The 108,449-nt window shown below is 66.0% G+C and carries 76 protein-coding genes and 9 pseudogenes; 42 read left to right on the forward strand and 43 right to left on the reverse strand.

Going from position 1 to position 108,449, the window contains the following annotated elements; all coding sequences use genetic code 11:
* Positions 1 to 158: 158 nt before the first annotated feature.
* The 4 genes and pseudogenes from HGB39_RS30180 to HGB39_RS30195 form a co-directional block, all read right to left on the reverse strand.
* The gene (locus HGB39_RS30180) at positions 159 to 2,399 is read right to left on the reverse strand and encodes an NADP-dependent isocitrate dehydrogenase (RefSeq protein ID WP_005568105.1); all 2,241 of its coding nucleotides are present in this window, start codon (positions 2,397 to 2,399) and stop codon (positions 159 to 161) included.
* 325 nt (positions 2,400 to 2,724) lie between these two features.
* On the reverse strand, positions 2,725 to 3,597 hold the full coding sequence (locus HGB39_RS30185; RefSeq protein WP_005568103.1) for an LLM class F420-dependent oxidoreductase: 873 nt from the start codon (positions 3,595 to 3,597) through the stop codon (positions 2,725 to 2,727).
* Positions 3,598 to 3,654: 57 nt separating this feature from the next.
* Positions 3,655 to 3,863: pseudogene (locus HGB39_RS39135) on the reverse strand (MmgE/PrpD family protein); the annotation flags it as partial.
* A 471-nt stretch (positions 3,864 to 4,334) separates the two neighbouring features.
* Positions 4,335 to 4,676, reverse strand: a complete 342-nt coding sequence (locus HGB39_RS30195) for a YciI family protein (protein ID WP_005568102.1) — start codon at positions 4,674 to 4,676, stop codon at positions 4,335 to 4,337.
* A gap of 240 nt (positions 4,677 to 4,916) precedes the next feature.
* On the opposite strand from HGB39_RS30195, the gene HGB39_RS30200 reads away from it, so the two are divergent.
* Both HGB39_RS30200 and HGB39_RS30205 read left to right on the forward strand, forming a co-directional pair.
* Positions 4,917 to 5,441: an Rv2253 family sensor-like surface protein gene (locus tag HGB39_RS30200; RefSeq protein WP_005568100.1), complete on the forward strand. Its 525-nt coding sequence runs from the start codon at positions 4,917 to 4,919 to the stop codon at positions 5,439 to 5,441.
* 354 nt (positions 5,442 to 5,795) lie between these two features.
* The gene (locus HGB39_RS30205; RefSeq protein WP_005568098.1) at positions 5,796 to 6,395 is read left to right on the forward strand and encodes a VOC family protein; all 600 of its coding nucleotides are present in this window, start codon (positions 5,796 to 5,798) and stop codon (positions 6,393 to 6,395) included.
* A 488-nt stretch (positions 6,396 to 6,883) separates the two neighbouring features.
* Here the strand turns inward: HGB39_RS30205 and HGB39_RS30210 are convergent, their stop codons facing one another.
* The gene (locus HGB39_RS30210; RefSeq protein WP_005263790.1) at positions 6,884 to 7,162 is read right to left on the reverse strand and encodes a hypothetical protein; all 279 of its coding nucleotides are present in this window, start codon (positions 7,160 to 7,162) and stop codon (positions 6,884 to 6,886) included.
* Between the two features lie 1,162 nt (positions 7,163 to 8,324).
* Between HGB39_RS30210 and HGB39_RS30215 the strand changes: the two genes are divergently transcribed.
* From HGB39_RS30215 to HGB39_RS30225, 3 genes are all read left to right on the forward strand, one after another.
* Entirely contained in the window at positions 8,325 to 9,272 is a 948-nt protein-coding gene (locus HGB39_RS30215) for a hypothetical protein (RefSeq protein WP_064080656.1), read from the forward strand.
* A gap of 457 nt (positions 9,273 to 9,729) precedes the next feature.
* Positions 9,730 to 11,202: an aldehyde dehydrogenase family protein gene (locus tag HGB39_RS30220; RefSeq protein WP_005573453.1), complete on the forward strand. Its 1,473-nt coding sequence runs from the start codon at positions 9,730 to 9,732 to the stop codon at positions 11,200 to 11,202.
* A 70-nt stretch (positions 11,203 to 11,272) separates the two neighbouring features.
* Complete coding sequence (locus HGB39_RS30225; protein ID WP_005573454.1) at positions 11,273 to 11,770, forward strand: hypothetical protein; 498 nt, start codon at positions 11,273 to 11,275, stop codon at positions 11,768 to 11,770.
* Positions 11,771 to 11,803: 33 nt separating this feature from the next.
* Here the strand turns inward: HGB39_RS30225 and HGB39_RS39140 are convergent, their stop codons facing one another.
* Positions 11,804 to 12,016 carry a PDZ domain-containing protein gene (locus HGB39_RS39140; RefSeq protein ID WP_005573455.1) on the reverse strand — a complete coding sequence of 71 codons (213 nt, stop codon included), beginning with the start codon at positions 12,014 to 12,016 and terminating at the stop codon, positions 11,804 to 11,806.
* Between the two features lie 354 nt (positions 12,017 to 12,370).
* Positions 12,371 to 13,246, reverse strand: a pseudogene (locus tag HGB39_RS30235) (NADPH-dependent oxidoreductase).
* 133 nt (positions 13,247 to 13,379) lie between these two features.
* On the opposite strand from HGB39_RS30235, the gene HGB39_RS30240 reads away from it, so the two are divergent.
* The 4 genes and pseudogenes from HGB39_RS30240 to HGB39_RS30255 all read left to right on the forward strand — a co-directional run bounded on the left by HGB39_RS30240 (position 13,380) and on the right by HGB39_RS30255 (position 16,393).
* Entirely contained in the window at positions 13,380 to 14,126 is a 747-nt protein-coding gene (locus HGB39_RS30240) for an SDR family oxidoreductase (protein ID WP_005569307.1), read from the forward strand.
* A 293-nt stretch (positions 14,127 to 14,419) separates the two neighbouring features.
* A pseudogene (locus HGB39_RS40000) lies at positions 14,420 to 14,663 on the forward strand (RNA polymerase subunit sigma); the annotation flags it as partial.
* Positions 14,647 to 15,699: an anti-sigma-D factor RsdA gene (locus tag HGB39_RS30250; RefSeq protein ID WP_168442977.1), complete on the forward strand. Its 1,053-nt coding sequence runs from the start codon at positions 14,647 to 14,649 to the stop codon at positions 15,697 to 15,699. The pseudogene HGB39_RS40000 and the gene HGB39_RS30250, both read left to right, overlap by 17 nt.
* Before the next feature lie 421 nt (positions 15,700 to 16,120).
* On the forward strand, positions 16,121 to 16,393 hold the full coding sequence (locus HGB39_RS30255) for a hypothetical protein (protein ID WP_005260568.1): 273 nt from the start codon (positions 16,121 to 16,123) through the stop codon (positions 16,391 to 16,393).
* Between the two features lie 428 nt (positions 16,394 to 16,821).
* Here the strand turns inward: HGB39_RS30255 and HGB39_RS39690 are convergent, their stop codons facing one another.
* From HGB39_RS39690 to HGB39_RS30275, 4 genes are all read right to left on the reverse strand, one after another.
* Positions 16,822 to 17,145, reverse strand: coding sequence for a DUF202 domain-containing protein (locus HGB39_RS39690; protein ID WP_005563914.1), 324 nt, complete (start codon positions 17,143 to 17,145; stop codon positions 16,822 to 16,824).
* A complete protein-coding gene (locus HGB39_RS40005) occupies positions 17,136 to 17,588 on the reverse strand; it encodes a YidH family protein (RefSeq protein WP_312029819.1) in 453 nt (150 codons plus the stop codon). The genes HGB39_RS39690 and HGB39_RS40005 overlap by 10 nt, the downstream gene beginning before the upstream one ends.
* Positions 17,492 to 18,811, reverse strand: coding sequence for an alkyl sulfatase dimerization domain-containing protein (locus tag HGB39_RS30270; RefSeq protein WP_005563918.1), 1,320 nt, complete (start codon positions 18,809 to 18,811; stop codon positions 17,492 to 17,494). The genes HGB39_RS40005 and HGB39_RS30270 overlap by 97 nt, the downstream gene beginning before the upstream one ends.
* Positions 18,812 to 18,954: 143 nt before the next feature.
* Positions 18,955 to 20,190 (reverse strand): PucR family transcriptional regulator, encoded by a 1,236-nt coding sequence (locus HGB39_RS30275; protein ID WP_005563920.1) that lies wholly within the window; start codon positions 20,188 to 20,190, stop codon positions 18,955 to 18,957.
* A gap of 155 nt (positions 20,191 to 20,345) precedes the next feature.
* Here HGB39_RS30275 and HGB39_RS30280 point away from each other — a divergent pair, with 155 nt between their 5' ends.
* From HGB39_RS30280 to HGB39_RS30295, 4 genes are all read left to right on the forward strand, one after another.
* The gene (locus HGB39_RS30280) at positions 20,346 to 21,524 is read left to right on the forward strand and encodes a CaiB/BaiF CoA transferase family protein (RefSeq protein WP_005563921.1); all 1,179 of its coding nucleotides are present in this window, start codon (positions 20,346 to 20,348) and stop codon (positions 21,522 to 21,524) included.
* A gap of 57 nt (positions 21,525 to 21,581) precedes the next feature.
* Positions 21,582 to 22,919, forward strand: coding sequence for an MFS transporter (locus tag HGB39_RS30285; RefSeq protein ID WP_005260574.1), 1,338 nt, complete (start codon positions 21,582 to 21,584; stop codon positions 22,917 to 22,919).
* 201 nt (positions 22,920 to 23,120) lie between these two features.
* Entirely contained in the window at positions 23,121 to 23,783 is a 663-nt protein-coding gene (locus tag HGB39_RS30290) for an enoyl-CoA hydratase/isomerase family protein (RefSeq protein ID WP_005563925.1), read from the forward strand.
* A 151-nt stretch (positions 23,784 to 23,934) separates the two neighbouring features.
* Entirely contained in the window at positions 23,935 to 26,241 is a 2,307-nt protein-coding gene (locus tag HGB39_RS30295; protein ID WP_005563927.1) for an acyl-CoA dehydrogenase family protein, read from the forward strand.
* Positions 26,242 to 26,343: 102 nt separating this feature from the next.
* On the opposite strand, the gene HGB39_RS30300 is transcribed toward HGB39_RS30295, so the two are convergent.
* Positions 26,344 to 28,410, reverse strand: a complete 2,067-nt coding sequence (locus HGB39_RS30300) for an FUSC family protein (protein ID WP_005563929.1) — start codon at positions 28,408 to 28,410, stop codon at positions 26,344 to 26,346.
* A gap of 9 nt (positions 28,411 to 28,419) precedes the next feature.
* Between HGB39_RS30300 and HGB39_RS30305 the strand changes: the two genes are divergently transcribed.
* Positions 28,420 to 28,893 carry a substrate-binding domain-containing protein gene (locus HGB39_RS30305; protein WP_005563931.1) on the forward strand — a complete coding sequence of 158 codons (474 nt, stop codon included), beginning with the start codon at positions 28,420 to 28,422 and terminating at the stop codon, positions 28,891 to 28,893.
* Between the two features lie 73 nt (positions 28,894 to 28,966).
* On the opposite strand, the gene HGB39_RS30310 is transcribed toward HGB39_RS30305, so the two are convergent.
* Positions 28,967 to 29,293, reverse strand: a complete 327-nt coding sequence (locus HGB39_RS30310) for a hypothetical protein (RefSeq protein WP_005563933.1) — start codon at positions 29,291 to 29,293, stop codon at positions 28,967 to 28,969.
* Between the two features lie 148 nt (positions 29,294 to 29,441).
* On the opposite strand from HGB39_RS30310, the gene HGB39_RS30315 reads away from it, so the two are divergent.
* Positions 29,442 to 29,777, forward strand: coding sequence for an ABC transporter permease subunit (locus tag HGB39_RS30315; protein ID WP_005563935.1), 336 nt, complete (start codon positions 29,442 to 29,444; stop codon positions 29,775 to 29,777).
* Between the two features lie 113 nt (positions 29,778 to 29,890).
* Here HGB39_RS30315 and HGB39_RS39150 read toward each other — a convergent pair whose 3' ends face one another.
* The 7 genes and pseudogenes from HGB39_RS39150 to HGB39_RS30390 all read right to left on the reverse strand — a co-directional run bounded on the left by HGB39_RS39150 (position 29,891) and on the right by HGB39_RS30390 (position 60,346).
* Positions 29,891 to 47,314: a non-ribosomal peptide synthetase gene (locus tag HGB39_RS39150; protein WP_247607550.1), complete on the reverse strand. Its 17,424-nt coding sequence runs from the start codon at positions 47,312 to 47,314 to the stop codon at positions 29,891 to 29,893.
* Between the two features lie 55 nt (positions 47,315 to 47,369).
* Positions 47,370 to 55,751 (reverse strand): annotated as a pseudogene (locus tag HGB39_RS30365) (amino acid adenylation domain-containing protein); the annotation flags it as partial.
* Positions 55,752 to 56,279: 528 nt separating this feature from the next.
* A complete protein-coding gene (locus HGB39_RS30370) occupies positions 56,280 to 56,420 on the reverse strand; it encodes a hypothetical protein (RefSeq protein ID WP_155756119.1) in 141 nt (46 codons plus the stop codon).
* Positions 56,417 to 56,908, reverse strand: a complete 492-nt coding sequence (locus HGB39_RS30375; RefSeq protein ID WP_005562162.1) for a hypothetical protein — start codon at positions 56,906 to 56,908, stop codon at positions 56,417 to 56,419. The genes HGB39_RS30370 and HGB39_RS30375 overlap by 4 nt, the downstream gene beginning before the upstream one ends.
* 32 nt (positions 56,909 to 56,940) lie before the next feature.
* The gene (locus HGB39_RS30380; protein ID WP_005562163.1) at positions 56,941 to 57,120 is read right to left on the reverse strand and encodes a hypothetical protein; all 180 of its coding nucleotides are present in this window, start codon (positions 57,118 to 57,120) and stop codon (positions 56,941 to 56,943) included.
* Positions 57,121 to 57,122: 2 nt separating this feature from the next.
* Positions 57,123 to 57,344 carry a hypothetical protein gene (locus tag HGB39_RS30385; protein ID WP_005562164.1) on the reverse strand — a complete coding sequence of 74 codons (222 nt, stop codon included), beginning with the start codon at positions 57,342 to 57,344 and terminating at the stop codon, positions 57,123 to 57,125.
* Positions 57,345 to 57,991: 647 nt separating this feature from the next.
* Positions 57,992 to 60,346, reverse strand: coding sequence for an arylsulfatase (locus tag HGB39_RS30390; RefSeq protein ID WP_043787567.1), 2,355 nt, complete (start codon positions 60,344 to 60,346; stop codon positions 57,992 to 57,994).
* 218 nt (positions 60,347 to 60,564) lie between these two features.
* On the opposite strand from HGB39_RS30390, the gene HGB39_RS30395 reads away from it, so the two are divergent.
* The 8 genes and pseudogenes from HGB39_RS30395 (at position 60,565) to HGB39_RS30425 (ending at position 65,898) form a co-directional block, all read left to right on the forward strand.
* On the forward strand, positions 60,565 to 61,221 hold the full coding sequence (locus HGB39_RS30395) for a hypothetical protein (protein WP_043787570.1): 657 nt from the start codon (positions 60,565 to 60,567) through the stop codon (positions 61,219 to 61,221).
* Between the two features lie 5 nt (positions 61,222 to 61,226).
* Positions 61,227 to 61,778: a potassium channel family protein gene (locus tag HGB39_RS30400; RefSeq protein ID WP_005562167.1), complete on the forward strand. Its 552-nt coding sequence runs from the start codon at positions 61,227 to 61,229 to the stop codon at positions 61,776 to 61,778.
* A 79-nt stretch (positions 61,779 to 61,857) separates the two neighbouring features.
* Entirely contained in the window at positions 61,858 to 62,271 is a 414-nt protein-coding gene (locus tag HGB39_RS30405; RefSeq protein ID WP_005562169.1) for a DUF1622 domain-containing protein, read from the forward strand.
* A gap of 224 nt (positions 62,272 to 62,495) precedes the next feature.
* Positions 62,496 to 62,753: a hypothetical protein gene (locus HGB39_RS39155; RefSeq protein ID WP_064080919.1), complete on the forward strand. Its 258-nt coding sequence runs from the start codon at positions 62,496 to 62,498 to the stop codon at positions 62,751 to 62,753.
* On the forward strand, positions 62,711 to 63,673 hold the full coding sequence (locus tag HGB39_RS30410; protein WP_247607552.1) for a DUF2254 family protein: 963 nt from the start codon (positions 62,711 to 62,713) through the stop codon (positions 63,671 to 63,673). The genes HGB39_RS39155 and HGB39_RS30410 overlap by 43 nt, the downstream gene beginning before the upstream one ends.
* A 63-nt stretch (positions 63,674 to 63,736) precedes the next feature.
* Entirely contained in the window at positions 63,737 to 64,096 is a 360-nt protein-coding gene (locus HGB39_RS30415) for a hypothetical protein (RefSeq protein WP_005562172.1), read from the forward strand.
* An 84-nt stretch (positions 64,097 to 64,180) separates the two neighbouring features.
* A pseudogene (locus HGB39_RS30420) lies at positions 64,181 to 64,545 on the forward strand (sensor histidine kinase); the annotation flags it as partial.
* A 122-nt stretch (positions 64,546 to 64,667) separates the two neighbouring features.
* Positions 64,668 to 65,898 (forward strand): annotated as a pseudogene (locus HGB39_RS30425) (integrase catalytic domain-containing protein).
* Here the strand turns inward: HGB39_RS30425 and HGB39_RS30430 are convergent.
* The 7 genes and pseudogenes from HGB39_RS30430 to HGB39_RS30455 all read right to left on the reverse strand — a co-directional run bounded on the left by HGB39_RS30430 (position 65,877) and on the right by HGB39_RS30455 (position 71,207).
* Positions 65,877 to 66,559, reverse strand: a pseudogene (locus tag HGB39_RS30430) (response regulator transcription factor). The pseudogenes HGB39_RS30425 and HGB39_RS30430 overlap by 22 nt on opposite strands.
* A 122-nt stretch (positions 66,560 to 66,681) precedes the next feature.
* Complete coding sequence (locus HGB39_RS30435; protein ID WP_155756102.1) at positions 66,682 to 66,852, reverse strand: DUF308 domain-containing protein; 171 nt, start codon at positions 66,850 to 66,852, stop codon at positions 66,682 to 66,684.
* A gap of 141 nt (positions 66,853 to 66,993) precedes the next feature.
* Positions 66,994 to 67,785 carry an IS5 family transposase gene (locus tag HGB39_RS30440; protein WP_005562177.1) on the reverse strand — a complete coding sequence of 264 codons (792 nt, stop codon included), beginning with the start codon at positions 67,783 to 67,785 and terminating at the stop codon, positions 66,994 to 66,996.
* A 166-nt stretch (positions 67,786 to 67,951) separates the two neighbouring features.
* Positions 67,952 to 68,101: pseudogene (locus tag HGB39_RS40355) on the reverse strand (protein kinase domain-containing protein); the annotation flags it as partial.
* Between the two features lie 261 nt (positions 68,102 to 68,362).
* Positions 68,363 to 69,391 carry a 4-hydroxy-2-oxovalerate aldolase gene (gene dmpG, locus HGB39_RS30445; protein ID WP_168442978.1) on the reverse strand — a complete coding sequence of 343 codons (1,029 nt, stop codon included), beginning with the start codon at positions 69,389 to 69,391 and terminating at the stop codon, positions 68,363 to 68,365.
* On the reverse strand, positions 69,388 to 70,371 hold the full coding sequence (locus tag HGB39_RS30450; RefSeq protein WP_043787598.1) for an acetaldehyde dehydrogenase (acetylating): 984 nt from the start codon (positions 70,369 to 70,371) through the stop codon (positions 69,388 to 69,390). Before HGB39_RS30450 ends, dmpG begins: the two co-directional genes overlap by 4 nt.
* A 5-nt stretch (positions 70,372 to 70,376) precedes the next feature.
* Positions 70,377 to 71,207, reverse strand: a complete 831-nt coding sequence (locus HGB39_RS30455; RefSeq protein WP_005562182.1) for a 2-keto-4-pentenoate hydratase — start codon at positions 71,205 to 71,207, stop codon at positions 70,377 to 70,379.
* Positions 71,208 to 71,356: 149 nt separating this feature from the next.
* Here HGB39_RS30455 and HGB39_RS30460 point away from each other — a divergent pair, with 149 nt between their 5' ends.
* Positions 71,357 to 72,124, forward strand: coding sequence for an IclR family transcriptional regulator (locus tag HGB39_RS30460; protein ID WP_005562184.1), 768 nt, complete (start codon positions 71,357 to 71,359; stop codon positions 72,122 to 72,124).
* Positions 72,125 to 72,183: 59 nt separating this feature from the next.
* On the forward strand, positions 72,184 to 72,927 hold the full coding sequence (locus HGB39_RS30465) for an IclR family transcriptional regulator (RefSeq protein ID WP_005260582.1): 744 nt from the start codon (positions 72,184 to 72,186) through the stop codon (positions 72,925 to 72,927).
* Here the strand turns inward: HGB39_RS30465 and HGB39_RS30470 are convergent.
* Together HGB39_RS30470 and HGB39_RS30475 are read right to left on the reverse strand one after the other, a co-directional pair.
* Positions 72,890 to 74,134: a multidrug effflux MFS transporter gene (locus tag HGB39_RS30470; RefSeq protein ID WP_005562186.1), complete on the reverse strand. Its 1,245-nt coding sequence runs from the start codon at positions 74,132 to 74,134 to the stop codon at positions 72,890 to 72,892. The genes HGB39_RS30465 and HGB39_RS30470 overlap by 38 nt on opposite strands.
* On the reverse strand, positions 74,131 to 74,982 hold the full coding sequence (locus HGB39_RS30475) for an alpha/beta fold hydrolase (RefSeq protein ID WP_196775174.1): 852 nt from the start codon (positions 74,980 to 74,982) through the stop codon (positions 74,131 to 74,133). Before HGB39_RS30475 ends, HGB39_RS30470 begins: the two co-directional genes overlap by 4 nt.
* Positions 74,983 to 75,083: 101 nt before the next feature.
* Between HGB39_RS30475 and HGB39_RS30480 the strand changes: the two genes are divergently transcribed.
* The 13 genes from HGB39_RS30480 to HGB39_RS30540 all read left to right on the forward strand — a co-directional run bounded on the left by HGB39_RS30480 (position 75,084) and on the right by HGB39_RS30540 (position 87,265).
* Positions 75,084 to 75,569: a hypothetical protein gene (locus HGB39_RS30480; RefSeq protein ID WP_043787575.1), complete on the forward strand. Its 486-nt coding sequence runs from the start codon at positions 75,084 to 75,086 to the stop codon at positions 75,567 to 75,569.
* Complete coding sequence (locus HGB39_RS30485; RefSeq protein ID WP_245371826.1) at positions 75,566 to 75,985, forward strand: hotdog family protein; 420 nt, start codon at positions 75,566 to 75,568, stop codon at positions 75,983 to 75,985. Before HGB39_RS30480 ends, HGB39_RS30485 begins: the two co-directional genes overlap by 4 nt.
* A 95-nt stretch (positions 75,986 to 76,080) precedes the next feature.
* The gene (locus HGB39_RS30490) at positions 76,081 to 77,397 is read left to right on the forward strand and encodes a Rieske 2Fe-2S domain-containing protein (protein WP_005562195.1); all 1,317 of its coding nucleotides are present in this window, start codon (positions 76,081 to 76,083) and stop codon (positions 77,395 to 77,397) included.
* A 125-nt stretch (positions 77,398 to 77,522) separates the two neighbouring features.
* Complete coding sequence (locus tag HGB39_RS30495; protein ID WP_005562197.1) at positions 77,523 to 78,866, forward strand: M20 family metallopeptidase; 1,344 nt, start codon at positions 77,523 to 77,525, stop codon at positions 78,864 to 78,866.
* On the forward strand, positions 78,866 to 79,819 hold the full coding sequence (locus tag HGB39_RS30500; RefSeq protein ID WP_005562199.1) for a DODA-type extradiol aromatic ring-opening family dioxygenase: 954 nt from the start codon (positions 78,866 to 78,868) through the stop codon (positions 79,817 to 79,819). The genes HGB39_RS30495 and HGB39_RS30500 overlap by 1 nt, the downstream gene beginning before the upstream one ends.
* Before the next feature lie 36 nt (positions 79,820 to 79,855).
* Positions 79,856 to 80,728, forward strand: coding sequence for an alpha/beta fold hydrolase (locus HGB39_RS30505; RefSeq protein WP_005562201.1), 873 nt, complete (start codon positions 79,856 to 79,858; stop codon positions 80,726 to 80,728).
* Between the two features lie 491 nt (positions 80,729 to 81,219).
* On the forward strand, positions 81,220 to 82,173 hold the full coding sequence (locus HGB39_RS30510) for an ABC transporter substrate-binding protein (RefSeq protein WP_240482866.1): 954 nt from the start codon (positions 81,220 to 81,222) through the stop codon (positions 82,171 to 82,173).
* Positions 82,170 to 83,060, forward strand: a complete 891-nt coding sequence (locus HGB39_RS30515) for an ABC transporter ATP-binding protein (protein WP_005562204.1) — start codon at positions 82,170 to 82,172, stop codon at positions 83,058 to 83,060. Before HGB39_RS30510 ends, HGB39_RS30515 begins: the two co-directional genes overlap by 4 nt.
* On the forward strand, positions 83,057 to 83,890 hold the full coding sequence (locus HGB39_RS30520) for an ABC transporter permease (RefSeq protein WP_005562206.1): 834 nt from the start codon (positions 83,057 to 83,059) through the stop codon (positions 83,888 to 83,890). The genes HGB39_RS30515 and HGB39_RS30520 overlap by 4 nt, the downstream gene beginning before the upstream one ends.
* A gap of 228 nt (positions 83,891 to 84,118) precedes the next feature.
* Positions 84,119 to 85,129, forward strand: a complete 1,011-nt coding sequence (locus HGB39_RS30525) for an NAD(P)/FAD-dependent oxidoreductase (RefSeq protein ID WP_005260599.1) — start codon at positions 84,119 to 84,121, stop codon at positions 85,127 to 85,129.
* A 2-nt stretch (positions 85,130 to 85,131) separates the two neighbouring features.
* Positions 85,132 to 85,452: a 4Fe-4S dicluster domain-containing protein gene (locus HGB39_RS30530; protein WP_043787579.1), complete on the forward strand. Its 321-nt coding sequence runs from the start codon at positions 85,132 to 85,134 to the stop codon at positions 85,450 to 85,452.
* A complete protein-coding gene (locus tag HGB39_RS30535; RefSeq protein ID WP_005562211.1) occupies positions 85,452 to 86,282 on the forward strand; it encodes an alpha/beta fold hydrolase in 831 nt (276 codons plus the stop codon). Before HGB39_RS30530 ends, HGB39_RS30535 begins: the two co-directional genes overlap by 1 nt.
* Before the next feature lie 89 nt (positions 86,283 to 86,371).
* Positions 86,372 to 87,265, forward strand: a complete 894-nt coding sequence (locus tag HGB39_RS30540; protein WP_005260602.1) for an IclR family transcriptional regulator — start codon at positions 86,372 to 86,374, stop codon at positions 87,263 to 87,265.
* A 25-nt stretch (positions 87,266 to 87,290) separates the two neighbouring features.
* Here HGB39_RS30540 and HGB39_RS30545 read toward each other — a convergent pair whose 3' ends face one another.
* From HGB39_RS30545 to HGB39_RS30565, 5 genes are all read right to left on the reverse strand, one after another.
* Positions 87,291 to 88,835, reverse strand: a complete 1,545-nt coding sequence (locus tag HGB39_RS30545) for an AMP-binding protein (RefSeq protein WP_005562215.1) — start codon at positions 88,833 to 88,835, stop codon at positions 87,291 to 87,293.
* A gap of 40 nt (positions 88,836 to 88,875) precedes the next feature.
* Entirely contained in the window at positions 88,876 to 89,820 is a 945-nt protein-coding gene (locus HGB39_RS30550; protein WP_005562217.1) for a quinone oxidoreductase family protein, read from the reverse strand.
* A gap of 54 nt (positions 89,821 to 89,874) precedes the next feature.
* Complete coding sequence (locus HGB39_RS30555) at positions 89,875 to 92,217, reverse strand: CaiB/BaiF CoA-transferase family protein (protein ID WP_248949664.1); 2,343 nt, start codon at positions 92,215 to 92,217, stop codon at positions 89,875 to 89,877.
* A gap of 132 nt (positions 92,218 to 92,349) precedes the next feature.
* A complete protein-coding gene (locus HGB39_RS30560) occupies positions 92,350 to 93,330 on the reverse strand; it encodes an ABC transporter substrate-binding protein (protein ID WP_005562221.1) in 981 nt (326 codons plus the stop codon).
* Positions 93,331 to 93,361: 31 nt separating this feature from the next.
* Complete coding sequence (locus HGB39_RS30565; protein WP_005562223.1) at positions 93,362 to 94,153, reverse strand: enoyl-CoA hydratase/isomerase family protein; 792 nt, start codon at positions 94,151 to 94,153, stop codon at positions 93,362 to 93,364.
* A 668-nt stretch (positions 94,154 to 94,821) separates the two neighbouring features.
* Here HGB39_RS30565 and HGB39_RS30575 point away from each other — a divergent pair.
* Positions 94,822 to 94,953: pseudogene (locus HGB39_RS30575) on the forward strand (transposase); the annotation flags it as partial.
* Between the two features lie 109 nt (positions 94,954 to 95,062).
* On the opposite strand, the gene HGB39_RS30580 reads toward HGB39_RS30575, so the two are convergent.
* Positions 95,063 to 96,469, reverse strand: coding sequence for a DUF2252 domain-containing protein (locus HGB39_RS30580; RefSeq protein ID WP_005562224.1), 1,407 nt, complete (start codon positions 96,467 to 96,469; stop codon positions 95,063 to 95,065).
* 209 nt (positions 96,470 to 96,678) lie between these two features.
* On the opposite strand from HGB39_RS30580, the gene HGB39_RS30585 reads away from it, so the two are divergent.
* Complete coding sequence (locus tag HGB39_RS30585) at positions 96,679 to 97,128, forward strand: PucR family transcriptional regulator (RefSeq protein WP_005562226.1); 450 nt, start codon at positions 96,679 to 96,681, stop codon at positions 97,126 to 97,128.
* A gap of 332 nt (positions 97,129 to 97,460) precedes the next feature.
* Here the strand turns inward: HGB39_RS30585 and HGB39_RS30590 are convergent, their stop codons facing one another.
* The 3 genes from HGB39_RS30590 to HGB39_RS30600 are packed head-to-tail and all read right to left on the reverse strand — an operon-like array spanning position 97,461 to position 100,626.
* A complete protein-coding gene (locus HGB39_RS30590; RefSeq protein ID WP_005562228.1) occupies positions 97,461 to 98,651 on the reverse strand; it encodes a YbfB/YjiJ family MFS transporter in 1,191 nt (396 codons plus the stop codon).
* Between the two features lie 41 nt (positions 98,652 to 98,692).
* Complete coding sequence (locus HGB39_RS30595) at positions 98,693 to 99,592, reverse strand: LysR substrate-binding domain-containing protein (protein ID WP_005562229.1); 900 nt, start codon at positions 99,590 to 99,592, stop codon at positions 98,693 to 98,695.
* A gap of 5 nt (positions 99,593 to 99,597) precedes the next feature.
* On the reverse strand, positions 99,598 to 100,626 hold the full coding sequence (locus tag HGB39_RS30600; protein ID WP_005562230.1) for a nitronate monooxygenase: 1,029 nt from the start codon (positions 100,624 to 100,626) through the stop codon (positions 99,598 to 99,600).
* A 105-nt stretch (positions 100,627 to 100,731) separates the two neighbouring features.
* Here HGB39_RS30600 and HGB39_RS30605 point away from each other — a divergent pair, with 105 nt between their 5' ends.
* A complete protein-coding gene (locus tag HGB39_RS30605; RefSeq protein WP_005562231.1) occupies positions 100,732 to 101,601 on the forward strand; it encodes a LysR family transcriptional regulator in 870 nt (289 codons plus the stop codon).
* Here HGB39_RS30605 and HGB39_RS30610 read toward each other — a convergent pair.
* From HGB39_RS30610 to HGB39_RS30620, 3 genes are read right to left on the reverse strand one after another with little or no spacing between them, the layout of a single operon-like run.
* On the reverse strand, positions 101,589 to 102,278 hold the full coding sequence (locus tag HGB39_RS30610; RefSeq protein ID WP_005562232.1) for a pyridoxamine 5'-phosphate oxidase family protein: 690 nt from the start codon (positions 102,276 to 102,278) through the stop codon (positions 101,589 to 101,591). The genes HGB39_RS30605 and HGB39_RS30610 overlap by 13 nt on opposite strands.
* Positions 102,275 to 103,651, reverse strand: a complete 1,377-nt coding sequence (locus HGB39_RS30615) for an MFS transporter (protein WP_005562233.1) — start codon at positions 103,649 to 103,651, stop codon at positions 102,275 to 102,277. The genes HGB39_RS30610 and HGB39_RS30615 overlap by 4 nt, the downstream gene beginning before the upstream one ends.
* A 58-nt stretch (positions 103,652 to 103,709) precedes the next feature.
* Positions 103,710 to 104,699 carry an NAD(P)H-dependent flavin oxidoreductase gene (locus tag HGB39_RS30620; RefSeq protein ID WP_005260617.1) on the reverse strand — a complete coding sequence of 330 codons (990 nt, stop codon included), beginning with the start codon at positions 104,697 to 104,699 and terminating at the stop codon, positions 103,710 to 103,712.
* A gap of 298 nt (positions 104,700 to 104,997) precedes the next feature.
* Between HGB39_RS30620 and HGB39_RS30625 the strand changes: the two genes are divergently transcribed.
* Positions 104,998 to 106,323 carry a hypothetical protein gene (locus HGB39_RS30625; protein WP_005562234.1) on the forward strand — a complete coding sequence of 442 codons (1,326 nt, stop codon included), beginning with the start codon at positions 104,998 to 105,000 and terminating at the stop codon, positions 106,321 to 106,323.
* A 191-nt stretch (positions 106,324 to 106,514) separates the two neighbouring features.
* On the opposite strand, the gene HGB39_RS30630 is transcribed toward HGB39_RS30625, so the two are convergent.
* Entirely contained in the window at positions 106,515 to 106,970 is a 456-nt protein-coding gene (locus HGB39_RS30630) for a DUF8820 family protein (protein WP_043787586.1), read from the reverse strand.
* A gap of 42 nt (positions 106,971 to 107,012) precedes the next feature.
* The gene (locus tag HGB39_RS39160; RefSeq protein WP_005562236.1) at positions 107,013 to 108,245 is read right to left on the reverse strand and encodes a DUF6745 domain-containing protein; all 1,233 of its coding nucleotides are present in this window, start codon (positions 108,243 to 108,245) and stop codon (positions 107,013 to 107,015) included.
* Between the last annotated feature and the right edge of the window lie 204 nt (positions 108,246 to 108,449).

Raw genomic sequence — 108,449 nt, forward strand, 5'->3', positions numbered from 1 at the left:
TCGCAATGCCCTGTCCGCCGCCCACTGCCGCCTGGCACCCACCGGCGCCTGAGACATCTGCTTGTTGCTGTATCCCATTGCACACCTCCGTGATCGAGGTGTTGCATCGACCGGTTGAGCCCGCCCAGTTCACGAACCGGCGGTTCAGTGGTTCGGGCTCACTGTTGCGCGGCCGCCAGCGTGGTGTTCAAAGTCTTGCTCGGCCTCATCACGGCGTCGGCCTTCTCGCTGTCCGGCTGGTAGTAGCCGCCGATGTCGACCGGCGACCCCTGAACCTCGATGAGCTCCCGCACGATGGTCTCCTCGTTTTCGGTCAACGCCTCGGCAAGCGTGGCGAAACGTTCCGCCAATTCCTTGTCCTCGGTCTGCGCGGCGAGTTCCTGTGCCCAGTACAACGCGAGGTAGAACTGGCTGCCCCGGTTGTCGAGCTCGCCGGTCTTGCGCGACGGGTTCTTGTTCTCGTCCAGCAGCTTGCCGGTCGCCGCGTCGAGCGTCTTGGCCAGGATCTTGGCGTGCTCGTTGCCGGTCTTGATGCCGAGATCTTCCAGGCTGACGGCCAGTGCCAGGAACTCACCGAGCGAATCCCATCGCAGGTGATTCTCCTCCACCAGCTGCTTGACGTGCTTGGGCGCCGACCCACCGGCGCCCGTCTCGTACATGCCACCGCCGGCCATCAGCGGCACGATCGACAGCATCTTGGCGCTGGTGCCGAGTTCCAGGATCGGGAACAGGTCGGTGAGGTAGTCACGCAGGATGTTGCCGGTCGCGGCGATGGTGTCCATGCCGCGGATCAGCCGCTCCAGCGTGTAACGCATCGAGCGCACCTGCGACATGATCTGGATGTCGAGGCCCTCGGTGTCATGATCCTGCAGGTACAGCTCGACCTTCTTGATCAGCTCGTTCTCGTGCGGGCGGTACGGGTCCAGCCAGAACAGCACCGGCATGCCGGAGTTGCGTGCCCGGGTGACCGCGAGCTTGACCCAGTCGCGGATCGGCGCGTCCTTGACGGTGCACATGCGCCAGATGTCACCAGCCTCGACGTGCTGGGTGAGCAGCACCTCACCGGTCTCGACATCCACGAAGTTGGCGTCGCCGTCCTCCGGAATCTCGAAGGTCTTGTCGTGCGAGCCGTACTCCTCGGCCTTCTGCGCCATGAGCCCGACGTTGGGGACAGTGCCCATGGTCGTCGGGTCGAACGCGCCGTTGGTCTTACAGAAGTTGATGATCTCCTGGTAGATCCGCGCGAAAGTGGATTCCGGCATCACCGCCTTGGCGTCCTTGAGTCGCCCGTCGGCGCCGTACATCATGCCGCCCGAGCGGATCATCGCGGGCATCGAGGCGTCCACTATGACGTCGCTGGGCGAATGGAAGTTCGAGATGCCGCGGGCGGAGTCGACCATGGCCAACTCGGGACGGTGCTCATGGCAGTCGTGCAGGTCCTGAATAATCTCCTCGCGCTGCGTGCTCGGCAGTGTCTCGATCTTGTCGTAGAGGTCGACGAGGCCGTTGTTGACGTTGACGCCCAGTTCGTCGAACAGCTTCTGGTGCTTGGCGAAGGCGTCCTTGTAGAAGGTCTTCACCGCGTGGCCGAAGACGATGGGGTGCGAGACCTTCATCATCGTCGCCTTGACGTGGAGGGAGAACATCACGCCCGTCTTGCGCGCATCCTCCATCTGCTCCTCGTAGAAGTCGAGCAAGGCCTTCTTGCTCATGAACATGCTGTCCATGATGTCGCCCTCGCCCAGGGTCAGCCCCTCCTTGAGGACGATCGTCTCGCCTCCGTCGGTCACCAACTCCATCCGGACCGTGCGCTGCCGGTCCAGTGTCATCGACTTCTCGCCGTGGTAGAAGTCGCCGTGCCGCATGTGCGCGACGTGACTGCGCGAGGCCATCGACCACTCACCCATGCTGTGCGGGTGCTTGCGGACGTACTCCTTCACCGCCCGGGGTGCGCGACGGTCGGAGTTGCCCTCACGCAGGACCGGGTTGACCGCACTGCCGAGGATCCTGCCGTAGCGCTGCCGGATATCGCGTTCTTCGTCGGTCTTGGGGGCTTCCGGAAAGTCCGGAATCTGGTAGCCCTTGCCCTGCAGTTCCTTGATGGCGGCCAGGAGCTGCGGCACAGACGCGCTGATGTTCGGCAGCTTGATGATGTTGGTCTCGGGCAGTTGCGTCAGCCGACCCAGCTCGGCCAAGTTGTCCGGGACGCGCTGCTCTTCGGTGAGGCGGTCGGGGAACTCGGCCAGGATCCGCGCCGGTACCGAAATGTCGCTGGACTCGACCTCGATGCCTGCGGCACCGGCGAAGGTGCGCACGATCGGCAGGAAGGCGTAGGTCGCGAGTAACGGCGCCTCGTCGGTCAGCGTGTAGATGATGGTTGGATGCTTATCGGCGCTCATGGTTGTTCTCCCGCGTCAGTTCGTTCCGAGGTCGATAGGCTCCTCGTGAGGCTATCGGTCTCGCGTCGAGTCCAGGTTAGGTGCGACATCATCAGAGCATATTCAAGCGCCCGATTTTGATTCACTTCGACCACTTTGGTTCACCATGCGAACACTCCGCGGTTCACGTGCGCATCGGTCGCGTTCGCCGGGACCAGGCTGCGCGCCTCGACGTCCGGTTTCCGTCCACCATCGGCCTCGCCGAAGCTTCGCCACCATGCACTCCGCCGAGGCCTGGCGGCGCTACCGCGGACGACCGGATCAGGCGATCCGTGCGTCGGAGGGGTCACCAGTTCGCGATCACCGGAACCACGCGCTCGCCCAAGATCTCGAGGGGCGTGATCGACGCGACGTCCGGCACCCATCCGTGAACGTGGGTGACTCCCAGCTTCGACAAGTCCTCGAGCTGACCCAACAGTGTGTCCACGTTCTGTCCGCCCGCACCCGGGTCGAGTGGGAACATCACGGTCTTCTCGATGGCGTCATAGTCGGTTCCGAGAGCGTCGCAGTGGCTCTTCAACACCTCCAGCTTATGCGCGACCTCGGGTCCGCCGAACAGGTTGCAGGCCTGTGCGTACTGTGCGACCAGCCGAAGCGTCTTCTTCTCACCCCCGCCGCCGATCAAAATCGGCGGGTGTGGGCGCCGCAGCGGCTGCGGCACATTCAGCGTGCGGCCGAGCTGGTAGTGCGCCCCCTCGAACGGTCCGTCGTTCTCGCTCCACATCTGCAGGCAGATCTGCAGTGTTTCCTCCAACCGTTCGAAGCGTTCGGCCGTGGGCGGGAAGCGGAGCCCGAGTCCCACACTCTCGTCCTCGTTCCAGGCGGCGCCGATTCCCAGGTATGCCCGACCCTTGGACAGGACGTCGAGCGTGGTCACGGCCTTGGCGAGAAGGCCTGGCTCGCGGTAGACAGTCGCGGTGACCCAGGCCAGCAAGTCCACCTTCTTCGTGACGGCAGCGAGGTAGCCGAGAGTGGTGTAGGCCTCGAGCATCTCGGTGTCGATCGGTCCCACCGGTTCGATCTGCCAGAGATGATCCATGACGCTGATCTTGGCGAAACCCACGTCCTCGGCGGTGACGGCAATGCGAGACAAGTCGTGCGCGAGGGTCGACGGTCCGTCCGGAAAGGTGAAGTCGGCGATGTGCAGTCCAAGTTCCATAGCCCCACGTTAGGCTTGTTGCCTACGACTACCCAGGGATCGTCGGTACCACCTTGGCCTCGCGACAGCCTGATCGATGGTCTCGGTGTCGAGTCCGAGTAGGGTTGCGATTCCAGTGGCTGCGGACGGTCCGAGGTGTGCGACGTGGTCGATCCTGTACTCGCGCAGCCAGTTGCACGAATGAGGGCGATCTGGATCTCCCATCCAGTGGCCGGCCCGTGAATCAGATCCCGGCCGACGCGTCCTGGGTGCCGCGCGACAGCGAGGAAAGTCGAGGTCGAGGATCTCCTGCTCGGTAGCATCCCCCGAATGGCGCTCACCTGCAGGCGAATTCGATGAGCGTCCCGCCGAGAGTTCAGCATGTTTGCGCTTGCGGTCGACTTCGATCCGGACGACGACGTCCGAGAACGTGCCCGCATCGGGTGCTCGCGGACAAGGGAGACCAGTCGAGAGGAACCGGATGTGGCCGCGACGCTCCCCGAGCGTGACGACCAGATCGCTCACCCCCGCAGGAATCCACAGCCGGCCTATCGAGTTCGGCCACGAGCAAAGGAGCGCTACACGGCTCACGGCGAGTGATGGACCTGGCCCCGGAAGTCGACGTGAACGGATTGAACGCCCCGAGCGAGCCGGTCGCGGTGCACGTGGCGGCGGTGCGGGTCTTGCCCCGGTGGATGGTGGGGCGGGAAGGGGATCTGGCCGAAGCCGAATGCGATTGCCTGGGAGGTCGAACCCCGTCAGCTGGCGGGATCGTAATGGAACGCGCGCACCTCCTGCGCACACCGGCAGGCAACCGCGATCTTCGCAGCCCATTCCAGTGCCGACTCGCGGGAGGGTAACTCCAATATCGTGTAGCCGCCTTCGAGCTGCTTCGTCTGCGGGTACGTGCCCTCCGTCACCGTGCCATCCCCATCGACCAGGACAGGCGGAACGCTCTCGTCGATTCCACCGCCGAACACCCAGACGCCGGCGTCCTTCGCCTCCTCCACCACCGCATGCGACGCATCCGACGCTGCCTGCAGATCCTCGTCGGGAAAGTTCATGGCACCGCTCGGGAACGAGATCAGGTACTTCGTCATCGCGCCGACTCCTTCTTCGCACGTCAGGGATCGGACCCATCCTCGCCGACACGGGCCGGCGCGCACAAGACTCGCCCGCCCACCCCAACGGGCGGAACAGGGCCGTCTCCACGACCGCGCTCACCGCGCCCGAGCGCCGGTTGCTTTCTGCGTGTCCAGGGTGTCAGCGTGTCAGCAGTCGTTCGCGTCGGCCGGCCCATACACCCCGTACACCGCCGAAGCCTGTGATTCAATCTCGTCATGCGCAAGTCATTGCTGCTAGTCGCGTTGATCGCGTCCGGGACAGTTGTCGGGGCCATGCCCGCGGGGGCGGCACCCACGCAGCCGTCCTGGTCGGGCGAGTACTCGGTGAAGCGTTTCGCCGCGACGAAGGACGGTACGAGTTTGGCCGCGCGGCAGTGGGAGCCCGACTTCGCCGATACGTACAGATTCGAGACGAGTTGCACGGACGACGCCTGCGTAGCGACCGTGATCGATGGGCCAACGCCAGCCAACCCGACACTGCCGCAACCGCCGCAGTACACCTGGGACGGGACCAGCTGGGTCCATACCTACGACTGGGAGTGGGACTGCTACCAAGGCGAGGGTGTGCCGAAGGTGTGGGCACCGGCGCACTCGGTTGCGTACTACACACCGCAATCCGACGGGACGCTGACCGGTTCCTGGCGTACCGATATCGACAGCGGCCCGTGCGAGGGCTCGGTGAGCATGGAGGTCGCGGCCTACCCCGTCGAGCCGCCTCCCGGACCATTCGGCAGCAGTTGACAGGCGCAATGTCCTCCGTGACGATCGCGCCGCCTATCTCACCCTTTCAGGTCGAACCATGTGGTCGGCCTGCAGCGGCGTCAGGAGCCGTTGATCACCAAGTCCAGAAGCCAGACCAGCCACGGTATGCCACCCTCAATTGGCAACTCCCACGACGCCCCCGGCGTTGTACCCGCTCCGCGCCGTGCTCGTCGCGCAGCCGCACGCCACCCCCACCCTCGACCTCGATATGCAGGCGCTAGGAAATCGGATTTCGCGCGCACCCTCGGTGCACTCACGCTCATGCAACTACGGAGCGCAGACTGATCAGGAATCGAGAAGCGCCTACCCAAGGGCCGCATTAACGTCACTGGCATGAACATCGAATCCCTCACCCTCGAAACCCCCGACCCCACCACGGTGAAAGCCTTCCACGCCGCACTCGGCATAGATGAACGCATCAGTGCCCGCGACACGGACGCACCGACCACCGGCTTCCGCGGTTACACCCTCTCGCTCGTCGTGTCCCAGCCGAACATCGTCGACGCCTACGTCGGGGCTGCCCTCGAAAATGGCGGCACCACAATCAAACCGGTCAAGAAGAGCTTGTGGGGGTACGGCGGTGTCGTGCAGGGCCCCGACGGAGCGCTCTGGAAAGTCGCGACTTCGTCGAAGAAGAACACCGGGCCGGCCACACGGCACATCGAGGACCTCGTCCTGTTGCTCGGCGTCGAAGACGTGAAGGTCAGCAAGCAGTTCTACCTCGACCACGGGCTGGAAGTGACACGAAGCTTCGGTCGCAAATACGTCGAGTTCGCCACCGGCCCGAACGTCAAGCTCGCGCTCTACGGGCGCCGTGCCCTCGCGAAGGACGCCGGCGTCTCCCCCGACGGCACGGGCGCCCACCGGATCGTCATCAGCGGCGACGCCGAACCCTTCACCGACCCCGACGGCTTCACATGGCAGACAGTGTGATCGGGGACCCCTCACCGCCACCGCGGCAGGGTATCGACACCGACCACCCCACTCATCCAGTTGGGCCACCACGGGAAGAACATATGTGATGTGGCTCACATCGCTGCGACGCGACCGGCTGGCAGATCTACCATTTCCTCGCGCCAGTACACACCCAGTACCGGTCGCCGATGCAATCCCCAACGCCCGGGAAGACATTGGCCAGGCACACCACCCAGGCACACCGGCGTGGATCCAATCGTCCGATGGAGAGCGCGGCGACGCCCTGTTGCACGTCCCGGCGAGGCCCGGCCGGAGCGGAGAACACTCCGACCGGGCCGCTTCGGCTCACCGGGCGCTTCGCCGCACTACCGGACGATCTCAGGACGCGTATGTCAGGGCAGCCGAGAGGTTTCAGATTCCCGTGCGACGCGAGGCTCGGGCTCGATGTCGACAGCTCAGCCGCAGCAGCGAACCAGAAATCGCGCGGTCCCGGGTCCGCGCCGCCCTCACCCGATACAGACCAGGACGCCCACGACCACTACTGCGACAAGCGAGGCGCCGCCGCAGATCAGCCACGCCCGCGTTGCGAGCTGCCGCCACTGATCGCACCGACCCGCCACTTCCGCGACCGCGACCGATCGCCCCAGGTCCGTTTCGAGCGCCTGCGACTCCGAGAGGCGGCGGGCCTTCGCATCCGCCCGTACCGCCACGCCGAACGAGACGGGGACCACCAGCACCGCAATCACGAGTAGGCCAACCATCGCACCCATACCCGTCCCAAGCATTCCAGTTCCTTCCACACCACACGACGCCCGTCACAGGTGCCGTTCACCGATCACCCGAACCCACGGGCTCACCCCCCGTCAGCTATATCGCCGAACTGCCACCTGGTGTTGCACTCCGAATGACCGACACCAGCGAACGACCACAAGCCACGCGCGCCTACACACCCGGTACGGGGAAGTTCCACATCGCCAGGACAATTACGCCCATGACCAGTCCGGCGCACGCAATGGTGCCAACGACACTGACACGCAACGCATCCAGTAGATCGGACCCCAGTTTCTTGCTGATCCGTGCCATTACACTCTTCCTTCACGTGCCGAGATTCTGGCCGCCGGGTCGATGACGGTGCACCACATACACTCGTCCGACTTCGACACCTACACAACGGCCGAATCACCTACACCCATACCCGCTTTTGGGTCCCAGACAGGGGTATTGACCACACCTCATTCCCGACCACCACGCTTCGCGAGAAATTATGTGGTGTTCTTCATCACACCCGGGCGGGGATCTACTCGGCCGATGGTCGTCATCGACAATGGCCTGCAAGTAGCTCGTTTCCGCAGAACAGCTCCGAGCGACATCCGAACATGCTGTGGGAAAGCATGTTCGGCGGTTCATTACGTAGAATTCTCGCCTGATCAATCGAGAATTATCGGCCGATACCGCAGACTCATGCCAATCGGAACTCGGCAGCGCCAACTAATTCACACATGCGCCGTGGACGACCCCGAAACTACACCTACTGGTCGGTAATGATGAGGTGAAGAAATTTGCACAATGGCGTGGATCACACTCTCTGGACTTCCATGCCCCGGCTCACGAAGATCACTAATGCGCCGCTCGTTACTACGCGCGGTTTGTCCGTGTAGCGCCCCTGCCAGCTGACACCGATCGCTGGCGGGGGCTGCGCTTGGCTGCGCCACAAGATATCCGGCGTCGCCTCGCTCCCCGACTCCACCATTGCCGGCGCGATTCCTGGCCTACTTTCCCAGCTACCGAACGAGTCACCCTCGCCCGCAATCGCGTCCTGCTCACCCCTGCCCGGATACCGCCGTGCCTCGCGCCCAACACTCCCGTCCACGTTTGCCCGGTACACCGCCGGGGGATGCTCCGGGGAAGGACGACCCCGTCGTCGAATCACGCGAGAGAGGCAGTCCGATGAACACTGTCACGACCGGCATCGTTGCAGGTGCCGCAGGCACCACGATCCTCGACGCCGTCACATACCTGGACATGGCGATCCGAGGCCGCCCCGCAAGCACCGTTCCGGAGAAGACGGTCGAGTCCGTTGCGACCGCTCTGGGCGTCGCGATACCGGGACGCGGTGACGTGCTCGCGGCCCGGCGGTCGGCGTTCGGGGCGCTCGGCGGGATCGCCGTCGGCACCGGACTCGGCGTGGCCGCCGCCCTCGTCCGCCGGGCCGGCGCCCGCCTGACCCCGGCTGCCGGAACGATCGGGATCGGTCTCGCCGCGATGGCAGCCACCGACATCCCGATCGCCATGCGCGGCATCAGCGACCCGCGACAGTGGACCGCTCAGGACTGGCTCAGCGACCTCGTGCCGCATCTCGTCTACGGCGCCACCGTCACCACAGTCCTGCGGCAACAGGACGAGGCGACGGGGAACCGCAGGGAGCCGGGGGCGGAACGGTCGAGCACTGTCCGGTCGGCCGTGATCGGCGTGGCCGGCGGTCTCCGCAGTTCCACCGGCATCGCGGCGGCACTGCTTTCGGGTGCCCCCGGCTCGGCACACTGGTCCCGCCTCGTCGGTGCGACGGCGCTCGTCGGCGGCGAACTGGTCGCCGACAAGAACCCGAACGTACCGTCGCGCCTCTCCCAGCCCGCGCTCACCGGACGACTCATCGCAGGCGGAGGAGGCGCCGCGGCGCTGGCCCGCCGCGACCGTGCCGACACGGCGTCGGCCCTGATCATCGGAACCGTCGGCGCCCTCGCCGGCTCCTACGGCGGCGCGTGGTGGCGGCAGTGGGCCGGCCGGCGGATGCCGGACTGGCAGGCCGCGCTTGCGGAGGATGCCGTGGCGCTCACGATGGCGGCGGCCGCACTCCGACGGCCCGCGCGGTCCTCGTCGGTGAGCGCGTCGAGTTGACGCTGCGCCATCCGCCGCACAGGGCTCGCTTCACGGTCGATCGTCGATATCCCACATCGTGACGTTGGCCCCAGACGATCATTCGTGCGAACGGAACTGACCGGCATTCGGCGCTGGAACCAACAGCTCGACACCGTAATTCCGTTCTCGGGAAACATCGTTCGCCGATCAGCGGGGCTGGATCGACCGCCTCGCATTCCTGACGCTCGACCCCGACATCGCGGTTGTCCTCCGATTGGGGGACACGTATTCATCCCCCAGCGGGGCCCGGTTGGCGGACAGACGGCAGAGCTGCGGCGGGTCATTGTTATTCAGACGCCGGAAACACTCCGACGCAAACCCCGGGAGGACAGGACTCCACAACACGGGACGCCATCGCGGCTCACCCGCACGGTCACCAATGCGCTACCCACCCCACCCCTTCTCACCTTCTGCAGAAACCGACCAAAGGACCACCATGGAGAACACCCAGAAGCTTTACATCGACGGCGAGTGGATCGACCCGATCGGGACCGACACGCTCGACGTCGTCAACCCTGCGACAGAAGAGATCGTCGCCACCATCGCGCTGGGCGACGAAAAGGACGTCGACTGCGCCGTCACGGCCGCCCGCAGAGCGTTCGACGGTTACGGGTCGACGACACGCGCCGACCGGATTGCGTTACTGGATCGGATAATCGAGGTCTACGGGCGACGGATGGCCGAGCTGGCATCGACGATCACCCAGGAGATGGGAGCACCTACTTCACTGGCCACGACCGCTCAGGCACCGTCCGGCCTGGTGCATCTCACCGCAGCCGTCGATGCGCTCCGTGAGTTCGAATTCGAGGAGAAGATCGGCACGACGACGGTGGTGTACGAGCCGGTCGGCGTGTGTGCGTTCATCACACCCTGGAACTGGCCCGTCAACCAGATCGCCGCGAAGGTTGCGCCGGCGTTGGCCGCAGGCTGCACGATGGTGTTGAAGCCGTCCGAGATCGCGCCACTCAATGCGATCATCTTCGCGGAGATACTTCACGAAGCAGGAGTCCCTGCGGGAGTTTTCAACCTCGTTCAGGGTGACGGACCTACCGTCGGAGCCGCACTGTCGAGGCACCCCGACATCGACATGGTCTCGTTCACCGGATCGACGCGTGCCGGCGTCGAGGTCGCTCGGAACGCTGCGACAACGGTCAAACGTGTCACACAGGAGCTCGGTGGCAAGTCGGCGAACATTGTGCTGGACGACGCGGACTTCGAAGAGGTCATCACCAGAGACGTTGTAGGCGTGGTGGTCAATTCGGGCCAATCCTGCAATGCCGCCTCGCGCATTCTGGTTCCGTGGGACCGTATGGACGAAGCGATCGCGATCGCGAAGACCGCCGCCGCGTCGATCGTCGTCGGACAACCCGAGTCCGAGAGAACGACCGTGGGTCCGCTGGTGTCACAGGCACAGTTCGACAAGGTGCAGCGCCTGATCCAGATCGGCATCGATGAGGGCGGCACGCTCGTCGCCGGTGGAGTCGGTCGCCCGGCGGGACTGTCCACCGGCTACTTCGTCCGGCCCACCGTCTTCGCGGACGTGACGAACGATATGACCATCGCGCGCGAAGAGATCTTCGGCCCGGTCATGGTGCTGATCGGCTACGAGGACGAGGCCGCCGCAATCCGCATCGCGAACGACACCGCGTATGGGCTGTCCGGGATGGCCTCGTCGAGCGATCCGGAGCGCGCGCGGAATGTCGCGCGGAAGTTGAGGACGAGAATGGTTCATCTCAATGGGGCTCCGCTGGCCTTCGATGCTCCGTTCGGAGGCAACAAGCAGTCAGGCAACGGCCGGGAGTTCGGCAAATTCGGCCTGGTGGAGTACCTCGAGGCCAAGGCGATCTTCGGCGACAACGTCGAACCAGATCCGGCCGTGAACAGCACCCGCCAGAGTGCCCGGGAATGAGTAACGCGGAGGCGGCGGGATGTGAACGCGGGTCTTCGGCCCGAAAGCAGGAAGAGACGGGAGACTGATCGTGAATGCGATCATGTGGATGGGCGTGGCCGGAATCGTGGGCACGGCCCTCTCACCGTGGATCACCGAACGGCTGCGCAGCAAGACTGCGCGCCGAGACCAACTCGTGAAACTGCGGCTCGCGATCTACGCCGACCTGTTGCGAGCGACGGCCCGCCTCGCCGCAACCGCAACGACTTCGGCTGCATCGCACCCGAATGACGCGGACGAGATCGGCGGCGACGAGTTCGATTCCCTGCTCAGCCAGGCGCGGGTCGTGGCCAGCGATGACGTTTACCGACGACTCAACGAGCTGTCGCAGCTCACTGGGACGTTCAACCGGCACCTCGTGAAGACCGAGCCGCGCCCAGTCTTCCCCCACCGGCAACACCTGCACGATGGCGCAGTGAACGACCCGTTGCGCCTCCAGCATCGAAGAACACTGACCGATATCGCGGGCGGTATCGCGGTGGCTCACGGGAAAGTCCAGGACGCGATCCGGCACGAGATGAATCGGTGACCGTCGATCGGATCCCACGTCGCTGTGTGGTCATCAGGCCGCGAGCTCACGAGGACGAGCGAACACGTCCACCAGCGCACCGTTGCGCCACACCGTGATCTCGATCTGCCGGTCGATCGCATCCTCGACCATCAACCGCTGGACGGCAGTCGTCGTCACGATCGGCTTGCCGTCGAATTCGACCATGATGTCCCCGCGCCGCAACCCCGCCTCGGCGGCCGGGCTTCCCGGCGAGACACCGGCCACCTGCAAACCAGTCTTCGACCCGATCCGCCCCTGCAGCTTCGGAGGCAGCGGACCTGCATGCCCGCGATCCCCAACCAGGCCCGACGCACCCGCCCCGCCGATACCAGCGCGGCGATGATCTGCCTCGTCGCGACGGCCGGATGGTGGCCGTCACGCACCGAACCGGGCGCGGCCCCCGCCACGCGATCAAGGCTCTGCCGACACCATCAGAGACAGCGGATCGGATAGCGGAAGGCGCCGGCGCCCGTTGAGCGGTGCGGGCGGCGACGGCGGAGGCTCGCGCGTGCGAGGCGATCTGCCGCGTTGCCTCCGTAGGGACACCCACCGGCATTTCCGCCTCATGGCGGCCGGACGCTAGCGAAGTGGGAACCCGAGACGGATGAGCGATTCCTTCAGCCGATCCCGCCCGTTCAGCCGCGCCGCGGACGCGAGTCGGTCCAGAACCTTTCGATCCAGGAATGGTCGAGCTGCTGCGCCGAGTAGAAGGCGGCGATCCGCCCCTCGTAAGCGTCGACGTGGTCGCGCTGTGCGGGCAGGTCGTACTTCTCGTGGTGCAACACCGCCGCTCGGGGCAGCCGCGGTTTGATCTGGGCGTCGGCGTCCGGATGCGGATGTCCGACGACGAGCCCGAACACCGCGAACACGTGAGGAGGCAGGCCGAGTTCCGCCGCGACCTCCTCGGGGTTGTTGCGCAGCGCCCCGATGAACACCGTTCCCAGCCCGAGCGACTCCGCCGCGGTCACGGCGTTCTGCGCAGCCAGGGCTGCATCGATGAACCCGATATAGGTGCTCTCGACGTCATCGGCTCCCTCGATCGGAGCGCCGCGGTCGCCGGCGAGCTGGCGGACTCGGGCGAAGTCGGCGAGCCAGACCAGCAGGACGGGGGCCTCGACGATGTGGGCCTGCTCGCCCGCGAGCGCGGCCAGACGAGCCTTGCTGTCGGGGTCGCGGACCGCGACGACACTCCATGCCTGGAGGTTCGACGACGTGGCGGCCGACTGCGCAGCCGAAACGAGGACGTCGAGCGTCTCGTCGGTCAGCGGATCGGGTAGGTAGCGGCGAACCGAACGGTGCGAGTGCAGGGCTTCCAGAACCGGATTCCACTGCGCGGGCTCGGTGAGGGCGGGGTCCCAGTAGCGCTGCTGCAGCGCCGTGCGGGGTGCGATGTCTGCGATGGTCACCCGGGACAGGAAAGCCGACCGCCGTCCCCCACTCCAGTGTTAGGCGCACCGTGATTCCTGAGATCCTCCGCGACCCCGTCGACAACCGCGAACGGAACGCGTGAACAGCCACAGCGAGGCCGCCGATAGGCGACAATTCGGGGGCTGCCGACAGCTGTCCGGGAACTACGTTATGAAAGGGAGTGGTCGTGACTGAACGGGTCATCGTGGTGACGGGTGCCGGATCGGGAATCGGGCGGTCCATGGCGACCGGACTACTCGATGCCGGACATCACGTGGTGCTGTCGGGACGGGCGCAAGACAAGTTGGACGAGACAGCGGACGGTCACGAACACGCGCTCGTGGTGCCGGCCGACGTCTCGTCGCCACAGTCGGTGCACAGCCTCTTCGCCGTCGTGGCCGAACGGTTCGGCCGTGTGGACGTACTCGTCAACAATGCGGGCACCTTCGGCCCTTCCGGCGCGGTGGACGAGATCGACCCGGAAGACTGGGACCGGACGGTGGCCACAAATCTCACTGGGGTCTTCCTCTGCTCACGCGAGGCCGTGCGAATGATGAAGACGCAAACACCCCGCGGCGGACGCATCATCAACAACGGCTCACTGTCCGCGCACACGCCACGACCCGCGAGCGTCGCCTACACGGCAACCAAACACGGGGTGTCGGGGTTGACCAAGTCGATCGCGCTCGACGGGCGCGACCACGACATCTGCTGCACCCAGATCGACATCGGGAACGCCGCAACCGCCATGACGGCCGGCATCGGCCAGTCCGCCCGCCAACCGGACGGATCGATGCGAGCGGAACCCACCTTCGACCCGCGGTACGTCGCGGACGCGGTGACCCGACTGGTGGAACTCCCCCTGGACGTCACCGTGCCGACGTTGACGATCATGGCCGCCGGGATGCCGTACATCGGCCGCGGCTGACCGCGCGGACGGTCAGCGACGCTGGTCTGCCCAGTCGAGGTGCGACAACTGCTGACCTCGCCGAGTACCGGCCATCAGTGGGATAATCCACGTAGGAGAATCGTCCACTCCGAAGACGATGCCGCTGCAAAAACGTCGACCCCGGCCCAGGGCCTCAGGACCGCCCGAGTGCGCCGGGGTCGGCCCAAAGAGGACGGGTGTGGTCGTGCGGCAACCGACGGCGTGCGGACCACACCGGAACCCACAACCGACGTGGAGCTCCGATTTCTTGTCGCTTTTCTCTGACGTGCGGTAACAAGTCGGAGCCCGTCACCGACGTAGTAGATGTCGTAGTCAACGATGACGGACCCGAACAGCGGGCGCTGGACTCGAAAGGCGAGCAGGCAGATGAACGAACTGCTGAGCACGCTGCCGGAAGAGCACCGGGAGATTTTGATCCTCCGCCTCGTGGTCGGTATGTCAGCCGAGGAAACGGCCCCGGCCGTGGGTAGTACCAGTTCCGCGGGGGTGACGAGGGCAGGTGAGAGGTTTGGCTAGGAGCAAGCGCAACGGCAATCCCGATGCCGATCTCCCAGGAGACGACGCACCGGTGGACGTCGCGGCAGTGCGCCGCGACGACGCTTTGATCGACGCGATCGCCGGTGGCGGTCCTGTCGCGACGGATTCGCCGGAGCAGTACGAGCTCGCGCTTCTGCTGACCAATTGGCGCGCCGACATCGTGGCGACGCCGATGCCGACCGGGCCGCTGCTCGACGACGTGATCGCGGCGATCGACGCCTCGGACGCCCGTTCCGCACGCAGCGCTGCCCGCGGCAAGCTCCGCTTGTTGCGACCCATCGCCGGCGCTGCCGCCGCGATCGCGGTCGTCATAGGTGGCGTCACCATCTTCTCGTACAACGCCGCACCCGGCGATCCGCTGTGGAGCGTCAAGTCGGTCGTGTTCAGCCAGCAGGCCGATTCGACCGTCGCGCAGATCGACACCACGTCGCAGCTGCAGGAGGCCGAGCGGCTGATCGCCGCGGGCGACGCGGAGGCGGCGAAGAACCTGCTCGAGGGCGCCGCAGACCGTTCCGGCGGGGTACGCGACGCCGACCTGCGCAACGAACTCGACGTGTGGCGTGCGAAGCTCGCCGCGGAGGTCGAGAAGATCGCTCCCACCACGCCGCCCGCGACGACGACGCCCGGTACCACCACCACCGACGCGCCGACACAGACCACCGAACTGCCGGCCATCGTGCCGGGGACACCCGGTTCCACGACCGCGCCGGGAGTCGAGCAGTTGCCGGGAACCCTGCCCACGGATCTGCAGCTTCCCGGACTGCCGCCCACTTCACTGCCGCCGCTACCCACGACGACGCTGACGCTCCCGCCCGAGACCTTGCCGTCCACCAGCCCTGAACCCACCATCACGATGGTCCCGCCTCCGCAGCCGCCCCTGCCTGTCCCTTCCGACAACCCGACCACCCAACCGCCCCCGCCGTCGGACAACCCGACCACCCAACCACCCACCCAGCAGCCACCGCCGCCGGAGCCTTCCTCGGCACCGCTCCCGCCGCCAGGCCCGACCAGCTGAGAATTCGGCGGCCATACCGCAACGGCACAATCGCCCCACTACGGATCATCGTCACCATGAACGACACAGCTATGCAGCTGGGCATGCTCCCCGCTCGCACCCGGAAGCACCGAAGAAAACGTCATGGTCGGCATGCACAAACTCAGATCCCGCTTCACCCGCTCCTGAACACGGCACACCCCCTCAGCCCCGGGACGTGTCGACTTCCCCGGGCAGAGCTGTCACCACGACCGCATTTCTTGCCGAAGTGCTATCGAGCGGGCCGCCCTACACGACACAGCTCAGTCATTCACAACAGATGGAGTGATCGCATGACCGAGGTCGACCAACCGACAGCCCGCGTGCAGCAGCAGCTCGGCCGTCTGACCGACGAGCAGCCGCCCCTCACCAACGCCGCCGCGGTGCTCTGGGACGTGATCGTGTGAGCACGCCCGCTGATCTCGACGAGCAGGTAACCGAGGTCCGGGATGCACTGCACGCTCTCCGTCGAACCCTCCTCGACCTCGAGCGCACCTACGCAGACCTCGATGCGAACACGCTCGACGTGGACGCACTCGGCGACCCGACCACCGCACCGGAAGCGTTGGAGAGCGCCGTCGACGCCCTCCGCGCCGCTCAGGACACACTCGGAATCGCTGACGCCGACCTCGATGTAGCGAAGCGACACACCTCACGGTTGAAAACGCGCGAATGACCGCGGCCACCGGCGGTGTGCCCCCGGTCGACACGCCGCCACCCGGGTAGGCGCACCGCAGACGTCGGTGCAGCCGAGCGCCTCCGCGGCTGCGGCGAGACGGCGTTGCAGGCCGGGATGCGCGAGCGGTTTCGACGTGGCCGGCCGGTACCGACGCCGGTACAGCAGCCCATCGAGCCCGGGATGTGCGGCCGCAATGGTGCGGGCCTACCGCTGGGTGATGCTGTGGTGGGAACGTTCGTCGACGGCCGGAGGGTGTGGGAGCCTTCGCGCCACTTACACTGCTTCCCATTCCATTTGGGCGATCACATCTCGCGCGGACTCGACGTCGCCGCCACTGGTGAGCCAATCGATGACCGACACTGGGCTCCCCGCCGAGGAGTCGACCCGGACCGAGGTGTGCTTCGAGTTGTCGTTCGAGAGTGCGGCTATCGGTCGAAGGCGGCGGTCGCGGCAGCGGCGACCGCTGTAGCCGTGAGGAGTAGAGCTACCAGCAAGGCATGGTGTCGGGTCATACCGTGACTCCCCCGCTGCAGCGAACGGCCTCGTCTGTGGCTGATGTGCGTGATCACGAGTAGCAGCACCGCCATCGGTACCAAGGTGAGCGATGCAGCGCGGTCACCATGGGCGGTGGGAATGTGGAGGAGCGCCACCGTCGTCGCGGCGGCGGAGAGTGTGGTTCTCCGCCAGGCCAGCGCGGTGCGGTCTGGTTGTAGTCCCGGATCCCGGTCAACGGACCCGATCACGACCACAATGCCGCTCCGGCGGCGAGGAGCGTGAGGATCCCCAATCCGAGAGCGAGAGCGGGCACGAGGACGGAGCCCGGAAGTGGCAGGTTTCGCCTGATGGCCGACTGCGCGGCCTTCCAGCGCAGATACGCGCCGGAGGCGAGGACGGTGGCCAGCCCGAAACACACCATCGTGATCGTCATCTGCAGTGCCCACGAGGGCAACGCAAGTAACTGGTGGGCAGCCACACCTGCCACCAGGAGCGCCATCGCGGTGCGGATCCATGCCAGGTAGGTGCGTTCGTTAGCCAGCGTGTACCGGTAGTCCGGTTCCTCATCCGCCGAACTTGAGTCCGCTGGTGGACGGGAGGTCAGAATGCCCATCGCGCGCGGCCGGCCGTTTTGGCTTTCAGTTCGGTCGCGTGGTCGCTGCCGTCGAGGAAGGCCCGCGATTCCGCCACTGCCCATCCGTAGACGCCTTTCGCCATAGTGGAAGTGGCGCCTTGTTCCAGCTGGCCGAAGACGTCGACGCGGACCTGATGCGAGTCGCGGTTCTGCGGATCGGCATCGGTGGCCATCTGGGCGAAGTGTCCCGCCAGCCGGTGTTCGCCTCGTGCCAGTAGGGCGCGCGCCCGCTCGGCCAGTTGGGCGGCGCCGCCGCCGAGGTCCGCGATCTCACGGGCGAGGTCGGCGCGGGGGGCGGACTTGAGGTTGGCGGGGTTGCCGTCGTACCAGCCGCCGTAGAGGCGCCAGACGTTGCGAATGACGAATTCCGGTTCGTCGTAGGAGGGGGCGAGGTAGGGCTTGCGGAGGAGTTCCGCGGGGGCGGTGACGCTGTGCACGACCTCGTCGAGGGTCGCTCCGGCGTTCATCATCTCGAGGGTGCGGCCATGCAGGATTTCCAGGAGTTCGGCGGCGTCGGTGAGGGTGGTGCGGATTCGGTCGGCGCCGAGGACGGGGAGCCCGTGTCCGGGGAGGAGGATTTCGGCGCCCAGGTCGCCCATCCACCGCAGGGTTCGGGCCCATTCGTGTGCGAAGCGTTGCACCTTCTGCGGGTTTCCGGCATTGGGGCTGGCCCAGATGAAGAAATCACCACAGCACAGGATCTTGCGGTCGGGGATCCAGGCGATCGTGGCGTCATCGGTCTCACCGCGGGCGTGATGAAGTTGCACCTGCAGGTCGTCGACCGTGAGGTCGGTCTGGTCCGTGAAGGTGACGTCGGGGTACCGGTATTCGGCCGGCCACATAAGGTTCGGTGCCTGGAATTGGCGTTGGTTGATGATGCCGTTGTAGCCGCGGGTTTTCTTGTAGCGGTCGAACCGGCTGATTACGTTTTCGTGTGCGAGGACCGTGGGGCGGGTCCAGCCGCGCTCGCGCGCTTCCGTGTCGAAGGGGTCCATGCCGAAGACGTGGTCGACGTGTCCGTGCGAGTAGACGGCCGTGTGTACCGGTTGCTCGGAGATTTGTCGGGTGGCTGCGAGCAGGTCTTCGGCGGTGCGGCGGTCGCCGGTGTCGTACACGAAAAGGCCAGTATTGGTGGGAAATACGTAGACGTTGCCGAAAGCCGGCCACATGTAGGCGCCTTCCGCGATGTAGTGCATTCCCTCCTTCCGGAGGTCTCCGTGGTGGTAGGCGTTCTGGTTGGCTTCGCCCTTCCAGACCTTGTCGGCGTAGTCGATGATGTCCGTCATGTGGCGCTCTCCTCGGCTTGGCTGTCGGACCGCGACGCTGCGTTGTCCCGTGCGCCTCATTCTGTGCACCGGCCATCCGCCGAACAATCGTCTGTGCGCACACCCCTGCCGGCCCCGGTCTGTGACCGATCACAGATTCACTTTCACTGCGGGTGGTCAGCCTCCGTCTCGGGGTCGTCGGTGGCGGCGCTGACCGCGACCGCAAGAGTAAGGAGCTCCGTGGTGATGTGTACGTCGAGGCCGGTCAGCTCGCGGACGCGGTTGAGCCGGTTGTCGACGGTATTGGGGTGGACCGTCAGGGTGTCCGCAGTGGCGCGCCGGTCCAGGTTGCTGGCCATATAGACCCGGAGGGTGTGCACAAGGTCCGGGCGCGATCGCATGGAGGCACAGCGGTCCAGCAGCACCGGCAGCGACGCACTGGGGTGCGCAAAATGGTGTGCGAGTGCGACATCGGTCATTCGGCTGACCGTGCCGGTGCGGCCGGACCGGATCGCGATGTCGAGTACCTCGGCGGCCGTGGTGCCCGCTCGCGGAAGATCGGTGATCGAGGTGGCGTTCTCGATCGCGATCGTCACCGGTGCGCCACTGACCCTTGCGAGGTCCACGGCCAGCGGGTCGAGAGCGCCGATCGGTGGATGCATCACGATCCGAGCGTGCCGAGGTCGGACATCGATGAGCCACAGGCCGGGGACCGCTCGGGCCAGGTGGGCGCGGATCGCACGGACCTTCCGTGTGGCCGCGAGCGATCGGGCGTTGCGGTCGCCGGATCGCTCGGCGGGGGTGTCATCGATGTGCAGCAACATGATGTTCGGTTCGGCAGGGATGGAGTCGGGGTCGTCGAACACCCACTCGTCGCCGCGCAGGAGAGCATCGATGATGGGGGTGTGGTTGCGGTCTTGCGCCGCAATGAGGTCGTGAGCGTGGATCTCGTACGCGGAGACAACCTCTCGTAGGATGCGGTCAAAGGTGGTATGGGCGCGGCGGAATGCGAACCAGAACAGTCCGTGGTCGGTGCCCAGTTCGCGTTCCAGTTCTTCGGCGAGTACGTCGAATCCGGCCTGCCAGCAGCGCATGTACTCCCGTAGCGGCAACCCTTCCGCGACTCGTTCGGTGCCGCGTTCGATGTTTTCGCGCATCGTGTCGGAAACGTCGATGGACTCGTCGGTGACCGACCGCAGGCACACCTCGAGCATCGATCGGACGGTGTGGGCGCTTTCTCGGTGCAAATGTTCGGGCACCGCGGTCTGCGTGTAGAGCGGAGAGGCTGCGATGTAGCGGTCGATCGTTGCCCGCGCCATCCGCGGAATCGACCGGCGAATGCGGGCGATCCTGCCGTGCAGATCGTCTTTGGTTGCCTCGTCCGTGGGCGCGGTACGCATCGAACGCCTCCTTGGTGTGACGGGTCACACACTGCCGACGTGAAGAGTGTGACCGCCGCCGATGGTACGACAGCAACCCATTCGGCCACGCTGAGGACTCAGAACGGCTCCACCAGCACTGAGGTCCACACCGTCCCGGCACAGAATGAGGAACCATGCCAGACTCCGAGTACGCTCCCGATGACCTGCCCCTGTCCGGGATCACGGTCGTCGATTTCGGTCAGTACATCGCGGCGCCCGGCGCCGCACAGACCCTGGCCGACCTCGGCGCCGACGTCCTCAAGATCGAAGGTCCCGGCGGCGACCAGGCACGCGGGATCGGTGTCTACGGCGAGGCAATCATGCGCGCCTACAACCGGCGCAAGAAGTCGATCGTCCTCGACCTCAAAGCTGAGGACGATCTCCGCCACGCCCGTGCCCTCATCGCCCGAGCCGACGTCGTGATCCACAACCTGCGACCAGGGGTGATGGAAAAGCTCGGCCTGTCGGCCGACGACATACGCGAACTGAATCCCACCGTCATCCTCGCCGCGGTCTCCGGCTTCGGCACCGATGGGCCCTCCCGCCGCCGGCCGGGCCTCGACATCGCCGCCCAGGCGGAAACCGGCATGATGTCAGTGACCGGAGAGGCGGACGGAGACCCGCAACGCGTCGGCTTCCCGCTCGTCGACCACGCCACCTCCTACGTGGTCACCCAGGCGGTGCTGGCTGCCCTGTTCCGACGAGAACGTACCGGCCTCGGGGACGACATCGACGTCTCACTGCTCGACGTGGCGATCGACCTGCAATGCGCGAACTGGGGCGAATACTCCATCACCGGCGTCGCGCCCCACCGGCGCGGCAACGGACAACCCACCGCGGCACCGGCCGCCGACATCTTCCCCACCGCTGACGGCTCGATCGTCATCTCCGCCTACACCGAGCAGCGATTCGCCCAGCTTTGCGACCTCGCCGGCCGACCCGACCTGCCGAAGGATCCCCGCTTCGTCGACAACCCGTCAAGGGTCGCCCACCGCGGCGAACTCCTCGCCGTGCTCACACCGTTCTTCGCCGGCCTCGACACCGAAGCCGCCCTAGCGGCACTGACATCCGTCGGCATCGTCGCCGGCGCCGTACGCACCTACGACCAGGTCCAAAGTGCCCCCGATGTGATTGCCAGCGGCATCTTCGCCACCGGCAGCACCGGCGACGGACACACATACTCCATCCCAGGCCTCCCCTACCGCTCTCGCAGCACCCCCCGCACCGCGGACGCCGGGCGGGTCCCCGAACTCGGAGAACACAGTCACGAGATCGTCGCCCACTACCGGCTGGGCGAGCACTCCCTGACGTGACCTGAACCGCCACCGGCGCCACCTACCACTCACTGATAACGACCCCCAGGAGCCCTTGTGTCCCTGCAGAATCCGCAAACCCGCGCCGAGGAGGGCGACCTCGTCGCCGATCCTGAACTCGATAGCCCTCGCGTTCGCCGGCGTGGCTGGATCATCACCCTGATGCTGATGGCCTTCATGCTGATCAACTTTGCCGACAAGGTCGTTGTCAGCCTTGCCGGCGTCGAGATCAAGACCGATCTCGGGTTGAGTAATCAGCAGTTCGGCACCGCGCAGAGCGCGTTCTTTTGGCTCTTCGCCGTCGGCGCTGTCGCCCTCGGATCCCTCGGCGGACGCATCTCCGCGCGATGGCTCCTCGCCGGCCTGGTCGGTCTATGGGTGCTCAGCTTGGCCCCGATGACCACGACGGTCGGATTCGGAGTCTTCCTCGCCTGCCGAATGCTGCTCGGATTCGCCGAAGGCCCCGCTGGGGCGTTGTCCCAACAGATCGCCCACACCTGGTTCTCCCCGAAGCGTCGTTCACTACCGGCCTCGGTAGTCATCATGGGAGCCTCCCTCGGCCCGCTGATCGCCGCCCCGGTCCTGACCTGGATCATCCAGAGCTACAGCTGGCACGCAGCGTTTCTCGTGCTCATGGTCGCCGGAGTGATCTGGCTGGTGGCCTGGCTGTTCATCGGCGGTGAAGGACCCGCCGGCAATGCGGGGGCGGGCACCGGGAATCAGGCGGTAACGCTTCCCGACACCGTGCCCGTCCGGCTCCTGTGGACTCGCCCCACCGTGATCGGTGTCGCGATCTTCTCGTTCTGCTCCTATTGGGCGACCGCGTTGAAGGTGAGTTGGTTGCCGCTGTATTTGCGCGAAGGCCTGCACTACAGCGCCAACGCCACCGGGTTGCTGATCACATTGCCCTTCGCCGCGGCCGTGATCCTGACCTTTCTCGCCGGCCTGATCTCCACCCGCCTCTCGCTGGCCGGACGATCGTCCCGCACCGCCCGCGCCCTGTTCGCGGCCGGCCTACTCGCCGCCGGCGGTGTGTGCATGATCGGATTTACCGCGTTGCCCGTCGGACCCACTCAAATGGTGCTGATCGCGCTCGCGTTCTCCCTCAACACCGCAGCCTGGGGACTGGCGTTCTCCCTACTCTCCGACGTGGTACCCGCCAAGCAACGCGGATCCGTCATGTCGATCACCGTCGCGATCTACAGCCTCGGCGGTGTCGCGGCACCACTTCTCATCGGCTCCCTCGTCTCCGGGGCCGCCGACACCGCCGCCGGATACGGCCGAGGCTTCGTCATCGTGGGAGTCATCATGCTGGTTGGCGCACTCACCGCCGCCGTCCTGGTCAATCCCGAACGTGATGCAACCACGATCGCCGCACACCACCCGAACGAGTAGGCCGAACCAGAACGGTCGACGGGACCGCCGTCCGCGACCTGGCCTGAGTGCACCAGCCTGTCGTCAGCGATTGTGGAAGGAAGCGATGATCACATCAATGTTGTTGGGAGACAATATGTGCCTGAGGACAGGTGGCGAACGCGCCACGGGGCAGCCGACCGCCCCCGCCGGGCAGTTCGACGGACTCGTGAGGAGCATGTTGTGAGTTCTTCGGAGAACGATGTCGTGGTAGTTCGGCACCATCACAGCGGACGGCTGGACATAGAACTCAATCGTCCCGAGCGGAAGAATGCCTTGACGGTCCCGATGGTCACCCAGCTCGCCAGAACGTTCGCTGACGCTCAGGACGACGACACAGTCACCGCGGTGTTGCTGTACGGCGCGGGCGGGTGCTTCAGTTCCGGTTTGGATCTTGCCGAAGTACGCCCGGGCGAGCCGAAGATTACCGCGGCGATCTCCGACCTGCACACGACCCTGTCCGGGTTCGAGAAGCCGCTGATCGGGGCACTGGAGCGGGCCGCTGTCAACGGTGCTGCGGCGATCGCGCTCGCCTGTGACCTCCTTGTAGTGGGAGAGACGTCGTTCCTCATGGTCGGCGAGGCGGAGATGGGGGTAGCTGCGCCGAACAATCTGCGGTGGTTGCTCGCGAAATACGACGAGAACCAGGCACTGCAGCTCACCCTGGCCTGTGAACGTCAGTACGGTCCGGACCTTCTGCGCCGCGGCTTCGCCTACGCAACGGTGCCGGACGAGCAGGTTGTGGGCCGGGCAACCGAACTCACCGACAAGATTGCGGCCTACCCCAACGGCGGGGGAATCGCCATGAAGCAAGCGATTCTGACGCGCAAAACACTGCCCGTGTAAATGCGTACGCACGGCGGCACCTGCGGTCGAAAAACCACAAGACAACACAATGCACAACCGGGCGGACAGGTCGCAGGACGCCTGGTCATCCCAGGTCGGGGGATCCTGACCGCGGTGGTGCTCACACGGCACACTCGAAGGAGACAATCGAATGGGCATGACAACACCTGCAGAACACCGCGCACTTCGCGACGCGGTTCGGGAGTTTCTCACCGCAACCAGTAAACCGGCCGAAGTATTGGCCGACCAGGACACGGAACTCGGATACCGGCCCGAGATGTGGGCGACGATTGCCGAACAACTCGAACTGCAAGGAATGCTCGTCGACGCGAAGTACGGCGGATCAGGCGCGGGTATCGGTGACCTCGTCGTGGTCGCCGAGGAATTCGGGCGCTCCGCAGCATGCAGCCCCTTCTTCGCGAGTTCGGTGTTGACCACGCTCGCCATCGCGGATTGCGCCCAGGAGCATTGGCTCAGTGAGCTGCTGCCAGGTCTCGCCGCGGGCACTCGTCTCGGGTGTCTGGCATTTGCCGACGCCGACGGGTGGTGGCAGGCCGGCTCGGAAGCGGTGCGTGCACACCCGGACGGCGACGGCTGGCGGATCGACGGACGGGCCGATCACGTGATCTTCGGTCATTGCGCCGACACTGTCGTTGTCGTCGCCCGAACCGAAGACGGGACCGGCCTCTTTCTGGTGGAACCGTCGGACACGAGCATTCGGCGGGTCCGGCGGTCGGCGTTGGACCAGACCCGTCCGCTGACGACCTTCACCTTCGACAGCGCGGCAGCGCAACGAATCAGTGACACCACCGACATTTCGGAGACACTGTCCCGAGCGCTCGACCAGGCGCTCGTCGTGCAGGCGGCGGAGAGGGTCGGCGGTGCTCGCCGGTGCCTGCACCTGACAACTGACTATGCGAAGACCCGCAACCAGTTCGGTCGTCCGATCGGTACCAACCAGGCTGTCAAACACGGGCTGGCCGATCTGATCCGGGCGCTCGAACCGGTCGCCGCTGCGGTCGCCGTCGCCGCTCACGCCGCGGATACCGATGCGCCGGAACTGCCGGCACTGGTGAGCGTGCTCTGCGTCGCGGGGACCGAGAGGTACCTGCAGATCGCCGGCGAGACGATTCAACTACACGGCGCGATCGGCTTCACCTGGGAGCACGAGGCTCACCTTCATCTCAAGCGGGCGAAAACCGATCAGCTGATGTTCGGATCGTCGGCATGGCACCGCGAGCGTCTGCTCGCCGGAGTCCTCGCCACCGGCACCGCGGTCGAGGCGCCGGCGCGGGCCGACGAACCCGCTCCGCTGGCGGACCTGCAGACCGAGGTCCGCGCCTGGCTGGCCGAGCACCGCGCCGAGGGAACGCCACTCGAATACGCACAGGAACCGTTCGGACACGAAGACACCGACGCCGAGAAGCACTGGACCGATCTGTTGCGTCAGGGGCGTTGGCTGTGCCTGTCCTGGCCGGAGGAACACGGCGGCCGAGGACTGGGACCGGTCGAAACTCTGGTAGTAGAGGAGGAGTTCGCGCGCGCGGGACTTCGACGCCCGCAACTCGGAATGGGCGAGACCCTGCTTGCGCCCGCCCTGTTGGCGCACGGAAGCGAGGACCAGAAGCGCCGGTTCCTGCCCCGCATTCTGTCGGGCGAGGACACCTGGTGCCAGGGCTTCTCCGAACCCGAGACCGGATCCGATCTCGCCTCACTGCGGACCAGCGGAACCGTTGACGGCGACGAGTTGCGGATAAACGGTGACAAGATCTGGACCAGCCACGGCGGCCAGGCCAACATGATGTTCCTGTTGTGCCGCACCGACCGCGACGCACCGAGACACCAGGGCATCTCGTTTGTCCTTGTTCCCATGACGGACAACGGCATCGACGTCGACCCCATCCGGATGGCGTCGGGCGACAGGGGGTTTGCGCAGGAACGGATAACCGATGCGCGCGCCCCGTTGAGCAATGTGGTGGGTGGGCTCTGCAACGGTTGGGCGGTCGCGATGACCACACTCGGCGCCGAACGAGCAGGCAAGGCGGCGACGCAGTATGTCGGCTATCGCCACGAACTGGACGTGTTGGCGGAGCGGCTGGACAAGAACGGTCGGCTCGGCGACGTCATCGTCCGCCAGCGGTTGGCGGAACTGGTGGTCGAGGTCGAACTGATGCGTGCCGTTGGTTCCGTGATCGGTGCCCGTGTTGCAGAGGGAGAGACCGTGGACAAGTTGCTGGCGATCGACAAGGTCAATTGGTCGGAGTATCACTGTGTCTTCGGGTCGACGGCGCTGGAGCTTCTCGGGGCGTCGGCTCTGACCCGCCCCGACGGGGACGGATATCAACTCGACTCTCTGCAACGCGTGTTCCTCGAGAGCCGGGGACGCCGGATCGCACGCGGGTCGAATCAGATTCAGCGCAACATCATCGGCGAACGGATTCTGGGTTTGCCGACGTAGACGCCCGAGCGGTCACTCCAGCCGGGTGATTCGCCGGCTGTGACGGGCCTCCCCCTTCGACTGGCTCGCTTTGTGCTTCGTTCAGCAGCATGTACGACGCCATCAGGCATGCGTCAACGCTTCCCCCATCGTGCGGTTGAGGGTGCTGAGCGAGCGGACGGCACTGCGAACCGGCCCCGGTGTGGTGGTCGACTGCAGCATGACGTCGGGTGCCGAGGTTTCGGTGAGTTTCTCCGGAGGCTCTACGTGCTCACCGGCGAGTGCGCGTTTGACGTCGGCGATGGTTTCCTTGGTGACGTCGGCTGCTTGGCGCAATGCCCTCGCGGTCTCCTGCGACGGTCCGCTGTCCGGTTCGCCGCGAGAGGCGCTCACCCCTGCTCGGGCAAGTGCATGAGACGACCGATTGCTGACAGTCATGATCCGCAACAACCGTTTCGCTCCCCGACGAGTCCGCGTCGTCGGTCCCATTTCCAAGGGTTTGCCCGCCGTGACAAGGTCCTTCAGCGCGTTGTCCAACTTCCGGATGTCGGCGACCAGGTCAGTCTCGTGCCCTGGTTGGACGACGGCTCCGATAGCGGTGTCGACGATGGCAGTCATCCGATCGAGGTAGTCGTCGATCTTCGAGGTCAGCGTCGATCTCGTTCCGGTGGAGAAGATGAAGTACGCCGCCGCTATTCCGACGATTCCGCCGGCCGCCGTTTCGTAGATGCGCAGTTCGAGTACCTCGATGCTGAATGTGCCGAGCAGTCCGTACAGCATCGCAAGCATCACGGTGACGAAGAAGGAGAGCAATGCGTAGGCCACCGTGACGAGGTAGAACGCGAAGAATACGCAGACGACGAGCAGGAGCAACTGCAACGGCTGGTTGTTTCCGACCAACGCGGACAGCAATACTCCTGCAAGAACTCCCGCGATGGTGCCGACGACGCGGTGCCCTGCGCGCGAGAGAATCTCTCCGCGGGTAGACGCTCCGGTGAAAACGAGGAAGGCCGTCAGGACCGCCCAGTACCAGCGGTCGGGCGAGATGAGCTCACCGAGGATCGTTGCAGCGCTGGTCGCGACGGCTACCTGGATCGCGGCTTTGGTGCTCGGGTTCCATCCGGTGTCCGTTTCTTCGTCCTCGTCCGGCTTCTTCCTCGGCTCCGATTCTGTTCGCAGGGCGTTGTGGGTGATGTGATGGATCGCGATGTGCGCCTGCGCTGCTCGCATCGCGACGGTGGTCGCGATACCCGCCGGAGTCGATGGATCGGACTTGTCTGCGGCCGCGGCGGCGAGCCGTCGGGCAGCGCGGAGCTGGTCATCCGACGGATTGTTCTGCAGGCACGATCCCAGTGCCGTGGTCGCCTGCCCCAGCGTATTCGGCCACGACTTGTCCGGGTCGAGCGCCCACAGCGCGCTGACGAGTTGTTCGGTAGCGATTTGCGCATCGAAGATACGAACGGACAGATCTTCGTTGGTGACGCTCAGGAGCTGAGCTGCATCGTTGCGGTCGAGCCAGTCGTCGATCATCAGGGCGGTGCTTCCGAGCCGATCGAGTTTCTTGCGCAGAAGATCGAGATTCCGATCACCCCTGTTCGACGCCACCTCCAGCACGTCGATCGACGCGGCCCGCAGCGCCCGAACCAACCGTGTGAGTTCGAGCCCGGGCCGGTCCGGCAGGATCACGGTACGGACGAGGAGCGAGATACCGACGCCGGCGACGATGGACACGGCGAGGATGGGAATCTGCCCAGGCTGGGCCCGAAGGAAGAGTGCGAAGAAGTAGCAGATGAACGCGACCATCCCGAGAGCCGTACCTCGCGGGCCGTAGCGCCGCACCCAGACGGCCGCGAAGAGCACCGCGATGAAGCCCACATCGGCGACCTTCCCGAACTGTGACAGCACCGCGGACATCGACACCGCCGCGAGTGCAGGGAACACGAGCAGCAGTGTCGTGATCACCCTGCTGTGCTGATCCTTGTCCTTGACCGCCGCCGAGGACTGCATCGCGACGACCGTCCCGAGCAGCGCGACGGTGAGTGGCTGGCCGATCAGGTTGGAACCCGGTAGCAGCACCACCATCGCGAGAATGACGGTGATCGTCGTGGCGGTTGCGGCACGTAGCCGCAGCCTGCCGGGATCGGAGACCGCGAGAAAACGGACTGTCTCCTGTACGACCCGAAAAGCCATTCACCGATTGTGCGCCTCCGGCACCCGTCAGTCTCGGACGACGTCGCCACCGATCTCTTCGAGATCAACCGCGCCTTCGAGGAGGAACAAGCACCGGCCCTCCCGTCCACCGGATCGCAGGTGGAAAAAGTCACGGCCGGTGAGTATTCCGTCGGATTCTTCATGGGCTCACCGGCCCTGACTGCGGAGCAGCGCACCGGCGGACTGATCAAAGCGGTCTTCCCGGACGATGGCACGCCGCTGTTGCGCCGCGGAATGTCGATGCTGCAGGGCGCCCCGCACCCGGTCACCACGAAGCTGTTCACCGACTTCGTGTTGTCCGCGGACGGGCGGGCCGCCGTCGCCGAGGGCGGACTGACCGCCTACCGCGACGTCATCGCCTCGGTAGGCGAAGAGAACACGATCCTCATCCCGTACACCAAAGCATCCGACGAAGAGATCCAACAGTTCTCGGACCGTTGGTCTTCGTTGCAAGCCGGCTGAGCCGAGATAGCGACATCACACCATGACACTGACGACACCGCCCGACACCCGGACCCCCGAATCCTTCGTCCCGCTACGCCCGGGTGAGCCCGGAAGCCCGCGCTACCGCAAATTCCGCAACATCGGCCGCGACACGATCATCCAGTACTCCGTGCTGCTGATCCTCGCCGCACTCGTCCTCGCCCCGGTCGTGCCGACCCTCTACCAGTCGTTCATCGACCGCCCGCTCTACGAGAGCGGCGGAATCTTCAGCCTCGACAACTACACCGAAGCCGGGTTCGGCGACGTCATCGTCAACACGGTGCTGTTCGCCGGCCTGACCACGATCCTGGCGCAACTGTTCGCCGTCCCGATGGCCATCGTGATGCACCCGCACCAAACTGCCCTTCGGCAACTTCATCGTCGGCTCGATGCGCTGGCCCTTCTACATCTCCTCACTGCTGCTCGGCTTCGGCTGGATCATCCTCTACTGACCCGCCGGATTCTTCAGCGTCCAGTTCCGCGAGTTCTTCGGATTCGTCCCGTGGAACCTGTACTCGATCCCCGGGATGGCGCTCACCGAAGCCGTCGCCCTGGCCCCGATCGCGTTCACCTTCTGTGTCGGCGCGCTGCGCCAGGCGGACGCCTCCCTCGAATCGGCGGTACAGGTCTGCGGCGCCGGACCCGTGCGGATCCTCCGGTCGGTCGTGGTTCCGATGTTGCGCCCACCGATCGTCTACAGCTCGGTGCTGATCGTGAGCATGTCCCTCGAAACGCTGTCGGTTCCGCTGCTCTACGGGCAACCCTCCGACGCCGTCGATCCAGATGGTGTCGCTGTCCCCGGGCCTTGGTGCGTACCGCGCGCGAGCCTACAAGCAAAGCGGATCAGACAGAGGTGGATGTAGTCCCGCGCAACCAGATACCGGCGGCGGTGGGCAAATCTTCTCGACCGAACCCAAGGGGACGTGTCATATTCCCAGTTCAAGCCCCTTTCCGTGGTGCTTCTGTGCTGCGATGATCACGGCCGAGTACGGTAGGCGCGTAGTCGCGTGTACCGGTCGGGTTTCGAAAGCTCGTCGTTGAGGATCTGCGCGATCTCGGCGAGTGGTTCGGGTTGGTCCATATCAGCGTGTGTGCTGTGGACGTCACGTGTCTCAATGTTCCCGGTGATGTACGACTCCCAGCTTTCAGCAGACGAGTCGCGTGAAATTGATCCGTCTTCCGTCAACGTTGGGCGGAGAAATAACATGTCCCCGTGATAGACCGGCGGGATATGGGTCTTCGTCAGCTGTAGATGATTCCGATACAGCATAAAGGCAGCATCCTCGATGGACGCGTTCTCAGGCGAATCGACCATCTCTCCGTATCGGTCATGCGCCCATGCCCATATCGATTGTCGCAGTTCCTCGTCCGAGGGCTCCTCAGCGATGTGACGATCCGTAAGTGCAGGCACGCTGTCCATCATCGCGAGGAATGCAACCTCGAGCCCTCGGCGTTCCAGCGCGGTGGCGATCGCATGGGCGACAAGGCCACCGAACGACCATCCGAGCAGAAGAAACGGGCCGTCGTCCTGAACGGTGAGGATCTGCTCGAGATAGTCGGCGGCCATCGTCTCGATCGACGTCGGTAGCGGCGTCACTCCATCGAAGCCCCGTGCTTGCAGGCCATATATGGGCCGGCCGGGGAGGTGGGCGCGAAGGCCCATGTAGCACCAGCTCAGTCCGCCACCCGGGTGGACACACCACAGCGGCGGTCCTAATCCTTCGCTTCGGATCGGCAAGATGGCCGCGAACGGATCGAGCGAGTCGGGTTCGGCCTCCTCACCCAGGCGGGGTGCGAGTTCGGCGACCGTCGGAGACTCGAAGATCACCCGGATCGGGACCTCCACCCCCGACACCGACCGAATCCGGCTCACCAATTGCGTCGCGGACAGCGAATGCCCACCCAGGTCGAAGAAACTGTCATCGATCCCCACGCGGGGAACACCGAGAACCTCGGCGTAGAGCGAAGCCAGCGTGTCCTCCACCGGTGACCGCGGCGCCCGGAACACCCCGCCGGTGAACTCCGGTGCCGGCAATGCTCTCCGATCCAGTTTCCCGTTCACCGTCAGCGGCAACCGGTCCAGCACCACCACCGCCGCTGGAACCATGTATTCCGGCAGCATCCCGGCCACGAACCGGCGGACCTCGACACCTGTGCCGGTGTCGGCGGCATCGGAGACCACGTAACCGACCAATCCGGTGCCGGTGGCGGTGTCCCGGGCCACCACCACCGCCTGGGTCACGGCCGGATGTGTCAGGAGACCCGCCTCGATCTCCGCGGGTTCGACCCGGAATCCGCGAATCTTGACCTGCTCGTCCGCTCTTCCGTAGAACTCGAGCACTCCGCCGGAGGTCCAGCGCACCAGATCCCCGGATCGATACATCCGCGCACCCGGCTCCCCGAAGGGACACGCCACGAACCGCTCCGCCGTCAACCCCGGCCGGCCGACATACCGCTGAGCCAACTGCGCCCCGGCGATGTACAGCTCCCCCACCGCCCCCACCGGAACCGGCACCAACCCCGCACCCAGCACGAACACCTGCGTGTTGCCCACCGGCGCCCCGATCGGCACACTCGCCCGGTCGGCGCGTTCACCCGACTCGGGTAGCACGAAGGTTGCCGCGAAGACTGTCGTCTCGGTCGGCCCGTACCCGTTGACCAGAATCAGAGGATTCACGTGCTCGCCCCGGGACCAGCCCTGCAACCCGGCCGGATCCAACACCTCACCGCCGAACACCACCATCCGCAGCACCGAATCCGCCCCCACAGCGGGATCCTCACGCTCGACCTCGGCGAACTCGTAGAACGCCGACGGCGTCTGACCGAGAACCGTCATCCGCTCCCGAACCACCACCTCCCACAATCCGACCGGCGAACGCATCACCTCCCACGGCACCACCACAACCCGGGCCCCGTGCACCAACGCCCCCCACAACTCCCACACCGAGAAATCGAACGCCACCGAATGACACCACCCCCACACGTCCCCGGCATCGAAGCCGGCCCACCCTGCGGTACCGGCGAACAGCGACACCACACTCCGGTGGCTCACGGCGACGCCCTTCGGAACACCCGTCGACCCGGAGGTGTACATCACGTACGCGGTGTTGTCCGGTCGTAGTGATGCGATGCGGTCGTTGTCGTCGGGGTTTCGCGCCTCCCATCGTCCGCCCTCGTCGGTGCGGGTGTCGAGAAGTATCCGGGGGATGTCGTTGTCGGGCAACAAGTTTTCGGTCATGGTGTCGCTGAGAATCAACAACAGCGGAGCGGCGTCGGTGAGGATGGTCCCGGTTCGTGCACCGGGGTACTGCAGGTCGATAGGGAGGTATGCACCCCCGGCCTCGAGGATGGCCAGTAGCGCGATGATCAACTCGGGTGACCGCTCCAATGCGACCGCCACCAGCACTTCCGGGCCGACACCCGCACCGATCAGGCGGTGTGCCAGCCGGTTCGCTCGACTGCTCAGCTCCCGGTAGGTCCAGTTCTCGTCACCGAACGTGACCGCCACCGCGTCCGGAGTCGCGGCGACCTGGGCCTCGAACAGGCCGGGAATCGTCGAGTCCGGTATCGGTACGCTCGTGTCGTTCCAGGTCCGCAGTACCAGCTCACGCTCGTCGGGCTCGAGGATCTCGTACCCGTCGATCCGCCCGCGGGGATCCGCCACGATCAACTCCGACAACCGCACGAACCGGGCCGCGATACCCTCCACCGTCCCGCGGTCGAACAGGTCACTCGCGTACTCGACGACCCCGGCCAGACCCTGGTGACCATCGGGGGTGAGGGTGAAGGACAGGTCGAAACGCGACGTCCCGGTCGGCGCCGGAAGTGTGGTCCATTCCAATCCGGGGAACTCGACCTCGGGAAAAGCGTTGTTCTGCATGGCGAACGACACCTGGAACAACGGATGATACGCCGTCGACCGGGCCGGATTCAGCAACTCCACCAACCGCTCGAACGGCGCATCCTGATTCTCGTACGCCGCCAACGCCTTACCCCGCACCCGGTCGAGCACCTGATCGAACCGCGGATTCCCCGACACATCCACACGCAGCACCCAGGTATTGACGAAGAACCCCACCAACTCGGCCAGGGCGTCGTCGGTGCGGCCCGCGATCGGCCCGCCGATCGCAACGTCCTCCCCCGCGCCAAGCCGGTGGAGCAGCACCGCGAGCACAGATTGCAGCACCATCGAGGGTGTCGCCCCCGCGCTGCGGGCCAGTTGGGTTACCTCCGAACCCAGTTCCGGTGCGACTGTGAACTCCACCGTGCCGCCGCGGTAACTCGGTGCCGGCGGTCGGCACCGATCGGTGGGTAGGTCGATGCACTCCGGCAACCCCGCCAACTCGCTACGCCAATACTCGACCTGAGTGGCCAGCACACTCCCCGGATCATCCGCACTGCCCAGAAGCTCCCGCTGCCACAACGTGTAATCCGCATAGTGGACCGGCAACGGCACCCACCCCGGCGCGTGGCCCGTCGTGCGCGCCGCGTACGCGACGGCGATGTCGCGGGCCAACGGCGCCAGCGAACCCCCGTCCCCCGCGATATGGTGCAGCACCAATACCAGCACGTGCTCTGATTCGGAAACTCGGAAAATGCGGGCCCGCAGGGGTATCTCGACCGACAGGTCGAATCGACAGCCCGCCGCCTCCGCGACTGCATCCATCAGAGTGCTGTCCCGCACGTCGACGATCTGAACCGGCAGTTCCGCGACGACCTGCTCAGCCGGCAGGATCTGCTGGAACGGCACACCCCCTTCCTCACCGAACACGGTTCGCAGGCTCTCGTGCCGGGCGACGACGTCCGCAACAGCGGCTGCGACCGCCCCGGTGTCGAGGTCGCCGGTGAGTCGCACCGCGACCGGAATGTTGTACGTCGCCGACGGGCCCTCGAACCGATACAGGAACCACAACCGGGCCTGCGCGAACGACAGCGGCACCCGCTCGGGCCGCACCCTTGCGGTCAGTGGCACCCGGACCGGGCCTTCCCTGAGTCGGGGTGCCAACTCCGCCACCGTCGAGGACTCGAACACCACCCGGATCGGAACCTCCACACCCAACACCGACCGAATCCGGCTCACCAAGCGCGTCGCCGACAACGAATGCCCACCCAGGTCGAAGAAACTGTCGTCGATTCCCACCCGCGGCACGTCGAGCACGTCCGCGAACAACGACACCAGAGTTTCCTCGACCGGCGACCGCGGACCCCGGAGTATGCCGCCGGTGAATTCCGGTTCCGGCAACGCTTTCCGGTCCAGTTTCCCGTGGGCCGTCAACGGCAGCTGATCCACCACCATGATCACCGCCGGAACCATGAAGTCCGGCAACAACCCTGCCACGAAACGACGAACCCCGGTCGCCGAATCACTCGACCCGTCGACCCCGTCGATATCGAGAACTACATATCCGATCAACTCGGTGCCACTGCCGGTGGCGCGGGCCACCACTACCGCCTGCGCCACCGCAGGATGCTTCAGCAGCACCGCCTCGACCTCGGCGGGTTCGACTCGGAACCCCCGCACCTTCACCTGCTCGTCCGCGCGCCCCACGAACTCGAGCTCACCCTCGGCGGTCCACCGCACCAAATCCCCCGACCGATACATCCGCGCACCCACCGCCCCGAACGGACACGCCACGAACCGCTCCGCCGTCAACCCCGACCGGCCGAGATAACCGCGGGCCAGCTGCACCCCGGCGATGTACAACTCGCCCACCACACCCACCGGAACCGGCACCAACCCCGCACCCAGCACGAAGACCTGGGAGTTCCACACCGGCGCGCCGATCGGCGCGCTCGTGTCTTTCGACGGGCCGCATCGATGGTGGGTGACCTGGAGGGCCGTTTCGGTCGGCCCGTACACGTTGTGTACCGCAGTGCCACTGCGCTCCATGAAGTGGTTTGCCGTCGAGGACAACAGGTTTTCGCCGCCGCAGAAGACTCGTCGAAGCGAGTCGCAATCAGCCGGCTCGAGTCTCTCGTCGACCATGGCCAGCATCGACGGCGAAAAGTCGCCGGTGGTGATCTTCTCCGATCTGATCATCTCGGCGAGATAGGCCGCATCGCGGTGTCCCTCGGCCTTGGCGATCACCAGCCGCGCCCCGACCTCCAGTGGCAGGAACATCTCCCACACCGACACATCGAATGTCGCGGGGGTCTTCTGCAGCACCACGTCGTCGTGGTCGAAGCCGAAATGGTCCCGCATCCACAGCAACTGATTCACGATCGCCGAATGGCTGACAGCGACCCCCTTCGGCCGGCCCGTCGAGCCGGACGTGAAGATCACGTACGCCGTGTTACCCGGCCTCAACGGGGTGATTCGATCCTCGTTGCGGACGGGTGAGGAGTCGACATCAGGTCTTTGCGCGCCATGGATCTCCAGCACGGGGACGCCGCCCGGGATCTGTACGCGGTCGGTCGATCGCGTCAACACACAGACCGGTGCCGCGGACTCCATCATGTGCCGGATATGTTCGCTGGGGTAGTTGGGGTCGATCGGCACATATGCTCCACCCGCCGTCACGACCGCATAGATTCCCACCACGAGATCGATCGAACGTCGCACGGCGACACCGACCAGAGACTCCGGACCGACACCGTGCGCGATCAGTCTCCGAGCCAACCGGTTCGCTCGCTCGCCGACCTCTCGATACGTCAACTGCTCGTCGTCGGACGTCAGGGCCACCGCCTCCGGCGTGACAGCCGCCTGGCGTTCGAAAAGGTCGGGAAGTGTCACCTCCGGCACGGGGACCGCAGTGTCATTCCACGTGCCCACCACCAGCCGACGCTCGCCTGGTTCGACGAGGTCGATGCGGTCCACGGCGACGTGAGGGTCGTCCGCGACTGTCTGCAAGATACGGGTGAGCCGCCGGGCGATCGTGTCGACGGCTGCGGCGCCGAACAGGTTCGGCAGATACGCTACGGTCAACCGAAGTTGGGAGTCGACTCTCGCGATCAGGGTCATGGGGTAGTGCGACGCGTCGATCGTACGGACTCCGGTGACGACCATTCCGTCGATGGGGTTTGCGGCTGCCAACGCGGCGCGATCGATCGGGTACGACTCGAACACGACGAGGGTGTCGAACAGGTCGCGCACCCCGGCGGCCTTGTTGATCTCCGTCAACCCGAGGTAGTGGTGATCGAACAAGCCGGCCTGCTGCTTCTGCAACCGGGTCAACAACTCCGCAGCAGTGTCGCCCGGTGTGGACTGAACCCGCACCGGCAGGGTGTTGATGAACAAGCCCACCATGGACTCGACACCGGGCAGTCCGGCCGGTCGGCCGGAGACCGTCGCGCCGAACACCACATCCCGCCGGGCGGACAACTGTCCGAGCAGAATCCCCCACGCTCCCTGAACGACGGTGTTCAGCGTGACACCCAGTTCGGCGGCCCGCACCGACAAGCTCGTGGCCGTCTCCGGGGGTAGTTCGACCGTCACGTGCTCTTCCCCCGAGGTGGTTTCCCACTCCGGGTGCGCGGGCGCCAGCAGGGTCGGCTCTTCGATCCCAACGAGGGCCTGCGCCCAGATTCGACAAGATTCGGCTCGGTCGCGCGCGGCCAGCCAGACCAGGAAATTCCGGTATCCGGTCGCTCTCGGTAACGCGGCGGCGTCGCCTCCCGAGACGTACAGCGCGAGTAGTTCCTCGGCGAGCAGTGGCATCGACCATCCGTCGAGCAGCACGTGATGATTGGTGATCACCAGCTCGAATCGATCCTGTCCCATCGTCACGAGCGTGAATCGGATCAGCGGCGGCGTCGCCGGGTCGAAATGTGTGGCGTGATCCTCGACGAGAAGACGTTGGAACTCGCCGTCTCGAGTGCCCTCGGGAAGGTTCCGCAGGTCGACCTCGCGCCATGGCAACGCGACTGCGCCGAGGACGACCTGTACCGGCCCGGTTTCGGAATCGTCGACGAACGCGGTCCGCAGGTTCGCCTGGCGATCCAGCAATGCCTGTCCCGCAGCGTGAATCCTCTCTGGATCGACCCGTCCGCCGAGGTGCAGAACGAGCTGGGTGGTGTACGCGTCGAACGACGAACCGGCCAGCATCGAGTGGAACAACAGGCCGGATTGCATCGCGGTCAACGGCCACACATCCACCACGCCCGGGTACCGGTCCTCCCACGACTCGATATCGTGTTGCGACACCGACACCAGCGGCACGTCGGACGGTGTCAGCCCGCCGGCCCCCGGCCCCTGCGCGTGCCGAGCCAGTGCCGAGACTGCGTCGCACCACAGGTCGGCAAGTTCCTGAACATCGTCACGGGAGAGCACCCCGGCGGGGAATCCGAACACGGCACCGAGTCGGGGACCGTCCGGACCGTCGGTCACCATCGCATTGATGTCCACTTCGGCCATCGCCGGCATGTCCGGATCCATCGTCGCGGAGAGTGCCGTTCCCTCGCTCGCGGGCATCCAGCCGAGGTCACGGAATTCCTCGGGAACATCGGCGGCCGAGATGCGCCCCAGATAGTTGAAACTGATCTGTCCGCCCGGATACTTCCCGAGTTGCGGTGCGGTGTCCGCGTTCAGATACCGAAGCAACCCGTAACCGATGCCACGGTCGGGCAGCGCCAGCACCTGTTCCTTGACCGCTTTGATCACGAGCCCGGCAGCGGGCCCGCCGGCGAATGCGTCGTCGAGATCGGCGCCCGCGATATCGAGGCGAATCGGGAAAGCTGTCGTGAACCAGCCGACCGTGCGGGATAGATCCGCCCCGGGTATGACGTGCTGCTCGCGACCATGATTCTCCAGGGTTATCAACGACGACGGCTCGACAACCCCGCGACGGCGGCGCCAGCGGGTCAACGCCATCGCCAACCCCGCCAGAAGACCATCGTCGACCCCGGCGCGGAAGACCTTGGGGACCCTGGTGAGCAGCGACGCTGTCGCGTGCGCTGGCACCTGGATCCGCACGTGCTGCACTGTGGACAGAACATCGAGGATCGGGTCGCATCTGCGCGAACCCAACGTCGGGTCGGGGCCCTCCAGAATCGATTGCCACAACGGTAACTCGGCCACTCGCCCTGGCCGCAATGCCTCGTCCACCAGCCCGTGTGCCCACCGCCGCATCGACGTCCCGCCCGCGGGCAGTTCCGGGCGTTCGCCGGTACGCACCCGCGCCCAGGCCGCCGCCAGGTCCGGGATGATGATCCGCCGCGACACGCCGTCGATGACCAGGTGGTGGGCCACGACCAGCAGCCGACCCGAACCCGCCGAACCGTCGCCGTCACGGGGGACTTGGTCCAGCCACACGAACTGCACCATTACGCCCGCCGCCGGATCCACACGCCCCAGGGCCGCATCCAACTCGGCCGACGCCAGCCGCAGCCACGCCGGATCGCCCGGTGCGTCATCACCGTGGACCTGTCGAATCAGGCGGTTCACGTCGACCGTATCCGGGGGATCGACCCGAAGTTTCTGCTCCCCAGCGTCATCGGTCACCACACGCGATCGCAACATGTCATGACGGACCATCACGGCGCCGATGGTGGCGGCCAACCCGGCCCGATCGATACCGGCGGGCAACTCCAACACCATCGTCTGCGCGAATCGGCGGTACCCACCACCCCGCGCGAGGAGGAACCGCCCGATCGGCGTCAACGGCATCGTTCCCACTCCGCCACCGGACAACTCCTCGAGCACGACCCGGTCCGAATCGTGGTTCAGGACTGCAACCTCGGACAGTCCCGCAACAGTCCTGTGCTCGAACACATCCCGCGCCGTGATTAGCACACCCCGCGCTTTCGCGCGCGATACCAATTGGATCGACCGGATGCTGTCGCCACCCAGATCGAAGAATCCGTCATCGATCCCCACCTGGTCGACGCCGAGTACCTCGGCGAACACGCGGGCGAGGATCTCCTCGGTCTCGGTCTGCGGAGACCGGAACGCCTTGCTCGACGAGAACGCCGGCTCCGGCAACGCACTGCGGTCGAGCTTGCCGGCCGGTGTGAGCGGCAACTTCTCGAGCACCACGATCGCCGAGGGCACCAGGTACTCCGGCAGGCGGCCGGCCGCCACCGTCCGCACCCTCTCGGCGTCCACTTCACTCCCGGCTGCGGGGACCACGTAGGAGACCAGCACCGTCTGCCCGGACGGGCCCTTCCGATCGACCGTCACCACGGAGCCGATTCCGGGCTGCTCGGTGAGCGCAGCGTCGATCTCGCCCAACTCGATCCGACGGCCCCGCACCGAGACCTGGAAATCGCTGCGCCCCAGATACTCCAGTCCCAAACCGGTTTCCCGCTCGATCCACCGCACGACATCGCCCGTGCGATACATCCTCTGGCCCGGCGAGCCGAACGGGTTCGCCACGAATCGCTCCGCTGTCAGTCCCGTCCGATCGTGATATCCCCGAGCCAGCGGAGTCCCGGCGACATACAACTCCCCCGCCACTCCCGCCGGTACCGGACGCAGCCACGTGTCCAGCACCACCAGGGACGCACCTCGGACCGGACCGCCCAGAGTCACCGGACCGTGCGGTGGTAACGGCGGCGAGGTCGCCACCGCCACCGTCGCCTCGGTCGGCCCGTAGAGGTCGTGCATCCGCCGTCCCGCAGCGAACGACTCCACCACCGATACCGGAACCGCCTCCGCGCCTGTGAGCAGGCATCGCACCGACGACATCCGCTCGACCGGTACCGTCGCCAGCATCGTGGGGGTGAGGAACGCGTGCGTCACCAACGCACTCTCGAGAATCCGGCCCAGTTCCTCGCCACCGACCACACCCGCCGGAACCACAACCATCGACGCTGCCGAACCCGTCGCCAGCAGGTACTCCAGCACCGACGCATCGAAACTCGGCGACGCCACGTGCAGCACGCGTGCATCCGCCGTGACGGCGAACCTCTCCGCAATCTCCGCCGCGAGACTACCCAGTCCCCGATGCGGTACGACGACGCCCTTCGGCTCACCCGTCGTCCCCGACGTGTAGATCATGTACGCGGGATGATCGGCCCGTAACGGAGCGATCCGGCCCGCATCGGTCACCGATTCGGTGGACTGACGGGAACACTCGGCTCGCGCCTCCGGCTCGTCGAGCACCCACCAGTCGAGGGTTCTCGGCAGGGTACCGACGCACGCGGCGACCGTGATTCCGCACCGCGCGGCGGAATCGGCGATCAGGTACTCGAGCCGACTCGCCGGATACGACGGATCCACCGGAACGAACGCACCACCTGCCTTCGCCACCGCCCATACCGCCAGCACCGACTCCACCGACCGCGGCACCGCCACGGCCACCGTGGATTCCGGCCCGACGCCGCGTGAGATCAACACCCGTGCGATACGACTCGACTCGTCGTCCAACTCCCGGTATGTGAGGGAGCGCTCTCCACACACGACCGCCACCGCACTCGGATCGTGTACGACTGCCGCAGAGAGGATCTCCGGCAGTGTCCGGACCGTCTCCGCGGCCGCGCCGCGCACGGGAACCAGCAGGTTCCGTTCCTCCGGCGCGAGGAGGTCGATGTCTCCCGTTGCGCCCTCCGGCGCAGCCACCAGTGATTCCAGCACCCGGTGGAACCTGTCCGCGATCCGACCCACCTCGTCGTCATCGAACAAGGCTGGGTCGTACCACAGCGATACGGACGTCCGCTCACCGGCTTCCACCGCGAGCGTCAACGAATAGTTGGTTCCTCCAAACGAATCCAGGGACGTGATCGCGAGGGAGCCGATCGACTCGAGCAAGGAGGCGAGGCTCCGCAGATCGTTCGGGTACGACTCGAATACCGTCAAGGTGTCGAACAGGGCCCCCACGCCGGCGACCCGCTGGATCTCCGGCAGCGGAACATGATGATGCTCGATCAACTCCGCCTGCTCCGCCTGAACCCGGGCGATCAACCGGGCGATGGATTCCTCGGGATGAAGCCGGACCCGCACCGGGACCGTGTTGATGAACAGCCCCACCATCGACTCGATGGCGGGAATCTGTCCGGACCGACCCGAGACCGTCGCGCCGAACACCACATCACGGCGGCCGGTATGCATGCCCAGCACGATCGCCCACGCGACCTGCACCAGGGTATTCACCGTCACCGACCACCGAGACGCCAGCTCCGGTATCTCCGACGACAGACCCTCGTCGAGCTCACGCCGGAGCACTGACGATCCCCGCGCCGATTCCGGGCGCCCAGTCGCGATCAGCGCGGGCTCCGCACCGTCGAGCGCTTCCTCCCACACCTGCAGCGACCGTTGCCGATCCTGAGTCGCGAGCCACCCGAGATACCGGCGATACGAGACCACGGGTTCCAGTACGGCTCCGTCCCCGCCGGCACCGTAGACGGTCAGCATTTCGCGCATCAGCAACGGCATCGACCATCCGTCGAGCAGTACGTGGTGATACGAGACCACCAGCCGGAAGTCTCCGTCGCCCATCGCGACCAAACCGAAACGCAGGAGCGGTGGCTCCGACAGGTCGAAGCCGGCAGCCGCATCGTCCGACAGCAGCCGTGCCAGTTCGTCGTCTCGCTCCCCGGCATCGACACCGCTGACGTCGGCTTCCCACCAGGGCACCACGAGGCCCTCGAGCACCACCTGGACCGGCTCCGCCACCCCCTCGGTGAGGAACGCGACCCGCAGATTCGCGTGGCGATCGAGTATCGCCTGTGCCGCGGCCTTCACACGGTCCGCATGCACCTGTCCGGACAGACCCAGCACCGTCTGCACCGCATACACATCGGCCGATTGCGACGCCAGCATTGCGTGAAAGACCAAACCTGTTTGCAGCGGTGCCAGCGGCCACACATCCACGGCCTCGGGATACCGTGCCTCGATGCCCGACAGCTGTCGCGGAGCCGGACGCGGCAACGGCACGTCCTCGAAAATGACGGAGTCGTCATCCCTCACCGGATGCGCGACGGAGGCCAGCCCGGCGACGGTCCGTCGCTGGAACACGTCTCGCGCCGACACCAGCACGCCGCGAGCCCGCGCCCGCGACACCACCTGGGTCGACATGATGCTGTCCCCGCCGAGCCGGAAGAAGTCGTCGTCGACACCCACCCGATCGACGCCCAGGACGTCGGCCAGCACCGCCGCCAATGTCTGCTCGGCAATGGATCGTGGAGCCCGGTACGGGGTGTCGGATGCGAGATCAGGCTCGGGAAGTGCTCTGCGGTCGAGTTTGCCGGCCGGTGTGAGAGGTATCCGGTCGACGACGATGATCGCCGACGGCACCATGTAGTCCGGTAGACGGCCCGCCGCGAGCAGTCGCAACGCCTCGACGTCCACCTCGGCCCCGGGCGCCGCGACCACATACGACACCAGCACCTTCTGCCCCGACGGACCTACCCGGTCCACCGTCACGACCGATCCCACCGCGGGGTGCGAGACCAACACCGTTTCGATCTCGCCGGGTTCGATTCGGATTCCGCGGATCTTCACCTGCTCGTCTGCGCGGCCGACGAAGTCCAGCACACCGTCGGTCGTCCACCGCACCAGATCACCCGAGCGGTACATCCGTGAGCCCGGTTCGCCGAACGGACACGCGACGAACCGTTCCGCCGTCAACCCCGGCCGGCCGATGTACCCGCGGCCCACACCTGATCCGGCGATATACAACTCCCCGACCACACCCACCGGGACGGGCACCATCCCTGTTCCCAAGACGAGTGCGCGGGCATTACCGATCGGCACCCCGATCGGCACGCTGACCTGGTCGTCGAAGCCCGTCGAACCCGATACCGAGTACGCGGTGGCACACACGGTGGTTTCCGTCGGCCCGTACGCGTTCACCACGGTGATGCGCGGGTGGCGAGCGAGGACGCGTCGTACAGCGCGCGGCGACAACACATCGCCCGCGGTGACCAACTGACGTGGCTGGTCGAGCGCCCCCCTCTCATGTTCCGGCGAATCGCTCAACAGGTGAAACAGCGTGGTCGTCAAGAACATCGACGTCACACCAACCGCGTCGACGACCCGCTCGAGCACCTCGATGTCCAGTGACCCGGGCGGGGCGACAACCAACCGGCCTCCGCTGAGCAGTGTCGGCCACAACTCGTACGCCGAGGCATCGAACGCCATCGACGAATGCAGCAACACGCGCTCACCGGGTCCGTCCGGCCATCCGTGCAACGCCAGGTTGACCACGTTGGAGTGGTCGATGGTGACCCCTTTCGGGGTCCCCGTCGATCCGGAGGTGTACATCACGTACGCGGTGTTGCCCGGTCGCAGTGACGTGGTGCGATCGCTGTCGTCGGGGTTGAGGCCCTCCGCTTGCCCGTCCTCGTCCGAGATGCCGTCGAGAAGTATCCGGGGTATGTCACTGTCCGGCAGCGTGCGTGCGGTTGCGGTGTCCGTGAGGATGAGCAGCGGCGCGGCGTCGGCGAGGATGAACTCGGTCCGCGCACTCGGGTAGCGGGGGTCTATCGGCAGATACGCGCCCCCGGCCTCGAGGACTGCGAGTAACGCGACAACCAATTGGGGTGACCGCTCCAGTGCAACCGCCACCAGTACTTCCGGCCCCACACCCGCACCGATCAGATGGCGTGCCAGCCGATTCGCTCGACTGCTCAGCTCCCGGTAGGTCCAGTTCTCCTCACCGAACGTCACGGCCACGGCATCGGGAGTTGCAGCGACCTCCTGCCCGAACAGGCCCGGGATCGTCGTATCCGGTATCGGTGAGCTCGTGTCGTTCCAGGTCCGCAGTACCCGCTCGCGTTCGGTCGGTTCCAGGATTTCGTAGCCTTCGATCCGGCCCTGCGGATCTTCGATGATGCACCTGAGCAGCCGCACATACCGGGCCGCGATGGTCTCCACCGTGCCCCGGTCGAACAGATCGCTCGCGTACTCGACGACCCCGGCCAGACCCTGCTGCTCGTCGGGGGCGACGGTGAAGGACAGGTCGAAACGAGAAGTCGCGGTCGACGCCGGCAGTGTGGTCCAGTCCAGTCCACGAAACTCGACGTCGGGAAAAGCGTTGTTCTGCATGGCGAACGACACCTGGAACAACGGATGATAGGCCGTCGATCGGGTCGGGTTCAGCAACTCCACCAACCGTTCGAACGGCGCATCCTGATTCTCGTACGCACCCAGGGCTTTCACCCGCACCCGGTCGAGGATCTCGTCGAATCGCGGATTCCCGGACACGTCGACGCGCAGCACCCAAGTGTTGACGAAGAACCCCACCAACTCGGTCAACGCGTCGTCGGTGCGGCCCGCGATCGGCGACCCGACCGCGATATCCACCCCGGCACCGAGCCTGCGGAGCAGCACTGCCAACACCGAGTGCAACACCATCGACGGTGTCGCGCCACGACCGCGGGCCATTTCGTCCACTCCCGAAACCAATCCGGGATCGATCACGAACTCCACGGTGCCGCCACGGTAACTCGGTGCAGCCGGTCGGCGACGATCGCCGGGGAGCTCGATGCACTCCGGCAGCCCCGTCAGTTCGGTTGTCCAATAGTCGAGCTGGGCGGTCAGCAGACTGCCCGGATCGTCCTCGCTCCCCAGAATTTCCCGCTGCCACAGGGTGTAATCGGCGTACTGCACCGGCAAGGGTGCCCACCCCGGAGCGTGTCCATCGGCGCGGGCCGCATACGCGGCCGCCACATCCCGAGCCAGCGGCGCCAACGACGCCCCGTCCCCCGCAATGTGGTGCAGGACCATCACCAGGACGTGTTCGTGGGGTCCGGCCTCCAACAATGTTGCCCGGAGGGGAATTTCGTGTGCAATGTCGAACCGGTACCCCGACGCCGCTGTCACCGCAGCCATCACGCCGGCCGGGTCGACCTTCTCCACGTGCACCAGAGTTGGTACTTCCGCCACGGGGAGGACCCGCTGAACCGGTGCACCGTCCAGGTCGTCGAATACTGTACGCAGACTCTCGTGCCGGGCGACGACGTCCGCAACAGCGGCTGCCACCGCCCCGGTGTCGAGGTCTCCGGTGAGTCGCACCGCCACGGGAATGTTGTACGTCGCCGACGGGCCCTCGAACCGGTGCAGGAACCACAACCGGGCCTGCGCGAACGACAGCGGCACCCGCTCGGGCCGCACCCGCGGAGTCAACGGCACCCGTGCCGGGCCGTCCCTCAGCCGGGGTGCGAGTTCGGCGACCGTAGGGGATTCGAAGACCATCCGAATCGGGACCTCCACCCCCAGCGCCGATCGAATCCGGCTCACCAACTGCGTCGCCGACAACGAATGGCCACCGAGATCGAAGAAGCTGTCGTCGATCCCCACCCGCGGGACGTCGAGCACGTCCGCGAACAACGAGACCAGCGTCTCCTCCACCGGCGACCGCGGCGCCCTGAACACCCCACCGGTGAACTCCGGTGCCGGCAACGCCCTCCGATCCAACTTCCCGTTCACCGTCAACGGCAACCCGTCCACCACCACGACCGCCGCCGGCACCATGAACTCCGGCAACAACCCGGCCACGAACTCCCGCAACCCCAGGGAGTCGGCACCGGTCCGGGAATCGAGAACGACGTACCCCACCAACTCGGTGCCGACGAGGGTTTCCCGGGGGATCACCACCGCCTGCGAAACGGCAGAGTGCGACAGCAGCACTGCTTCGATCTCCCCCGGTTCCACGCGGAACCCCCGGACCTTCACCTGCTCATCCGCGCGTCCCACGTACTCGAGGACACCGCCAGCGGTCCACCGCACCAGGTCCCCGGATCGATACATCCGCGATCCCGGATCCCCGAACGGGCACGCCACGAACCGATCCGCCGTCAGCCCCGGCCGACCCAGATAACCGCGGGCCAACTGCACCCCGGCGATATACAGCTCACCCACCACACCCACCGGGACCGGCATCAACCCAGCACCCGACACGAACACCCGCACACCGCCCACTGGAACGCCGATGGGGACACTCATCCGATCACGCTCACTCCGAGATTCGGGTAGCGAGTACATCGCCGCGAAGACCGTCGTCTCCGTCGGTCCGTAACCGTTGACGATCCTCACCTGTGGATGGCGGGAATCCTCGCCCGGATACCAGCCCCGCAGCCTGGCGGGATCCACCGCCTCTCCGCCGAGCACCACCGTCCGCAACACCGAACCGGCCCCCACCACGGGGTCGTCGTGCTCGATCTCCCCGAACCCGTAGAACGCCGACGGCGTCTGCCCGAGAACCGTGACGTGTTCGCGAACCACCAACTTCCACAACTCGATCGGTGAGCGCACCACGTCCCACGGCGCCACCACCACGCGGCCACCGTGTACCAACGCGCCCCACAACTCCCACACCGAGAAGTCGAACGCCACCGAGTGGCACCACACAAACACATCCGCAGCGTCCGCACCCACCCGGTCGGCAGTGCCGGCGCACATCGACACCACACTCCGGTGGCTCACGGTGACACCCTTCGGAACACCTGTCGACCCCGAGGTGTACATCACATACGCCGCATGATCGGGCCTCAAGGGGGTGATCCGATCGCGGTCGACGGGATCGTGATCGGCCCGGCCCCTCACGGCGGCTGCAGTCGTGTCGAGGTCCAGGTCTGCATCGAGCAGTACCCGGTCGATATCGTGGTCGGGCAGCGTGGCCACGGTGACAGTGTCGGACAGGATCAGCCGCGGTGCCGCGTCGGCGAGAATTGTCCCGGCGCGAGCACTGGGATAGTTCGGGTCCATGGGAAGGTAGCTGCCGCCGGCCTTGAGCACCGCCAACAAGGCGACGACCAACTCTTCCGACCGCTCCAGTGCGACGGCCACCACGGTTTCCGGGCCGACCCCGGCGCCGATCAGATAGTGCGCCAGCCGGTTCGCCTGTGTGTTGATTTCTCGGTAAGTCCAGCTCCGGTCGGAGAAGGTCACCGCTGCGGCGTCGGGTGTCGCCGCCACTCGTCGCTCGAACAGTTCCACGACGGTGGTTTCCGAGAAGGGGGCTGCGGTGTCGTTCCAGGTCCGGAGTAACACCTCGCGCTCGTCGGGCTCGAGGATCTCGTACCCCTCGATTCGCGCCTGCGGATCCGCGACGATCAACTCCGACAAGCGCACGAACCGAGCCGCGATACCCTCGATCGTCCCGCGGTCGAACAGGTCACTCGCGTACTCGACGACCCCGGCCAGACCCTGGTGACCGTCGGGGGTGAGGGTGAAAGACAGGTCGAAACGGGACGTTCCGGTCGGCGCCGGAAGTGTGGTCCATTCCAACCCGGGGAACTCGACCTCGGGGAAAGCGTTGTTCTGCATGGCGAACGACACCTGAAACAGCGGATGATAAGCCGTCGATCGGACCGGATTCAGCAACTCCACCAACCGCTCGAACGACGCATCCTGATTCTCGTACGCTGCCAACGCCTTCCCGCGGACCTGATCGAGCACCTGGTCGAACCGCGGATTCCCCGACAGATCGACGCGTAGCACCCAGGTGTTGACGAAGAACCCCACCAACTCGGTCAGAGCGTCGTCGGTGCGACCCGCGATCGGTCCGCCGATCGCAAACATCGCCCCCGGCACCGAGTCTGCGGAGTACTACCGCCAGCATTGATTGCACTACCATCGATGGTGTTGCCCCACCGTTGTGAGCCAATTCGGTTATCGCCGTCGCACGTTCGGGTCCGATCGAGAACTCGACCACGCCGCCGCCGTAACTCGGTGCAGCCGGTCGTCGCCGGTCGGCAGGTAGCTCGATGCAGTCGGGTAGCCCCGCCAGCTCGGTTTTCCAGTAGTCGAGCTGGGTGGAGAACACGCTGCCCGGATCGTGCTCACTGCCCAGTTCTTCTCGCTGCCACAGGGTGTAATCGGCGTACTGCACCGGCAGCGGTGCCCACCCCGGAACCCTGCCCTCCGAACGGGCCTCATACGCGACGGCGATGTCACGTGCGAGCGGTGTCAACGACGCCCCGTCCCCCGCAATGTGGTGGAGCACCAAGACCAGGATGTGCTCGTGGGATCCGGACGCCACCAACGTTGCCCGGATCGGAATGTCGTGTTCGACGTCGAACCGATACCTTGCAGCCGTGGTCACTGCCGCGGGTATTTCGTCGGCCTCGACGTCGATAATCTGCACTGGTGAAGGGACCTCGTCGGTGGAAAGGATTTCCTGGAACGGAATCCCCTCGGCTTCGCCGAAGATCGTTCGCAGGCTCTCGTGCCGGGCGATCACGTCCTCGATCGCTGCCACCAGGGCCTCGGTGTCGAGGTCGCCGGTGAGTCGCACCGCCACCGGGATGTTGTAGATGGCCGACGGGCCCTCGAAGCGGTGTAGGAACCACAGCCGGGCCTGCGCGAACGACAACGGCACCCGCTCAGGCCGCGTGCGTGGGACCAGCGGCGGCCGAACCGCTCCGGAGCCGAGTCGCGGCGCCAGTGCGGCGACCGTAGGAGATTCGAACACCACCCGGATCGGGACCTCCTTCCCCAGCACCGTGCGGATCCGCCCGACCAACCGTGTCGCGGACAGCGAATGCCCACCGAGATCGAAGAAGCTGTCGTCGATCCCCACCCGCGGAACGTCCAGCACGTCAGCGAATAGCGAGACCAGCGTCTCCTCGATCGATGACCGCGGCGCGCGGAACACCCCACCGGTGAACTCCGGTGCCGGTAGCGCTTTCCGATCCAGCTTCCCGTTCGCCGTCAACGGCAACCGATCCACCAGCATGATCACCGCCGGCACCATGTACTCCGGGAGCCGCCCCGTCACGAACTCTCGCACCCCCACACTCGTGACGGTGTCGGTGGGCTCGAGGACGACGTACCCCACCAACTGCCCGCCCGTCGCCGGGGTGTCCCGGGCAATGACCACTGCCTGCGCCACCGCCGGGTGCTTCAGTAGTACCGCTTCGATCTCCCCCGGCTCCACCCGGAACCCCCGCACCTTCACCTGCTCGTCAGCACGTCCCACGAACTCGAGCACACCATCAGCAGTCCACCGCGCCAGATCCCCCGATCGATACATTCGCGCACCCACCGCCCCGAACGGACACGCGACAAACCGCTCCGCCGTCAACCCCGGCCGGCCCAGATAGCCGCGCGCCAACTGAACCCCGGCGATATACAACTCCCCCACCACACCCACCGGAACCGGCCGAAGCCCGGCACCCAACACGAATACCTGCGAATTCCGTACCGGCACACCGATCGGCACCGACCCACCGACAGGGTTGTCCGACGACTCCACGACCTGGCTCGTCACGTAGACGGTGGTCTCCGTCGGACCGTACCCGTTGACAACCCGGACACCGGGAATCGCGGCACCGACTGCACTGAGCAATCGCCCTGACAACTGCTCGCCGATGAACACCACCGTCTCGGCACTCACCGTGCCCTCGATCTGATCGAGTACCTCCTCGAACGCCGACGGGACAGTGCTGATCACACCCCCGGTCCAGCCGCGCTGTTCGCCGAGCACGAGAACGTCACGCACAATGCCGATACTCCCACCGGCGCACAACGCAGCGAAAATCTCCAACACCGACACGTCGAAACTCACCGACGTACTTGCCAGCACCCGCGCCAGCCCTGGCGCACCGAGACTCGAGGCCACCTGCACCATGCAGTTGACGACGTTGTGGTGGTCGACCGTGACCCCTTTGGGGGTGCCGGTCGATCCGGAGGTGTACATCACGTACGCGGTGTTGTCCGGCCGAAGTGGTGTGGCGCGGTCGTTGTCTCCGGGGATGTCCTCCCGTTGGTCGACCTCGTCCGAGTACGCGTCGAGCAGTAGTGTGGGGATGCCGTTGTCGGGCAGCATGCTCGAGGTGGTGGTGTCGGTCAGGATCAGGATCGGAGCGGCGTCGGTAAGAATGAACCCGGTCCGCGCACTCGGGTAGCGGGGGTCGATCGGCAGATACCCGCCCCCGGCCTCGAGGACGGCCAACAACGCGACGACCAACTCGGGTGACCGCTCCAATGCGACCGCCACCAGCACTTCCGGGCCGACACCCGCACCGATCAGGCGGTGTGCCAGCCGATTCGCTCGACTGCTCAACTCCCGGTAGGTCCAGTTCTCGTCACCGAACGTGACCGCCACCGCGTCCGGAGTCGCGGCGACCTGGGCCTCGAACAGGCCGGAAATCGTCGAGTCCGGTACCGGCGTGCGCGTGTCGTTCCAGGTCCGCAGTACCAGCTCACGCTCGTCGGGCTCGAGGATCTCGTACCCCTCGATCCGCCCGCGGGGATCCGCCACGATCAACTCCGACAACCGCACGAACCGGGCCGCGATACCCTCCACCGTACCGCGGTCGAACAGGTCACTCGCGTACTCGACGACCCCGGCCAGACCCTGGTGACCATCGGGAGTGAGGGTGAAGGACAGGTCGAAACGCGACGTCCCGGTCGGAGCCGGAAGTGTGGTCCATTCCAACCCGGGGAACTCGACCTCGGGAAAAGCGTTGTTCTGCATGGCGAACGACACCTGGAACAACGGATGATACGCCGTCGACCGGGCCGGATTCAGCAACTCCACCAACCGCTCGAACGGCGCATCCTGATTCTCGTACGCCGCCAACGCCTTACCCCGCACCCGGTCGAGCACCTGATCGAACCGCGGGTTCCCCGACAGATCCACCCGCAGCACCCAGGTATTGACGAAGAACCCCACCAACTCGGTCAACGCTTCGTCGGTACGGCCCGCAATCGGTCCCCCGATCGCAACGTCCTCCCCCGCGCCAAGCCGGTGGAGCAGCACCACCAGCACCGCCTGGAGCACCATCGAGGGTGTTGCCCCACATCTGCGGGCAAGTTCCGTGACTGCCGAAGCACGTTCCGGTGCGATCACGAACTCCACCGTGCCACCCCGGTAACTCGATTCGGCCGGACGTCGACGATCAGTCGGCAACTCGATACACTCGGGCAGCCCCGCCAACTCGGCCCGCCAATACTCGACCTGTGCGGCAAGCACACTCCCCGGATCATCCGCACTGCCCAGAAGCTCCCGCTGCCACAAGGTGTAATCGGCGTACTGCACCGGCAACGGCACCCACCCCGGCATCTCGCCGTCGGTCCGCGCCGCATATGCGACCGCGATGTCGCGGGCCAACGGCGCCAACGAACCCCCGTCCCCCGCGATATGGTGCAGCACCAATACCAGGATGTGCTCTCGGGAAACACATTCCAACAGTGATGCTCGGATGGGAATCTCGCCGGACAAATCGAACCGATATCCCGCCGCCTCCGCAACGGCCTGCCTCGACCGCGCCTGATCGATCTTCTCCGCGTGCACCGGAATCGGGACTTCCTCCGCGGGCAGGATCCGCTGGAACGGCACCCCTTCGTCCTCCCCGAACACCGTCCGCAGGCTCTCGTGCCGAGCCACCACATCCCCGACCGCCGCGACCACCGCCTCGATGTCGAGGGCGCCGGTCAACCGCACTGCCACCGGAATGTTGTACGTCGCCGACGGTCCCTCGAACCGATACAGGAACCACAACCGGGCCTGCGCAAACGACAACGGCACCCGATGGGGCCGCGCCCACGGGAGCAACGGCACCCGCGCCACCGCGGCCTCGCCCAGCCGGGGTGCCAACTCCGCCACCGACGGGGATTCGAACACCACCCGGATCGGCACCTCCACGCCCAGCGCGTTGCGGATCAACCCCACCAACCGCGTCGCGGACAGAGAATGCCCGCCCAGGTCGAAGAAACTGTCGTCGATCCCCACCCGCGGAAGACCGAGCACGTCACCGTAGAGCGACGCGAGAGTCTCCTCCACCGGTGACCGCGGGGCCCGAAACACGCCACCGATGAATTCCGGTGCCGGCAACGCTTTCCGATCGAGCTTGCCGTTCACGGTCAACGGCAACCGATCCAGCACCACCACCGCCGCGGGCACCATGAACTCCGGCAGTCGTCCGGCCACGAAGCGTCGAACCTCGGACGACAGCCTGCTTGCACCGGGGTCGTTGACGTACTCGGTCATGTCGCCGAGTGGACCGTCGGGCAGGTAGACATCGGATACCGCGACCGATGCCTGCGTATTCTCGTGCGGCCGGGTGGTGATGTCGGTGAATATCACGTCCATCAGGCCCGGTGTCGGTGACCAGGTCACCGACACCGCGAACCCCAGCTCCTCACCGATGTCGTGACAGTCCTGCGGCAACATGGCGTCCGTTCGACTGTCCGCGTCACGCCGGGTGGGGACGTGGTCGCGGTCAGCGGCGTCGTCGAGCGCGTGTGTGGCATCGACATCGGGCGCCAACCCCGCGTGCGGCACACCGATCACCCGCACACGGTCCGGACGCCGGCCCGTGAGGAACTGCCGCAGCGCGGTGGGATCGCCGAATCGTTGCCACGCCGTCGACGGCACATCAGCCAGCGACCGGGTCTTCGCGGGTCTCTTACGTAGAACGACTTCGTATCTGTAACAGCTTAATTCGTTGACTGCGCGGAGGCGCTCGAGTTGAATGTCGACTCCGCCGATGTCGGGGATCAGCGTCGGCAATGCTGTGAAGAACTCGGGCGCGAGCAGCAACTCCTGCTCGGCGGCAATGCCCCGGCGCACCCGATCGCGAATCACCACGGCAGTCGTGTCGGCATCCGCGTGGGCGATCTGCACGCCTGTCGCGAATTCCCGGAGCAACGCGAGATTTCGCACGTCGCCGAGGAACAGCGCGCCCCCGGGGCGCAGCAATCGCAGTGCCGTGCCGATCACGTCGATCAGGTACCCCGCGTTCGGGAAGTACTGCACGACCGAGTTCAACACCACGGTGTCGAAAACACCGTGCGGCACACCCCCGAGGTCGTCGGCGGCCTGGACCCGCAGGTGCACGCGCTCGACCCATGGGTCCTGCCGCTCCGCCAACCGCGATCGCAAGGCGTCGATCGTGGGAGCGGAAAAGTCCGTGCCCCAATACTCTTCGCAGTGCGGCGCCAACTGTGAGAGCAACAGTCCTGTTCCGACCCCGATCTCCAGCACCCGAGCCGGCCCGAGCTCGCGAATCCGAGCCACGGTCGCCGCGCGCCATTCCCGCATGTGCTCGAGGGCGATGGGCTTCCCGGTATAGCTACTGTTCCACCCCCCGAAATCCTCTCCGAACGCGGTCGAGTCCAGCTGCTCACCGGCATGGGACGCGTCCCCGGCATACAGGTCGTCGTATACCCGCCGCCACTGCGACACCAGCTCGGCCTCCCGTGCTCTGTCACGGACGAGCGAGACGCCCCTGTCGAGCACCACATACCCCACCAGCTGCGTGTCGGTTCCGGTGTCCCCGTCCGCACGATCGGCGCCGGAAGGGGGTTCGCGGGCGATCACCGCCGCCTGTGTCACCGCAGGATGTGACATCAGTGCCGTCTCGACCTCCCCCGGCTCGACCCGGAATCCCCGAACCTTCACCTGCTCGTCCACGCGTCCGACGAAATCGAGCATGCCGTCGGACGTCCACCGCACCACGTCGCCGGAGCGATACATTCGCGAACCGGGTTCTCCGAACGGGCACGCTACGAACCGTTCCGCCGTCAACCCGGCCCTACTCACATATCCTCGGCCCACCCCGAACCCGGCGACATACAACTCTCCCGCAGCACCGATCGGCACCGGCACCAATGCCGACCCCAACACGAAGACCCGCGTGTTACCGATAGGAATCCCGATCGGACTTCGACCCCCGTGCCCGGCGCGTGCGGTCAACTCCAGGTAGCTCACGTGCACCGTGGTTTCGGTGATGCCATACATGTTCACCAGAATCGGACTGTTCGGACGTTCGCCCGGGAACCAGCCGCGTAGCCGGCCCGGGTCCAATGCCTCCCCGCCGAACACCACCATTCGCAGTACCGAATCAGGCCCCGGGGAATGGTCCTCGCGTTCGGCATCTGCGAACTCGTAGAACGCGGAGGGGGTCTGATTGAGGATCGTCACCTGCTCCCGCCGCACCAGATTCCACAACTCGGCGGGCGAGCGCACCACTTCCCAGGGCACGATCACGGCCCGCCCGCCGTGCGTCAATGCCCCCCACAACTCCCACACCGAGAAGTCGAAGGCCTGCGAATGACACCACGCCCACACGTCCCCGCCTCCGAAACCGCACCACCGATCGGTTCCGGCGAACAACGACACCACGTTGCGGTGGCTGATGACGACCCCTTTCGGGGTGCCGGTCGAACCGGACGTATACATGACGTACGCGGTATTGCCCGGTCTCAGCGGGGCGATCCGGTCATCGTCGGCGGGGTTGATCACCACTGATATGCCGTCGGTGTCGGCGTCGTCCAGGTCCAACACGAGACAGGGAATGTCGTTGTCCGGCAACGATGCCGCGGTCGCGGTGTCGGTCAAGAGCAGGAGCGGTGCGGCATCGGTGAGAATGAAAGCGGTTCGCGCGCTGGGATAGTTCGGATCGATCGGGAGATATCCGCCGCCGGCCTTGAGAGTAGCGAGTAGCGCGACGATCAACTCGGAGGACCGTTGCATCGCGACTGCTACGAGGGATTCCGGGCCCACACCGCGAGCGATGAGGTACCGCGCCAACCGATTCGCTCGACCATTGACGTCTCGATATGTCCAGTGCCGATCGCCGAGAGTGAGTGCCACCGCGTCGGGTGTCGCGGCGGCCCGCTGTTCGACCAGGTCGGGAATCGTGGCCCGGGGTACCGGTACCGTCGTGTCGTTCCAGGTACGCAGAACCAGTTCGCGTTCGGCGGGTCGGAGGAAGTCATGTTCCTCTATCCGGCCTTCCGGGTCGGCGACGACCGCACGGACGAACGCCATCAGCAGATCTGCATAAAGCCGCACATCTTCACCGCTGTACAGCGCGCCGTTCGCGTCGATCTCGACGTTCATTCCGGCACTGCCCCGACCGCCGTAGTAGATCGAAATCGAGAGGTCGTCCACGGGGCCGAACGACACGCCGCGCATGGATGCCGGATTGCCTGCAAAATCGATCGAATCGAAGAACGGAATGATATTCAGAATCGGACCGAAACGATTCTCCACGGATCCGGACAGTCCTCTGTCTCTCCTGACATCGGAGCCCTGATAACGGGAATGACGCAAGATGGCACGAATCTCGGTACCCACGTCGTGTGCGACGGCGGCGAAAAGCGCCCGCGGTGGGATCTCCACCCGGAAGGGCACCGCATTCGACACCAACCCGGGTGTGCGTCGTGCGGCTCCGACCCGATTGGCGACGGCCAATCGCATCATGAACTCCGACATCCCCGAGAGGCGATGGAAGAGTCCGGCTACCGCTGCCGCCAGGAAACCCGGCATCGGAATCCCGATCGACTCTGCCGCCGTCAGCAACTGCGCGGTCTCGTCGTCCGACACCGTCAGGCTGTGATGCAAAGTCACGGGAACCGGCGAACTCGGATGCCGCGGCAGTCGAAGTGGTTCGGGCAAGGCGGCGGTGTAGTTCCGCCAGAACTCCTTGTCGCGGGTGAATCGGTCGGACCGCCGGTAGCGGGCATCTTCGTCGACGATCAACTCCGGTCCACCGAATCCGGATTCAGGAATCGGTCTTCCGGTCTTCAGCGCTGTGTAGATTTCACCTATTCGAAGCGCAAGAATGGCGACGCCGAACCCGTCCATCACGATGTGGTGGCACACGGCGCACAGGAAGAATCGCGCGCTGTGAACCTTGATCAAGCCTGCTCGATACAGCGCATCCCGTTCCAGATCGAAGGGCACGGTGCCGACCTCGGCCATCGACGCGCTCGCTGCTGATTCGGGGTCTTCCTCAGCACTGACATCGATGAAGAACGGCTTCCACGAGTTCGCGTCCCGCACGACCTGGCGGGGGCCATCCTCGTCCTCGACGAAATTCACCAGTACCGAGCGAGCCTCGTCCGCCACTCGCCGCAGCGCGGCTTCCATCACCGAAGGGTCGATGTCGCCGGAAATGTCGAGATAAGCCGCAATATTGTTCGACAGGCCAGGCGCCAACTTCTGCGCCAGCCAGAGCGCCTCCTGGGCAGACGAAACCCGAAACGAGTCCATCGCGACCATCATCGCCCTCCCGAACACCGGGAGGGTTTCGCCAGGGGGCGAGGTCGATCAGCGTCGACTTGTCGGCATCGCCCTTCCGTTCGCACGGGTCGATTCGCCATAACCATCCATAGAGGGAATCCTCTGATAGTTGAGCCTAACGCGCAGCCTCGACCCCGGGACGGCCTTTGATCGACTTGGATCGCCTTTCCCTCGTCGGAGAGACCCCCGGACGTCAACCTTGTTGTGGACGGCTGGCCTCGACTTCCAGGGACGGCGGACTTAGTGGAAAGGTTCCGTTGGGTCCAGTTGGGTCCCCCCGCATCGGGCGAGAGGCGGACGCAGCGGCAATGGCCATTCCAGAATGTGCGATTCGTGCCCAGACGAGGGCGCGCGCCAAATACGGCGCTGGTGACGCCAAGTACGCGAACCAGCCGAAACCGGGTCGGAGCGCTCATGATGTCCTCGCGTTATGTGAACCAATCCTGCACGGTCTTCTATCTCAGGCCAGTCTGGCCGAGGATTTCCCAAGAATCGGTCTCCTACGGGCCGTCAGATCAGGACCAGCACGGCGATGAGCGCGAGTAACGTCACGACACTCGCCGTGGCTATCGAGCCGAACGCCGCGGGTGCGAAGACCCCGGCCTCGAGCGTGGTGGCGCTCCGTCGTACGTCCCGATGTCCGGTCGTCACAGCGGCACGGTCCCTCGGTCGGCGAGGACACCGCGCAGTGTTCGCAGCCCCCGGTGCTGGTCGAGAAGTACCTCCCCCGGTGTCCGGCTGAGCGATGTCGCAGTGTCTTCGGCGCCGAGTCCGACGATCAACCGCAAGATCAGCACATCCCGCTCGCGCGCACGCAAGACCTCGAGGCCCGCGGGAAGTGGAGCACGGCGGCCGCAGGAGGCAGCGACAGTTCGGGTGATCATCCCACTGGTCATCGTATTCAGAAGGTGCAGGAACGGCTCACCGGCAGCAGGCCGATCGGCGAGCATGTGCAGAACCGACAAGCACGCACCGTCCGCGACCGAATCCGCGACCGCGGGGTCGAGTTCGGCTCGGCAGCGGCGGATGGCCATCGGCCGGATCGCAGCGTGCAATCTGCTCATCGCGTCCCGGTCTCCGCCACGTGAAGCTGCTGCTGCGAGACGGTCGAACGAGTCGAGTCGGAACGAGGGCCTCATGCGGGGCTCCTCATCTCACCTGTATTGCCTTGTCAGAAGCACCAGTTGAGGCTGGCCGATCCCAGCGGCACGCCGAAGCAGATCGTCACCGACCCGGCGGTGGGAGTCGCGGCGGGTAGTGCCTGTGCGGCCGAAGCCGTGGGCGCGGTCAGGGCGCCGAGGGACAGAGTGATGGCAATCGCGGAGAGCGCGGCGGCAATTCGAGTAGACATTTTCAGGGTCCTTGATGTGGTTGATGAATGAAGACAATCGCGCACCGGCACGACACCCGCACCGAGCCCGATTGACGTGATCGGTTTTGCTGGTTCTCCAACTCCTCCCAGTCGGCGAACATCGCCTCGATACGGCTCTTGATTTCGAACGTGCGGAAGAATTCCGGACGAGTACAGAGGAAGTCAGTGCTGCCGCCGCGGACATGATCTGACGCCTCTTGCATGCGTCAACTTTCGACCGACATGGCAGGGGACATCGGGATCGTGAATCCGAGAGCGCGATGCCGATCCCGGTAACTTCGAGCGTCTCATGTGCTGGAGCGACTGTTGTAGAGCACAAGGTCATCAACGGCGCCAGCGGGTACGAAACAACGCTAGCGACACGCGGGAATCCGTCTCTGGCCCTTCACAGTCCTTCCGAGTCCGGACAAGAACCCGGCGATGAGAGCCCCGACAGTCGAGCGCCGACGGGGAATACCCGGAACAGGTGCTCCACGAGGACGAGACCGCCCACACCGAGGCGGCCACGCGGTCGCTGCCGGGCTGATCTTCTCGGCGCCGGGCTGCTGGTGTCCGCCTATGGCACCTTCCGGTACCGAAGCGTCGGCCGCCAGCTCGAGGCCGGGGTCTTCTCGAGGCCGGCGTTCGGCTCGATAGCCACGGCGACGTTACACGCGCTCATCGCAGTCGTGGTGCTGATCTGACGCGGCCGCAGCGACCGACGTCTCGAATCGAGTGTCACGCCGCCGCGGCCGACGATGGGCGGCGACGGACGACGCAAGAACAGTATGCGGACACGGCCGGAGTCCGATCCAGTGGTGCGGCGGCCAGCCGGGCCGGTGCTGATCGATCGACAATCGCGTGATCGCCGTCAGTCGATCATGAACCAGCCCCGGACCTGTGCCTCGTGGTCGACGTAGCGTTCGCCGGAGACGTCGACGACGACCTTGTCGATGGTGCCGCCGGTGAACGGGAACGGTGCGGTGTAGTCGGCGGTGACCGGGGAGGCGCTGTCGCGTCCCACACAGATACCGTCGCCGACGAGGCAGAACACGCCGGGCTGGGTGACGATCTCGCTGCTGGCGACCTGTTGGTCGTCGAGGTAGAGGTCGAGGGTGCCGGCGAATCCGGGCATGGTCGGGTCCTCGTTCTTGCCTTTCACGGTGAATTCGGCGGTGCACACGTGGGCGCCCGGGGTGAGGTCGCGGTCGGCGGCGACGTCCTCGATGCGGGTGCCGAGCCAGTTAAAGGTGTAGCGGAGTCGGTGATCCTTGACGTAGAGGCTGTGTCCGCCGGCGACGCCGCCGTGCGCGTAGAGCACGCCCTCCGCGTCGGGGGTGTCGACGTGGACTCCCGCCGCGATGGTGAAGGAGCGGCCGGTGATGGCGGCACCCGCGCTTTCGGGGACGTCCGCGCAGTTCGGGTAGTAGACGTAGTGGTCGCGGGGCTTGGCGGGGTGCGGGCGGTCCGAGAGGACCTGTTCGAGGGCGTTGCGGTCATCGAGGGGCAGGCCCTTGAAGACGCCGGCGTAGTAGAACCAGAGTTCCTTCATCTCGGCGAGGCGGTCCGGTTCGGTGTCGGCGAGGTTGTGGGACTGGGCTCGGTCCTCGTCGAGGTTGTAAAGCTCCCAGACGTCGTGGTGAAAGTTGCCCCAGCCCGAGATCGGCGGGTGCAGGGCACACGCGAGCCACCCCTCGTGGTACAGGGATCGCTGGCCGAGCATCGCGTAGAACTGCGTCTCCTTCCCCGGGGCGGTGGGGTCGGTCAACGATGCGGCGAAGCTCTCACCCTCGATCGGACTCTGCGTGTAGCCCTTGAGCACCGCGGGCGGGTCGATGTCGAGGAGTTCGTAGATGGTGGGCACGACGTCGACCGCGTGAATGTACTGGTGCAGCGGTTCGGGGCGGGGCGCCAGCTTCGCCGGCCAGGAGATCATGCACATGTCGGCGATGCCGCCCTCGTAGCCGGCCCACCGCTTCCAGTACGGGAACGGGGTGTCGAACGCCCAGGCCCATCCAGTGTTGTAGTGGTTGTACGAGGCGGGACCACCGAGTTCGTCGAGGTGCGGCAGTGTCACCTCGGTGGTGTCGGCGACTCCGTTGAAGAACCGCCATTCGTTGAACGACCCGTTCGGGCCGCCCTCGCCGCTTGCGCCGTTGTCGGAGATCACGACGAGCAGGGTGTTGTCCAGTTCGCCCGAGTCGGCGAGGAAGTCGATCACTCGGCCGAGCTGATCGTCGGCGTAGGAGATGAATCCGGCAAACACCTCGGCCATCCGGATGAACAGGCGCTGTTCGTCGGCGGTGAGCGAGTCCCACGGGCGGACGGTGTCGAGCATCGGCCAGAGCTGACCGTCCGGGCCTGTGGTGTTCGGCTCGCCGTGAGGATTGATCGGCGAGAGCTCGGTGTCCGCCGGTAACAAGCCCAGTTCTTTTTGGCGGGCGAGGATCTCGGCGCGGATGGCCTCGTAGCCCTGGTCGAATTTGCCCTTGTATTTGTCGGCCCATTCGGAGGGGACGTGGTGCGGGGCGTGCCCGGCCTGTGGGGCCAGGTACATGAAGAAAGGTTTGTCGGGGTTGACGGCCTTGGCGTCGCGGATGAACTCGATCGACTTGTCGGACAGGTCCTTTGAGAGGTGGTAGCCGTCCTCGGGGGTTCCGGGTGCCTCGATCGGGTGGTTGTCGTAGACGAGGTCGGGGTACCAGCTGTTGGACTCGCCGCCGAGGAAGCCGTAGAAGCGTTCGAAGCCGCGGCCGAGCGGCCACCGGCTCTTGACCGCCGACATGTTGCATTCCTCGCTCGGGGTCAGATGCCATTTGCCGACGCAGTAGGTGTTCCAGCCGCGTTCGGCCAGTACCTCGGAGATGAATCCGTTCTCGAACGGGATGTGGGTCGAGATGCCGGGGAACCCGGAGCTGAGTTCGGCGACCGTGGCCATCCCGTTGGAGGTGGCGTTGCGGCCGGTCAGCAGCGACGCACGGGTGGGCGAACACAGCGCCGTGGTGTGAAAGTTGGAGTAGCGCACACCCGCGTCGGCGATGCGCCGCATGGTGGGGGTCTCGATGGGACCGCCGAAGACGTCCATGCTGCCGTAGCCCACGTCGTCCCACGCAATGATCAACACGTTCGGGGCGCCCTCGGGGGCCTGGGCGGGCAGGTACGGCGACCAGTCCGCCACCGAGTCTCGAATGTCGACCGCGATCTTGCCCTTAAGGTTGCTGGCCATGGTGGTGCTCCTCCGGTCGACGGCCCGCTTGCGCACTTCTCGGCATGCGGGAACCCCACCTTTCAGCGTGGTCGGTGTGGTGTCAGGGCGTCTTCGCACCACCAGCACAAGCCGCGCGGGACTTATTCGCGCACAGTGCAGCAAAGCGCACCGCGGCCACGGCCGGGGTTCGGTGGCCCGCTGGCTTCCCACACCCGAGTTCGGTCATGATGGAACCCATGGCCCATCCGCGCAGCGAGGCCCAGTTCCACCACCTGCGGACGCCGCGGTCCGCGGCGATCGCGGGCATCATCTTCGGTGCGCTCTTCGCCACCAGCATTGTCCTACTGGTCACGGCGATGCCGACCACGCCGGGGGCGCCGTGGGTGCGCGGCGGTTCGAAGATCACCACCGCCCTGTTCCTCGCCCCGATCGCGGGCATCGCCTTCTTGTGGTTCATCGGGGTGCTCCGCGACCGGTTCGGCGACCTCGAGGACCGCTTCTTCTCGACCGTCTTCCTGGGCAGCGGACTGCTGTTCCTCGCCATGACCTTCGTGTCGATGGCGCTCGCGGGCGCACTGCTCGCCGTCTCCCGCCACTCGTCGGATGTCGTCGAGACCGACATCGTCTTCTTCGGGCGGGAGGTGATGCTGCACATCAACAACGTCTACTCCGTGCGCATGGCCGCGGTGTTCATGATCTCCCTGGCCACGATGTGGCTGCGGACCAGGCTGATGCCGAAGCCGCTGGTGATCGGGACGTATCTGCTCGCCGTGGTGCTCTTGGTGGTCGTCAGCTTCAGCTTCTGGGTGGCGCTGGTCTTCCCGGCGTGGGTGCTGGTAGTCAGTGTGTACATCCTCGCCACCGATCACCGGCAACCAGCTCGTCCGGACTGACACCGGTGGGGACGGCGCGTCGTCTGGCAGACCTGGATCACCGCCGCCGACGGTGGGCCGTCCTGCGTGCCGTCCTGGCGGTTGCGGCGACCTGGGCGCTGCTCGGCGCCGTCTACTACCTGGTGCCGGCGAGGAACTACCTCGAAGAGGGCGCCGGCGCCCGGGTGGTGGTCGGAGGTGCGCTCTTCGCCGGAGTTCTGGTGTGGCAGATCCGCCGGATCCTGCGCGCCCCGCTGCCCCAGCTGCGTGCGATCGAAGCCCTCGGCGCGATCATCGCGCTGTTCCTGCTCCTCTTCGCCACCACCTATCTGGCGCTGTCCCACACCAGTCCGGCCTCGTTCAACCAGCACCTCGACCACACCCGGGCCCTGTACTTCACCATCTCCATCTTCTCGACGGTCGGGTTCGGCGACATCGTCCCCAGAACCGACACCGCCCGCATCCTGGTCAGCGCGCAGATGCTCCTCGACCTGATCCTCCTCGGGGCCGTGGTGAAACTCCTCGTCACCGCCGCCAGGACCGGTCTCGGACGAGCACATCCAGGACCGCCTTGGTAGGTGGGTTTGCACCACATCGGGTCGCGCCCCTGAATCGGAAAAGCCGTCCCAGAAACGAACTCACAGGAAATGGACCGACATGAACACTGTCAGATTCTTCGAGCTGGCGACGGAATCGTTCGAGGTGTTGGGTGTTCTGTCGATGGTTGTCGGGTTCCTCTTCGCGTTCGTCCTCGCGGCGTGGACATGGAGGCGAACCGCTGATGGTGGTCGGGCGTTCACCACCCTGCGTCAATCACTCGGAGGGGCGATCCTGCTCGGTCTGGAGTTACTGGTCGCGGCGGACATCGTCAAGACCGTCACGTCCGCGCCCTCCCTCACGGACGCGGCCGTCCTGGGGGTGATCGTGCTGATCCGGACCGTGCTGAGCCTGTCCATCGAAATCGAGATCGACGGAGTAGCACCTTGGAAGAAGGCATTCGTCACCGGACCCCAGGTCCTCGCGCAGGCCACACGCCAGTCGACGCGACAGGACCCCGACCCGCACGAGTGAGGCCCGAACTGCCCCGAGTCTCGCACCCCCGCACCGACCGTGTGCAGGCATCGAACCCTCATTGCCGACCCTCGACGATCTGTCCTTCGGCGCCGCGGCGAGAGACGGTTCACCACCGCTGCTCTGGCCGACAGCGGGCTCGGAGTGCTTTGGTGGAACAGGAGGGGCACACCGATGCAGAGGCGGCTGGTCAGGTCGGGGTCCCCGCCCTAGGAGGGCAGGTCATGAGCAAAGCCGCCACCGCCGGTGCCTACCGTCATCGACGAATCCTGAACGCCGAACTCGCGGTGCTGTACATCCTCGCCGGGCTGGGTCTGGGACTGACCGTGCCGAGAATTCGGCGTGGACCCGACCTGCCGGCCCAACAGGTGATCGGCGTCCTGACCACGATCGGACTCGGCGTGCTCGCCTGGTCGCCGTCATCTTTTCGCTGGGGATCCTGGTCGGACGGTGGGCGGCCTCGAACTACAGCCCGCGCCTGACCCAATTCCGCGACACCCCGATCTTGCGGCAGACCTTCGCGTTCGCCCTCGGTGTGACCGTCTTCTGCATCTCGGCGGCCTTCACCATCGGCCCCCGCGCCCGGGTATCGATGGCCGTCCTGATTACCGCCATCGTCTTGCTGGTTCTGATGGCGGGCCTGCTCCGGACACTCCAAGTGACAGTGGCAACCTCCATTCAACTCTCGCCCGTCCTGAGTTCCATCGCCGCCCGCGGCCGCAACCTCCTCGACGCCGCGTACCCGGACGACGCCGGCACCACGGCGTCACCCGCGGCGCCCCTGCCCGCGCCTTGCACGACGGTTACCTGGCCGAATCCCACGACCGTGCTGCAAAGAATCCAGGTCGACCGCCTCGTCTGCGCCGCGCAGGCCGCGAATGCGGTCATCGTCCTGCGCGCAGCCCCTGGCATCACCCTGCAGTGCGGCGTGCCCGTGGCCGACATCCACGGACAGCTCCCCGCCTCGGTAGTCCTCGGCGGGCTGGTCGTCGGCAGCGAGCGGACGTTCGAACAAGACCCGCTGTTCGCCTTCCGGCTGCTGACCGACATCGCGCTACGCGCCCTGCGGCCCAATGACCCGGCAACCACCGTCCAGGCCCTGGACTACATCGAGGACCTGCTCGGCCGGGCCGCCGCAGCACCGACCGAACCCCGCCGCGTCACCGACCAGCACCAGGTACTTCGGCTAGTGATCGCACGACCGAGCTGGGAGGAGTTTGTCCGGACCAGCCTCGACGATCTCATCCCCGCCGCGGCGACCACACCGAGTGTCCTGATCCGCCTCCAGCTACTGCTCGAACGCGTGCAGCATCGGGCCCACCCGGACCACCATGAGGTGCTCACCGCGCGGCTGACCCGGGTGAACGACCACCTCACCAAACTCCTTCCACCTCTCGCGTGAACAGCCTGGGACAGAACGAACCCTGGGCGGCACATCCAGTTAGCGACACGAAGCGAGGACATCATGACCGCAACCCGAGCCCGGCTGATTCGGTTCCTCGGCGTCACCCGGGCGACAGTGGGCGTGGCAGCCCTGGTGCGGCCCCGGCTGGTGTATCGCTGTCTCGGGGTCAATGCCGGCGCCGACGGCGACACCGTGGCACGGCTGTTCGCCATCCGCGAGGTCGCAGTGGCCGCTGCGGCCCTGCAACCGGACCCCACCGGACGCCGGCTCGGATTGGCCGTGGGGGTGATAGTCGACTCGGTGGATGCGGTATCGGTAGCAATGGGCAGTCGGAAAGGCGTCAGCGCCACGGGTGCGGTACTCGTGGGAGGCGCGGCGGCTCTCTATACGGTCGCCGGCGCCTACGCGCTCATCAGCTGAGGACGTACGCGGTTCCGTGCACCCGACTCATCGAGGGAACCGACGAGATCGCCGCAGCGACATCACATATCTCGTACCGTCCGGGCCGGGGATCCGCAGCAGCTGGCCCAACTGGTCCGCAACCTCGTCGACAACGCCGCCCACCACGCCCACACCCGAATTTCCCTTGCGTGCCGCAGGTGCGAGGGAACGCCGTCATCGAGGTGGCCGACGACGGACCGGGCATCGCCCCGGTGGACCGGGCGCGGATCTTCGAGCGATTCGTGCGCCTCGACACTCCCCGAACCCGCGAATCCGGTGGTTCCGGACTCGGTCTCGCCATCGCCGCCGAGATCGTCGCCGCACACCACGGGTCGATCGACATCCTCGACCGGGAGGGTGGGGGTGCGCAGTTCGTGGTCACGCTCCCGCTCGGCGACGACCCCTATATCTCCGAGGGCATCGAGTAACCCACGCCGCGCGTTGACTCACGAAAAATGCGCGCGTAACCCTATTCGTTGCCTCATCGAGGAATGCGCGCGTACGGCGCGCCTACCCGGCCCGAGGATGGGTTGTCGGATAGGCCCGGACGATGGGACTGACGATGAGTCAACGCAAGGCTGTGACGAAGACGGTCGCGACGAGGTACCGGCGGGCCGACAAGTCCGGGAAGGGCCGGATCCTCGACGAGCTGTGCGCCACGACCGGGTGGCATCGCAATCATGCCCGTAAGGCACTCGCCCAGGCGTGCACACCGCGGATCGTCAGGCCCCGCGTCCCGCGGCCGCCAAAGTACGGGCCGAAAGTGGTGGCGGCGCTGATCTTCTGCTGGGCGGTGCTGGGTATGCCCGCCGGGAAGCGGCTGGCCCCGATCCTGCCCGAGCTGGTGGGAGTTCTGCGCCGCTTCGATGAACTCGACATCGACGACGGCACCGCCGCGTTGCTGGTGTCGATGTCGGCGGCCACCATCGACAGGCGCCTGGCCCCCGAACGGAAGAAGCACGAGCTGAGGGGCCGCAGCCACACCAAGCCGGGGTCGCTGCTCGAGTCGCAGATCCCGATCCGCACCTGGGCGGACTGGGACGACGCGAAACCGGGGTTCGTCGAGGTCGACCTGGTCGGCCACGACTGCGGCAACGCTGCAGGTGAGCACGCCTACACGCTGACGGTGACCGACATCGCCACCGGGTGGACCGAGAACCGCAGCGTGCGCAACAAGGCCCGCAAATGGGTGATCGCCGCGCTGGACGAGATCGCGAAGATCATGCCGTTCCCGATACTCGGCGTGGACAGCGACAACGGTTCGGAGTTCATCAATCATCACCTGCTGGCGTGGTGCGAGAAGCGCAAGATCACCTTCACTCGGTCGCGGCCCGGCAACTCCAACGACGGCTGCCACGTGGAGCAGAAGAACTGGGCGATCGTGCGCACCGTCGTCGGCTACCACCGCTACGACTCCGAAGCAGAACTGTTGCTGCGGGGCAAGATCTGGGTGCTGCAGTCGCAGCTGGCGAACTACTTCTGCCCGCAACAGAAACTCGTCTCGAAGGGTCCGCAACGGCGCGAAGGTCGCCAAGAAGTACGACACGGCGACCACCCCACACCGTCGCGCCGAACACCACAAAGCGGTCGGGAAACACGACAAGGAGATCCTTGCCGACACCTACACCGGCATCAACCCTGCCGCCGGCCAACGGCAGATCCAGGCGCTGACCACGGAGCTGCTGACGCTCACCACCAGCAAGGCTGGGCCGGCCAAACGCCGCCCCTCCACGCGCGCACTCTCGAATGAGTCAACGAATCAGACTTCGCGCGCATCTTGACATGAGGCAATAGGCGCCCGGACGGTGTCGATGCTCGTCGTACCGATTGGGCGTCGATCTTGCGCCGAAGATACCCGATGTAGACCTCCACGATGTTGTCGTCGCCCTCGTAATTGACACCCCAAACAGATTGCAGAATATCGTGTTTGGTGACGACCGCACCGGCGTGGCGCATCAGGTATTCGAGCACGCTGTACTCGCGGGGCGTGAGCTGGAGGCGGGTCTCCCCGCGGGTGACCCGCCGCATCGCCGGATCCAACGAGAGTCCCCCAGCGCGCAGGACCGGCGGCCGCGGCGGAGCCCCGCGCCGCACCAGCGCCCGCAACCGGGCCACCAGCACCACGAACGAGAACGGTTTGACCAGATAGTCGTCGGCACCGAGGTCGAACGCATCGGCGAGGTCGTATTCGCCGTCCTTGCCGGAGAGCATCAGCACCGGCGTCCACACCCGCTGCTGACGCATCTCCCGCACCACGTCGTACCCGTGTTTGCCGGGCAACATGATGTCGAGGACCACCACATCGAAGCCGCCCTCTGTCGCGGCCGCCAACCCGGCGATGCCATCGTGTTCGACCTGCACGGTACACCCATCGGCCGTCAGGCCGCGGCGCACCGTCTCGGCCAGTCGCGTTTCGTCCTCGACCAGCAACACCCGCTCCACAACCTCCTCCACACCATCCCCGACACCAAAAGGCCAACGGTACGACCATCCACTGCCGACCACGCCGTCCACTTCACCGAGGCGGCCGACCTGAGGACGAGCGCCCGGGCAGTGGTGTCTGGTCAGCTCCGGATCCGCACCGCTCCGACGATCAGCACGACGCCGACCACGACGGCGTACCACGCGATGACCGGCACGATGCCCACGATGCCGGCGCCCGGGGCGAGCAGCAGCAGAACCCCGCACAGGGCCGCGAGGAGGCTGGCCGCCAGCATCCATCTACGCGCCGGCACCGAGCCGACTTAGGCGTCGTCGCCCAGATACAGGCGGTCGTAATACTTCGTCAGTGCCTCGATCGCCGCGACGTCTGAGAGAGTGTTTGAGAACCCGCGATGGGCGGGCGTGCGCCTCGCTGAGAATGTGATTGAGAACGGTCAGGTTCGGGCGAGTCGCCTGGTCATAGTCGCGATGGTGGCGACGAGAACCATCGCTTCGTGGTGTTCAGGCTTGGCTTCGTAGTCGCGGACACAGCGGCGATATTTAAGGAGCCAACCGAAGGTCCGTTCTACCACCCAAACTCGGGGCCGGACGTGGAATCCGGTATTACTGGGCTTGCGTTTGATGATGTCGACCCGTAGAGCCAGAACACTTTTCGCCCAGCCGAGCAGGCGTCCCGGGTAGCCGCCGTCGGCCCACACCAGCCGGATCGTGGAGAACGTGCCGCGCAGTATGGCGAGCAGCCGGTGCCCGGCGTCACGGTCCTGAATCGAGGCCGCGGTCACCACGACTCCCAACAACAGCCCGGTCACGTCCACCGCGATGTGGCGTTTCACACCGGTCGTTCGTTTCGCGCCGTCCCATTCGGTACCGGATCGGGGCACCGTGTCGGCGACCGGGACAGTCTGCGAATCGATGATCGCCGCGGTCGGACAGCGATCCCTTCCGGCTCGCACCCGCAACCGGTCGCGCAGGGTGTCGAGGATGCGATGCCAGACCCCGCCACGGATCCAACGCAAGAAGGTCGCGTACACCGTCCCGACCGGCGGAAACTCCACCGGCAGTTGCCGCCACGCGATCCCACCGCGGACCAGGTACAGGATGGCGTCCAATATGATTCGGCGGCAATGCTTCTCAGGTCTGCCGCCGCGACCCGCGGTGTTGCCCGGCGCCGGCAGCAACGGTTGCAGGATCACCCACTGTGCATCGGTGACCGACGACGGGTACATCGCGCAACGGTGCCCGCCCGCCGCGTGGGGCGGACACGACGGGCACGGTGAGATGGCCGATGATGGCATGGAAGTGGGCTCCTCGATTCGGCTGCGGGCGTCGACCCCACCAACTCAACCAGGAGCCCACTTCCACGCACCGACCACCGCAGACACACGCCGTCGACGAGTTCTCAATCACGCTCTGAGTGCAGCGGTAAACCACACCGAAACCGCCACGGCCGATCTCCTGAACATCAGCGAAGCCAACTCCACCGAGTTCGGCGGCCGGGGACGGCGGGTACCGCTGAGTGACGAGCGGATCACCTTCACCCATCGGACGGTCTACTCACTCCGTCGGCTCATCGATCCCGCGCACTGGTCCCGACGGCACGAGCAGCGCGGATACCACCGTGGACACACCTCTCGATGGCGTGCTCACAAGGATCACGCGGGTATCGCGCCTCGACGGAACGCTGAGTACCAAGATCCAGGCTGCTCGTGTCCAGCGGCTTGCACGGACTGTCTGGCCGATGCCGGGCAAACTGGGACCGTCTCGAAGCGGCGGAGGGCCGATTTATCTCCGCCGCAACCGGACTCAGCTCCCCGCGGTCTCGGGGTTCGTGGCGATCAGGTCGAGGGCGATGTCGACGATGAGGTCTTCCTGTCCGCCGACGAGGCCGCGGCGGCCGACCTCGAGGAGGATGGCGCGCACGTCGATGCCGTACCGCTGGGATGCGGCTTCGGCGTGCCGGAGGAAGGACGAGTACACGCCGGCGTAGCCGAGGGTGAGTGTTTCCCTATCGACGCGCACGGGCCGGTCCTGGAGCGGCCGGACGAGGTCGTCGGCGGCGTCCTGGAGGGCGAACAGGTCGCTGTTGTGCTTCCAGCCCTGCAGGTCCGCGACCGCGATGAACGGTTCGATCGGGCAGTTGCCGGCGCCGGCGCCGTGCCCGGCCAGCGAGGCGTCGACCCGGGTGACACCCTCTTCGACGGCGACGACGGAATTGGCGACCGACAGCGACAGGTTCTCGTGCGCGTGGATGCCGATCTCGGTGGCCTCGTCGAGCACGTCCCGGTAGGCGCGGACCCGGTCGCGGACGCCGTCCATGGTCAACCGGCCGCCGGAGTCAGTGACGTAGACGCAGTGCGCGCCGTAGGACTCCATGAGCTTGGCCTGGGCGGCGAGCTCGGGTGCGGTGGTCATGTGGCTCATCATGAGGAAGCCGGAGACGTCCATGCCGAGTTCCCGGGCTTTGCCGATGTGCTGGGCGGCGACGTCCGCTTCGGTGCAATGAGTCGCCACGCGGACGGACCGCACGCCCAGTCGGTAGGCGTGTTCGAGTTCGGCGATGGTGCCGATGCCGGGCAGCAGCAGGGTGGTCAGCCGGGCGTGGGTGAGGTTGGCGGCGGCGGCTTCGATCCATTCCCAGTCGGTGTTGCTGCCGGGGCCGTAGTTCAGCGAGCCGCCGGCGAGTCCGTCGCCGTGGGCGACCTCGATGCCGTCGACACCGGCGGCGTCGAGCGCGGCCACGATCTTGCCGACGTCGTCGGGGGTGATGCGGTGGCGGACGGCATGCATGCCGTCGCGGAGGGTGACGTCTTGGATGAACAGCCTGGTGGTCATCGGGTGGCTCCCTGGGTTGCCGTCGGGGCGGCGATCGTGTCGGCGACGGACTCGGCGTAGCGCACCGCGGCCGAGGTCATGATGTCGAGGTTTCCGGCGTAGGCGGGCAGGTAGTGGGCGGCGCCTTCGACTTCGAGGAACACCGCCACCTGGTGGGTGGGGGCGGCCGTGTCCCCGGACGCGAGCAGGGTGTGGACGGGTTGGCCGTCCGGGACCGGGGTGATCTGGACCTGTTGCTTGAGTCGGTAGCCGGGCACGTAGGTCGCGACGTGCTCGACCATTGTCTGGATCGAGTCGCGGACCGCGTCGTGGGTGGCCGGGTCGGGGGCGGAGATCAGGCACAGGACGGTATCGCGCATGATCAGCGGCGGCTCGGCCGGGTTGAGAATGATGATGGCCTTGCCGCGGCGGGCGCCGCCGACGGTTTCGATGGCGTGGGAGGTGGTTTCGGTGAACTCGTCGATGTTCGCCCGGGTGCCCGGTCCGGCGGACTTCGACGCGATGGAGGCGACGATTTCGGCGTAGGCGACCGGTGTCACGCGGGAGACGGCGGCGACGATCGGGATGGTGGCCTGACCGCCGCAGGTGACCATGTTGACGTTGGCGGCGTCCCGGTGTTCGTCGAGGTTGACCGCCGGCACCACGAAGGGGCCGAGGGCGGCCGGGGTGAGGTCGATCAGCCGTTTGCCGAGCGGTTCGAGCAGGGCGGCGTTGGCGGCGTGTGCCTTGGCGGAGGTGGCGTCGAAGATCACGTCGATGTCGTCGAAGTTCGGCAGCCGAAGGAGGCCTTGGACGCCGTCGGCGGTGGTGGGGACGCCGAGTCGTCGGGCGCGGGCGAGCCCGTCGGAGTCGGGGTCGATGCCGACCATCGCGCCCATCTGCAGGACGTCGGAGTGGCGGATCACCTTGATCATCAGGTCGGTGCCGATGTTGCCGGATCCGATCACCGCGACGGTGACCTTACGGGTGTTCTCGCTCATGGTGTTCACTCCTGGGTGAAGGTTGCGGTGACCGATCCGAGACCGGTGATGTCGGCGCGGACGGTGCCGGGGGTGTCGATGACGGCCATCGGTCCGAGGGCGCCGGACAAGATCACCTGGCCGGCCAGCAGTGGTTGGCCGAACTCGCGTGCGGTGCGCGCGAGCCAGGCCAGCGCCCGCAACGGGTCACCGAGGCAGGCGGCGCCGGTTCCGGTCGACACCTCGGTGTCGTCAACGAACATCTGCATCTGGGCGGCGACCGGGTCGAAGGAGTCGAGGGTGCGCCGGTCGGCGCCGAGGACGAACAGCCCGCTCGACCCGTTGTCGGCGACGGTGTCGCCGAAGGTGATGTCCCACACGGCGATTCGGCTGTCGACGATCTCGAGGGCGGCCACCGCGTAGTCGACGGCGGCGCGGATCTGGGCGTCGTCGAGCGGCCCGTCCACCAGATCGTGGTCGAGGACGAACGCGATCTCCGCCTCCACCTTCGGCTGCAGCAGACGCGACAGCGGGATCGGGCCGGCCTCCTGGCAGTGCATGTCGTCGAACAGCACCCCGAAGTCCGGTTGGTCGACGCCGAGCTGCTGCTGGACCGCCGGGGAGGTCAGGCCGATCTTGCGGCCGACGACGCTCGCTCCGGCGGCGATTCGGTCGGCGACGATCCGTTCCTGGACGGCGTACGCGGCCGCGGCGTCGTCGGTACCGATCAGGTCGCGGACCGGGGTGCACGGCGTGGAAGTTGCGGCGGCGGTGCTCAACCGCTCGGCGGCGGCGGCGATAGCGTCGGCGGTGGCTCGCGCCGTGGGGGGCAGGCTGGTGCCCGGGGGTGTGCTCATCTGACGTCCCGATGTGATCGTGGGGAATGGACTGTGGTTCCACTGTCGCCGCGGGGTGATGGTCCGCCAAGCATTGTGTTCCACTGAGCCGAACACACGCCGTATCGTGGACGAAAGCCGCCGGTGGTAGCGGAAGGGAGGAACCGCCAGTGTCCGATCAGGAGTTCGACCGCACGACGGTGCTGGGCAAGGTGATGATGGTGCTGCATGCGTTCACCATCGACGACTCGACCCTGTCGCTGGCCGAACTGGTCCGGCGGACGTCCATCCCGAAAGGCACGCTGCACCGGGTGCTCTCCGACATGGTGGCGGTGCGGATGCTGGACCGCACCGATGCCGGTTACCGGCTCGGCGGCTCGTTATTCGAGCTGGGCATGCGGGCGTCGGTCGAGCGCAGCCTGCTCGAGGTGGCGATCCCGTTCATGGAGGACCTCTATGTCCGCACCCACGAGACGGTGCACCTTGGGGTCCTCGACGGGACGGAGGTTGTGTACCTGTCGAAGATCGGCGGTCATCGGCAGGCGAGCGCACCATCGAGGATCGGGGGCCGGATGCCGGTGCACTGCACCGCAATCGGCAAGGTGCTGCTCGCCCACGCCGACAGCGCCCTCCGAGAACAGGTGCTCTCCGCTCCGCTGGCCCGCTACACCCCGCGGACCATCATCCTGCCCGGCCCGCTGCGCACCCAGCTCGACCGCGTCGCCGCCGAGGGCATGGCCTACGAATACGAGGAATCCGCCACCGGAATCGTGTGCGTGGCAGCACCGGTCCGCGAGAGCGAGAACGTGGTCGCCGCGATCAGCGTGACCGGCCCGTCCCATCGCTTTCGGCCCGACAACCACACCAGTCCGGTCCGCGCCGCCGCGGAAGAAATCGGAGCCACACTAGCGCGGCGATCTCATCTGCTACGGAATTGAAGACCGGGGTATGCTCGACGGGCTGGTCCGCTGAGTGGACCGCCTGTCGGAGGATCCATATGAACGCGTCGTTGCTGGGAAAAGTGCGACTGCTACTCGACAGCTTCGATGCAGATTCCGGAGCGCTGTCGTTGACCGAGCTCTCACGTCGGAGCGGGGTAGCGAAGGCGACGGTGTACCGCCTTGCCGGGGAGATGGTCCAGATCGGGTTCTTGGAGCGGGTTGGAACCGACTACCGGTTGGGACTGCGCCTCTTCGAACTGGGCCAGCTGGTCCCGACACAACGCATCATCCGGGATGCCGCGGTTCCGTTCATGCAGGACCTGCACTCTCTCACCCTCGAGACGGTGCACTTGGCGATTCGGGACGGCCTCGACGTCATGTTCGTGGAAAAGATCTCCGGTCACCGCAGCGCCCGGCTCCCCTCGCGGATCGCAGGCCGATTCCCGATCGAGGCCACGGCGACCGGCAAGGCGATCCTCGCGTACTCGCCGTCGAGCATGTTCGACGAGGTCGTCGCTCGTGGGTTCGCTCCCCTGACGACTCGGACCGTTGCCTCGGCTCTCCGTCTTCGTCGGCAACTCGATCGGGTCCGTACAGAGGGTTTCGCGTTGGAGGTCGAGGAGGTCGGACTCGGTATGACCAGTATCGCGGTACCCGTGTTCGCCGGTTCGATGGTGGTCGGTGCGGTAAGCGTGACCACCACGACGTCGCGGATGAATGTCGGCCGGGTGGCGAAGCCGTTGACGGCCGCGGGATCGAACATCAGTCGTGCCCTCCGTGGCGTCGCGCGTTCGGCCTGACACCGAACCCGAGCGAGAGAACGGCAAGGACAGCGCACCCGGTCATCGTGACGGCCACGGCGAGCGCGGTGTTCCCTAGGGCGCCGACGACCGGGGCCACCACGGCGGCCGTACCGAACTGCGCGAACCCGACGATTGCCGCCGCGGTCCCGGCCGCGTCGCCGTGCCGGGTCAATGCCAGAGCCGGCGCATTCGGCATGACGAATCCGGTGGCACACAGTAAGGCAAGCACCGGCACCGCGAAGCCGGCGAATCCCACAGTGCCATGAAGAGCCACGGCGACGAACATGACTCCGACGACGACGCTGACGGCGAGCGCGACGATACAGATCCGGACGGGAGACCAGCGGTCCAGCAGCCGCACGTTGAGTTGGGCCGCCCCGATCAGGACGACGCCGCCGGCCGCGAACGCCATTCCGTACACGGTCGGATCCAGTTCGAACTCCCTCTGCATGACAAACGAGGATCCGGCGATATACGCCCACAGGACCGCACGGCCCAGTCCACACACGAGGGCGAGCGTCATGAAGCGGCCGTCGCGAACGAGCCGGGTGTAGGTCCGGAGTGCAGGGGCAAGTCCGCGTCGGCTCCGGTGCGAGGGCGGCAGCGTTTCGGGTAATGCGACGGCACCGATCAGCATCAACAGAGCCGCGAGCACCGCCAGCACGAGGAACACACCGTGCCACGACATGGTGGTCATGAGGATTCCGCCGATGCTCGGCACCAGGATCGGGGCCACACCCATGACCAGCATCAGATGGGAGAACATGACAGCAGCGGCGCGGCCCGAGAAAAGGTCCCGGACAACGGCGGTCGCGATGACCGCCGTCGCCGCGGCGCCCACCCCCTGAACAGTCCGGAACGCACCGAGCACCGTGATGGTCGGCGCGAAATAGCACGCCACGGACGCGACGACATGGACTGCCGTGCCCAGCAGGAGTGGGCGACGCCGACCGTAGCGGTCGGAGACCGGGCCGATCACCAGCTGTCCGAGAGCGAGACCGATCAGCGTCCCGGTCAGTGTCAGTTGCACCGTCGACTCCGAGGTCTCGAAGTCGACGGCGATGGCTGGTAGTGCCGGTAGATACATGTCCACGGTGAACGGGCCCAGTGCGGTGAGCACACCGAGGACGAGGACGAGCTGGATGCGTTTCGTCCCGACGGGTGGTGCGGGGATCAGCTCCGAGCAAGTGCTGCTCGTGGTCACGGGTGTCGCTGTTCGAGGAATCCCGTAACGAGCGAGTAGTAGTCGTGCGGACGTTCCTCCTGCAGGTGGTGGGACGCGCGGTCCATTATGTAGAGGTGGCCGTGCTTGATCATTCGGGCCAGCATCAGCGGATAGTCCGGCGTGAGGAAGGCGTCGTGCATTCCCCACGCGAACAGAACCGGCGCTTCGATCATCCCGAGTTCGGTCGTCAGATCCTGCCAGTCCCCACGCGGATTGTCCGACGCCGCGGCCAGCGCCATCTCGTCGGGATCGAGACTTTGCCGGTACCGCATCTCGAGCGTGTCGTCCGGCAGCTGGTCTCCGTCGAACCATTCGAGGCGAGTGATGAGTTGCCGCATCTTCTCGCGGGTGGGACCGTCGCCGCCGTAGTACACGTCCCGGGCGTTGCGGCCGCGCCGGCCGTCCTCCGGCAACGGGGCGAGCGGTCCGTAGAAGACCGGCATACTTCCGGTGATCACCAGAGCCCGCACCCGCTCCGGGTATTTCGCCGCGAGATTCAGGGCGATCGTCCCGCCCCATGAATTGCAGACGAAGTCAGCTCGGGCGATGCCGAGCTCGTCGAGAAGGGCGACGATCTTGGCGGCGTGAAAATCCCACATCGGTCCGCTGATGGTGCACTTGTCCGACTTGCCGTATTGGAGGATGTCGACGAGCACGGCTCGACGATCGTCGGCGAAGAGTGGTGCGACGGGGCCGAAATCTGACCACGCCGTGCAGCCGGGGCCGCCGCCGTGCAGGAAGATCGTCGGAGACCCCTCGCCCATGTCGTGGTAATGGAATTTCACGCCCGCGGCCGTGGCGTACAGACTGTTCGGTGGATGTGCCATGACCACACCTGACCCGATCTGCGGCGGTGGCGGAAGCATCTCGGTCCGCTGGACGGTCCGGGACCGTGGTGATGCCGCCACACCGGATCTAGCTTTCGCCCATGCGAACTGGTCTGGATTCAGCCTTCGAACGCGCGTGCCGGATGATCGGTACCACCACACACCGCCGCCTCGGGGAAGTGCGTGCAGCAGAGTCCGTGGCGTTCGCGCGGGCGTCGGCGGAGCACGATCGTCGATTCCTCGACCCCGGCCGGGAAGACTTCCGGGTCCACCCGATGTACCTGCCCAGCCAGCTGCGAGGACCGGATGGCGCCGACACCGCTGAGTATCGCCCCGACGGCATGTTCGCCGATGAAGTGCCCGGCACGGCCGGGCTGGACGTGCGCCTGTTGGCGGGAGGGCAGACCATCGAGTTTTGTTCGACTCCCCCGCTCGGTGTGCCCCTCGAGGTCACACGCACCGTGAACGGTGTCGACTGGAAGGGCAGTGATGGCGGTGAGTTCCTTCTGATCACCGTGTCCAAGACCTACCGCGTCACGGGATCGGTCACGCTGGCAATTGTCACGGAACGGTTCATCGTCCGATGACGCCCAGTGGCGGATGGATGGTCGGCGATGCTATCGAACAGGTTGCGCTGCAGTGCGATCCGGTCAGGATTCTACGTTTCGGTGCAACCACCCACAATGCACACCGCATTCACTACGACACCGACTACGCCCGTGCCGAGGGCCTTCCCGACCCGGTGGTGATGGCTCAGCTGCAGGGGACGCTGTTCTTCCGGGCCGCCGCCCGCCTGGCCGGCGAGCTCGGTGCGGTGACGTCCGTGACGTGGCGCAACCGAGCGCCCGCCCCCGTGGGGTGTGTCCTGACGGTCAGCGGAACCGTCACCCGGATCGAGGGTGACCGGATCGAGGTCACCCTCGTCGAACACGCCGACGACGGGGCATTGTGCGCGGAGGGCAGCGCGGTGATCACCACGACACCTCGATCGTCACGGCGGTGAACCCGGTCTGCTGAGCGAACCGGATTTGTTGAGGTGCACGGCGATCGATCGGAAGATCTCCTGCATCACTTGATCTCATCTCGAGAGGACTTCACATGACTGGTGTCGAGGCGCCGGAGAACTCGCAGGTTCTCCCGGAGAGGCCGCGCGCGGCCGGTCGGCAGGACTGGACCGCCTGGCCTCGATACAACGAGGCAGGCAGCGGTTACCGCGGTTACTGGTACCCGGTGACGTGGGCGAACCATGTAACAGGTGAGCCGACGAGCCACACCATCTGCGGCGAGAAGCTCGCGCTCATTCGCGACGCAGGCAAGGTCTACGCACTGCATGACCGCTGCCCCCATCGTGGCGTCCCGCTATCGGAGGGCGATCAACAGTTCCCGGGGACCGTCAGCTGCCCCTATCACGGGTGGACGTTCCGGCTCACCGACGGCAAACTGGCCGCCGTCATCACCGACGGGCCGGATTCGAAGATCTGCGGCAAACTGTCCGTGCAGACCTACTCGGTGGAAGAACGCCTGGGCCTGGTCTGGGTGTACATCCCGATCGGCAACGAGCCCGTGCCGTCGATCGACGAGCAGTTGCCCCGTGAGCTCGTCGAGAACGAAGGCGTCGTCGGGGGCCGGATCCAACCGCGGGGCGGCAATTGGCGCTTCGCCTGCGAGAACGGATTCGACGAAGGACATGCGAAGTACCTGCACCGCACCGCGTTGTGGCGGTTGTTCAAGCCGATGCCGACGTGGAACATCACCAGCATCGTCCCCGAAGGCCGGTGGATCTACCGGGTCCAAGACGAGGTCTACTGGGAGGCCGAATTTCCTGGCGTCGGGAAGTGGACGAACAAGCGCTGGTGGAAGAAGAAGCCCGACGAGAGCCAGATCTCGCAGATCGGCAACGTCGGCGCCGGCGTGAAGGTGAATCCGGTGATCGCAGCCCAGAACTTCCCGGGCTTTGCCTCGTTGTCGATGCCGGGTGTGCTGCGGATCGCCTATCCCAACTTCATTCACTACGAGTTCTATGTGCCGGTCGACGAGGATCACCACCAGTACGTGGGACTCATGGTCAACTTCGAGACCGGGGTGAAGAGGCTCGGCTTCTACGCCAAATACCTCGGTGCCGTGCGGTGGCTGTTCCACGGCCAGTTTTCGGGCCAGGACGAGTGGATGGTCCGCGTCACCGACGCTCCGCCGGAGAAGCTGTACCGACCCGACGTCTCGCTCACCACGTGGCGCAATCTCGCCGAAGAGGAATATGGGGAGAAGATCGCGGCTGCAGTCGCTTTCGCGCCGGCAACACCCGATCGACCGGTTCGTGAGCGCCGTGCCTCCGCGGCGCGGAAGACTGCGCAGCCGGCGACATCCACCGAGTCGGCCAATGGGGCGAGCGCACCCACTGCGGCCGACGCCGACTAGAGGAGAATTTCGATGTTCAAGACTCTGACCGGCGTGACGTTCGGCGTCCTGCTCGCCACCGGCGTGCCGAGGGCATGGCGTTTCGTCGCCGCACGCAGCAACACCCAGGTTCACCGGATCAACTCGTGACGGCCGCAACCGCAACCCCGCTCGCGGGCCTCGACGAGCAGCGCCGTACCTGGACCGAACAGGCGTGGGCGACGGTCGATCGGGAGCGATTACGGGAGCTGATCATCGGCCTGGTGGACATCGCCAGCCCGACCGGCGACGAAGCGCCACTCGCACAACACATCACAGAGACGTTCACGGCCAGCGGCATCGAAGCGCACACGATGGATCTCGACGACCGCCAAGCCAACTCGTGGGCACGGCTGCGCGGTGACGGGTCGGGGCCGGACCTCATGCTGTACGCCCCGATCGACACCGTCACCAGCGGCAACAGCGAGGAAGACGTGCCCTGGGCGGCGGAGACGCTCCGTCCCGACATGACGGCGCGAGCCGACAGCGAGGGCGACTACGTCATCGGCCTCGGCGCTTCGAATCCGAAGGGGCATGCCGCCTGCGTCATGGCGGCGATCGAAGCAGTGCACGCTGCGGGCATACCACTCACCGGCGACCTTATCGCGGGTTTCGGAGCCGGCGGAATGCCGACGAACCCTCGTCCGGGCGTGGGAAATCCGCGCCGGAACACCGGCCAGGGCGTGGGCTGTTCGTTCCTGCTCGAACAGGGAGTCTGGGCAGATTTCGCGCTCATCGCCAAGCCCGGGTGGACGGTCTCATGGGAGGAGGTGGGCCTGGCCTGGTTCGAGGTCACCGTGCACGGCACCCACACTTACGTCGGATCCCGGCATCGGCTGCCGTACCGCAACCCCGTCGCACTGGCGGGCGAGGTGGCAGTACGCCTGGAGCGATGGTTCCCGCAGTACTCGCAGGCGCACCGGAGCGGGCTGGTGCTTCCCCAGGGCATGGTCGCGAACATCCGGGGCGGGTGCGAGCGGACCGCCTCGTTCACCCCGGCTCAGGTGCGGATGATGGTGGATCTGCGCCTGAGCCCACGGACCACACCGACCGCCGCCAAACGCGAACTGGTCGACGCTGTGCGGCGGATAGCCACCGAACTGGACGCCCGCATCGACGTGGAGCAGATCCTATCGATCCCGGGCGAGTCGTCCGACGAGCGGATGTGGCTCTGCCGCAGTGCCGTAGCAGCCTGGGAGGCGGCCGAGGGCCAACCGCACCGCGCGGTGCACGACGCCAGTGGCGCAACGGACGCGAACATCCTGCGCAGCCGGGGAATCCCGACCATACGGGTCGGCATGCCCAAGGTGGTGGACGCACCGTTCGAGGTGGACTTCGCCATGGGGATGAACACCGTCGACCTGGCCGAGGCCGAAAAGCTTACCCGATACCTGATCCGTGTTGCCGTCGACACGGCGACCCGCACACTCGAGGAAGTAGGAACAGGCTGATGGCCGAGATCGTCTTGGGGGTGGGTGCGTCGCACAGCACCCTCATGAACACCCATTGGGAGGAAACAACACACAAAGCCGAGGCGGAACGCTTCCGGGAGGCGCTGGTCACTGCGCGGGAGCGGATCGCCGCGGCGCGGCCCGACGTGGTGATCCTGCTTGGGTCGAATCACTTCAGAGGATTCTGGCTCGATCTCGTTCCGCCCTTCACGCTCAGCGTGGGCGAGTGCATCGCGAGCGGCGAGTCGGGTACCCCGAAGGGCCCGCAGCGTGTCGACGCGCACCTGGCCGGCCACCTCGCCGCGCAGGTGGTGGAGAGCGGACGGTTCGATCTCGCATTCTCCGCCCGCCTGCAGATCGACCACGGGCAGTCGCATGCCATCCAGTACCTGCTGGCGGACCTCGACGTGCCCATCGTGCCTCTGGTCGTCAACGTCTTCGCACCACCGCTGCCGACCTTCGGGCGCTGTGAGGCGCTCGCACACGCGCTCCGCGCGGCGCTCGACTCGTATCCGGAGGACAAGCGGGTGGTCGTGATCGCGTCCGGTGGTCTGTCGCACCGGCTGCCATGGCCGGACTGGCGTGATCCGCACGGTGAGGACGACGACTTCATGGTGCAGGCCTGGCTCGACGGTCGCGAGAACTGGTCGGACTACGACGTGCGCCGGCGGGAGATCATCCGCGCAGCCGAGGCGGCCATCTCACCGGAGTTCGACGACCGGATCCTCGATCTTTTCGAGACCGGCAAGGCGGCCGAACTCGCGGAGTTCTCGACCGACGAGGTCGACACCGAGGCAGGTAACGGTGCGCAAGAACTCCGCACCTGGCTCATGATGGCCGCGATGGTGAACTACGTTCCCGCGGAACGCCTTGCCTACGAACCCATGCCGGAATGGCTCACGGGGATGGGCGTCGTCGTCCTCGATCCCACCACTCGGCCGCTCGCGCCGTGACTCGTCAACCCTTCACACCCGACAAAGGACACACACATGACAATCTGGAACGAACTCGCCGGACTCGACTTCGCGGTCAAGACGGTGGACGCCGCCGGAGTTCCCACCCGGTCGCTACAGGCCGGCGCGGGCGAGGAGGCAGTGATCTTCCTCCACGGCACCAGCGGTCACCTGGAAGCCTTCGCGCGTAACATCGCCGCACATGCTCCGTACTACGAGTGCCACGCGATCGACATGCTGGGCCACGGCTACACGGGCAAACCGGATTACCCGTACGAAATTCCGCGCTATGTAGAGCATCTCGTGAACTACCTCGACGCGGTCGGGCTGGACAAGGTCCACCTCGTCGGAGAATCGCTGGGCGGCTGGGTTGCCGCGTACCTCGCAAGTGAGCAGCCCGAGCGAGTGCTGTCGCTACAACTGCTCGCCGCCGGAGGCACCGTCGCAAACCCCGACGTGATGCAGCGCATTCGCACTTCGACCACCAAGGCCGTCCAGAGCAACGACATCGAACTCACCCGTGCCCGGCTGCACCTGCTGATGCACGACCCGGTCAACGCCACCGAGGAACTGGTGGAGGCCCGGCACCGGATCTACCACCAGCCCGATTTCGTCGCCAACATTCACAACCTGCTGTCGCTGCAGGACATGGACACGCGTCAGCGAAACCTGCTCCGGCCCGATCGGCTCGCACGCATCCAGGCACCGACACTGGTCGTATGGGGCCACGAGAACCCCTTCGGGGACGTGCCGGAGGCCGAGAAGATGGCCGCGGACATCGCCGGTGCTCAGCTGCAGCTGTATCCGGAATGCGGCCACTGGCCCCAGCACGAACAGGCGGCACTGTACAACCCGCTGAGTCTGGAGTTCCTGGCGAAGGCGTCCGAGCGCGTGAAGAGCGTCGTCTGACCGGAGCCGACAACACGAAACCGTGAAGCCGGCCGCGTCCTCGAGCGCGGCCGGCTTCGTGCATCGAAAGTCGTTCAGCGCCTTCGGCGCCCTGCAGCTGCCGCTGCGGCCAAGGCCTCCACGCCCGTGCTGGGGCGTGCGGATTCCTCGATGTCGTGGGGGTGCATTCTGAGGCCCGGGACGAACTCGAACTCGATGTTCGGGATGAATCGACGGGATGGTCTGACTGACTTTGCCACGTAGTTCAGTCCCCGCCCGGCGACCGCACTCGCCGGAAACGCCGATGTATTTCTTGCGCGTTTCGAACAAGCTGCACCTACCGGCCACGATGTTCCGCGCGGGTAATTTCCGCGGCCCGGTCCGCACGGTGGACCCGGTTGATTCACGCCCCATCGAGGTGGCATTAGGTTTCTTCACCACAGCCCCATAAATGAGGTCCAGATCACAATAGGAGGTGTACAAACATGGCCTGGCGATCGATACTCGGCAAGGTGACACTTGCCTCAGCGGCGGTGGTTCTCACGGTCTCGACCGGGGCGTGCAGCCGCCCCGCCACGCAGACCGCCGCCGATTCCGCCGGCGGTCCGCTCCGGATCGCCGTGGGCATCGACGCGTCGTACGCGCCCTTCTTCGTCGCCGACCAGGAGGGCATGTTCGCCGATGCCGGCCTCGACGTCGAGCTGGTCCAGTTCGGCCGGGGTGGCGAAGCCGTCGACGCGCTCGCGACCGGCCAGGTCCAGCTGGCCGGCAGTTCGGACACCACGACGATCGCGCAGCTACGCCAGAATCCGTCCCTGCGGGCGCTGTACTCGTACGAGGTGTCCGGCGACTACCTCAAGGTGGTGTTGCGTAACGGGGTCGACGCGGCCGCTGACATCCGCAAGATGGGCATCGTCCCGGGGCTGAGCCAGATCTCGACCGACAGATACCTCCAGGCCAACGGAGTTCCTGCCGGCTCGGTCGAGATGGTCTCCGCCACCCCCACGGACATGCCGGCGCTCCTCGACCGGGGTGACATCGACGGATACGTCCTGTGGGAACCGTGGCCCGCCACCGCGCTCGCGCAGGGCAGCGGGCACGTCGCTGCCGTCACCGGTGACTTCGACTGGTTCTACCACCACTGGGCGATCACGACCGAGCCCTGGCTCGACAAGAACGAGGGCACCGCCCGTGCGGTTGCCCGGGTGCTCGTCGAGGCCACCGCGCGGGTGGAGTCCGATCCTCGAACCGCCGCCACCGCGACCAGGAAAGCCGTCAACGTCGCCGACGATCAGACCGTCACCGCGGTCGACGAGATCGACTTCGGCGTCGAGAACCTGACCGACAAGAGCATCGAGTCCGCACAGTCGATCGTCGACTTCTACGAGAAGATCGGCGTTCTCTCCGAGCAGCCGGATCTGGCCTCGGCCATGCTGCTCGATTGGTACCAGGAGGAAAAGAAATGACCGTCCCCACACGCGGCACAACCGCGGTCCCCAGCGGCGGCACGACCGCCGTTGCATCGGGCGGCCCGGCCGCCGTGCCCACTTCGGGCAGAACCGTCACCGGCGTCCCCGTCGAGGTCCGCGATCTGGGCATCAGTTTCGGAGCCGCCGAGATCGTGTCGGGAATCGACCTCGAGGTGCGACCAGGCGAGTTCGTATGTCTGCTCGGCCCGTCGGGGTGCGGCAAGTCGACACTGTTGTCCGCGATGGCCGGCTTCATCGAGCCCCGCGCCGGCGAGATCACCTGCAATGGCGACGAGGTGAACGGCAGCAACCCGCACGCCGGCATGGTCTTCCAAAGTTCCGAGGCCCTGTTCGAGTGGATGACCGTGACCCAGAACGTCGCCTACGGACCCAGGATGCACGGAGCCAACAAGGCCGACCAGGCGCGCATCGCCGCCGAGTACCTCGCGATGGTCGGGCTCCCACACGCGGGGAAGAAGTTTCCGGCACAGCTGTCGGGCGGTATGCGGCAACGGGTTCAGATCGCGCGAGTGCTGGCCAACCAACCGTCGCTGGTGTTGATGGATGAACCCTTCGGCGCACTCGACGCTCAGACCCGGCAGGTCCTGCAGGTCGAGCTCGACAGAATCTGGCGGCACACCGGGTGCACCGTCGTGTTCGTCACACATGACATCGACGAGGCCTTGACGCTCGCCGACCGTGTGGTGGTGATGTCAGCCGGACCCAAGGCGCGAATCAAGAGCATCTACGAGGTGCACGCACAGCGCCCACGGGACAGGGCGCACCCCGACGTGATCGACATGTACGAGAAGTTGCGTGACGACATCCGCGCCGAGGTCGTGGCCTCGCTCCGCAATCAGGGCATCGAGGAGGACCAGCTATGACCGCAGCGGTACAGAACACCGTCCCCACCCGCAGCGAACGAGCGCAACCGGCCCGAACGAGACGCTCGAGCGCAGGTGGGGCCGCCCTGCGCACGGCGGCGTTGTGGGTCGCTTCCGCGGTCATCGGTCTAGGGGTGTGGTCATTCCTCGCCTGGTGGTACGGCCCGACGACCATCGCCTCTCCCGCTCAAGTCGTCACAGCAGCAAGGGAACTGGCGGAAAGCGGTGTCCTCTGGACATCGATCTGGGCGTCGGCCCAGCGCATTCTGGTCGGGTGGAGTCTCGGCGTAGTGATCGGCGCCCCCGTCGGCATTCTCATGGGCCGCGTCAACCTCGTGCGTCAACTGCTCGACCCGTATATCGAATTCTTCCGTTTCATCCCCCCGATCGCGTTCGTGACATTGGCGGTGGTGTGGTTCGGCATCGGTGAGACGTCCAAGATAGTGCTGATCTTCTACACCTCGGTGTTCATCGTCACCGTGAGCACGATCGCCGCGACCGTCGCGATCAGCGAGAACAAACTGCAGGCTGCCGCCAACCTGGGAGCCGGCAAACTGCAGATCATGAAGACGGTGGTGCTGCCGTCGTCGGTGCCGGGCATCGTCACCGGCGCCCGTCTCGCGATGGGCAACAGCTTCCTGACCATCGTCTCCGCCGAGATCGTGGCAGCCGACCACGGCATCGGTTCGATGATCTGGCAGGCCCGGAACTACGGGCGCATCGACTGGACGTTTGTGGGCATCATTGTGCTCGGGATCATGGGCTTTCTGTTCGACCGTGTCCTGAGGGTGTTGTCGGGCCGGTACCTGACGCGGTACGGCGTCAAGTAGTAGTCCTCGCACCGTTACCCCGTGCACAGAGCACCGGGTAACGAGGCGTCGGACGACTCCGGCACAGACAGAGCAGAGCTACAGGCGGGTCCACCGGCATTTCTCCTTCGCCGGTGGACCCGCCTTTCCGTGTTCGTGTCCGTTCGTGTCAGCGGCAGGAATGAACACAGTCTGCTGACCGGACCGGTTTCATTTATCCGGCGCGGCAACATGATTAACGTTGCCGGCATGAACGCTTCGCTCAACGCGTCGACCGGCACGGACCTCGACGTCGACATTCTCATTATCGGTGCCGGCCCGGCCGGTCTCTACGGTGCGTACTACGCCGGCTTCCGCGGACTCCGGGTCGCCGTTCTCGACGCTCTTTCCGAGCCCGGTGGCCAGGTGAGCGCGATGTACCCGGAGAAGGCGATCCTCGACATCGCGGGCTTCCCGTCCGTGAAGGGGCGAGATCTCGTGAACGGATTGCTCGCTCAAGCCGCGCCGTTCGATCCGGCGTATCTGCTCGGCGAGCAGGCCCGGACACTGAATCACGCCGAAGACGGACGAGTCGTGATCGGGACGAGCAAAGGTCGCACCGTCACCGCCGGTGCGGTCGTGATCACCGGCGGGATCGGGACATTCACGCCGCGCCCTCTCGTGAAGGGGCTCGATTTCGTCGACCGCGGTCTCAGCTACTTCGTGCCCGACCTTTCCGCGCACACCGGTAAGGACGTGGTAATCGTGGGCGGCGGCGACAGCGCCTTCGACTGGGCGGCCCATCTCGAGCCGATCGCGTCGTCGGTAACCCTGGTGCATCGTCGCGACAAGTTCCGTGCTCACGCGGCGACGGTGACGAAGGTCCGCGAGAGCACTGTGCGCATGCTGGTCAATGCGGACATTGTCGCGGTCCGCGGCAACGGATGGGTCACGGAGGTGGACGTCGCCCACAAACTCGACGAGACCACCACCACGTTGCCGGCGCAATCCGTCATCGCCGCTCTCGGGTTCACCGCCGACCTCGGACCGATGATCGAGTGGGGACTCGAGATCGATTCGCGCCACATCGTCGTCAACACCCGAATGGAGACCACCGTGCCGCGCGTGTATGCGGCCGGCGACATCACCGACTACCCGGGGAAGGTTCGTCTCATCGCCGTCGGATTCGGTGAGGCGGCAACCGCAGTCAACAACGCCGCTGCCGTCCTCGATCCGGACGCTGAGATCTTCCCGGGCCATTCCACGGAAAAGGAGAGCTGACAATGGCATTCGTCATAGGCGACGCATGTATCGACTACATGGATCGCTCCTGCATGGAGGAGTGCCCGGTCGACTGCATTTACGAGGGCGGGCGCAAGCTCTACATCAATCCGAACGAGTGCATCGACTGCGGCGCCTGCGAACTCGCCTGCCCGGTCGAGGCGATCACGGTGGATCGGAAGGCAGACCCCGACTTCAAGGAGGACGCGAAGCGTTTCTTCCTCGAGGTCCTGCCGACCCGGGCGGAGCCGGTGGGCAATCCGGGCGGCGCCGCGAAGATCGACGTCATCGGCGTGGACACCCCGATGGTCACGGCCTACTGATGGCGATCCGGTTCGGATACGCCGACACGAGGTTCGGGCAACTGCACTATGCGGAATCGGGCAGTGGCCTGCCGCTCCTCCTGCTGCATCAGACCCCGCGGTCCTGGGACGAGTTCCGCGAGTTGATCCCGCTCCTGGCGGACGAGTTCCGGGTTCTCGCCCTGGACATGGTGGGATTCGGAGCGAGTGCGTCACTCGCTCCGCCGCAGACGATCGAGGCGTTCGCCGACGCCGCCTGGGAATTCCTCGACGCCGTGAACGCCGGACCGGTGGCGGTCCTCGGGCATCACACCGGCGCCGCGGTCGCGATGGAGATGGCTGCCGGCCGCCCCGGGCGAGTCGAAGCCGTGGTGCTGTCCTCCTGCCCATGGACGGAGAGCAACAACGAATCGGGTTCGGGAAGCGTGGACCGCGCCGTCCGCAAGCCTGACGGCAGCCACCTGCAGACCCTGTGGAACCTGAGACGACCGTATTACCCGGACCCGGCGACGGATTTGCTCGACCGCTTCCTGCGCGACGCCCTCGCGCACGGTGTCGATCCCGCCGAGGGACACCGTGCCTGCGCTCGTTACCAGGTGGCGGACCGCATCGGAGCGGTCACGACGCCGGTGCTGCTGCTCGCCGCCGGTGCAGACCCGTTCTCGATGCCCCACCTACCGACGTTGAGGAAACAGCTCACCGGGGCGCGGGTCGTACGCGAAGAGGTGATCGAGGACGGGACCGTTGCGTTGATCGAGCGCGAGGCACCGCGGGTGGCTGCTGCGGTCCGGTCCTTTCTGAACTCACCGGACGTGCGGGCCGTGCCCGAAAATTCGAGACGGGTCCGGTGACCGGACCCTGTGGCGTGCGATTCGCCATCGTCCAGCCCTAGCGTGGCTGTGATCGGGACGAATGCCCCGCCAATCGCCAGGAGGCAGCAGTGACTACAGAGGCGCAGCATTCGGTCGGCCTCGGCCCGGTCGTACCAATCCCGTCGGCGCACCGTGTTGCCGGACAGGACATGTCGTCCGTTCTCGGCAAGGCGCGGCTCATTCTCGACGCGTTCGGGAGCGAGCACAGCGACCTCTCGCTCACCGAACTCGCACGTCGAAGTGGTGTCGCGAAGGCGTCCGTGCACCGGCTGGCCGGCGAACTCGTCGAATGGGGACTCCTCGAGCGGGCGGGCACGAAGTACCGTTTGGGCCTGCGGCTGTTCGAACTCGGACAGCTCGTCCCCCGGCAGCGCATCCTGCGTGACGCCGCGCTGCCTTATATGGAAGATCTGCTCCTCGCGACGCAGGAGACGGTGCATTTCGCGGTTCGGGACGGTATCGACGTGCTCTATATCGAGAAGATCGTCGGTCACCGCGGATTGCAGCAGCAGTCGCGGGTGGCGGGCCGGTTGCCGCTGTACTGCACCGCGACCGGGAAGATGATCCTGGCGTTCTCGCCACAGTCGGTGTTCGACGAGGTGATCGAGCAAGGATTCACCGCCCTCACCGCCCGCACCACGATGTCGGTCGCCGTCCTGCGCCAGCAACTCGACCGTATGCGCAACGAGCAACTCGCAGTCGAAGTCGAAGAGACCCGCATCGGCTACATGAGTGTTGCGGTGCCGGTGTTCAGCGGACCCCGCACCCTCGCGGGTGCCCTGTCGGTAACAGGTCCGACGGCGCGGCTCAACGTCAGCCGGGTTGCCGGCGCCCTACGAACCGCGGGCATCGGGATCTCCCGAGCACTTCACGCGATGCGCTGCGCATACTCGGCGACCGACTTCGCCGGCGCCGAGGCGTGCACACCTGCGATGTGCTCGTTCAACGGGTGCGGCCGGTAGCCGGTGGTTCGAGGCGGCTGCCGGGTCACCGGGACGAGACGGCGTCGGCATCCCAGGTGCCGCTGCCGACCCCACGCGCCCGGAGTACCTCCTTGCGGACCTTGCCGGTCTCCGTCAACGGAAGTTCACTGACGACATCGATGAACCGCGGCAGAGCGAAGTACGCCAGCTGAGGCGCCGCATGGTGACGTAAGACATCGGGGTCCGCCTGCATTCCTTCCCGGAGGACCACCGCTGCCATCACTTCGTCCTCGGCGAGTTCCGACGGCACGGGGAAGACCGCGACCTGCGCGACCGCTGGATGCCGGGCCAAGGCCTCCTCGACCTCGGCCGAGGAGATGTTCTCGCCGCGCCGTCGGATGACGTCGCGGACGCGATCGACGAATCGATACCAACCGTCGGGTTCCCGGACTACCCGGTCACCGGTGTAGATCCAGTCGTCCGCTACGCGGGGAGGCTCGGACAGGTATCCCGTGGCAAATCCTCCGGGAAGGTCTGTGCGGACGACAAGTTCGCCGGGAACGCCGTCCGCGACGGTGGCGCCGGCGTCGTCGACGACCTTCGCGTCGTAGCCGTCGCGCACCGTTCCGAGACAGCCGGGTCGGCGATCGCCGGGCACAGTTCCGAGGACGAGGTTCGTCTCGGTGGTGCCGTAGCCGTCGACGAGTTCGACGCCGAAACGCTCACGAAAGGGAGTCCACAGGCGGGCCGGAGTCGCCGGCGCCAGGGCACGGGTGGCGCGGTGCTTCTTGTCGTCCGTGCCGGGTTCCCGGCCGGTGAGCATCGCGACCATCGCACCGAGCAGGTAGATCACCGTGGCGTCGCTGTCGGCCACCTGCGCCCAGTACCGCCGCACCGAGAAATGTTCGCCGAGCACGAATGTTCCTCCCGCAACCAGCGCCTGGAACAGTGTGTTGAGCGCATTCGTGTGGAACAGAGGAAGGCCGTTGTACAGAACGTCGTCGGGTCCCAAGCCCAGGGAGGCTCCCACTCCTGTCCCCCACCACAGTGATTGAGCATGCGGGCAGCGGACCCCTTTCGGGTGTCCCGTAGTCCCGGACGTGAACAATATCGCCGCCGTATCGAGCGCGGTTACCGCGGGGTCGGCCGCTCGTCCGGGGATTCGGCTGTCGTCCGGCCCGGGAACGGACGAGGTGCCGAGTATCCAGGATTCACCGGTGAATCGTGTCTGCTGGAGCCGCGAGAGAAAGGTGGGCTCGATCAACAGGTGACGCGCCCCGGACTGCTCGAGCACGCTGTGGAGGGCGGCGCCACGCAATGCTGTGTTCAACGGCACCATGACCGCTCCGAGCCAACTACAGCCGAGCAGCAGGTCGATCATCTCGATGCGGTTGGCGCACATCGCGGCCACCGCGTCACCCCGACCGATCCCATGTCGGGACAGCGCCTCGGCCGTCGTTGCGGCTCGCTGGACGAGTTCGCGATAGGACACCTCCACGTCCCCGGCCCGGACGGCGAGATGATCGCCCCGCTCGGTGGCACGCTGGACGAGCAGGGACGGAATCGTCATCGCCGCCGGGAGGAGCAGAGAATCCGATTCGGGCGTCACTGGTGTCACCTTCTTTCGGCGAACGTGCGATGGCGGACGGTCACGGTACGACGACCGCGCGGCCGGCGACCTTCCCTTCACGCATCATCTGCAGAGCAAACGCGATGTCGTCGAGCGGAAACTCCTGAACCGCCATGCCGATCTCGCCGTCGACGAGGCGCCGAATGAGGTCGGCTGCGAGTTCCGCCTGTCGCGCACTCTTGCGAATCATGTTGACCGGCAGCATCTGTACATCTTTGAGCAGCCAGTTCGGCAAATCGATCGTGAGTTCGGTCCCCAGCGTGTAGCCGATCAGCGCGGCCCGCCCGCCCGGTACGACGCGCTCGAGCAGGTACGGCAGCGAGTCGCCACCGAGGGTATCGACGAGCACATCCGCCACCGGATCGGGTCCCAGGGTGTCGGCCAGTTCACGCCCACGGCCGACGACCGGTCGGACACCATTGGGCACGAGCGGGACCTGGTCGGCTCGCGGCACCACACCGATCACGTCGGCGCCCGCGAGGAGCGCGAACTGCGCAGCCATGGACCCGACCGCGCCGGCTGCTCCGGCTACGAGGACCCGCTCACCCGCGGTGACGCGGGCGATGTCGTGCACCGCGACGAAACCGGTTGTGCTCGGGAGAAAGAACGTGGCCGCGATGGCCGGTTCGAGGGCTGAATCGAACGGAGTGAAAACCTTGTCGGCGGCCACGAGGTACTCGGCCCAGCATCCGGGCTTGAATAGGCCGACTCCGCCGCCCCGGACCAGCACCCGGGTACTGGCGTCGAAGATGTCCGATTCGATCACGGTGCCGGCCCCGTCGGTGCCTCCGACGTGTGGCAGGGCCGGCTTGATGTCGAAGTTCCCGCTGCCGACGGTGAGGTCGAGGTGCCCCAGCGCCGCCGCGTCGATCCGGACGAGGGTCTGTCCGGGTTTCCGGGTCGGCACCTCGACGTCGTCGATGATCGGGTCGTGTCCGAATGTGTGAAAGCGGGCTGCACGCATGTTCTGTCCTTCGGGAGTGCTGTCGAATGGAAAAGTCTGATCGAAGTGACCGGCTCAGGTGAGGACCGAGTCGGCTCGCAGCCGCGCAACGGTCTCCGCGGAGTAGCCGGTGACCTCGCGGAGCACGGCATCGGTGTCCGCGCCCAGCACCGGCGCCGGTTGCCGGATCGTGACGGCTTTCCCGACCCGGATCGGAGCGCCCTGGTGGAGAAAGGCTCCCGCACGGGGATGGACGGCGGGCACGTAGTAACCGCGGGCACGCAGATGCGGATCGGCTTCGACGAGGTCCCGCCCGTTCTGCACGGTCCCGGCGGGGACGCCCGCCTGCTGGAGTTGCTCGGTGACGAGATCGGCAGGCCGCGGCGACGTCCATGCCGTGATCGCCGCCGCGATGTCGGACTCGTGCGCCCGTCGCGCCTCGGGCGTGCGGAAACGCTCGTCCGTGGCCCATTGCGGGCGGTCGATCACCGCGCACAACCTGGTCCAGTCCGCGTCGTCACGAACGGTGACCGCGCACCAGCGGTCGGGTCCGAGGCAGCGGAAGACGCCGTGCGGTGACATGTCGGGATGAGCATTGCCGAGCGGAACAGGAAGCTGTCCGGCACCCGTCGCCTGCACGACACTGGTGCCCATGTGTGACGCCATCGCCTCCAGCTGGGAGAGATCGATGTGCTGACCGCGGCCGGTGCGATCTCTGTGCTCGAGGGCGGCGAGAACCGCTGCGGCGCCGTGTAATCCTGCGACGATGTCGCCATGACCGTAAATCACTCCGACGACGTCGTCGGCGCTCCACCCGGTGAGAGCGGTCAGTCCGGTGGCCGCGGAGACGATGTCCGCATAGGTGACCCAGTCGCGTCGCGGTCCGGTGTGACCGGTCCCCGACATGGAGACATACACGACGTCCGGACGTAAGGAGCGGAGCCGCTCGTATCCGAAGCCCATCTTCTCCATTACCGACGAACTGAAGTTCTCGACCACCACGTCGGACTGCGCCACGAGGTCGGCGAGCACGGCCAGTCCTGCCTCGGAACGCGTGTCCAGAGTGATGCTGCGCTTGTTCCTGTTGACGTCGTTGAAGTACCCGCTGGTGTTCGGGTCGTCGTGTGGTCCGCGGGACAGGTGCATGAACGGCGCGAACCGTGTCGGGTCGGGTCGGCCCGACGACTCGACCTTGATGACGTCGGCGCCGTGGTCCGCCAAGATCTGAGTGCAGTAGGGACCGGCGAGAACCCAGGTGAGGTCCAGGACGCGGACGCCCGACAGGGGCAGCAGGTCCGGCCCGGATGCGGTCACGGTCGGTTCGAGGACTTCGGGTTCCGGCTCGTCGAGGAGAACCTGGTGCGCACCGATCGGGGAAACCGGCAGGGCCCGGGTCCTCCCTCCTTCCGGGAAGGGGAAGGAGAAGCCCAGATCTCGAACGGTGGACCCGGGCTCGTCGACGTCGACGAAGAAGTCGCGGGCCTGGAGTTGGGGGTTCGACAACAGTTCATCCGGTCGGACGACGGCCGACCACGGCAGCTTGCGTTGCTGCGCTGCCCGCGCGAAGTCCTCCTTCGGCCACTTGTCGAGGAAACGCTGCAGCACGGCAAAGATGTGGTCCTGCTGCTCTTTCCGCTCGACGGGGTCAGCCCATCTCGGGTCGTCCAGATCCTCCTGGGCACCCTCTTCGACCAGCCAGGAGACCAGCGCGTCCCACATCCGGGGACTTCCGCCGAGCCCGCCACCGACATAACCGTCAGCGGCCCGGAACAGGCCGTGCGGTACCAACGGGTGCACCCGACCGGGTCGGTCCGGGACGCGATCCTCGTGGAGATAGGCCAGGGCGCCGGCCTCGAGGCCTGCCGCCACGCATTCCTGTGCGGAGACGTCGATCAGGGGGACCGGGCCCCGACGCCGCGCCTGGAGGCCGAGCAACACCGCGACCGCGGCGTTCACCCCTGCCAGTTGTTCGGCTTGCCCCTGAGGTAGCGACAGCGGGGGCCCGTCGGCTTCACCAACCTGGGCGAGCATTCCACCGAGGGCCGCGAGCGTCAGATCGGTGGCGCACCACTGGCGGCGCGGACCGTCGACGCCGAAGGGTGTGACCCGTACGTGAACGACCGATCCCGGTGCCGGCTCGATCGGCTCGTCGCCGACGGCGCTGCCATCGAGATATACGTCCGCCCCGGCCACCAGGCGCGCCAGTTCCGCACGGCCCACGGCTGTCTCGACGTCGATGGCGACGGATTTCTTTCCGGCGTGCCAGTGCGTAAATGTGTGGCCGTCCAGTTCCCGTCGCGTCGGATCACCCTCCGGCGGTTCGACCAGGACAACCTCGTATCCCAGTCCGACCAGGATGCGGCCGGCGAATCGGCTCAGCGGGCTGGACAACTCCACCACGCGAATTGCGCTTTCCACCAGAAGGACTCCGTTTCATAGTTCCCAGCGGGCGTCCGCCCGTTCACTGGAACCGAACCTACGTCGCATTCCCGTACCAGTGAATCGATCTGTTCTGCTGACCGAACCGGACGGACGCGTCGTCGCCGAGCGTCAGGCCGGGGGTTGGTTCAGGTGGTCTGTGACCCACCCACGGAGCAGAACGCGCGAGGTATCGACTTCTCCTGTGATCTTGCCCTGGCCTCGGAAGAAGGTGACCAGTTGATTCGCTCGTGCCACGTCGTCGTCCGTGAAGTCGCGCACCCCGAAATCGATCTGGGAGACGGTCCGACGGGCCTCGGCCGGATCCATCTGGATCGAGTCGGAGATCGCCTTGGCGGCCCGCTCCGGGTCGGCATCGGTGATTGCAGCGGCCTCGGCGATCACGTCGAACACCCGGGCGGCGACGTCCTCGTTCGCCGACAACCAGGAATCGGACGCCAGGATCCATTGTGAATACCTGGCTCCGAAGTCACCGGTCGTCGCGACGACACGACCGCCTGTCTCCACGGCCTGCTCGACCCACGGATCGAACGACAGGAATCCGTCGATGTCACCGCGGGCGAGCAGCGCCGGTTGCTCGGGCGGACTGGTGTTCACGAGCTTGACCGACGCCGGGTCTCGACCGAGGCTCCGCAGATACAAGTCGGTGAAGTAGAGCCCGATACCGGGGAACACACCCATCGTCTCGATGTCCTTGGGCTCCACACCCTCGCGGAGGGCCACCTGGAAGTAGCGGTCGGAATCTTCGAACGCGCCGAGCGCGCGCAGCGACGGATTCGCGGCCATGACGGTGAGCGCCGTGGAGTCGGCGTTCCCGGACAATTCCGAAGTCCCTGCCACAACGTTCTGCGCGCCGGCTGCTCCCCCTTCTGTCTGCATCACCTGAACGTCCAGTCCGGCGTCCTCGAACATGCCCTCGGCATCGGCGAGGAAAATCGGCGCATACGACGGGTCAACACCCACGGAGATGCGGATCAACCCGCTCCCCTGCGCTGCTTCGGTCGCGGGCCGGGTACAGGACGTCGAGGCGACGGTGAGAGCCGCCAGTGCCGCGACGGCGAGCAACGCGCGCCGTCCGATCGAGTGTGTCATGAGAATCCTTCGGGTGAGGTGGCGAGCCGGGTCAGCGGCCAGTGAAATGCGGCGGACGCTTGTCGAGGAAGGCTTGTAGCCCTTCGGCGGCGTCGGCCGTGCGAATGAGATCGAGGACACCGGCAAACTCCGCGTCCAGTGCCTGATCGAGTGGGAGTGTCCGTCCTGCTTCGACGACTCGCTTGAGGAGGCCGATTGCGGCCGTCGGTCTCGCCGCCCACTCGGCGGCGAGACGGTCTATCCGCGCGTCGAATTCGTCGTCCGCTACCACCTCGTCCACCAAGCCGATCCGGCGGGCCTCGTCGGCGGACAGGCGCCGACCCTCCATCATGAGGAGCTTCGCTCGATGAGCGCCGAGCAAGCGGGGCAAGCGCTGACTGCCGCCGGCCCCGGGAAACAGTCCGAGACCGATTTCCGGGAACCCGATCGACGCCGACGCCGCCATCACCCGCACGTCACAGGCCAGTGACAACTCCGCTCCGCCGCCGAGTGCATGCCCGTTGAGGGCTGCCAGCACGGGTTTCGGAGCGGTCTCGAGGACCTGCTGCACCTCGATCCAGGGCCGCATCGCGTGCTGCGTCTCCTCCGACAGTTCGCGCATCACTCGGATGTCGGCGCCGGCCACGAAGAAGCGTCCCGTTCCGCGCAGCACGATGCACCGCACGTCGGTGTTCGCCGCCAGCGGCTTCAGGGTGTCGAGCAATTCCGCGATCAGCGCAGGATCGAAGGCGTTGGCCGGCGGTCGCTCGATGCGCACGACCGCCACGGCGTCGGCCACAGCGGCATGGACCGATGCGGCGAGCGGAGGGAAGGAAGGCGTCATCTGTACTCCATGGGTCGGTCGACTGGAACTGAGAATTCGAGTATCAGTGCGCTCGCGCCCCGGCACACCCCCAGCGGTCCGGTAGGCGAACCCGCAAGACCCAACGAGGACCGCACGCGAAGCATTCCGCCGAATCGAATGAACTCTCCGACTCGCGACGGCTGAGAAACGGGGATGTACCGCCAGGAGGCTGGCGTGCGGTAGTCAACGCCCTATCTGTCTTTCGCCGATCTCCCACATCCATGCAGGTCAGCCTTTCGGGTCCGGCTACCGGGACGGTCTTGATGCGGCGGATGCCGCACCTGCAGATACTTGGCTGCCATTGGCGGGGCTCCAAGCCTTCCTGTACGCCTGCGAACTCTCGGGGTCGACCCTGTCGCCGTGAAACTGCTTGGTACCGGCCGTCCCGAGCAACCCGCCCTACTCGCCCGTGGCCACATCGACGCCTCCATTTCGTTCGACCGGGAATCATCCGACAATTCAAGGAGATTGGGTGAGCGTTACAACACGACTGTTCGCGAAAACAATTATCGTGCTGGCATTGACGGCGACCCTGACAGGTTGCGGTACACATGCGGGACCCGAAGATGCAGCTTCACGTTCACAAGCAGAATCGGACAGTCCTTCGTTGGTCGTCGCAACGAAAACTGGTGACGTGGAGGGGGTACTGGTTGCTGCAGCGCCGCAAACGCGCCGAGAGGGCGCTGACCTCGGTGGTGGCCACCTGCTACCTGTTCCGCGTCTCCACCCGCCGGATGGAAAAACTCGGCGATTCCCTCGGCATCACCTCATTGCATCGCCAAGCTCGAGCCGGAGTAGGACGACTGACCCGTCCGCCGCGACACTGCCGCGAGGGGCGGGCGACCAGAGTGTGGCCGCCGCGAAACCGGACGACAAATACACACCGATTCACGTCAGCGGCTCACACGGCAACTTCCCCCGCTTGACCGCGTCGACCAAAGTCGCGTGGTCGCGTTCGGTCTGATCCGCATAGGCGTGCGCGAACCGGCTCAGTGCGACGTCGAGCGTGTCCGACTTTCCGACGTAGCCGCCGATCATCGACGCACCACTGGTCCGCGCGTGGCCCTTCGCGAGCAGGCGCCCGCAGATGCCGGCGTAGTCGGTCAGCGCTGCCGCGCTGAGGTGGTCGATCGGGATCGCGCCCTTCATGTTCCGGAATTGCCGCACGTAGTACTGCCGGCCCTCCACTGTGGTCCAGCCAAGCAACGGATCGCTGACGGTCTGCAGGGCCTGCTGGTACTCGACAACGCGCCGGCCCTGGTGGTCGTGCCAGGCGGACTCGCCGTGTACGAAGCGCGCCACGACGGAACGACGCGCCTGCTTGAGCTGCAGGAACACCACGTCGTCGGCACTGCTCCCTTCGCACAGCACGACGTAGGCACGCAGTCCGACGCTGCCCACGCCGACCACTTTGTGCGCGACGTCGACGACGGTGTAGCCACTGAGCAGTCGTGCCCAGTGGCTGGGCAGCGTGGTGAGGTATTCGTCGAGCCCGGCGGCGATTTGCTCGGCCTCCGCCTCGGACACCCGGGTGATCAGCGGCGGCTCCTCCACGATGCGCCGGCCGGTTTCGTCCTGCTCGGTGAATCGAGGCAGCGCCCGGTCGCTGACGCGGCGCCGAGCCCGCTCCGCGGCGCGGGTGATCTCGTGGCGCAGCGACTCGTCCGACGCCGTCGTCTGCAGCCGGTCGAGGTCGAGTCGCTCGAACGAGCGCGCCAGCAATGGTTGTTCCGCGAGCCAGCGCACATGCTTGCGATAGGTGGCGACGCAGGACTGCACCGCACTCTCGCACTGCCCCTCGGTCGCCGAGTTCTGCCGGCCCGCCACCCAGATGCTCGCAGTCAAGCGGCGCAGGTCCCATTCCCAGCCGCCGGGATGTGCCTCGTCGAAGTCGTTCAGATCCAGCACCAGGTCACGTTCCGGCGACGCGTAGAACCCGAAGTTGCCCAGATGCGCATCCCCGCAGATCACCGGCTGGATTCCGGTCACCGGCAGCCCGGCGAGGTCCTGGGCCATCACGATCGCGGTGCCGCGCAGAAAACCGTACGGCGAGGCCGCCATCCGCCCGACCCTGACCGGTATGAGCGATTCCACCCGACCCTGGTGCGACACACCGATCTGATCCACCACATCGGGGCGATCGTCCGGTGCGCGCCACTCGCCGAGCGCGGACCGCGGTGTCTGCTTGCGCAGGCGTTTGCCGAGTGCGTACCGCTCCGCCCTCGGCGTGGCCCGGCGGCGCAACGACGCGAACGACTGCCCGTCGATGGTCGGCAACACGATGTGCGCGTCCACGGTTGCGCGCCGACGTCGAGGATCGGGCCGTCCATCACGGCGTGCGGCTTGTCCGGGTTGGCCACGTTGCGCATCAGACAACTCGATCACCGTCTCTTCGCTGTGTGCAGTAAGGATGCGTGCAGCATATCGACGGGTACCTCACACTCGCGGCGAACGGTCACTAGCCGTCCACCCGGTCTGTCGATCCGCTCGACCATGTCGCCGCGGTGGGCGGCATCGCCGAGCAGATCAGGGAGCTACCTCGATTCCGGACCGAGGCGGTGTGCACATTGCAGTACCTGATGCGTCAGCAGTCGGTCACGCGAGACAATCCGACTCCCCAGCTCCCGGCAGCGGCTGTGTTCGAAGACTATTGGACCGAGCTCAACCTACTCGAGATCGGCAAGTACACAGCCGACAAGCATCTCGACAAGTTCGACGTCATCGATGCGATCCGGGCGTACGACGCCACCCACCACACCGACTTTCTGATCACTCTGCGTGCGTACTTCGATTCGAACGCGAACGTGTCCACAGCGGCCGGCCGAGTGCATGTCCACGGCAATACCATTCGGTACCGGATCACCCGCCGCACCGAGGAGTTCCATATCGACTTCGACGATCCGACCACTCGCCTATGGCTGTGGCTCCGACTCGTTTCGACAGACCTGATGTGAGTGGAGGCATGCGGGGTGGGTCCACTCCCCCGCGCTGTACCGGCTCTGGGACGTGACCGTTGCAGCCTGCACGCCGGGTGCCGGGAACGCGAGAATTGTCAGCGCCATGGCGCCGATGACGAGGCCGGCGAGACAGGCCGCGCCGCCTACGCTCGCGCGAATTGCGTGAAGTGGTTGAAATCTTCGACCTCTGTGTTGACTCACCATGACGATCTCCGTGTGCTCTCGACCGTGCCGCGGCGCCGGCGACGTGAAGCCAGCATGGCCGCGACTCGTCGTGACCACATCGGCCGAAGTACGCGTGCGCATACCTGCTTTTCGACTACCACTCCTCATTCGACCGTGGCTCGCTGACGAAACCGGGCGGTCAGTACCGCGGCGGCGAGTGCTGCCGCCAGAACGATGCCCGAAGCGACGAGCAATGCCAGGTGATAGCCATCGGAAAGCAGTGGTGTGACGATGAGCGGGCCCGCGATCTGACCGAGGCTGTATCCGGTCGTCAGGATCGCGACCGCGCGTGGGAACTGGAGGTGAGCGCCGATCGTCAGCGACATCTGACTGATGCCGAGGAATGTTCCCCCGAACAGGAAGGCGGAGACCAGGGCGGGCCAGATGCCGCCTGCCACCGCGGGCAACGCGATGCCGGCGGCCTGAATGACGAGTGCGATCACCAGCAGGATCGGGCGAGACCATCGTCTGCCGAGCAACGCCCAGAGTGGACCGGACGGTAGCGCCGCCAGCCCGACGAGTACCCAGGCGCCACTGCCGGCGAAGCTGCCTGCGGTGTGGTCGATCGCTGCCACGAGAAAAGTGCCGGCGATGATGTACCCGACGCCCTCGAGGGAATAGCTGACGAAGAGCGCACCGAACCGGCGGTGCCCCTGCTTGTGCGATCTTCTGCGCTCGGCCGGCGGCGCAGTCGGAGCGCGTTCCGGTGTGAGAGTCCACGCCGCGAGGGTGCAGATCAGGGTCAGCAGTGCGGCCGCCCACCACACGGAGCCCCACGTGCTCACCGACCGCAAAATGAGGACGACGAGCCCGGACAGGGCAATACCTGCTCCGATTCCGCCGAACGCCCAACCCGACAGGTGTGCCGCGTGCCCACTCAGGTTGGAGTGCATGGCGCTGACCGCGATGACGAAGACCATCGCGCTGGTGGCACCCGCAACACAACGCAGTACGGCCCAGGCGGTGTCGTTCGATGTCACCGGCATGAGCGCCAGCGTGGTGGTCAGGATCAGCATCGAGACACGCATGGCTGCCGCCGAGCGCATCAAGCCGGGTAGGGCGATTCCGGCCAGCGCGCCGACGAGGTATCCCAGATAGTTTGCCGTCGCCAGAGCGGCGCCCGCCGACGGTGTCAATCCTGCCTGGGCCTCCATCAGAGGGAGAACAGGCGTGTAGACGAACCGTCCGATGCCCATGCTCGCCGCCAATGCGGCCCCGACCTGGCCGACCGTGATCCACGGCGATGTCGGCGTGCGGAATGCGGTCAGCTCGTCGGCGCTGTCTACTGCGTTCATGCGTTCTCTTTCAACAACATTCGGTCGGCGCGTAGGTCCCTCTAGCGAGCCACGGATTTCAGGGAAGCCGGGCGGCTGGACTCGTGGGTGTGGAACAGGAAACGCGACATCGCAGGGGTCATGGTGGAATCTTTACGGCGGATGAACAGGGTTTCCGCGCGCGAGTCGGCCGGCGCGAGGTGATGCACCTTCAACGCCGCCGCCAACGGCGAAGTGGTCACCACGCCCAGCGGCAGCAGGGTCACGCCCATCCCCGCGGCCGCACACCCGAGGATGCCCTCGAGAGTTCCGAACTCGAGGACGTCCGGGCTCGGCACTCCGTGCTGCTCGAAGAGCCGTTCCAGGCGGGCCCGGTAGGCGCAGCCGGCCCGGAGGACGAGAACCTTGTGCCGCCGGCCATCGGTCATTACGGAGTCCAGATCGGCCACGCGAACACCGCTCACCAGCACGAGTTGCTCGATGAAGACCTGCTCGGCGACCAGGTCCGGATGCCGTACCGGGCCGCAGACGAACGCGCCGTCGAGTCGATGCTCGATCACCTGGGTGGTCAGCGCGTCGGTGGTGTCGGTCGCCAAGGTGAAGTCGACTCGGGGGCACTCGTCGCTGAAGGCGGCCAGCACCCCGGGGAGCCGCAACCCGGCGGTGGTCTCCATGGAGCCGATCGCCAGTCGTCCACCCGGCTCGTGATCGTCGCTGACGACCTGCGTCACTTCCCGCACGAGCTGAGTGATCTGTTCGGCATAGGGCAGCAGACGTTCGCCGGAGTTCGTCAGGGTCACCCCACGGGCATGGCGGCGGAACAGTTCCACACCGAGTTCGTCTTCGAGCGCGCGGATCCGTGAGCTGATGTTCGACTGAACCGTCAGTAGTTCCTTCGATGCCCGGGAGATTCCGCCGGCGCGGGCCACGGCCAGGAAGAAGTTCAGATCGCCGATGTCCATGAGAATTACCGCGTTTCACTCCACAGGTCCCGAACGATCTCCCCTGCGGGGGCCGAACGAGCACTGCGATAGCCGGTGCCGGCCCAGAGTGCGAGGCCGTGCGGGTCGCCGGCGGCGCCTGCTGCGGCCCGCAGCCCACTGGTTAGCAGGTGTACCTGTGGATATGCCGCCACCGCGTGAGCATCGAAGTCGGTGATGAAGTCATTGACCAGGCCACGCGCGGGACGACCGGAGAACGCGCGGGTGACGACGGTGTCGGTGAAGCGGGCGTCGTGCAACGCGGCCCGGTGCGCGGGTTTGGTCCCTGCCTCGTCGGCGTCGAGGAGAGCGGTACCGATCTGGACGGCGGTGGCGCCGGCCGCGAGTGCCGCCGCGACGTCTGCTGCGGTCGCGATCCCACCCGCCGCGATGATGGGAAGGTCGATTGCCGAGCGGGCCGCCTCGACCAATTCCCTCGTCGAACGTGGGTCCGGCTCGGCGCCGGGGTCGAGCGTCGCCCGGTGCCCGCCCGCGTCGACTCCTTGTAGACCGATCGCGTCGACGCCCACCCCTGCGGCCGAGCACGCCTCGTCGACATCGGACACCGTGGCCACCACGGCGCTGCCGGCGTCGTGTAACCGATCGACGACGTCCCGCGGTGGAAGACCGAAGGTGAACGACACCACGGGAACGGCAAGCTCGACCGCGAGGCCGACCTTGGCGTCGAAGGCGTCGTCGTCGAAGTCGACGACCTCCGGCAGCGACACCTGCCAGTGTTCCGCGAGTCGCTGCAGTCGCGCCCGATAGGCCTCCACCGCGGCACGGTCTGCCAGGGGGCGGCCGGGGACGAAAAGATTGAGTCCGAACGGTGCACTCGTCAGCGCGCGGACCGCGTCGACCTCACGCCGAACCGCATCGACGGTCTTGTACCCGGCCGCGAGGAAACCGAGGCCACCGGCGGACGAGACCGCGGCAACGAGCTCGGGCGTGCTCGGCCCTCCTGCCATGGGCGCCCCGATGATGGGAATTCGGAGGCCGTCCTCGAGATCGAACACCAGGATCCTTTCGGTCGATGTGTGCGTGGTCTTTCCGTTTCTCATCGTGCACCGCCGCAGTGCGGAGCGGAAATGCCTCTTCGGCCGGATCTATGCTTGGGAGTTATGTCCATCGAACTGCGGCATCTGCGGGCGGCCGTTGCGATCGCCGAGGCAGGCTCGTTCACCGCCGCGGCGAACGCTCTCCACATCACCCAGCCGGCGCTCACCCGAACGGTGCAGCAGCTCGAGACCTCACTCGGCGTGCGATTGTTCGACCGGACCTCGCGGGCACTTGCCCTCACCGAGGACGGTGCCGGGTTCGTCGAGAAGGTGCGCGTCATCCTCGGCGATCTCGATTCCGCGGTTGCGCTGTACACCAACCGATCCCTCGTCCTCGGCTTCAGTTGGCTCCTGCCCGATCCGTGGGCGCAGCAGGTGATCGACGACGTCGAGAAGAATTCCCGCGCCACCGTCGTTCCGCGACGCTACGACGACCCCATCGCCGCACTGAACAACGCCACCGTGGACGCCGCCGTCGTCCGCCGGGATGTTCCCGGCGACGAGTTCGTACAACATCCACTGTTCGAGGAGCAGCGGATTGCGGCGGTCTCGACTGCGTCGCCTCTCGCGACCCGAGAATCGATCGACTGGGCCGAGTTCGGAACGCTTCCCCTGGTCATCAATACCCTCAGCGGCACCACATCCGAAGATCTGTGGCCGAACCACGACGGCCCGGTGGTGACGTGCTCGAACTTCGACGACTGGCTCGAGTTGATCGCCGCCGATCGGGGTGTCGGCACGGTTCCCGAAGTGGCCCGCAGGCGGGTAACCCATCGGAACGTCCAGTTCATCCCGCTGGTCGGTGCGCCGCCCGCGGTCGTGAGGTTCGTGTACCGCCGCAACCGCGCGACGCCGCTGCTGCGAGTACTGCGGGACGCCGCGATCCGGCACTCTCCGCCACCCGGCAGTGCCACGGTCGGTCAACGCGACTGACCGTCGTCGGTGTGCCGGCGAAGCCGGGCGACATCCCGCTCCAGTTCTGCATTGCGGGATCGCAGTCGTTCGATTTCTTCCTGTAGACCCTTGCGGGCCAACGTGAGCGACTCCCGCATGCGCGCCTCGCCGTACTTCGGCGGGATGTTCTTCGTGCAGTTCCGGTCGAGGGCCTCGACGTGGATGACGAACGCGCGATCGCATCCGGCCTTACCTGACCCGCCGGGTGTGGTGAGGAGCCGGGCGATGAGATCCGGATCGTCGGCACGCTCGACGACCTCGGCTCGACCGTAGACTTTGACTCTGGTACGGGTGGGGTAGTCGATGAAGAAGAGAGCCACTCGGTCGTTCTCGTCGAGGTTGCCGACCGTGACGAACTGCTGATTTCCCGAGTAGTCCGCCAGCGCAATCGTCGTCGGGTCCGGCACGTGCACGAAGCCGGGCGGGCCGCCTCGGAGTTGGATATAGGGCCACCCCGAGGGTGTCACGGTTGCGATGAAGAACGAATCGGTGACTCGGATCAGGGCAGTGACGCGGGTGTCCAGTTCGTCGGGCAGGCCTGGGTCGTCCTCCTGCGCCCGCATGCCCCCGTACCAGTTGATACTCCCCGTCACCTTCTGCCGCTCGGCCACCGGAGCAGTGAACGCGATCGCGCCGTACCGGGTCGGGTGTCTCATGACGAGTACTCGGAATCGATCTGCTTCCACGCCCTCCGGACTATCGGGCTGTCCACGCCGCGCCGCAACGTCAGCACGAACACCACTGCGGTGACCGTGGTTACCGCGATGGGATAGATCAGCCCGGCGAGCACGTTCCCGGTCGCGGAGTTGAGCGAGAGCGCCACCAGAGGGGTGAAGCCACCGAACACGCCGGTCCCGATGTGGTACGCCAGCGACAGTCCGGTGTAGCGGATCTGTGGTGGGAACAATTCGGACAGGAATGCCGCGGTGGGCCCGTAGACCATGGTGACGACGATGACCTGAATCGTCAGCGGCACGATCATCTGGATGTGGTGGCCCTCGACCGCGGCGTCCCGGACCCACTGGAACAGCGGGAGGTAGCCGACTGCCGAAAGTACCAAGCCGCACAGGATGATCCGAGTCCGTCCATACCTGTCGGACATCTTGCCGAAGACGACGAAGAACGGTGTCGCGATGACCAGGGCGATTCCGACCGAGACATTCGCGGTGAGGAAGTCGATCTTCAAGATCGTCTGCAGGAAGTACAGCGTGTAGAACTGGCTGGTGTACCAGGCAACTCCCAGCCCGGCCGTGATTCCGAAGAGCACGACGAGCAGCAACGCGAAGGCCGGCTTGTGCGCAACCGCATCCTTGATCGGTGAACGCGAGAGGTTTCCGCTCCGTCGCATCTCCTCGAACACCGGCGATTCGTGCATCTTCATGCGGATCTTCAGCGAGAACAACACCAGGACCGCGGACAGGAGGAACGGAATCCGCCAGCCCCACACACTGAATGCCTCCTCGCCCAAGCCGACCCGGCAGAGCACGATGACGCCGATCGACAGGAGGAGGCCACCGGTCGCGGTGGTCTGGAGAACACTGGTGAGGGCTCCGCGTTTCCTCGCCGGCGAATTCTCCGCGATGTAAACGACTGCGCCCCCGTACTCTCCGCCGATCGCGAGACCCTGCAGCAGCCGCAACATCACCAGCAGTATCGGCGCCAGAATCCCGATGTGGTCATAGGTGGGCATCAGTCCGAGCATCGTGGTGGCGCCGCCCATGATGAGCAACGTCGTCATGAACGTCTTCTTACGGCCGACGCGGTCCCCCATTCTGCCGAACACCATGGCGCCGATGGGGCGTACGACGAAACCCGTGCCGAAGGCGGCAATCGTGACGAGAAGTGCTGCGGTTCCGTTTCCTTCGGGAAAGAACATCCCGGAGAAGACGACTGCGAGACTGCCGTAGATGTAGAAGTCGTACCATTCGATCAACGTTCCGACACTCGACGCGGTGATGATCTTGCGAAGGCTGCTCTTCGCGACACCGCTCGCGAGAGCGGGTGGTGAAACGGACTGGCTGGTGGTCATGGGGAATCCTTCTCCGGGACGCGCGGGGTGAGGGTTGGCGAGGTCGCACCGATGGGCGTTAGGAGCCGATCGCCGCCAAGTCGTGGGACGTGCGGCCCAGGATGGCGTCGGCGGTGTCGACCATGTCATCGATGATCGACACGACGGTGTCAACACGATCGATCTGTCCGACGACCTCACCGACGATCAGATTCGCGACGTCGTAGTCCTCGGCCTTCACTGCTGCCCGGAATTGCTCCTGCTTCTCCTGAAGCACGCCCCGGAGGCCGGACTCGTCGCCGTGCCATCGGCGGATGAAGTCGTTGTGCAGGACTCGGCCCGTGTATCGAGTCGGCCAGGGCTTCTCACGCACGATGTCGAAGGCGCTCTGTCTGATCGTGTCGTCCCCACTCGCCCGTAAGGCACGGTGCTGGGCCGCGCGGGGAATTGCCGCCTCCTCGGCCGCCCAGAACCTGGTCCCGACGAGGGCACCGTCCGCTCCGAGGGCGAGCGCGGCCGCCAGGCCTCGGCCGTCGCCGATTCCACCGGCTGCCAGCAGCATTACCTCCGGGGCCTCCCGCGCGAGAAAGTCGGCGATCTCCGGCACCAGGGTGAACGTCGATCGGGTTCCTGTTCCATGACCGCCCGCCTCTCCCCCTTGAGCAGCGATCACGTTCGCACCTACAACCACCGCCCGGCGCGCTTGTTCGAGATTGTGCACCTGGCAGATCAGCGGGATACCCGCGGCACGAATCGCAGGCGCATGCGGTGCCGGGTCGCTGAAGGAGAGGAAAATGGCCGCCGGACGGTGGCCGATCGCCTTCTCGAGGAGTTGGGGCTGCTGCGCCATGGACCAGGTGATGAAGCCACAGCCGACCGCCTCGGTCGTCACGCGGTCGAACTGATCGTGCAACCAGGACTCGTCGCCGTATCCGCCGCCGATCAATCCCAGCCCACCTGCCTCGGCCACGGCAGAAGCCAATCTCCAATCGGAGACGTAATCCATCGGTGCAAGGACGATGGGGTGTTCGATTCCGAATTTCTCGGTCAGGCGATTCTGCAAACGCATGCTGGGCTCCTCCACAAATTTCCGACGTGTCGCAGTGTGTCCCACGTGCTGCACGTCACACCGGACGGCTTTGCGACAACGCTAGAACCCGGCCGAACAGCGGTCCAACAGTTTGTACCGATACCTGCGTTCTCCAGAACAGAACGCTCGCGCGACCGTACGGACTCGTGAAATTCTCTGTCCTGCACTGCACTAGACTACGGACCACTCGAGCAACCGAAGGGCCGAGCTCCCGCACTTCGATACGGGACAGGTCGATCTGGGTTACCGTGAACATCGACTTGCCGAGGGAGCGATCATGGTCGAGGACGGTGCCCGGAGATGGCGCGACAGCACATGGTTCGACGTGGTCGTCATCCTCTCGACCATCGCCGCCGGAACCGTGGTGGCCGGCCTGCTGAACGACCCTGGGACCGGTGAGCCCACCGCCGACCGCGAGTACTCCTACGTTTTCGAAGCCGCGCCGTACCCGGCGCAGATTCCGGGGTGCGATGTAGTCGAGCCGCCCTCGGACCCTGAACGCGTCAACTTCGCCACCGTCGGGTCGGGCGAGTACGACAATCCGAAGTATCCGTGGTTCTCGATGGCGAAGGCGGCGGCGATGACGCAGGCCGCCATCGACGCGCTACCGAACTCGACGGAGTTGGCTTTCGCCAGTCAAAGCCAGTCCCTTCAGTTCGAGCCGATCGCCGATTACGACCCCTCCAACTTCCCGCAGGAGGGGGACGCGGACCTGTTCAGCGGGTCGACCAACGCCCGCGGCTCGCTGGTCCGAGACGGGCACGTCGGTACCGTGACCGTCGATGTCCGGGCATGGGACCGCCCCATCCTGCCGTGCGTGGCAGGAGCGCTGGATCGACGCGACACCCGCCCGGACGGCACGGTGCTCGATTCGCTGGACACCTGGTACGAGATCAACGGCGTCCGCACACTCGAACGAACTGTCGTCGCTTACCATCCCGATGGCACCCGGATCGTGGCTACCGCCAGCGACGCCGACAACACCGACCCGAAGGCGCGCACCCGGCACAGCGGACAGATCCCGTTGACCCTCGAGGAATTGACCGCGATCGCCACCATCCCGTCCCTGACGGTGACGGCGCCGGTCATCCCGGCCGTGCCGCTGATGCCATCGTGCGGCGCAGACACCGATGGGAACGGGCCGGAGCTGACCCCCGAGAAAGTGGCCCGTCTCGATCGGGCACTCGAAGCCCGGTGGGCGACCATGCCGGGCAACAACGACCTCGCCCTGGATCGGCCGATCGGATCACTTCGATTGACCGACTTCGGCAAGGACAACGTCTGCGAGGTGATCACCGTGACATCGGCCGCCGGAGAGGGGCGCCTGGATATCGCCGTCGTCAGTGGCCGGTCCGCGCCGTCACCGCAGGATGAGTACCTGAACGAGATCAATCCGGATCGCATCACCACCACGTCGCCGGACGGAGCCACCGTCACCCGCGCGGACTACCCCGCCAACGGCGGCAGCGCCTACTTCTCGATCACTCTCCCCTCCACCCAACAGGTCATCATCAGCACCACCCCCATCGGAGGGTCCATCGTGCCGATGACATTGGAGCAGATCGAATACCTGGCCACCGCACCCGAACTCGACCTGGACTGAGAACCCGAGTACCGGGACGCACGTGCCGCCGTCGATGGCACTGCGAGCGGTCACCAGACAGTCGCTTTCACCACCGGCCCCCGCGGCCACCGTGCCCGGGAGGTCCACGCGTAGGGGTCCGTAATCGACAGCCGCGCGCGGCATTCCCGATACCGGTATTGATCCGATTGCTTCGGACGAGGTCCCGAACGCTAATCGGCGACCAACTGCGCCCTTCCGGAAGTTCGCCCGAAGCTTTGTTCTCGCTGCCGTCCGATGACATACCGGCCAGGGGCGATGCCGGTGGCTCCGTGCTCGGGGTGGATGAGGTAAGCCGTCGCTCGGCTGTCGAGGATACCGAGCGCGAGACGCCTGGGGTCGTTGACGGGCGTCGACCATGTGCAGCCCCCTTCGTCAGCGACCAGGCTGTGTGGGTTCCCGCCAGCAGCACTACGCAGCAACTCCACTCCCGAGAGCGGTACGTTCTCCGACCGTGTCCACGGAGCGGACGAGACGATGTCGGCGAGAAGCGAATACGGGATCACGATGAGATCTCCCTGTGCCTGCAGACCGTCGACGACGGGTATGGACACTTCCTGGGCGAGATAGTCGAACACATCGAGGCCGGTGAGGGCAGTGAGAGCGGACAAGGTCATGGTTGCATTCATGCGAGTCACCTTCGAGTTCAGGGAGTCAGGTTTCGGTCTTGTTCAGGTGCGACGAACGAGGCGGGCGTAGTCGGCGCCGCCGAGGCCGTAGGTCCAGCCCGCGGCGTCCAGTGCGGATGAGATCCATGTGGGCACGTGAAGCCCGTATTGTCGCCGACGTCCGTCGCGTTCGGGAGAACCGTTGATCGCGAGCAGGATACGGCCAGTGCGCCCCCAGCCGTCCGGGGTCGCGTAGAGCCGCAGGGTGCAACCGGCATTGCCGGGATCGTCGGCTTGGTCGACCAGCGCGAGGTCGGCCGTATCGATGTAGTTGTCCCACCCGATGCGCTCGATCGCGCATCGGCGAATCTCGACATTGCGTTCGCGCGCGATGCGTTCGGCAGTCGGGTCGCGGACGACCCAGTCCGGGACGACGGTTCCGTGCAGAACGAACACTGCATCGCCGTCTTGGAATTCGAGCGCCGGGGAATCCGAGTGGTGCAGCCGGTGTTCGTTGTGCACACGACCCGGTATGGGCTCGGAATGAAGGGTGGTGGGACGCTCTGCCATGACACATACGCCGTCGAACGCCCACCACCACCCGGTTGCACCGGTCAACGCGATGTTGGCGTCGAGTAGTGCATCGTCGTGGGAGTGGAAGTTCGCGAGGCCGAGCCGACGGTACGTGTCGTAGTAGGCGACTCGGTGGGCTTCTTGTTGTCCGTACCAGGTGACACCGAGGACGGCTGGAGGCAGAAGCGTCCGTATCGCAGCTGCAACCCCGTCGAAAAGCGTGATGTGCAGCGAATCCCAGACGGTAGCTCGGATGATCCGATCGGGGCTGATGCCGACGCGGGCGGCATCCGCAGGCGGCTTCACCCGTGCGGTCTCGACCGCCCGGCGTTCGTTCGGCCAGTCGGATATCCTCCGCTTGATGCGTGCGTCCATACGTTTGCGTGATTCCGACAGCATGGTTGCGATACCGGCGGTAGCGCCACGGATTCCGTTGCCCTCGAGCGACATCGGCATCGCCAGGCCCTCGGCGGCGATCAGGCTCGATCCGGCTGAGGGAGACGGAACCCAGACGAACTCCGGCTCGCGGGATTTTGATTGTCGATACAGCTGCGCGACAGCCGATTCCGCAGTGGTGCGATCGGAGGGGTGTGCGCACAGCCCGTGCGTGAGCCATGCATCGCGCACGGCCTCGACCACGAGAATGTAGTCGGAGAGGGGATCAGCGTTCTCGGTGAATGCCGCTCGGGGTCGAGCCGCCGAGCGAAACGGGGCGGCGCTCACGCGACGGTGGCGGTGTCCGCCTTTCCGGTAGTCATAGTTCTAGAGCCTGACACGAGGACGCGGCGAGCGCAAGGCCCCGCGTTGACTCATCCAAAATGCCCGCGTAAGCCCCTTCGTTGCCTCACGTGAGAACGCCCGCGTAGCGGCGTGTCGATCACGTCGGTGTGGTGGTCGAGGGTAGGGCCGGAGGATGGGACTGACCAT

The organism is Rhodococcus opacus, assembly GCF_012396235.1.
GTDB lineage: Bacteria > Actinomycetota > Actinomycetes > Mycobacteriales > Mycobacteriaceae > Rhodococcus_F > Rhodococcus_F opacus.

Bases quoted from the DNA above. Each gene is read 5' to 3' on its own strand.
- HGB39_RS30375 (WP_005562162.1), bottom strand. From the start codon at position 56,908: ATGAGGCCCTCGTTCCGACTCGACTCGTTCGACCGTCTCGCAGCAGCA.
- HGB39_RS30385 (WP_005562164.1), bottom strand. From the start codon at position 57,344: ATGCAAGAGGCGTCAGATCATGTCCGCGGCGGCAGCACTGACTTCCTC.
- HGB39_RS39150 (WP_247607550.1), bottom strand. From the start codon at position 47,314: ATGTTTGCGATCGGCGGACCGATCGCGGGTCGCACCGACGACGCTCTG.
- HGB39_RS30560 (WP_005562221.1), bottom strand. From the start codon at position 93,330: ATGACACACTCGATCGGACGGCGCGCGTTGCTCGCCGTCGCGGCACTG.
- HGB39_RS30205 (WP_005568098.1), top strand. From the start codon at position 5,796: ATGAACATCGAATCCCTCACCCTCGAAACCCCCGACCCCACCACGGTG.
- HGB39_RS30295 (WP_005563927.1), top strand. From the start codon at position 23,935: ATGGGCATGACAACACCTGCAGAACACCGCGCACTTCGCGACGCGGTT.
- HGB39_RS30380 (WP_005562163.1), bottom strand. From the start codon at position 57,120: ATGTCTACTCGAATTGCCGCCGCGCTCTCCGCGATTGCCATCACTCTG.
- HGB39_RS30525 (WP_005260599.1), top strand. From the start codon at position 84,119: ATGAACGCTTCGCTCAACGCGTCGACCGGCACGGACCTCGACGTCGAC.
- HGB39_RS30485 (WP_245371826.1), top strand. From the start codon at position 75,566: ATGACGCCCAGTGGCGGATGGATGGTCGGCGATGCTATCGAACAGGTT.
- HGB39_RS30605 (WP_005562231.1), top strand. From the start codon at position 100,732: ATGTCCATCGAACTGCGGCATCTGCGGGCGGCCGTTGCGATCGCCGAG.
- HGB39_RS30275 (WP_005563920.1), bottom strand. From the start codon at position 20,190: ATGCGTACCGCGCCCACGGACGAGGCAACCAAAGACGATCTGCACGGC.
- HGB39_RS30595 (WP_005562229.1), bottom strand. From the start codon at position 99,592: ATGGACATCGGCGATCTGAACTTCTTCCTGGCCGTGGCCCGCGCCGGC.
- HGB39_RS30185 (WP_005568103.1), bottom strand. From the start codon at position 3,597: ATGGAACTTGGACTGCACATCGCCGACTTCACCTTTCCGGACGGACCG.
- HGB39_RS30615 (WP_005562233.1), bottom strand. From the start codon at position 103,651: ATGACCACCAGCCAGTCCGTTTCACCACCCGCTCTCGCGAGCGGTGTC.
- HGB39_RS30535 (WP_005562211.1), top strand. From the start codon at position 85,452: ATGGCGATCCGGTTCGGATACGCCGACACGAGGTTCGGGCAACTGCAC.
- HGB39_RS30520 (WP_005562206.1), top strand. From the start codon at position 83,057: ATGACCGCAGCGGTACAGAACACCGTCCCCACCCGCAGCGAACGAGCG.
- HGB39_RS30450 (WP_043787598.1), bottom strand. From the start codon at position 70,371: ATGAGCGAGAACACCCGTAAGGTCACCGTCGCGGTGATCGGATCCGGC.
- HGB39_RS30625 (WP_005562234.1), top strand. From the start codon at position 104,998: ATGGTCGAGGACGGTGCCCGGAGATGGCGCGACAGCACATGGTTCGAC.
- dmpG (WP_168442978.1), bottom strand. From the start codon at position 69,391: ATGACCACCAGGCTGTTCATCCAAGACGTCACCCTCCGCGACGGCATG.
- HGB39_RS40005 (WP_312029819.1), bottom strand. From the start codon at position 17,588: ATGGGCAGTGGCGGAATCGCGGGCCTTCCTCGACGGCAGCGACCACGC.
- HGB39_RS30440 (WP_005562177.1), bottom strand. From the start codon at position 67,785: ATGTACCCGTCGTCGGTCACCGATGCACAGTGGGTGATCCTGCAACCG.
- HGB39_RS30210 (WP_005263790.1), bottom strand. From the start codon at position 7,162: ATGCTTGGGACGGGTATGGGTGCGATGGTTGGCCTACTCGTGATTGCG.
- HGB39_RS30500 (WP_005562199.1), top strand. From the start codon at position 78,866: ATGGCCGAGATCGTCTTGGGGGTGGGTGCGTCGCACAGCACCCTCATG.
- HGB39_RS30455 (WP_005562182.1), bottom strand. From the start codon at position 71,207: ATGAGCACACCCCCGGGCACCAGCCTGCCCCCCACGGCGCGAGCCACC.
- HGB39_RS30405 (WP_005562169.1), top strand. From the start codon at position 61,858: ATGAACACTGTCAGATTCTTCGAGCTGGCGACGGAATCGTTCGAGGTG.
- HGB39_RS30530 (WP_043787579.1), top strand. From the start codon at position 85,132: ATGGCATTCGTCATAGGCGACGCATGTATCGACTACATGGATCGCTCC.
- HGB39_RS30315 (WP_005563935.1), top strand. From the start codon at position 29,442: ATGGCGCTCACCGAAGCCGTCGCCCTGGCCCCGATCGCGTTCACCTTC.
- HGB39_RS30480 (WP_043787575.1), top strand. From the start codon at position 75,084: ATGCGAACTGGTCTGGATTCAGCCTTCGAACGCGCGTGCCGGATGATC.
- HGB39_RS30550 (WP_005562217.1), bottom strand. From the start codon at position 89,820: ATGCGTGCAGCCCGCTTTCACACATTCGGACACGACCCGATCATCGAC.
- HGB39_RS30515 (WP_005562204.1), top strand. From the start codon at position 82,170: ATGACCGTCCCCACACGCGGCACAACCGCGGTCCCCAGCGGCGGCACG.
- HGB39_RS30505 (WP_005562201.1), top strand. From the start codon at position 79,856: ATGACAATCTGGAACGAACTCGCCGGACTCGACTTCGCGGTCAAGACG.
- HGB39_RS30590 (WP_005562228.1), bottom strand. From the start codon at position 98,651: ATGAACGCAGTAGACAGCGCCGACGAGCTGACCGCATTCCGCACGCCG.
- HGB39_RS30180 (WP_005568105.1), bottom strand. From the start codon at position 2,399: ATGAGCGCCGATAAGCATCCAACCATCATCTACACGCTGACCGACGAG.
- HGB39_RS30300 (WP_005563929.1), bottom strand. From the start codon at position 28,410: ATGGCTTTTCGGGTCGTACAGGAGACAGTCCGTTTTCTCGCGGTCTCC.
- HGB39_RS30215 (WP_064080656.1), top strand. From the start codon at position 8,325: ATGAACACTGTCACGACCGGCATCGTTGCAGGTGCCGCAGGCACCACG.
- HGB39_RS30490 (WP_005562195.1), top strand. From the start codon at position 76,081: ATGACTGGTGTCGAGGCGCCGGAGAACTCGCAGGTTCTCCCGGAGAGG.
- HGB39_RS30630 (WP_043787586.1), bottom strand. From the start codon at position 106,970: ATGAATGCAACCATGACCTTGTCCGCTCTCACTGCCCTCACCGGCCTC.
- HGB39_RS30475 (WP_196775174.1), bottom strand. From the start codon at position 74,982: ATGGCACATCCACCGAACAGTCTGTACGCCACGGCCGCGGGCGTGAAA.
- HGB39_RS30610 (WP_005562232.1), bottom strand. From the start codon at position 102,278: ATGAGACACCCGACCCGGTACGGCGCGATCGCGTTCACTGCTCCGGTG.
- HGB39_RS30220 (WP_005573453.1), top strand. From the start codon at position 9,730: ATGGAGAACACCCAGAAGCTTTACATCGACGGCGAGTGGATCGACCCG.
- HGB39_RS30620 (WP_005260617.1), bottom strand. From the start codon at position 104,699: ATGCGTTTGCAGAATCGCCTGACCGAGAAATTCGGAATCGAACACCCC.
- HGB39_RS30195 (WP_005568102.1), bottom strand. From the start codon at position 4,676: ATGACGAAGTACCTGATCTCGTTCCCGAGCGGTGCCATGAACTTTCCC.
- HGB39_RS30310 (WP_005563933.1), bottom strand. From the start codon at position 29,293: ATGAAGTTGCCGAAGGGCAGTTTGGTGCGGGTGCATCACGATGGCCAT.
- HGB39_RS30465 (WP_005260582.1), top strand. From the start codon at position 72,184: ATGAACGCGTCGTTGCTGGGAAAAGTGCGACTGCTACTCGACAGCTTC.
- HGB39_RS39155 (WP_064080919.1), top strand. From the start codon at position 62,496: ATGAGCAAAGCCGCCACCGCCGGTGCCTACCGTCATCGACGAATCCTG.
- HGB39_RS30390 (WP_043787567.1), bottom strand. From the start codon at position 60,346: ATGGCCAGCAACCTTAAGGGCAAGATCGCGGTCGACATTCGAGACTCG.
- HGB39_RS30280 (WP_005563921.1), top strand. From the start codon at position 20,346: ATGCCAGACTCCGAGTACGCTCCCGATGACCTGCCCCTGTCCGGGATC.
- HGB39_RS30270 (WP_005563918.1), bottom strand. From the start codon at position 18,811: ATGACGGACATCATCGACTACGCCGACAAGGTCTGGAAGGGCGAAGCC.
- HGB39_RS30395 (WP_043787570.1), top strand. From the start codon at position 60,565: ATGGCCCATCCGCGCAGCGAGGCCCAGTTCCACCACCTGCGGACGCCG.
- HGB39_RS30415 (WP_005562172.1), top strand. From the start codon at position 63,737: ATGACCGCAACCCGAGCCCGGCTGATTCGGTTCCTCGGCGTCACCCGG.
- HGB39_RS30565 (WP_005562223.1), bottom strand. From the start codon at position 94,153: ATGACGCCTTCCTTCCCTCCGCTCGCCGCATCGGTCCATGCCGCTGTG.
- HGB39_RS30200 (WP_005568100.1), top strand. From the start codon at position 4,917: ATGCGCAAGTCATTGCTGCTAGTCGCGTTGATCGCGTCCGGGACAGTT.